Raw genomic sequence first — 115343 nt, forward strand, 5'->3', positions numbered from 1 at the left:
TCCGGCACCCACCAGAGGCGGAAGAGCCCCATGACGTGGTCGACGCGGAGGGCACCGGAGTGCCGCAGCCCCGCGCGCACCAGACGCGCGAAGGGCCCGTAAGCCTCCGCGGCCAGAGCGTCCGGACGCCACGGCGGCTGTCCCCAGTCCTGCCCGGACGGATTGAAGTCGTCCGGCGGAGCCCCCACCGACATCCCCTCGGCCAGACAGTGCTGGAGCGCCCAGGCGTCGGCCCCCTCGGGGGCCACGCCCACCGCCAGGTCGTGGACGAGCCCGACGCGCATCCCGGCCTCCCGCGCGGCACGCTGGGCGCCGGCAAGCTGCTCGTCGGTGATCCAGGCGAGCCACCGGTGGAAGTCGACGGCGCCGGACAGGACCCGGCGGGAGTCGGCCACGGCCGCGGACCGGGGGTCGCGCAGGGCGGCGGGCCAGGAACGCCAGGCCGGGCCGTGGACCTCCGCCAGCGCGCACCAGGTGGCGAAATCCGTGAGGTCACGGCCCTCCCGCGCCACGTACGCGGCGAACGCCGCCTCGCGCCCGGGTGAGCGGGGCACCTCGTACACCTCGCGCAGGGCCAGGTGCTTCAACTCGCGTACCTCCTCGCGGCGGATGAGCGACTCCCCGGCGAGGACGGCGGAGTTGAGGAACGTGGCCCGGCCCGCCAGCCGCCGGACCCGGGCGCGTGGCCCCGCCGCCAGGTACGCGAACTCGGGGACGGCTTCGACCCGCACGTGCATCGGGTCGGGGAAACGGCGGCTGCTCGGCCGGTAGGGCGACGGGTCCGGCAGCGGGCCGGGCTCCATCGCATGCAGCGGGCCCAGTTGGACGAAGTCGGCCCCCAGGTCCCGTCCCGTCCAGGAGACCAGCTCGGCGAGGTCACCGAGGTCGCCCATGCCCCAGGAGCGGCGCGAGAGCAGGAAGTAGAGCTGGACGAGGAGCCCCCACGAGTACGGTGCCGAGACCGACCGCTCCGGCGCGACCAGCAGCACCGCGGCGTCCTGCCGCCCGCCCCGCTCCACGCGCAGTGTGTGGGACCCCACCGGCAGCGGCTCGTCGAGTCCTCGCGTACGGCCGTCGGCGCAGAGGACCTCGGCCCTCGTTCCGGCCGGCAGCTTCGGCCGGGGGCCGCGAGGTCCCGGCACGACCGCGCACGGCGGAACGAGCCGCCGGGCCCGTTCGGCGCGGTGCGCCGCGAGGGCGGCTTCCGCGGCGGCGGGGGTCGAGGCGTCGATGCCGCAGGCGGCGAGCACCGCGACCAGCGTGTCCCGGGGAACGTCGACCGTGCGCCCCCGGTCGGTGCGGTAACCCGTCGCCACGCCATGGGCCTCGGCGAGACGGGAGAGCGGGTCTCTCACGCGCCACCCCCCATCGGTGCCACCGGCGTGCCGAAGAGGCGCTCGAGGACCGCCGCCACGCCGTCCTCCTCGTTGCCCGGCGCGATCTCGTCGGCGACGGCCCGCAGCGCGGGGTGTGCGCCGGCGACCGCCACCCCGTGGCGGGCGAGCGCGAGCATCGGTATGTCGTTGGGCATGTCACCGAATGCCACGGTCTCCTCGCCCGTGCGGCCGAGGATCTCCAGGGCCCGCGCCACACCGGTGCCCTTGGTGACGCCCCATGGCAGGACCTCGACCATCCCCTGGACGGAGTGGACGATGGTCACCTCCTCACCGCAGAGCCGGCGCGCCGTCTCGGCCAGCTCATCGTCCCCGAGGACACGGTGGTGCAGCACCAGCTTGTCGATCGGCCTCTCCCACAGCAGCGACCGGTCGGCCGTGACGTCCCAGCCGTGCCGTACCCGCTCACCGAAGCCCGGTGTGACCTTGAACCGGCTCTCCGGAGGCGAGGTCACCACCCCGAGTTCGAGCGGCCCGACGAGGTCCTCGACGCGGGCGACGACCGAGCGTGCGAGCCCGGTGTCGAGCCGCTCCGCGGACAGCAGCCGGTCGGCGCCCGCGTCGTACAGCTGCGCGCCCTGCCCGCACACGGCGAGCCCTGTGTATCCGAGGGAGTCCAGGAGCCGCCGGCAGGCGGCGGCCGGACGACCGGTCACCACGAGGTGCCGGGCCCCGGACGCGGCCACCAGACCGAGTGCGCGCCGGGTCCGCGACGAGACCGTCAGATCGCCGCGGAGCAGTGTTCCGTCGAGGTCCGTGGCCACGACGCGGTAGGGCGGGGCGTCCGGGAGCGGGACGTTGTCCCAGGTCACGCGGCCATCGGCGAGCGTGAGCCGGAGCACGAGACCAGCCCTCAGGGCGTCGGCACGGACGGAGCCCCGGAAAACGCCGTCGGCGTCCCGGCGCAGCGCGGTGGTCCAGGTCCTGCCCACCAGGGGCACCGGCTCGTCCGACAGCGCGGCCTCGGCCGCGGATTCGAGGGGTTCCTCACGGGACGGGTCCGTGCCGGCCGCGACCGTCGCCCCGTCCCCCTCGACCACGAGGTCGGCCGCCGCCACCGCGGGATGCCGGTACTCCACCCGCAGCGTCCCGTCCCGCTCGTCGGGCGAGACGCGGCAGCGGTGCCGGACCGGGGACATCAGTGCCTCGCGGCCCGCCGCCTCCGCAAGCTCGGCGCAGCGCGGGAAGTCCGCCCGTCCGAACGCGGCGGCGAACAGCGCCTCGTACGCGGCGCCGTCGAGCTCGGCGCACCGCCCGTAGGCGGTGGCGTCGCCCAGTTCGAGCGCGCGCCGGAGGATCGCCTGCCGGTGCTCGGCCCACTCGGCTCCTTCGAGGAGGTCGAACCATCCGTACCGGATCGCGTCCCGCGCCGGCAGGCGGCGCGGGACATCGTCGAGGAGCTCCCGGAACACGGCGAGGCGGCGGCGTGCGCTCTCGCCCCAGGTGAATCCGCGGGCCGTCCCGGAGGCCGCGGCGGACAGGCGCGCGTATGCCTCGGGCTCCTCGCGGAACATCCGCTCCGCGTCACGGATCCGGTCCGCGATGAGCGCCGCGAGCTCCCGGTCGTCGTCGCGGAACGAGCCGCGGACCGCGAGGCCCGTCGCCGTCGGATCCTCGTGGGGACGGGCGTGGCCGAAGTGGGCTGTGGTCCGCTGCGCGGTGGCGATGGGTACGGCGCCGCAGGCCATCGCCTCGGCCTGCGCGATGAGGAATCCGTCGAGCTCGAACTTCGACGGGTACACGCAGAAGTCGGCGCAGGCGGCCTCCGCGAAGAGCGCCTCCTCGTCGACGAGCCGCCAGTCGAGCCGGACCCGGTCCGGGTAGGCGTCGGCCACCCGCTGGAAGTACGCGTTGGCGGGCGCCGCCTCCGCCACTCCGCCCGCGCCGGTCGCGCACCGCAGGAGGAAGCTGACCTCCGCCCCGTCGGCCAGGACCTTCTCCACCGCCCGGATCAACTCCAGCTGGCCTTTGTGGTGCACCGCGTACCGGGCCGCGTGGTAGAAGACGGGCCGGGTGGGATCGAGCCCCAGGGAACGCAGCACGGCGTCGCGGTCGACGGCCCCCGGGTCCCTGGCCAGCCAGGATCCGGAGATCCCGCAGCCCCCGTCGAACAGCTTGCCCGCCTGCTGACGCAGCAGGCGGGAGACGGGCAGCGACGCGACGTACCGCTCCATCGGAGTGTCGGCGAGGGTGCTGTAGTGGTCGCGCTGCCCGGGAGAGACGAAGTCCAGCAGGTCGGCATGGGCGAGAAGCTGCGGGAAGAGGCCGACGTGGTCGGGGCCGTACTCTGTGTGCAGGCGTGTCGCCGACAGCGCCCGCACCATCGCGGCGGCGGGTGAGCCCTCCGGCGGTGGCACCTCCTCCCAGGCGTCGAGAGAGGGCCCCTCACCCGCCGCTGTCCCGTGGCCGCCTGCTCCGGGTGACGCGTCGAAGAGACGCAACAGGGCCTCGACCTGCGGCCGGTACACCTTCTGCGTGATCGGCGCGTTGGCCGCCACCGTGCTGACGCAGCGCCACCGGGGATCGCCCCGCAGCACCAGCGGGACCAGGTAGTGATAGGCCGGCTCGAAGCCGTGGACGATCGCCGGCTGATCCCCGCCGAGCCACTCCCGCAGGAAGTGCAGTCCGGCCACCTGGAAGACCAGAGGCTTGAAGAACGACAGGTCCCGGCCCTCGGAGTCCGGTGGCGGGTACAGGCGGTCCGGCAGCAGGTCCAGCTGGGCGTCGGACAGGAAGTACACGTCCACGCCCTCGAGCCGCAGCAGGTGGGCCCGCGTGGTCAGCGGCAGCACCGCCTCGGGGAGCCGGCCCGGCCAGGTCTTCGGATCGAGCACCAGCGGCACCGCGTGGTCGATCCTGAAGTCCAGTTCCTCGATCGGGTACGACTCGCGAAGCCGGTCGAGGTGTCCGTGCGCGGGCGTCACGATCGAGACCCGGTGTCCCAGGGAGGCGTATTCCCGGGACAGGTTCCACACCAGTGGCGAAAGGCCCCCGCGCATCAGCCGGGAGTCGAAGCCACCGCATTCGTAGGCGAAGTTGACGATGTGCATGGGTGCTCCCTCAGCGTGCGGTGTTCGGTGCGGGCGCGACGTGCTGGACGAATCCGTTCTCCAGGACCACCGCGGAGTCGATGTCGGCGCCGTCGGGCACGACGGCGCCGGGCAGCACCACGCTGCGCCGCACCCGGGCGTCCGTACCGATCCGTACGCCCGGGAAGAGCACGCTGTCCTCGACGTCGCCGTGGCTGACCAGGTCGAAGGGGACCACGGAGCGGCGGACGCCGGACGAGTCGGCGACCCAGCGCCGTTGCAGGTACGGCGAGATGGTCCAGGGCAGCGACCCGACCGGCAGGGTGGCGTCGGGGCGGGTCATCGCGAGATGGGCTCGGTGGTATCGCTCCACCGTGCCGATGTCCTCCCAGTGGCACTCGACGCGGTGCCCCCGGATGCGTTCTCCGCCCGCGAGCATCGCCGGGATCACGTCCCTGCTGATGTCGTGCTGCCAGTCCGTGCCCTCCAGTTCTTCCAGATACCGCCGCAGCACCTTCGCGTCGAACACGCAGAAAGCGGCGAAGACGAGATCGGACGTGGGATGTTCGGGCTTCTCCACGAAGGTGGCCAGGGAGCCGTTCCGGTCGAATGCGACCATGCCGAAGAGGTGGACCCAGCGCGGGTCGATCCGCTGGTAGGCGATGGTGAGCGCCGCCTGCGACGCCATGTGCCCGCGGATCAGCGGGCCGTAGTCGAAGCGGTAGACGTGGTCCGCGTGGAGCACCATCACGTGCTCGGTCCTAGGGCCGAAGATGTGCTCCCCCTTGCGGATGAGAGCGTCGGCCGTCCCCTTCTCCAGGGGCCAGGTGCGGTCGGGAAGCCGAGGGGGCAGATTCTCGCCCGCGGCGCGGTACGCCGCGTCGTAAGGTCCGAAGTGGACCCGGAAGTCGCGCGAGGCCCCGTTCCAGGCGGAGTGCAGATCGTCCATCAGAAGGCGTTCCTCGTACTGCGAGAGCAGGAGCACCTCCCCGACGCCGGAGTCGCGCGCGTTCGCCAGGCTGAAGTCGATGAGCCTGCAGGCGCCGCCGTACGGTACGAGCGGCTTCAGCCGCCCGGTGCCGAGCCGGCCCATGCGCTCACCCCGGCCGCCGGCGAGCAGGACGGTGCGGATGGAGTCGAACTCAGCCATGACGCACCTCGTCCCAGGCGATCCGGCCGTTCGAAAGGGTCAGGAGCAGCCGGGCGGCGGTACCTGCCGGTGGCGCTGCGCCCACGAACTCCCCGGCTCCCTCGCGGGTCCACTCGGTGATCTCGGCCTCCGCCCGGCCTCCGGGATCGCGCGGGGCGGGGACGACCAGTTCGACGCGCTCCGCGTGGGCGAGCCGGTAGCGCAGACCCTCGCCGTGCGGTGCGCACCGGTCGCCGAGACGGGCCACCCGCTCCGGGGGTATAGCGTCCGCCCACCGTCCTGCCACCTCTTCGCACACGGCGAAGTCGGCGCGCGCCCAGGCGGCGTCGAACAGCCGGAGGGCCAGCGCCGGGGTGATGGGGCCCGACCGCTCGGCGGCGGTCAGGTCGCCGGCCTCCACGGCCGCGTCGAGCACCTCCTGAGGCCGCTCGTCCCAGGTGCGGGACGGCAGGGCGTCGAACCAGCCGTGCCGCAGGGCCGTGTCGGCCGACGGCCCGGGGGCGACGCCGTCCCAGAGACCCCGGAAGACCTCCAGATGGAGATCGGCGCAGTGGTCCCACGTGAAGGTGCGTGCCACCTGTCGGGCGCGGGCCGAAAGGGCCCGGTACTCGTCGGGCCGGTCGTGGAAGAGGCGTACGGCCTGGTGGAACCGGTCGGCGAGCCCGTCGACGAGGAGCGCGTCGTCCTCCGCGAAGGAGCGGTTGACGGAGAAGCCGGTCCGGGTCGCGCCCTGGTCGGCGTGCCGGAAGTGAGCCATGCCCCACTGGGCGGTGGCCACCGGTACCGCCCCGCACGCCATGGCCTCGCCCTGGGCGATGAGGAAGGTGTCCATCTCGAACTTGGACGGGAACACGCAGAAGTCGGCGGAGGCGGCATAGGCGAAGACCCCGCTCTCGTCGACCCGTTCCCACTCCAGGTGCACCCGCCCCTTGTGGCGTTCGGCGACCTCGTGGAAGTACGGGTCGTCGATGCCGGTGCCGGTGATGCAGCGCAGGACGAAGTTGGCGGTGAGACCGTCGGTGAGGACCCGGTCGATCGCCCGGATCAGTTCGACCTGGCCCTTGTGGTGGACCGCGTAGCGGGCGTTGTGGAAGAACGTCGGGAGGGACGGGTCAAGTCCGAGTGCGGAGAGGACGGCGTCCCGGTCCACCGTGTCCGGGTCCTGGGCGAGCCAGCTGTCCGAGATCGCGCAGCCACCGACGAACTGCTTGTGCGCGTTTCGGCGGACCGTCCGGGAGACCGGCAGTGCCGAGAACAGCTCCTCGAACGGGGTGTCGCGGAAACTGTTGTAGAAGTCCCGCTGGCCGGGGCAGAGGAAGTCGATCGCGTCGGAGTGGTCGGCGACCAGACCGTAGACGGTGAGGTGGCCCGGCGGGTACTCGTAGTGCAGATGGGTTCGCGTCTGGTACTGGCGCTGGGCCTCGCGCTCACCGGCCGGCAGCGACGGTTCCTCTTCCGGCAGCGCCGGTGCGCCCAGCAGTTCGAGGAGCCTGCGGACCTCCGGGCCGTACACCTTCTTGGTGATCGGCATGTTGCTCTGCACGGTGGTGACCACGCTCTTCAGCGGGTCACCGCTCAGTGCCGGCGGCAGAAGGTAATGGTAGTAGGGCTCGTGGGCGTGGACGATCGCCCGTTCGTCGCCGAACCAGCCGCGCAGGAAACGCACGCTGTCGACCTGGAAGACCAGCGGCTTGAAGAAGGTGAGATCCCTGCCCTTAGCCGAGTACGGCGGGTAGAACGTGTCGGGCAGGCGGTCCAGGTAGTCGTTCGAGAGGAAGTAGAGGTCGACACCCTCCAAACGGATCCGGTGAGCCGTGGTGCGCAGCTCCACGGACACCTCGGAGGGGAAGCCCCGCCACACCTCGGGGTCGAGGACGAGGGGCAGGGTGTAGCGGTCCTCGTAGGCGAGGTCCTCGACCGTGTGGCGGCGGCGCAGGTCGTCGAGACGTCCGTGGGCGGGCGTCACGACGGACACCCGATGGCCCTTCCGGGCGAAGGCGCGGGAGAGGTTCCAGAGATACACCGAGGTGCCGCCCTGGAGGAAGGTGTGGTCGAACCCGCAGCATTCGAAGTACGTCTCGATGACGTGCAGCGGTTCGTCGGTCACGTCACTCACGTCAGTTCCTCGTGGTCAGGGTGCGGGGGAGCGGGGAGGGAAGGCCGAGCGCCGAGGCGTGGCGCAGGTCGATCGCGGCGTGGTAGGGCCGGGCGTGCGCGAAGTTGTAGTCGAGTTCGTGCAGCAGGCGGCGCAGGTAGAGCAGCCGGCGCAACGGCTCGTCCGGCAGAGTCCGTTCGGGCCCCGCGCCGCTCTCGCCGGGCCCGCCGCGCGCGAGCAGCAGGTCGGCGACGTGCCGGCGCCACCGGTCCGCCGCCTCGAACACGAGCAAGAGCACGGACCGCTCCCGCGGCGGCATGCCGGCGCCGCCGTCGAGCGAGGCGAGCATCGTCTCCTCCGAGTCGACCCCCAGGAGCCGGGCGCTCTCGTACGCGGCTTCGTCGGCGCTGAAGTACTCCAGTGCACGTCCCAGCGCCACAAGGTCCTGCAGCGGGGACTGCTCGGCCCAGCACGGTTCGTCCGGACCCGTGCCGGGGGTGGAGATATCGATGAGCCGCGGGGGGTCCCACAGCAGGTGCGACAGATGGAGGTCCCCGTGGCAGGGCCCCGCGCGGTGCGTGCCGCCGGCGCTGAAAGCCGTCCGCAGCAGCTCGGTCTCCGAGGAGAGCGAGCTGAAGGCCGTCTCCAGAGCCGCCGGGGGGAGGTTCCTCTCGCCCCGGGCCCGCTCGGCGAGCGCGCGACACCGCTCCTCGGCGTCCCGGAGGGCGGGCTCGACGGGGTAGTCCGCGGGGGGAGTCCCCCGGCCCAGGCGGGTGCGCAGCTCTTCGTGGAACCCGCCGAGGAACGAGCGGGCCGCGCGGAGCGGGGCGGCGAGGGGAGCGAGGTGATCCCGGACCAGGCCGTCCAGGCCCTCGGGGGAACCGCCGTCACCGGCCGCACCGGACGGAGCGGACCCCGGGATCCCCGTCACCCCACCGGCCAGTCGGGGCCAGAGCGCACGCAGGTTGGCGCGCAGCGGGGTGTCGATCCCGCTGCCCGGCGTGTACGTGTAGACCACCCCGAGCGCCAGCCGGTCCGTCCCGCCCGTGGGCGCGTAGCTGTAGTCGCCGAACCACCGGGGCGTGTGACCGCTGCCGTTCATCACCCGGAGCAGTTCGGGCTCCCGCACCCCGACACCGAGGGTCCGATAGGCCTTGTGGAGGTGGGGACGGCCGTCGATGTCCAGGAGCGAGAGCGAGTTCGAGGACCGGCCCTGCGCGAACGGGAGGGGGGAGACCGTACGGGCCGCCGTTCCGCCGCCGCGGAATTCGACGTGACCGCCGCGAGCGGTGGGGATGCGGGCTCCTGCCGTCATCAGCCGCACACAGGCCAGGTCGAAGCCCTCGGAGCCCTGGGCATCGGTCAGGCGGCCCGTCGCGTCCTTGTGGGCCGGGGCGAAGAGGAGGGTGCCGTGTGCCGGGCCGCCGACGACGGACACGAGGAACAGGAGGGTGCCGGAGCCGAGGGAGGCTTGGTCGATCGACGCGTAGCGGTCGGCCCGGCGCACGTCCTCGGGCAGCCACGCCGCGTCGCGCAGCAGTTCATGGAGCTGGGTGTCGCTCATCACGCAGTTCGTCAACTCCCGGTCATCTCGTATCTGGAAAGGCCACGCCGCCAGAGCGAAAGCGCGGCGAGCAGGGAAAGTCCCGTCACGACCGGTAGCCACCTGAGCAGTTCGGTGGAGCCGTGCAGCAGGTAGACGGCCGGTGCGTACGAGGTGAAGGCGAAAGGCAGTACCCAGGTGAGGAGCATCCGCAGGGACGGGTGGTAGAGGTCCAGCGGATAGCCGGCGAACTCGGACACCTGGGTGACCGTCTGCAGGGCGGGCATGCTCGTCACCGTCCAGAACGACAGGGACGCGAAGAAGAGCTTCACGGCGGCGTGGATGAGCGCCCCGGAGAGGATCAGGGGGAGCACGAGCGCCCATTGCAGGGCGGTGGGCTCGAGCCCCAGCTCGGCACCCGACCAGACCACCAGGACCGCGCCGACGGCCAGTTCGCCGAATCCGTCCGGGTGGAAGAAACGTTCCGAAAGGAGCGAGAAGAGCGGGTTCACCGGACGGATCAGGTAGCGGTAGAACTCGCCCCGCTGGATGAGCTTGCGGCTCAGCTCCCACAACTGGTCGGTGAACAGGTGGTCGAGCCCGCGCGGCAGCAGGGAGCAGCCCAGGAGGAAGAGCACCTGGTGGTAGGACCAGCCGGCGATGGCCGGGACGTGGCTGAAGACCACGCCCACCGCCAGGGTCTGGAGCCCGACGCGGACGAGGAAGGCCCCGGAGCCGAGGAGGAAGTCGAGACGGTACGCGGTGAGCCGGTGCAGGCCCACCCCGCCGAGGAAGAACGCCAGCCGCAGATGGCCGCCGAGGGTCCGGTTCATCCGCCCAGCACCTCCAGCCGGCTCGCCGCGCCACGCCACAGGACGGCACACAGCAGGACGAGCCCCACGGTCCAGCCGAGCTGGTGGGCGAGGACGGTGGAAGCGCCGCCGACCCCTTCGTACCGGCCGAGCAGGAGGGTGAGGGGCCCGTCCACCATGGCGCGGAAGGGCAGGGCCATCGCCAGGGCGTGCAGCGGGCCGGGCAGCAGGGCCAGCGGGACCATCTGTCCTGAGAAGAACGCGACGATCCCCTGCTTGACCATGCGGACGCCCCAGGTGTTCGTGGTGACGAACCCGGCCATGCCTGTCAGCAGGTTCACGCAGAACGCGATGACCGCCGAGAACGCCGCGGAGAGCACGAAGAGCGCCGCGTCCGCGGGGGTGGGGGCGGTCAGCGGGACGAGGGCGGCGAAGAGGACGAGCAGCGGGACGCCCACGAGGAGCGCGTTGGCGGCGATCACGGGCAGGCAGGCGGCGAAGCGGACCAGCGGATAGCTCACGGGGCGCACGAGCATCACCGCGATGTCGCCGCGGTAGACCTCCGCCGCCACCTCGTCGTCCACCCGGTTGGTGTGCACCACCGCCAGGACCTGGGCCACCACCAGATAGGTGGTGACGCTCGCCGGCGTGAAGCCGCCGGGCCCGGGGCCCGGGGAGCCGGCGTAGACCGCCCGCCACAGGAAGACGCTGACGGCGGCGCCCGCCGCGGCGGTGACACCCGTGATCAGGAAGGTGGAGCGGTACTGCAGCAGGGACTGCAGCCCGCTCGTGGCGAACGGCACGTAGGCGCCGGCGCGCAGCTGGGCCCTCACACGGCACCGCCGTCCCGCGCGGCGGGGACGCCCCCCCGGTAGGTCTGGCGGAGCACCGTCTCCAGGTCCGGTTCGGGGGCGTAGCAGTCGGCGAGTTCGAAGTTTTCCAGCAGGAAGCCGAGCACGTGCCGGGAGGTGAAGGCCTCCGCCGGGTAGTCGACCCGCATCCGTCCCTCGTTCGTGAGGCACGCCGTGGCACCCGGGAGTCCCGTCTCGATCCGGAGCACGGTGTCCTGCGCACCCGGACCGCCGCGGTGGTCGAAGACGACCGACCGCCGGTCGGCGCGGCGCAGCAGATCGTGGAGCGTTCCCTCGTGCACGACCCTGCCGCCGTCGACGACGAGCGCGTCGTCGCAGATGGCCGAGATGTCGGAGAGGTCGTGACTGGTGAGCAGCACCGTCGTGCCCAGCTCGGCGTTGGCGCGGTTGACGAGGGCGCGGACGGCCTCTTTGAGCACCATGTCCAGGCCGATCGTCGGCTCGTCCCAGAAGACGACCTCCGGGTCGTGCAGCAGACTCGCCGCGATCTCGGCCCGCATCCGCTGCCCCAGGCTCAGCTGACGCACCGGTGTGGTGCCCAGGGCGTCGATGTCGAGGAGCTCCCGGTAGAGCGACAGGTTCCGCTCGTACACCGCGTCCGGTATCCCGTAGATCCTGCGCAGGATCTGGAAGGAGTCCGGCACGGAGAGGTCCCACCACAACTGGCTGCGCTGCCCGAAGACCACGCCGATCGAGCGGGCGTTCTCCCGGCGCTGCCGATAGGGCTCGAGGCCGTTCACCAGGCACCGGCCGGAGCTCGGCGTCATGATGCCGGTGAGCATCTTGATCGTGGTCGACTTGCCGGCCCCGTTGGCGCCGATGTACGCGGTCTTGGAGCCGGCGCGGAGCCGGAAGGAGATGCCGTCGACCGCGCGCACGGTCCGGTACTCCCGGGTGAGGAGCGTGGAGAGGCTCCCGAGCAGACCGGGCCGCCGCTCGGCGATGCGGAAGTCCTTGGTGAGTTGTTCGGCGACGATCACGCGGCCACCACTCGTTCGATGGCCTGCCCGAGGATCCGTACGCCTTCGTCGAGGAGCGTCTCGTCCATCGTGAAGGGGGGCGCGAGCCGGATGATGTGTCCGCCGACCGAGGTCCGGAGCCCGAGGTCGAGTGCGGTGGTGTACACGGCGCGGGCGGTCTCGGGGGCGGGAGCCCGGGTGGCGCGGTCACGGACGAACTCCAGGCCGTGCAGCAGGCCGACGCCCCGGACCTCCCCGAGCACCTCGAAGCGGGCGCGCAGCGAGGCGAGCTGCTCGCCCAGCCGGTCGCCGAGCACCCGGACCCGTTCGATGAGCCGGTCGCGCTCCACGACCTCCAGCGTCGCCCGCGCGGCGGCTATGCCCAGCGGGTTTCCCGCGTACGTGGACGCGTAGGCGCCGGCCGGAGCGGCGGCGGGGGAGTGCAGCAGGTCGTGCCGTCCCGCGAGGACGGCGAAGGGGAAGCCGTTCGCCATCCCCTTCGACATCGTCACGAGGTCCGGTTCCACGCCCACGAGTTCGGATGCCAGGAAGGCCCCCGTGCGGCCGCCACCCGTCGCCACCTCGTCGGCGACCAGGAGGACGCCGTTGTCACGGCAGGCCTCCGAGACGCGCTCCCAGTAGCCGGGAGGCGGCACGATGACGCCCGCGGCGCCGAGCACCGGCTCGAAGACCAGGGCGGAGACGTTCGGCTTGGAGGAGATGTGCCGGTTGACGAGGGTGGCGCACCGGACGTCGCAGGAGGGGTACTCCAGTTCCAACGGGCAGCGGTAGCAGTACGGGGCGTAGCCGAGGACGCTGTTTCCCGCGAAGGACTGATGGCCGACGTCCCAGTGCACCAGCATGCGTGCGCCCATGGTCTTGCCGTGGAAGCCGTGCCGCAGGGCGCCGATGCGGTTGCGGCCCGGCTCCGCCGTGGACTGGACCACCCGGAGCGCGGCCTCCACCACTTCCGCGCCGGTGGAGAACAGGGCGTACGTGTCGAGGTGTTCGGGCAGAAGGCGTGCCAACAGCTCGAAGAACAGGGCCCGTTCCGGCGTGGAGCTGTCGTGTACGTTCCACAGCCGCTCGGCCTGGCGGGTCAGTGCCGCGACGACCTCCGGATGACTGTGCCCCAGCGACTGGGTGAGCGTGCCGGCGGCGAAGTCCAGGTACTGGTCGCCGTCGAGATCGGTGAGGACTGCCCCCCGTCCCTCGGTGAAGACGCGCCTGGCGAGCACGGCCTCCTCGGACGCGCCAGGAGCCAGATGCCGTGCCTCTCTGACCAGCAGTTCTCGCTGGTTACCTGCCACCGGTGCCCCCATGGGTCGGACGAACTGAATGGCTCTGGAAGCCAGTTGATCGTTCTGCTGTGCGAGTGAAGCATCCTCGGGTGACATCTAGCAAGATATTTCAGAAACTTTCAGACGCGCCTTGCAGTCCATGGCTCAGCTCTGCTTGAGTCGCCATGCGACCGCCGACTAGAGCCTCGAGAGCGAGGAGAGACCGTGCCCAGACACCACCAGGCCGCAACCCACCGAAGGCAGCCGATGTGAAAGCCCTGGTCCTGGCCGGTGGAACCGGCAGTCGACTGCGCCCCTTCACCCACTCCGGGACCAAACAGCTCCTGCCGATCGCCAACAAGCCGGTGCTCTTCTACGGCTTGGAGTCCATCGCGGCGGCCGGCATCACTGAAGTGGGCCTCGTCGTGGGCGACTACGCCGACGACATCCGACGGGCCGTCGGCGCCGGGGGCTGCGCCTTCGGACTCGACATCACCTACATTTCACAGAGCCGCCCGCTGGGCCTCGCCCACGCGGTGTCCCTCGCCCGCGATTTCCTCGGCGACGACGACTTCCTCGTCTACCTGGGCGACAACTACCTCGAGGACGGCGTACGGGACTTCGTCGCCCACGCGACGCTGCACCCCGCCGCGGCCCGGCTGCTCGTGACCTCCGTTCCCGACCCCAGCGCCTTCGGCGTGGCGGAGGTCGAGACGACCGGCCGCGTGACGCGGGTGGAGGAGAAGCCCGCCTGCCCGCGCAGCGACCTCGCACTCATCGGCGTCTACGCGTTCAGCCCCGCGCTGCACGAGGCGGTGCGGGCGATCCGCCCGTCGGCCAGGGGCGAACTCGAAATCACCCACGCGATCCAGTGGTTGATCGCCGACGGCCAGGACGTCCGCGCCGAAACGACCTCCTCCGTGTGGCGCGACACCGGCAGCGTGGACGACATGCTGGAGGTGAACCGCCACGTCCTGGACGGCCTGAGGGGGCGTCTCGACGGAAAGGTCGACCCCGACAGCGTCGTCGTGGGCCGCGTCGTACTCGGTGAGGGGGCCGTGGTCAGGGGATCGCGGATCATCGGCCCCGTCGTCATCGGCCCCGGCAGCGTCATCAGCAACGCCTTCATCGGCCCCTACACGTCGATCGGCGCTGCCTGCCGCGTCCACGACAGCTCGATCGAGACCTCGGTCCTCCTCGACCGGGCCGCCGTCGAATGCGCCGGTCGCATCGAACGCTCCTTCATCGGCCGTGACGCCGTCGTGTCGGCCCCCCGTTTCCCCTACGCCCATCGCCTCGTACTCGGCGACCACAGCAAGGTGCAACTCCACCCATGACCCGACGCATACTCGTCACCGGCGGCGCCGGATTCATCGGCTCCGCCCACGTCCTGCGCCTCCTCGGCCCCACGGGGCCGCCGCACGTCTCCGTGACCGTCCTCGACAACCTGACCTACGCGGCGGGCCCCGCCCGTCCGCACCCGCTGCGCGACGACCGGCGCCTCCGGTTCGTGCGCGGCAGCGTCACCGACGCGGAACTCGTCGACTCCCTCGTGCCCGGACACGACGAGATCGTGCACTTCGCGGCCGAGTCCCACGTCGACCGGTCGATCGAGAACGGTTCGCTCTTCGTCAGCACCAACGTCCTGGGGACGCAGACCCTCCTGGACGCGGCCGTCCGCCACGGCGTCCGGACCTACGTCCAGATCTCCACCGACGAGGTGTACGGCTCGATCGCGGCGGGCGCGGCCTCGGAGGACGCCCCGCTCCGGCCCAGTTCGCCCTACTCGGCCTCCAAGGCCGCCGCCGACCTGATGGCACTCGCCTACCACGCGACCCACGGGCTGGACGTCCGCGTCACCCGCTGCTCCAACAACTTCGGGCCGCGTCAGCACCCCGAGAAGCTGATCCCGCGGTTCGTGACCGCTCTTCTGGCGGGCGAGGACGTGCCCCTGTACGGTGACGGATCCCAGATCCGGGACTGGCTCTACGTGGAGGACCACGTCACCGCCGTCGAACTGGTCAGGACCGGCGGACGCCCCGGCCGGATCTACAACATCGGGGGCGGGACCTCCCTGACCAACCTGCAGCTGACCCGCCGCCTCCTCGCGCTCTGCGGCGCCGGGCCCGGCCGGATCGCCAGGGTGGCTGACCGCAAGGGCCACGACCAGCGGTACGCGGTGGACGACAGCCGCATCCGGCGGGAACTGGGGTACGAGCCCCGCGCGGACTTCGCCACGGCCCTTGCCGACACGGTCCGCTGGTACGCGGACCGGCACCCGCCGAGGTCCGACGACCGCCCTGCCGCCGGGGCGCTCTTCTCCTGAGCCCGGCGCGGCAACCCGGCGCACCGTCTCCGCGATACCGCATCCCGGGCCGCGGCCGGCCCCGGCCGCTCCCTTCCATACCCGCCCACCCACGCTCCCGAGGAGCAGTACACCCGTGACCGGACCCCTCCGGCGCTCCGCCATGACCCTGGCGACCGCCGTTCTGGCGACGGCCCTCACCGGCACACCGTCGACCGCGACCACTACGCCGGCTCCGTCGCCGGCCGCACCGCCCCCGTCGGACCGGGCGCTCGCCGCGCAGCCCGCGCGGCACGACCTCACCCGCGAGCAGTTCTACCTGGCGCTGCCCGACCGGTTCGCCAACGGCGACACCTCCAACGACAGGGGCGGACTCACCGGCACCCGCATGGAGACCGGCTTCGACCCCACCGACAAGAAGTTCTTCCAGGGCGGAGACCTCAAGGGGCTCACCGAGCGGCTCGACTACATCAAGGGCCTCGGCACCACCGCCCTCTGGATGGCCCCCGTCTTCACCAACATCCCTGTCCAGAACAGGGGAGATGCGAAGGACGCGTCGGCCGGCTACCACGGCTACTGGATCACCGACTTCACCCGGGTCGACCCGCACTTCGGGACCAACGAGGACCTGAAGAGGCTGATCGCCGCCGCCCACGCCAAGGGCATGAAGGTCTTCTTCGACGTCATCACCAACCACACCGCCGACACCGTCGACTACGCGGAGAAGGAGTACGGGTACCGCCCCAAGGGCGCGTTCCCCTACCTCGACGACACCGGCCGCCCCTTCGACGACACCGCCGAGGCTCCCCGGGTCGACGCCGACTCCTTCCCGTACACCCCCGCCGCCACGACCCGGACCAAGGTGCCGGCCTGGCTCAACGACCCCACCATGTACCACAACCGGGGCGACTCGACCTTCGTCGGCGAGAGCGGCCTCTACGGCGACTTCTTCGGCCACGACGACCTGTGGACCGAGCGTCCCGAGGTCGTCGAGGGCATGAAGAGGATCTACGAGAAGTGGGTCGAGGACTTCGCCATCGACGGCTTCCGCGTCGACACGGCCAAGAACGTCAACATGGAGTTCTGGACCCAGTGGGCCACCGCCCTCGACGCGTACGCCGAGAAGCGGGGACGTGAGGACTTCTTCATGTTCGCCGAGGCATTCTCGGCCGACGCGACGATCACCGCCCCGTACGTCACCCAGGGCCGGCTCGACTCGACGCTGGACTTCCCGCTCCAGTCCGCCCTGCGCAACTACGTCTCGCGCGGCGGACCCGCCGGAGACCTTGCGCACGTCCTCGCCCAGGACCACCGCTACACCACCGACAAGGCCAACGCCTACGAGCAGGTCACCTTCCTCGGCAGCCACGACATGGGCCGGATCGGAACCTTCCTCGCCCAGGACAACCCCGGCGCCACCGACGCCGAACTGCTCCGCCGTGACCGGCTCGCCCATGAACTGCTTCTCCTGAGCCGGGGCAACCCGGTCGTCTACGCCGGTGACGAGCAGGGCTTCACCGGTGCCGGCGGCGACGCCGACGCCCGCCAGTCCCTCTTCGCCTCGCAGGTCCCCGACTACCTCGACGACGACCTCATCGGCACCGACCGCACCCACGCGACCGACGCGTTCGACCCGGGCCACCCCCTCTACCGGATGATCGCCCGGCTCTCCGGCCTCACCAAACGCCACCCCGCGCTGCGCGACGGCGTCCAGATCGAGCGCCACGTCGCCGAGGGCCAGGGCGTGTACGCCTTCTCCCGCGTCGACCCCCGCAACCGCATCGAGTACCTCGTCGCCGTCAACAACGCCGAGGAACCCCGGACCGCCGAAGTCCCCACGGGGGCGGCCCACCAGGACCTCCTTCCCCTGTACGGAACCCGCCGGCCTCTGCGCAGCGGACCCGCCGGCGCCGTGACCGTCACCGTGCCCGCCCTGTCGGCCGTCGTCCTCAAGGCACGCACCCCGCTGCCCCACCGCGCCGGCGCACCCTCCCTCACCCTCTCCGTCCCCCCGGCCGGAGCGCGCGGCACCGTGGAGATCGGCGCGACCCTCTCCGGAGACCCCCTCACCCGGGTGGTCTTCGCCGCCCAGGCCGGCAACCGCCCCTGGCAGGTTCTCGGCTCCGCCGACCACGCTCCGTACAAGGTCACCCAGAACCTGCCCGCCGACACCCCGGCGGGCACCCCGCTGCGCTACAAGGCCGTCGCCGTGGACGGTTCGGGCCGCACCGCCGCCGCCCTCGGCACCACCACGACCGGCGAGAACCCGCCTCCGGCCAAGCCGAAGGCGGAACGCCGGTACGTCGTCGTGCACTACCGGCGCCAGGACGGCGATCACGACGGCCTGCGGCTGCGCACCGGTTCCGTCACCGCCGAGTTCGCCGGCCGCGACTCGTACGGCGCCTTCGCCTGGGTGGCCCCGCCCGAGGGAGCGACGAGCCTTTCCTTCACCGTGGAGAAGGACGGCGTCCCCGACGGCCCGGAACGCGTCCTCGATGTCACGGCCGCCGGCGAGGTCTGGACCCGCCAGGGCTCCACCCTGCTCGACGCCACCCGCCCCGCTGCCGCCCAGCTCCCCCAGGACCCGGCCAAGGCCTTGATCCACTATCACCGGCCCGACGGCGACTACGACGGGTGGGGACTGCACGCCTGGACCGGCGCCGCCCACCCGCCCGAATGGAACGACCCGATCCGGCCTGTACGCCGCGACGCCTTCGGTCTCGTGTTCGAGGTGCCCCTCAGCGAGAGAGCCCGCTCCCTGAGCTACATCCTCCACAAGAAGGAGGAGAAGGACGTCCCCACCGACGAGGCACTCGACTTCCGCCTCCACGGCCGCGAGGTCTGGCGCCTGGCCGGAGACCCCGTCCCCCTGTCGCCCTCCCTCGGCGGGGCCTTTCCGCTCGACCTGAGCCGCAGGGACGCCGTCTGGCTCGACGACACCACCGTCGTCTGGCGGGGCGCCGGAACCGGGGTCGCCAGTCAGCAACTCGTCTACGCCCCCGGAGGGATCGTGCTCACCGCCGGGGCCCTCTCCGACGAGGGCCGGTGGCTGCGTCTCACCCCCGCCACCCTCTCCGCCGACCAGCGAGCACGCCATCCCGGATACGAGGACTGGTCGGCCTTCTCCCTTGATCCCCGCGATCTCGACCGAGCCGCCGAGGCGCGACGAGGACAGCTGATCGCCACCCAGCGGGCCGCCGACGGCGCTCTCCTGGGCGCGACCGGCGTCCAGCTTCCCACCCACTGAACCGCCCATCTGGAAGGGACCCAGACGTGCACGAGCCAGCCACCCCCAAAAGGGCCGCACACCGCGGAGCACGCCTCGCCATCGCCACCGCGGTCACGATGGTGGCCACAGCCGTCGCCGCCCACACTCCGGCGGCCGCCGACCACCGGCCCCCGCCGCCACCGTCGGACCGGGCGCTCGCGGCGGAGCCGGCCCGGCACGACCTCACCCGCGAGCAGTTCTACTTCGTCCTGCCCGACCGGTTCGCCAACGGCGACACCTCCAACGATCGGGGAGGTCTCACCGGTAGCCGTACGCAGACCGGCTTCGACCCCACCGACAAAGGCTTCTACCAGGGGGGTGACCTCAAGGGCCTGACCCAGCGGCTCGACTACATCAAGGGCCTCGGCACCACCGCCATCTGGATGGCACCGATCTTCAAGAACAAACCCGTCCAGGGCATCGGCAAGGACGCCTCGGCCGGCTACCACGGCTACTGGATCACCGACTTCACCCGGGTCGACCCGCACTTCGGGACCAACGAGGACCTGAAGAGGCTGATCGCCGCCGCCCACGCCAAGGGCATGAAGGTCTTCTTCGACGTCATCACCAACCACACCGCCGACGTCATCCGCTCCGGCGAGAACCGGTACGCCTACCGGAGCAAGGGCGCCTACCCCTACCTGGACAGCACTGGTCGTCCCTTCGACGACACGACCACCCCCGCCTCGGTGGACGTCGACAGCCTCCCGTACACACCCGTCATCCCTCCGGCGGAGCAGAACGCCAAGAAGCCCGCCTGGCTCAACGACCCCACGATGTACCACCAGCGGGGCGACTCGACCTTCGTCGGTGAGAGCGGCCTCTACGGCGACCACACCGGCCTCGACGACCTGTGGACCGAACGCCCCGAGGTCGTGCGCGGGCTCGCCGAGATCTACCAGCGCTGGGTCAAGGACTTCGGCATCGACGGCTTCCGCGTCGACACCGTGAAGAACGTCGACATGGAGTTCTGGACCCAGTGGGCCACCGCCCTGGACGCCTACGCCGCCCGGCACGGACGGAAGGACTTCCTCATCTTCGGAGAGGTCCTGTCCTCCGATCCCGCTGTGACAGCTCCCTACGTCACTCGGGGCCGTCTCGATTCCACCCTCGACTTCCCCCTCCAGGAGGCCGTCCGCGACGTCGTGTCGAGCGGCCGCCCGGCCTCTTCCCTCGCGGCAGTCTTCGCCCAGGACTACCGGTACACCACCGACAAGGCCAACGCCTACGAGCAGGTCACCTTCCTCGGCAACCACGACATGGGCCGCCTCGGCGGCTTCCTGCGCCAGGACAACCCCGACGCCGACGACCGGGAACTCCTCGACCGGGCCCGCCTCGCCAACGAGATCCTCTTCCTCTCCCGCGGCAACCCGGTCGTCTACGCCGGTGACGAGCAGGGCTTCACCGGCGACGGCGGCGACAAGGACGCCCGCCAGCCGCTCTTCGCCTCGCAGGTCCCCGACTACCTCGACGACGACCTCATCGGCACCGACCGCACCCATGCCGCCGACGCCTACGACACCACCCACCCGCTCTACCGGTCCATCGCCGGCCTCTCCCGCCTCACGAAGCAGCATCCCGCCCTGCGGGACGGCGTCCAGATCGAGCGGTACGCCGACTCCGAGGGCGCCGGGGTCCACGCGGCCTCCAGGATCGACCCCGCGCGGCGGACCGAGTACCTGGTCGCGGTCAACAACGCCACCGCACCACGGACCGTCACCTTCCGTACCGGCACTTCCCGTACCTACTTCACCCCGCTCTACGGGCACACCCGGGCGGTCCGTAGCGACAGGGACCGGGAGGTCACCCTCACCGTCCCCGCACTGTCCTCGGTCGTCCTCAAGGCCGGCCGCCCCCTGGACACCCCGCGCACCGCACCGGCCGTGGCCCTCACGGCCCCGCGCGCCGGAGCGACCGGCACCGTGGAACTCTCCGCCGACGTCCGGGGCGGGGAGCTGAGCCGGGTGGTCTTCGCCGCCCAGGTCGGCAACCGCCCCTGGCAGGTTCTCGGCTCCGCCGACCACGCTCCGTACAAGGTCACCCAGAACCTGCCCGGCGATACCCCGGAGGGCACCCCGCTGCGCTACAAGGCAGTCGTCGTCGACGACCACGGACGCGTCGCGAGCAGCCGGGCCGCCTCCACCGCCGGGGAACCCGCCGCGCCCGCGCGCCCCAGCGCCTTCGAACGCGACTACGCCGTCGTCCACTACCGCCGCCCCGACGGCGACTACACCGGCTGGAAGCTGGCGTCCGGCGGCACCACCGCGGCGTTCAACGGCCGGGACGCCTTCGGAGCGTTCGCGTGGGTCAAGGTCACGCCCGCCACCGGCAGCGTCTCCTACACGGTCGAGAAGGACGGTACGCAGGACGGCTCCCCGCGCACCGTGGAGCTGCGGCGCACCGGAGAGGTCTGGATCGAAGCGGGCACCGACGGCCAGTCCGAGACAGTCCCGGCGGGGGTCTATCCGCCGCAGGACGAACGGAAGGCCGTCATCCACTACTACCGTCCGGACGGCGACTACACGGGCTGGGGACTGCACACCTGGACCGGTGCCGCAGCCCCCACCGACTGGTCCCGGCCGCTGACCCCGGTCAGCGTCGACGCCTTCGGCGCGGTCTTCGAGGTGCCGCTGGCCGAAGGAGCCACCTCGCTCAGCTACATCGTCCACCGGGGTGACGAGAAGGACGTCCCCGGCGACCGCTCCCTGGAGTTCGGCTCCCACGGCAAGGAGGTCTGGCTCGTCGGCGGCGACACCGGCTACCTCCTGCCCGGCATCCGCACCGTGCCGGACCTGGACCTCTCCCGTTCCAAAGCGACCTGGCTGGACGACACCACCCTCGTGTGGGACGTCAAGGCCACCGACTCCACCAGCCAGCAGATCGTCTACGGTCCCTCGGGGAGCATCGCTGTCGAAGACGGCGCCCTGACCGACGAGGGCCGCTGGCTGCGGCTCCTGCCCACCGTCCTCACCGAGGAACAGCGGGCGGCCCGGCCCGGCCTGGCCGGCCGTCAGGCCTTCACCGTCGACCCGCGTGACCGGGACCGGATCGATGAGGCGCTGCGCGGACAGCTCGTCGCCACTCAGCGGAACACCGCGGGCGCCCTCCTCACCGCCACGGCGGTGAGCGGCCCGGACCCGCGCTGAGACGACCCGGAACGCGCGGTGCCCCCGGGGGAAAGCCCGGGGGCACCGCGCGTCCGCGTGCCCGTCCGGACTCGGCCCGGCGAGGGCGCGTACGGGGCTCTCCGGCGCGGCGTGGTACCGGCCATGGCCCGTAAGGAGACGGTCACCCGGTTGCCCGGGGTGAAACGCAAGAGGCCGGACGCCCCGTCCAAGGCGGGACGCCCGGCGAAGGGCCCGGCGCCCGAGTGGCGCCGGGCGACGAGGAAGGAGCCGGTGCCGACGGATCAGGGGAGCGGCGCGCCCCGCGCCGCCGTCCACAGCGCGTACCACTCCTCGTGACCGAGACCGGGCGGCCGCCCCACCGCGTCGCGGCAGGCGCGGATGCGCTCCGGGCGGGTGGTCCCGACCACCGGCACGATCCCGGCCGGGTGACGCTGGAGCCACCACAGGACCACGGTCTCCGGGGTGGTGCTCCTGGCCTCGGCGAGCCGGGCCACGAGCGCGGCCGCCGGTCCGGCCTGCGGATCCGAGAAGCGCCCGCCGGCGAGTGCGCCCCAGGCCTGGAGCTCGATGCCCCGCTCGCCGCAGTACTCCACCGTGCCCGCCGGGAACCCGACCCCGGCGCCCGCCGGGGTGTTCACGAGCACCCCCTCCTCCACCCAGTCCCTGCGGTGGAGGCTCATCTCCAACTGGTCGACGGTCAGTGGCACGTCGAGGAAGGACTGGAGCCGCGCGATCTGGGCGGCGTTCATGTTGGACACACCGAAACGGCGCACCAGCCCCTGGCGGTGCAGGGAAGTGAGCGCCTTCGCGAGTTCCTCCGGGTCGGCCAGCGGGTCGGGCCGGTGCAGCAGCAGGACGTCGACCGCGTCGGTCCGAAGACGCGCGAGGCTCTCCTCCACCCGGCGCAGCACGCTCGGACCGCGCAGGTCGTACAGTCCCGGCCGGCCCTCCTCCGGGAGCCGGATGCCGACCTTGGTCTGAAGGGTGATCCGGTTGCGGAGACCCGGAGCCCGGGACAGCACTTCGCCGAAGACCGCCTCCGACTTGCCGAACCGGTAGATGTCGGCGTGGTCGAAGGCGGTGATGCCGGCGTCGAGCGCCGCCTCGACCGCGGCCTCGGCACGTGCGACGTCGCCGGCCCCGTAGGGGCTGGTGTCCCATGCGCCGCCGAGCCCCATGCAGCCGTACACCACACGTCCGCCACGGGGGGCGGGACTCTCCGTCATGCTCATCGGTCCTCCGGGGCCGGTGCCGTGGTTCATGAGCCGGGCGCGGCAGCCATGGCGGCCGCCAGCATCTCGGCGACGGCCAGGACGGGCAACTGCGTGTTGGCGGCGGGAACCGTCGGCAGTACGGACGCGTCCGCCACCCGCAGGTTCGCCACACCGCGCACCCGGCCCTCACCGTCCACCACCGCGGTCGGATCGGAGGCGGGCCCCATCGCGCACGTCCCCACCGGATGCCAGTACGTGCCCAGACGCGCCCGCAGCTCCGCCTCGGGCAGCTCGTGCGCGGGCGGACCCTCCGGCAGCGCGGCGAGTCCCCTCAGGGCCGCGGACCCGGCGAACCGGCGTGCGGTCGCGAGCCCCGACCGGAGCACGGCCATGTCGCGCCCCTCCGGGTCCGACAGGAACGCCGGATCGATCGCGGGAGACTCGTCCGGGCCGGCGGACCGAAGCCGCACCCTGCCCCGGGAGACGGGCTTCACCAGGAAGGCAGACACCCCCGCCTCGTACCGGCCCGGAGGCAGGGACCCGAAGAGCGGCGGCCCGGCGGAGGGAAGGATGTGCAGGTCCCAGCCGTTCTCGGGGGCGTGCTCGCTCGCCGCGCGGACGAGCACACGGTTGACGTACAGCTCACCGGCATGCTCCTTCTCCGCGAGGGCCGCGTCCAGCTCCGGAGTCGGCACGAGCGGCAGGAACACGCCGGGCTGGTCGATCAGGTTCTCCCCGACTCCGGGCAGGTCGACCGCCGGGTCGATTCCGGTGTCCCGCAGCTGGTCGGCCGGTCCGACGCCGCTGCGCAGCAGCAGCGCCGGAGAACCGAAGGCGCCGGAGGCCACCACGTACAGTCCCGCGCGGAGCGTGCGCGGCACGCCGTCGGCGCGCACGACTACTCCCTCCACCCGGCCGCCGTGCAGGACCAGCCGGTCGGCGACGGAGTCTCCGAGCACCGTGAGGTTCGGACGCCGGCGGGTGTCCGCGTCGAGATACGCCAGTGCGGCGTTCCAGCGTCGGCCGTCCACGGAGTTGATCAGAGGCAGCCCGTGACCGGGCGGCCCGGGCAGGCCCATGTCGACCTCGCGGTGCCCGAGTTCCCGTGCCGCTTCGAGGGCGGCCCGGCTCCACGGGGACAGTTCGCGGTCGGGCACCGTGCGCAGGCCCATCCGGCGCACGGCCGCGGCGCGGTACGGCTCCATCGCCGCCGAGCTCCAGCGGGGACCGCCCGCACGTTCCCACTCGTCGTGATCGGCCGCCGAACCCCAGGTGTTCCAGCAGCCGTTGACGCACGACGAGCCGCCGATCACGCGGCCTCGGAACCGGTGGACGGGTACGTTCCGCTCCCACACGTCCTCGCGGGGGAGCGCGCGGGCGTCGAGCGTCCTGGCCGGCCAGCCGCCCGGGTCCGGACCGTAGTCGGGCCCCGCTTCGACAAGGCACACGGAGCGCCCTCGGTCCTCACTGAGCCGGGAGGCCAGGACACAGCCGGCCACGCCTCCGCCCAGGACGACGACGTCGTAGGAGTCGGCGGTCACCGGGCGTCCCCCTCGGCGGACCGGGAGCCGGAGAGGGCGGCGACCTCGTGGATCAGGGCGGCGCGGTCGATGGCGTCGCTTCCGGTGGCCGGAACGGTACAGGCGTAGGCCCCGGCGACGGCGCCGTGAAGGGCGCACCGCCGCAGGTCCTCGCCCGCGAGGCGGGCGAAGAGGAAGCCGGAGGCGTAGGCGTCGCCCGCGCCGTTGGAGTCCACGACCGGTGCGCGCGGGGTGACGGCGGGGACGTGGACGAGGCCGTCGCCGGCGGTAAGCAGGTAGGAGCCCTCGGCCCCCGCGGTGGCGACGACGGCCTCGGCCCGGCCCCGCTCCAGGATCCGGCGCATGGTCCGTTCCGGATCGCGCAGGGCGGTGGTGGAGACGAAGACGAGGTCGGCGGCGTGGGCGAAGGCCTCGTGGTACGGGTTCTCGCCGTCCCAGTTGTGCAGGTCGGTGGAGACGGTGAGCCCGGCCTCGCGCAGGAGGGGCAGGGCGAAGGCACAGGGGTAGGTGATGGAGACGTGTGCGTGGCGGCTGACCGCGGCCAGCTTCCGGATCAGATCCTCGGGGAGGCGGTCGGACTCCTGCGAGCGGCTGTCGTCGTAGAGCGACAGCCTGCGGCCGTCCGGGCTGACGAGGTTGACGGCCCGCTTCGTTCCGCCGGGCAGCGGGACCTCGGTGAAGTCGATGCCCCGGTCCCGGTGGAACGCGCGGATGAGGTCCCCGGACGGGTCGTCGCCGATCATGTCGACGTGGTGGGTGCGCAGTCCCAGCGTGCTGAGACCGAGCGCCACGAAGTCCCCCGTCTGGCCCGCCCGGGTCTCGATGCCCGGGCGGATCATGTAGCTGTCGGCGTAGGGAAGGGGGAGTTCCGGGACGTAGACGATGGTGTCGACGCCCGACCCTCCCAGGACGAGGACGTCATAGTCGCTGTTCATGGCTGTTCCTCTCGTGTGCGGGCTCTCGGCCACCGCGGACCGCAGATGAGTCGGACCGCCGGCGGTCTGGGCGGCAAGGTGGTGCGATCGGCTGACAGGAAGCTGTTGCGATGGGGCGCCGGGAGTGGCCCCGGCACAGTTCGGGGCGAACCCGGGTGCGGCTGCGGGTGCGGGGTGGTCATGCCTCGACGGGGCTGGAAGAGATTGCTGCAACTTTCAGTAAGATCTTGAGAAAGCTAGGGGTGAACCCGCGGGCGAGTCAAGGGTTCTGACAGGCCGTCGTGCCGGGGCGCCGTCGCCTTCCCGCCGCGTTCAGCCGCCCCGTTCACGCGAGTCCGCAGGCGGTGGCGGACTCCGGCGCGCCTCGGTCTGCCGCCGCCTGGAAGACCCGCCGGATCAAGCCGCCGACGCGAGGTCTTCCCTTCTCAGTTGCGCGGGTTCCATGGCCGGAACCACGGGTCGGGCCACCTCTCGGCCGCGGCGAGCAGCGGGTAGAGAGTCGCGCCGTCGAGGCTCTCGCGGATGACGTCGGCGTGCCCGCCGTGTCGCGCCGTCTCCTCGATCAGGTGCAGCAGGACCCAGCGCACCGACCATTCCTCCACCTCGGCGGGAAACCAGGGAAGCCCCCGGGGTACGGGAACCGCCTGGCTCAGGTCCGGAATGCCTGCGATCACCGCGTCCGTCCGCGAGGCCGCCTCCGCGTGCGCGGCCAGTGCGTCGGCGAGGGTTTCGTCCTGAGCGAGCTCGAATTCGTCGGCGTCCGACTCGTCCGCCGACCGTCGCGGTCCGCTCTGCTGCTGAAGTATGAGATCGGTCCAGAAGGTCTCGCACCGTGCGGCGTGCTTGATCAGTCCGCCTATGCTCAACTCGCTTGCGGAAGCGGCCATGCGGGCCTGGTCATCGGTCAGGCCGTGGGCGGTGACGCGCAGCGTGCGCCGCTGGTGGGCGAGATAGGCGGTGAGCGCCGTGCGCTCATCGGTGACGGGCGGGGCGAATCCTGGCATGGCTGGATCCTCTCGGCGTTGCAAACTATTGCAGCAAGTTTCGGCAGGAACTTTACTGCCCCCGTGGTCCGCGGACACCGAGTTGGCCCATCCGCCCCGACCTCGCGTGCCTGGCGGTCAGTGCCGGGCGCCGGCGTCAGGCGCGTCCGCCCCGCCGGCCTGCGCGCCCGCGCCAGTCGTCCCGAGCCGGCGAACGGCGCGGGCAAGCGCTGAGGGGCGTGAGGCGGCGTGGCCCGGCCGGCGTCCGCGTGAGGCGGCGTCACCATGAAGGGCAGAGCATCAGGCGAACCGCTCTTGTGGAGGGGCATCGTCTGCCCCGCCGGCACACTCTGACTGTTCTCGACCGCTGCCACGATCCGATTGCTCGGAAGCTGGGCGGACTTGGGGTGGGGAGCGCAAGGATTCTTGCTGCATGGAGGTGGGGTCATCCGCTGTAGGGAGAGGGGACGGACTCGGCCGACAGGCCGGTGCGTTTTCCGCGGAGGATGGCGGCTCAGGCCGGTTCCGAAGGCAGCTGCGGATATGAGCGCCTTTCTGGCCGGAGTCTGTATCAACGTGAGTCCTCCGCGTGCGGGGGCCGGCGGCCGGCAGGTCGGGAAATGGTGTCCGGGGAAGTAGGGGTAAAGGGTGCCACCGTGTCACCGGTCTGTTTTCGAAAGGATTTCGCGAGCGGGACTTCGCCGGCGGTTGATTCGGCTGTAATGGCGAACTCCCCCTTACCTGTTCCGCAGCGCCGGAATTCCCTGCGCCGGCGCTCGAAGGGACGGCCGAATGGCAGGTCCTCCATGGCGAACTCCTCGCCGCGCCCGCTGACGCAGAGACCGAAACCTCGCGAACGGACCTGCCGGTGACCGCTGGGCCGAGCCGGGTGGCGACTGCGGGCAGTGCCCCGGATCATGGACCTAAGGGCTGTCCCGCCAGGAATTGCGGGACAGCCCTTAGGGGACGGGTCGTGGTGGGAAACGCCCCCGACATCCAGCGCTGAAGGCCCGCCCCCGCACGCTGCCCGACGCCGATGGCGCAGTGTCATCCGCGCTTCCGCCCGCCCCACTCGTACGGTTGTCCAGTCGCACTGGCTTCGCCCGGAGAGGGGTGGCATGAGTCCGCACCGCCGTGTGACGGGGCTGCTGCTGCCCCATGTCACGGAATCAGAGACTTTCCCGTCGTTGCCGTCCTGGGTGCGGTGGACACCGCCGGTGCTGACAGGAGTCGCCCTCGCCGCCGACCTGCCCACCCCGGGCGAGTGGAGCGGAGATGTGCTGCTGGCCCTCAGCGCGATGACGGCCGCATGCGTCTACCCGCCGGCCCTGGTGGTGCTCATGGCGGTCCTGAACAGCGCTGCCGGTCTGCTGCTCCTGCTGGCCACGCATCTGGGGGCCGACGGCGGCCACGCGGTGATCGACTACTGCGCCCTGCTCGTCCTGGCCTGGGCGTCGATCCCGCTGTGCTGGCTGCGCCTGTCCCTGTACCGGCGGCTCCACGGCGCACAGCAGGCCGCCGAGTACGCACAGCGCGCCGTGCTGCCGCCGGTGCGGTCGTGGCTGGACCATACCTGGATCGCGGTGCGCTACGAGGCGGCCTCACGCGCCGCGGCCGTGGGCGGCGACCTCTACGCCGCCGAGGCCACCCCGTACGGAGTACGCCTGCTCATCGGTGACGTGCGCGGCAAGGGGCCCGACGCGATCCCGGCGGTGGCGGCCCTGGTCGGCAGCTTCCGTGAGGCGGCGCACCACACGGAGACGCTGCCGCTGCTGGCCCGGCATCTCGACGAGGCGGTCGCCCGGTATATCCGCGACCTGGCCTCCGTGCGCGGCGGGGCGGGCTCACCGGACGAGCAGTTCATTACCGCGGCCGTCGCCGAGATCCCGGCGGGCGGCGGTGAGGTACGCCTGCTGAGCCGGGGGCACTGCCCCGCCTACCTGGCGACCGGGGAGGGCGTGCGGCCTTGGGAGCCGGCCGACGCGGGACTGCCGCTCGGCCTCGGCGATCTGGACCCGGGGCCCTGGGAGTACGAGACGCGGTCCTTCGTCCCCGGCGACCTGCTGCTCCTGTGCACGGACGGTCTCCTGGAGTCCCGTGACGCGCACGGTGCCTTCTTCTCTCCGGAGGACGGGCTGAGGGCGAGCTGGCGGCAGGGCCCGCCGACCGTGGTGGAGACGCTGGCCGCCCTCGTGCACCGGCATGCCGGCGGGAGCCTCGCCGACGACTTGGCGCTGATCGCCGCGACCGTGCATCCGACGGGTCCCCTCCCGCCGACGAGCACGGTCGTGGGCGGGGGAGCGGTGTAGGCGGTACGGGCGGCGGGGACGCATGCCTCCGAGTCCCTCCGCCGGTGCAGGACCGCGGCGATGATCCAGATGCGATCCGCAGGATCCGGCCCAAGGATCGGAGTGCGGGCGGATACGGGGCGCGTCCTTGTTCCCGGCGCGCCGGAGCCCTGATGTCGAGAGAGAGGTGCGCATGCCACGGCCTTTGTGGACGGGGGCCATCAGCTTCGGGCTGGTCACGATCCCCATCAAGATCATCAGCGCGACGGAAGATCACTCGATCCACTTTCGGCAGGTGCATCTGGAGGACATGGGCAGGGTCCGTACGCGCAAAATCTGCTCGATCGACGGCGAGGCCGTGTCGCAGGACGAGATCGGCAAGGGCTACGAGGTCTCCAAGGACGAGGTCGTCACCGTCACCGACCAGGAGCTCGACGCGATGCCCCTGCCGACGGCGAAGGCGATCGAGATCGTCGCCTTCGTCGACGCGGACACCATCGACCCGGTCAGGATCGGCGACAGCTATTACCTCGGAGTCGACGGCGACGTGGCCAAGAAGCCGTACACCCTGCTCCGCAAGGCACTGGAACGCTCCGACAAGGTCGCCATCGCCAAATTCGCGTGGCACGGCCGGGAACGGCTGGGCGTGCTCCGGGTCCGCGAGAACGCCATCGTGCTGCATGCGATGCACTGGCCCGACGAGATCCGCAGCCCGGAGTCCCTCGCACCGAAGGACGTCGACCTGGACGACGACGAGATCGACCGGGCCGTCCAGCTCACCGACACCATGGTCACCGACGACATCTCCCAGTTCCGGGACCACTACCGCGACGCTCTGGAAGAGCTCATCGAGGCCAAGGCGGAGGACAAGGTCCTCCCCGAACCGGCTGAAGACGGGCAGCAGGAGTCCGGGAAGGTCATGGACCTGATGGCTGCCCTGAACGCTTCGGTCCAGGCGGCGAAGGAAGGCCGCGGCGAACACGGCGGGGATGCCACGGTGCACGAGATGCAGCCCGGCAAAAAGGCGGCGAAGAAGACCACGGCGAAGAAGACGGCGAAGAAGGCGCCCGCGAAGAAGAGCCCCGCCAGGAAGACCGCGGCGAAGAAGCGCAGCGCCTCCTGAAGAGAGTGACGGCTTCTCAGCCGGTGACGGCCGCGAGCACGAGGGCGACGGCAAGGGTGACCGCCAGCACGCAGACCGCCACGGTGAGAAGGCGCGTGCGCCGCTCGCTGCCGGCGCGGGTGGACAGGGCGCTGGGCAGCGTCGCGGACGCTCCGTCCGCCACCAGTCTCGTCATGGTGCTGGTCATCGCGTCGGACCCCGCGTCGAGGCCGGGCACTTGTCGAGCGAGAGCAGAGCGTGCGTGGTGCAGCCGGCTTTCGGCGACCGGGGTGCTCGCTTCCGTCTCGGCGGCTGCCTGAGCGATGCTGAGCCCGAGTCCGTCGCAGAGCAGGGTGATGCGGCGGTGCGACGCGGGCAACGCGAGCAGGGCTCCGAGGAGCGGATCGTCCGGAGCGGAATCGGAGCGCCTGGCCGCGGGCCGCAACTGGTGCCAGGGCGACAGCGCGTACTCGTACGCCTGAGCGCGCACCCATCCGACGGGGTCGGAGTCGCAAGCGACCTCCGGCCAGTGGTCCCAGGCGCGGTGGAAGGCGTACTCGACGGCTTCGAAAGCGAATCCGCGGTCTCCGGTGAGCAGCCGAATCTGATGAACGAGCCCGGGCGCGGCGTGCATGTACAGACCGTCGAAGGCGTCCTCGGGAGTGGCGGCCGACCGGAACGGGGGCCGGGCCGGGTCTCGCTCCGGACTTTCCGTCGAACTGCGGGCTCCGTCCGGCTTGCCTTCTCGCTCTGCTGAGGGCGGGACCGGGAGGGCGGGGCGATCCGCCGTGTCGTGACTCATGGTTGTGCGGGGACACTCCAGACAGGGGCCGCAGGCGAGGCAGACGTACGCATGCGTGCATCGAGGTGATTGCAGGAAGCTTTTTCCTCACACGATACAGACACGTCCGCTCTTGCCGACGCTCCCGCTTCGGCGACTGCTGCGATCGTATGAGGCCACCGCCGAGCCACCCGATTGCCTGCACGAATGTCGGAATCGTCTTCGAGTGGCGACGATGGCCGTCCAGGCCATCGAGAAGAAATGGGCGGCACATGGTTCAGGGGTTTTCCAGGGAGCCGGGGACCCATGGTCCGCTGACGGAAGTCGCGCCCGAGGGGATCCGCAGGATCACCCGCTGGGCCGCCGCCATCGCACTGGGCGGATTCCTGTTCGGTTTCGACACGGGTGTCGTGTCCGGCGCATTGCTGTACCTGAAGAAGGACTTCGGTCTCAACTCCTTCCAGCAGGGAAGTGTCGTCAGTGTTCTGCTCATCGGGGCGGTGGTCGGCGCCGCATCGGCGGGCCGGCTCTCCGACAGGCTCGGCCGGCGCAGGGCTCTGGGTCTGATCGGGCTGGTGTTCATCGTCGGAACGGTGATCGCGGCCGCAGCGCCCGGATACGCGGTGCTCATGGCGGGCCGTATCGTCCTGGGTCTCTCCGTCGGCGCCGCGTCCGCGACGGTGCCGGTGTACCTCTCGGAGATCTCACCGACGAAGATCCGCGGCCGTCTGCTCACCATGAACCAGCTGATGATCACGGTGGGCATCCTCGTCGCCTATCTCGTCAATCTCCTCTTCGCGAGCAGTGAAGCGTGGCGTGCGATGTTCGCCGTCGGTGTCATTCCGGCCGTGCTCATGGTCGCGGCGACGCTGTGGTTCCTGCCCGAGTCCCCGCAGTGGCTCGTCACCCACGGGCAGGAGGACGTGGCGCGCCGGTCCATCGCCGAGCTGACCGACGAGGCGACGGCGAACGAGCTGATCCGGCGGGCCCGGCAGCGCATCGCCGCCGCCCGCGAGACGCAGATGCGGAACGAAGAGGCGGGCGTCCAGGGCCCCAAGCCCTTGCTGGCGCGAGCCGTCCGGCCCGCGCTCGTCGTCGGGCTCACGCTCGCGGCGGTGCAGCAGTTCGCCGGGATCAACACGATCATCTACTATGCGCCGACCATCATTCAGCAGACCGGTCTCAACGCGTCGAACTCCATCTTCTACTCCGTGTTCATCGGAGTGATCAACCTGGTCATGACGCTCGTGGCGATCCGGCTGGTCGACCGGGTGGGACGGCGGCCCCTGGTCCTCGTCTCACTCGGTCTCATGGCGGTCTCGATCTTCATGCTCGGGCTGGCCTTCGTCGTGGGGATGAACTCGACGCTGACCCTGCTCTTCATGGTGATCTACATCGCCGCCTTCGCGGGCGGCCTCGGCCCGGTGTTCTGGACGCTGATCGGGGAACTCTTCCCCCCATCGGTCCGGGCCGAAGGGTCGAGTGTGTCCACCGCCGTCAACTGGGTGTCCAACTTCGTCGTCAGCCTCGCCTTCCTGCCGCTGGCAGGAGTCATCGGCCAGGGCGAGACCTTCTGGATCTTCGCTGCGATCTGTGTGCTCGCGTTCTGGTTCGTCAGCCGCTACCTGCCCGAGACCCAGGGCCGGGACCCGCAGCAGATCCAGGAGGGCCTGCAGGCCCGCTTCGGGCACTCGCCCGAGCGGCGACCGACGAAGACGGCTTAGAAGGACACGGGAACCGGCCGTCGGCGACCTGCCGGCGGCGCTTCTCCGAGAAAGGACGTTGCGATGAGTGACACCGCGCTCGGCGCTCCCGAGATGGAACGCTCCGATGCCCTGGTCCTCTTCGGGATCACCGGGGACCTCGCCAAGAAGATGCTGCTCCCGGCGCTGTACCGACTCACCGAATCCGGCCGGCTGACGGTGCCGGTCATCGGGGTGGCCGCCTCGGACTGGGACGACGAGGACCTGCGCAAGCACGCGCGCGAGGCCGTGGCCGCCACGGGAACGGACATCGACGAGACGGTCTTCTCCCGGTTCGCGGACGGGCTGTCCATCGTCACCGGAGACTTCACCGACGACTCCACCTTCGCCCGGCTGCGCGACGCCGTGGCCGGGTTCGGATTCGTGACGCACTACCTGGCGATCCCGCCGGCCCTGTTCACCAAGGTCGCCGCGTCGTTGGCCGCGGCCGGACTGAACCGCAACGCCCGGCTGGTGGTGGAGAAGCCCTTCGGACACGACCGCGCCTCCGCAAGGAAGCTCCAGGACGAGCTGAGCAGTCACTTCGACGACGACCACCTGCTGCGCGTCGACCACTTCCTGGGCAACCGCGCGGTCGAGAGTCTGATGGTCTCCCGGTTCGCCAACACCCTGCTGGCACCGATCTGGCACCGCACCTACGTGGACAACGTCCAGATCACTCTCGCCGAGGACTTCGACGTCGCCGACCGGGGCTCCTTCTACGACGGGGTGGGCTGTCTGCGCGACGTGGTCCAGAACCACATGCTCCAGGTGCTGGCGTTCCTGACGATGGATCCGCCGAGCGCGGGCAACGCCCAGGCGCAGGGTCTGGAGAAGTGGCGGGTGCTGCACGCGACCCGCACGATGGACCCCGCCGACACGGTCCGCGGACAGTACGAAGGCTACCGGGACGTCGAAGGAGTCGATCCGGACTCCACCACCGAGACGTACTTCGCGACCCGCATGTTCGTCGACAACTGGCGCTGGTCGGGCGTGCCCTTCTACCTCCGCAGCGGGAAGTCCCTGGCCGTCACCGCCACCGAGGTCGTCGTCGAGCTGCGCAGGCCGCCGCTGGACCTCTTCGGCGGCGACCGCACCCAAGTGCCGCCCAACCTCATCCGCTTCCGTATCGACGGCGACACGGGGATCAGGGCGGACCTGGTCGTGAGCGAGCCCGCGCAGGGCACGGGGCCGAGGACCGTCCCCATGGGGGTCGACTTCGCCGAGGTCATGGGACGGCAGGAACTCCCGTACGAGAACATCCTCCATGGGGCCGTCGAAGGCGACGCCGCGTGCTTCGCGTTCTTCCCCGCGATCCTGGAGTGCTGGCGCATCGTGGACCCGGTACTCGACCCCTCCGAACCGCCCGTCCCCTACACGCCGGGAACCTGGGGCCCGGAAGCCGCCGCCCAGCTCCCGGGGCTGAGGAACTGGCACGAGATGGGCCCCCGTCTGTTCGACGGCGACTAGTACGAGGGATGAACTCCGCGCGTCACGGCGAACCGAAGAGGATGATGCACGCTGTCGGGCGGCGGGTCAGGGAGAACCTGTGGCCCGTGCTCCAGCAGGCCGCGGCGGCCGCGCTCTCCTGGTGGATCGCCCGGCAGGTCTTCGACCACCACGTCCCGCTCTTCGCTCCGATCGCCACCCTCGTCGCGCTCAACACTCCCGTCGGCGGACGCGGCACCAACGCGGTGCGGGTCGTGTCGGGGGTGATCGCGGGTGTCGTCGTCGGGGCGCTCGCCTACCGCTTCCTGGGCCACGGCGCGCCGTCCGTCGGCGTGGCCGTCCTGTGCGCGCTCCTGGTCGCCCTCCTGATCGACGGCCAGCGCATCACCATGGCCCAGGCCGCGGTGGGTGCCGTGATCTCCGTGGCCGCCGGGCAGCAAGCGGGTGTCGTGCGGGTGGAGGACGCGCTGCTGGGAGCCGGTGTGGCGCTCGTGTTCAGCCAGCTCCTCTTCCCCCCGCACCCGCTCGCCCTGCTGAGGCGAGCCGAGACCGCCACGCTGCAGGGGCTGAGCAGGGCACTGGAACTGTCGGCGCGGGCCCTGGAGGCGTCGGCCGACGAGCGGACCGCTCAGCCGTGGGAGGAGCTGCGGCCCGTGTACGCCGTGCTGAACGACCTCGGCGGAACGCGGGAGGACGCCATCGCCGTGGCCCGGCGCACCCCCCATTGGCGGGGTCGCCAGGGCCCCATCCACCAGGAGATCGCCTCCACGCGCCGGCTGGACCTGCTCGGCAACAGCTGCCTCACACTCATCCGCGGCGCCTCGGCGCTCGATACGGCACACCGACAGGGCTTCGCCCACACCGTGAGGGACCTGGCCGGAGTCCTGGGAAGCCTGGCAGCCGCACCCGGAAGCCGGGCCGTACGCCGCCACGCGGCCGGCTGGGCCCTCGGTATCGTCCGGGGCAGCCCGGAGGCCGGTCCGGCCCTCCCGGTCGCGGTGTGGGAAAGCGTACGACTGGTCGTCGGGGACGTCGTGGTCTTCGCGGGCGCCGACGCGGACCGGGCCCAGCAGGCGGTGCGCGAGGGGGCCACTGAGGTACGCCTCGGAGCCCCCCCGGACCTCCGGTGGCCGTCGCCCCGGCCGCGCCGCCGGGGCCGGCACGGGCCCCCGGCCCCCTGAGGTGCGGTCGACCGGGTCGCGGTCATGCCCTTCGGGGGCGGTTCGAGTGACGCCACAGAGGAAGAATCGTTTCTACGGTTATGAGAGTCCTGAGTACCCCTGATGCTCCCACGGCAGTCGGCCTCGGTTCCGCTTCTCTGGCCGCGGAAAGCCACTCGCCCGGGAGGCACGGAAGCGCTCCCGGGCGTGGGCTGAGAGATCTTCTGCCTGCGGCGCGGGGCCATGCGGTCAGGCGGGAGAGGGAGAGCGCGCCCCTGTACGCGGAGTTGGCGAAGACCTGGGCCGCGCGCGGGCACACCCTTCCGGGCGTGCCGGATCCGGAATGGCACCGCCTGATCTCGCTTCGGCACCTCCACGAGGAAACAGAGCGAACGCTCCGCAAGCTCCGTCTCGAGGCCCTTCAGTAGCCCGGGAACCCTCGGGGCCGGCGACGCCGTCGTGACATGTCCGCGGGGTCAGCGCAGGCGCTTCCGGCGACGGTCTGATGTTCGGACAGGGCGACTAGAGACATCCGAAAGGGTGACAAGTGTGCTCAGCGCGGTTCCCACGCGTTCGGTCCACGTTGGCTTCTGCGTGGAATCAAGAAGGTTGTGGGAGCGGCACGCCGTCCTGGCCGAGGCTTTTTGCGGCGCGGACGAAAGCGTGCGTGCGGCCCAGTCGCTATGTGAACAGGCTCAGGCCGAGCGGGCGCGAAGGCTGGCCGCTTTCGCCGTCACGGTGGGCAGTGATGGTGCCGTCGCCGAACTGCTGGGTGTCAAAGAACGTGAGGTGCGCATGGCCCGCCGGACCGTGGGCAGGGCCGACGCCCGCTCGTTCGCGGATTCCTTGCTTGCCCACCCGTCCTCGGGTGCCTCGGAAAGGGTGCGCAGCGCCTCCGGGAACAGCGCGGTGGGTGTTCCCCTGGGAGCGCCCCCACCAGGGCGGCCCCTGTCCGCCATCCCGTCCCCCCGGCCCGAATGGCCGTCGGTCCCACCGGTGTCGCCAGGTGCGGAGGAATGGCCGCCTGTGCGGCGTGAAGGAGGCCGCCATCGGCGCCTGGTGAACGAACCCGCGGCAACCGTGCGACGCTCGCCGGACTACGGCCGAGTCGATCCTTCGTACGCCGACGACTCCTGGTCGCCGCCGATCCAGGGGCACGACCTCACGGAACCGGGTGAAGGCCACCCCTCCTCTGTGTATGAGTGGAGCGCTGAACAGTGGGCGTCGGGGCACAGAGGAGGGACGCCCTCCTACGGTTCGCGTCGCATCGAGGTTCTTGACGTTTGAAGAAACGTTCACTCAGCCACCGCGTGATCTGCGGGAGTCGGTGCACCCCCTCGATCACACGGTGGCCGGTCCGGCCCGGCGCGAGAGCGCGTGAGCCGGACCGGGCGGGTCGTCAGCGCTGCAGGGTCAGGACGCCCGGCCGGTACGGCAGCCGGTCGTAGGGGTCGGTCGAGGTGGGTGACTTGCCCTGGTAGAGGAACTGCAGGTTGCAGGGGTCGATGGTCATGGTCTGGTCGGGGTTGTTGCGGACCAGGTCACCGTGGCTGATGTCGTTGGTCCAGGTGGCGCCGCTGTTGGCCTTGCCCGCGAAGGGGTTGCTCTCGGACGTGGCCTGCGGGGTCCAGGTACCGTTCAGGCTGGAGGCCGTGAACGAGCGGAAGTAGCGCCCGTTCGCCCCCTTCGCCTCGACGATCATGAGGTACTGGTTCCGGCCCTGGACCTTGTACACCTGAGGCGCTTCGAACAGGTTGGCCTCCGTGTCGCTCATCACCGTCGTGGACGACGATCCGAAGCTGCCCGGGAAGTTCCCGATCGGCATGCTCGCCCGGTAGATCTTGCCGTTGTCACCGGCGAAGAACAGGTACATGTTCTGGTCGTCGGCGATCAGGGTCTGGTCGATCGGACCGGTGGGGGAGCCGGTGATGCTGCCGGTGAACAGCGGTTGCGGCGCCGACCATCCGTTGGGGTTGGCGGGGTCGCTCGACGTGCGGTAGATGAAGGGCCAGGCACCCCACTGGTACGCCAGCACCCAGACCTTCTTGGGTGCGAAGTAGAACAGCGTGGGCGCCACCGTCGCCTGGCTCATCCCCGTCTGACCGGCGGACGCCATGTCCGACCAGTTGGTGAAGGGGCTGAACGCCATCGAACCGTACGAGGATCCCGATGAGTTCGACGCGTAGACCAGGTGCTTGCCGTTGTACATCACACTGGTGAAGTCCTTCAGCGCGACCCACCCGTTCGCCGGCTGAGCCAGGACACCCGTCGACGACCAGCGGTACGTCGAGGGCAGAGCACACGAGCCGCCCGTCGTCCCGCCCGGGGCGGACCACTTCTGGTTGCTCGCCGAGGCGCAGGTGTACAACTGGATCTTGGTGCCGTTCGCGGTGGCCGCACCGACGGCATCCAGGCACAGCCCGGACTGGACGCCGGTGATGGTGCCGTCGCTGTTGACGTTCCACTGCTGGTTGGCGCCGCCGTTGCAGTCCCAGATGACCACCTCGGTGCCGTTGGCGGTGCCCTTGTTCTTGGCGTCCAGGCACTTGTTGCCGTACGTCGTCAGCTGCTTGGCGGCGGTGTGGGTCCAGCGCTGGTTGGCCTGTCCGCCGCAGTCCCACAGCTGTACCCGGGCGCCGTTGACGGTGGTGGAGTCGGGAACGTCGATACAACGGCCGGAGGCGGCGCCCTTGATCTCCCCGCCGCCTGTCCCGTCGGCCGGGGTGACCGGCGCCGGCCCGGCGGCGTCGAGGGCACTGAGGACGGCGGTGTACGCGGCCTTCGGCTTGCCGTTGTCGTCGAACAGCAGGGGGCTGTCGGCGCTGTGCCAGGAGTCCTTGTCCCGGACGCCCCACACCGTGATGCCGGTGCACCGGGCCACGGCCAGGCAGGCCTTGACCGCGTCGGCGTAGTGGGTGGGAGACGCCTTGGCGATGTCCAGCTCGGTGATCTGGACGTCGACGCCCAGGGCGGCGAAGTGGGACAGGGTGGTCCTGAAGCCGGCCGGAGGGCCGCCGGTTCCGAAGTGGCTCTGGAAACCGACGCAGTCGAGGGGCACGCCGCGGGACTTGAAGTCCTTCACCATGCGGTAGACGCCCTGGGTCTTGGCGTCCGACCAGTTCTCGATGCCGTAGTCGTTGTAGCAGAGCTTGGCCGAGGCGTCGGCCGCCCTGGCGGTGCGGAACGCCTCCTCGACGAAGCCGTTGCCCAGCACCTTCTGGAACACCGAGTTGCGGAGTTGGCCACTGCCGCCGTCGGCGAACGCCTCGTTGACCACGTCCCAGGCGTACATCTTGCCCTTGAAGTGGGTCATCGTGGTGGTGATGTGGTTGTTCATCACGCTGCGCAGCGTGTTCTTGTCACCGATGGCGCTGACCCAGGCCGGGAGCTGTGAGTGCCAGACGGTGGTGTGACCGCGCAGGCGCTGACCGTTGGCCCGGGCGCGGTCGACGATCCGGTCGGCGGGCCCGAAGGCGAACGTGCCGCGGGACGGCTCGACGGCGTCCCACTTCATCTCGTTCTCCGGGGTGACCATGTTGAATTCCCGGTCCGCGATCGCGGTGTACGCCGAGTCGCCGAGCCTTCCGGCCGCCACGGCGGTGCCGAAATAGCGGCCCGAGGGAGCCGCCTGCGTGTCCAGGGGCGCGGCGCCGGCCGAGTTCGGCAGGAGCGTCACGACTCCGGCGACCAGCGCCGCGGCCGACACGCCGATCGTCAGTGTCCGGCGGCGTCGGCCGAGCCGGTGCAGCCCCTTCATGATTCTCCTCGGTGCTCGCGGTGCGCTCCGGGCAGGGGGGTGTGTCGCGTCATGGGAAAGGCTCTCTTCAGGGGATGCGTCACTGAGTGGAGGCCCCCGGACCGCCGGTGCCGTAACAAAAAAATCGCGCCGCCCGCAGAATCGCTCCGTGATGCATGCCACCGGCGAAAAGCGTTATGTCAGGCCCCGCCGCATGGTCGGCCCCGCGGATTCACGCTTGTCCGGCCCAGGCGCCGCGCACGACGAAAGAAGCCTGGCCGGCGAAGGTCCGGGTGCCGTCGGAGCCGTCGAGCCAGATGCCTGCGTCGCGGTGGCGGAGCACCGAGCCGGGGTAGTTGTGCGCGTGCAGGGTCACGGATCCGGCGACCGCCCCGGGGCTCGGACAGAAGGTGGCGTCCTCCCGGAACAGTTCGCTGCCGTCGTAGGCGCTCAGACGCAGCCGCAGGTCACGATGGCGCAGATAGCGGCCGTCGGCGGCGCGGAAGGTGACACACCGGGTGTCGGCCATCCCCCGGACGACCGAGAAGGTACCCCGCTGCCGGGCCTGCGCGTCGCTGGACGCGGTGACGCGGCCGAGTGCCGGAAAGTCGCCGGTGTACGTGAGATAGGAGCCGGGCTCGTCCACGGATTCCAGCGACCGCGCGCCCAGCGGGACGGCGGCGGCGGGCGCGGTGGGTGAGGGGCCGGCGGACGGCGTGGCGGGCGGAGTGGTGCGTGAGGGGACCGGCGTGGGATCGGCGACCGCCGGGGCGGCGCCGGCGCCGGGCGTCCGGTGCGAGGGTTCCGGCCAGGTCGCACAGGTGGCCGCCCCGGTGACGAACACCGCGCCGACGGCCAGGGAGACCAGGGGATGGGCGGTCACCAGGGAGAGCTTTCCGGCGAGCACGCCGTGCAGACCGCTTCCGGCCGTCGCGGTCGCCGTCACTGCTCCGGCGGCGGGTGCGGTGGCCAGCCCGGCGGTGCTCATCGCCGTGTTCGAGAGCAGACCCTTGGCGACCAGGGCGGAGACGAGTCCGGCCGGGATCGCGAGCGGGGCGAGGCTGAGGGGAAGCCGCTCGGCCGGGATCCGTTGTGCCGCCGTCGCCGCGCAGACCGGGCAGGCGCGGGTGTGCCGCGCGATGCGCTTGCGCCATACCGAGCTACGCAGACCGTCCCAGCCGACGACGGTCTCGTCCAACTGCCGGCAGCGCTGATCGGCTTCCAGCGCGGCGACGATCGTCCGGCCCAGCTCCAGTTGCTCCCGCATGCGTTGTACGCGCACCCCGACATGGGCGACGGTGAGCCCCGTCGCGGCGGCGATGTCCTCACGGGTCAGCGAGCCGGCGCACTCCTGCCACCACAGCGACAGCAGCACCTGATGGTCCGGGTCGAGCCACCGGCCGGCCTCGACGGCCTGCCGGCGCTCGTCCGACACATGCAGACGCAGCATCGTCACATCGTCGGGTTCGGCGCCGGCGTCCGGTATCTGATGGGCCTCGTCGAGGACCGCGGTCCGCTGGGCGAAGGCGTACTGACGGTGCCGGTGGGTACTGATCTGGTGCAGTGTGATCGCCACCAGCCAGGACCGGAAGCTCTCCGGGGCACGGAGGGCAGGCAGGTCACGCACCACGCGCAGCAGGGTCTCCTGGACGACGTCGTCGACGTCGGCGTGCCCTCTCAGCGCGCGCCCCACGATGTTGTAGAGCAACGGCAGGTAGGTGGCGATCAGCTCCTCGCGCGCCCGGTCGTCACCGGCCTGCGCTGCGACGACCAGCCCCGCGTGGTCGGTGTCGGTGAGCCTCATGCCACTCCCTCGGGGGAGCGATCTGCCCCGGTGGCACACTCCTCAGCGTCGGTGAACGTATCCCTCCGTGCCGAGGATGGGCAACCGCGGGGGCCGCCGCACCGACCGGCCCCCTGAACAGCCGGACTTCGCGTCCGGGACACGGAAACGCACGGCGGCTCCCACCAGAACCGCACCCGGGTGGAGGGAGCTCATCACGCTCTACGGCTCCCGCAAGCCGCAGCGCCAAAGGTGGAGCTGCTGTTCCGCGAGCGGTTCGTCGCGGACCGCCGCCGCCCGCTTCGTGACGCCCCTGGCCGCCCGGGCCGGCGACCGGTGACCGAGCCGTTCAGGCAGGGGTGATCTCGGTCATTTCGAAGTCGGCCTTGGCGGCTCCGCAGTCGGGGCAGGACCAGTCGTCGGGGATGTCCTCCCAGCGGGTTCCGGGGGAGATGCCCTCGTCCGGCCAGCCCTCGGCCTCCGCGTAGATCCAGCCGCACACCAGGCACTGCCACGTCTTCATGAGGTCTCCACGCGCTCGAAGTCGATCTTTTCGCGTACCCCGCAGTCGGGGCAGCACCAGTCATCAGGCACCTGGTCCCAGGGTGTTCCCGCGGGGAAGCCCTCGCGGGGCGCCCCGGTCCGCTCGTCGTAGAGGTAGTCGCAGACGGGGCAGACGAATCGGCGGGTCGCTGTCACGCCGCGCCCCCGTAGCGGGCGAGGAGGGCCCGGCGGCGTGAGGGCTGGATGTTGGCGCGGGTGACGTCGCCCTCGTAGTGGGCGATGACGCGGTGGTCCATGACACGGCGCCACAGCGGGGGGAAGTAGGCCAGCACGATCATCCCGGCGTAGCCGGCGGGCAGTTCCGGCGCCTCGTCGAAGTGGCGCAGAGCCTGGTAGCGGCGGGTGGGGTTGGCGTGGTGGTCGCTGTGCCGCTGGAGGTGGTACAGGAAGACGTTGGTGGTGACGTGGTCGCTGTTCCAGCTGTGCTTGGGGGCGCAGCGCTCGTAGCGGCCGGATTCGGTGCGCTCGCGCAGCAGCCCGTAGTGCTCGGTGTAGTTGATGACTTCGAGGAGACAGAAGCCGAAGACGGCCTGGAAGACCAGGTACGGCAGGATGCCGGGACCGAACGCGACCGTGAGCGCGGCGAAGAGGACGAGTGACATCGCCCAGGCGTTGAGGACGTCGTTGCGCAGCGTCCAGGGGCTCTTGCCGCGCCGCTTCAGGCGGGTCTTCTCCAGGCGCCAGGCCGAGTGCAGGCTGCCGGCGACGGTGCGGGGCAGGAAGCGCCAGAAGCTTTCGCCGAGCCGGGCGCTGGCGGGGTCCTCGGGCGTGGCCACACGGACGTGGTGGCCGCGGTTGTGCTCGATGAAGAAGTGTCCGTACCAGGTCGGCGCGAGGGCGATCTTGGAGAGCCGGCGCTCGACGGATTCCTTCTTGTGGCCGAGTTCGTGCGCGGTGTTGATCCCGATGCCCGCGACGCCGCCGAGCGTGAGGGAGAGGCCCATGCGGTCCGCAGGGGAGAGGCCGCCCCGGGTGATCAGCCAGCACCCGACGACGAGCCCGGCGTACTGCACGGGAAGGTAGAGGAAGATGCACCAGCGGTAGTAGCGGTCCTGCTCCAGCCGGGCCAGCACGCTGTCCGGCGGGTTCGCGGTGTCCTTGCCCAAGAGCTGGTCGATGACCGGGACGATCACGTAGAGCAGGACGAGGCCGGTCCACCAGAACGCGCCGAGTCCGGTCGTCTCCACGAGACCCCAGGAAAGGAAGGGCAACGAGGGTACGAGGAGCCCGATGAGCCACAGATGACGCTTCGGATCGTGCCAGGTCACCGTCGCGTCCGCGGCCCCGGATGGTGCTGTCATGCGCCCACTCCCCAAGTAGGAGGACAGTTCCCTAACTAACCGTCAAGTAGTTAGACAGTTGGGCTAGTTAGTGTCAAGACTTTCGACAGGGCGCGGACCGCTGACTACAGTGGGGCCACGATGACAGGGTTCCGTGAAAACGTACGGTCACTGCTCCGCGAACAGGTAATGGACGCGGCCTACGAGCTGGTCGCCGCCGAGGGCTGGGGCAGGCTGCGGCTGGCGGCGATCGCGAGGATCGCGGGCATCAGCCGGCAGACCCTCTACAACGAGTTCGGTTCGAAGGAGGCCATCGGGCAGGCGCTCATCGCACGCGAAGCCGAACGCTTCCTGCTCGGAATCCAGGAGCAGTTGGACGCCCACCGTGACGACCTGGAGGCCGCCGCGGCCGCGGGGGTCGGCTACACCCTGCGCCAGGCCTCCGACAACGCCCTCATCAAGGCGGTCCTCACCAGCGCGCGCGGCGGCGAGGACGACCTGCTCGCCTATCTGACCACCCGGCCCGAGCCCGTCTTCAACACCGCCACCGCCATGCTCGACGCCTACGCGGCCGACGCATGGCCCGAGGTCGACGCCGAGTCCCGCAGTCTCGCCGTCGAGACGATCGTGCGCCTGACGGTCAGTCATATCGTGCAACCCGGCGCCTCGCCCGAGGAGTCGGCCCGTCGCATCGCCCGGATCACCGTTCTCACAGCCCGGTACCCGCGCCCCTGACGTCCGTCGGCTGCGCCACGGACGTCGGGGGCCGACGGCCGGGCGGCGCCCCCGCGTGCCCGTAGCCGCCGGCGAATCCGGTGTTCACCTCCCGTACGACCCCGCTCCACGTGGCGACCGCTTCGTTCTCGCATCCGGATCACAGGATGCTGCGGCGATGTTCCCGATGACAGGAGCCTTTACGTGGTCACCCCCCGCACGTCCCTGGTGGTCCTCGCCACCGCCTTCGCCGCGCTCACCGTGACGGCGACCGGGCCCGCCCAGGCCGCCGCCTCGCTGCCCGCCGTCTCCCCGCGGGCCGAGACCGCCGCCCTGCACGACGACGAGGCGGGCGGCGACGCCGATGCCGACGACCCGGCGATCTGGCGCAACCGGGCCGACCCGGACCGCAGCCTCGTCGTCGCGACGGCGAAGCAGGGCGGACTGCGCGTGTACGACCTCGACGCCCGCGAGGTGCAGTCGGTCCCCGCACCCGCGGGACCCGGACCGGAGGACGCGCCCGGCCGCTTCAACAACGTGGACCTCGTGCACAGCGCGCGCCTCGGCGACCTGGCCGTCACCACGGACCGGGGCAACGACCGGCTGCGGATCTACCGCATCGACCGGGACCGTGCCGGTGGGCCGCTCAGCGACGTGACCGACCGAACGGTCTCCCCCGTCTTCTCGTCGTCGCAGGACGAGATCAACGAACAACGCACCGCCTACGGCCTGGCCACCTGGACCGACCCGGCGACGGGCCGCTCGTTCGCGCTGGTGAGCCGGCGCGAGCGCACCCGTCTCGCACTGCTGGAACTGACCGCCGGCGCGAACGGTTCCGTCGGCTACACCAAGGTCCGCACGCTGGACCTGCCCGCCGCCTTCCGTCTGCCGAACGGCGCTTCCTGGTCACCCTGCGCTGAGCCGGGCGAACTCCCGCAGGTGGAGGGCATGGTCGTGGACCCGGCGAACGGCACGCTGTACGCGGGCCAGGAGGACGTCGGCATCTGGCGCCTGAAGGCCGACCTCACCGGGACGCCGACGCTCATCGACAAGGTCCGCGAGTACGGCGTCCCCGGCACGTACGACGAGGCGACCGAGGAGTGCGTCGCGGGCGCCGACCCCGGCTTCGGCGGCACGAAGCTCACCGCCGACGTCGAGGGCCTGACCCTGGTCGCCGAGAAGGACGGCGACGGCCTGCTGCTCGCCTCCAGCCAGGGCGACAACACCTTCGCCGCCTACGACCGCGAGATCTCCGACGCCAACGAGTACGAGGGCGGCTTCCGCGTCACGTCGGCCACGGCGACCCTCGACGGCTCCGAGGAGTGCGACGGCGCGGCCGCGCTGGACGCACCGCTCGGCCGCCGCTACCCGAACGGCCTGCTCGTCGTCCAGGACGGCGACGACACGCCCGGCGACGGCGATCGCCCCTCGACCAACTTCAAGTTCGTCGACCTGGGCGAGGTCACCGACGCGATCGACGACTGACCCGAGGGCGGGGCGGCGTCCCGTTATGGGGGTCCGCCGCCCCTGCCGTCCGCCGGCGCGTCCATGCACCGTGTGCCTGCGAGGCCATGGGCACACGGCGCGTGGACGGCCTCCGCGGCTCGGCCGCGTGCTGCCGCCGAGCCCGTGAGGCGATCGGATCGGCTCAGGCTGCGGCGCAGACGCTGCCGTTCAGGGTGAAAGCCGTGGGAAGGCCGTTGGTTCCGGGCCGTGAAGTGCCGCTGAATCCGAAGTTCACGCTGGCTCCGGGCGGGATGGAGGTGTTGTAGCCGCTGGGGTGGGAGGCGGTCACGTTCCGGCCGTCCTGGGTCCGGGAGGCGTTCCAGATCTGGGCGTCTCTTTCGTCCGGAGGGAGGCGGTCCGCGGCCTCGCAGGGCGCGGCGGTGGACGGGGCCGGTGTCGGCGGCTCGACGAAGGGGGATTCCGGCCCTGTACCGGTTTATTGACCAGGAACGTAGGGCGGTGTCAGGTGACTGTCAATCAGTCGCGCGGACCCCAAATTTCCTGGTCAGTGACCGATGCCTGACGCATGGCGGGGGTGACCACGGGGTTTAGCGGTTTATTTCCGAGAAACAATCCACGGTCGTTCGACGGATCACGAACGCCCCGTTGACAGGATGGGCACCCGCCGTGCCTCATGGGGGCGACGACCGGAACCGCACCGCGGAGGCGTCCGTGATCACCGAGCACGGTCGGCTGCTGCGTGGGCCGGGGCTGCGGGGGAGTGCCCGAACGAACCCGGTCGCCACGCCTCCGGCGCGGCTTGTACGCCATCACGATGCGCAGTACGTGGCCGCATCCGCCTCCGCCATGACGGGCGCGTCGCGGGAGCCGGTATCGCTCTGCCTGCCGCTATTCGCGCCGTTCGTCGTCGGGACGGTCGGTGCGGCCGGTGCGGCCGGCGGAATCCCGGTCCTCGTCGGTCCACTTCCGGGTGTCGCGTGGTTCGACGTACGGCTCCTGGTCCGCCGGCCGGCCCGCCACGACCGCTCGTTCCCGGGCGATCTCCGCGTCGAATTCGAGACCGAGAAGGAGGGCGAGGTTCGTGATCCACAGCCAGACCAGAAAGATGATGATTCCTGCGAGGGCCCCGTACGTCTTGTTGTACGAACCGAAGTTGGCCACGTAGAACGCGAAGCCGGCCGAGGCCACCAGCCAGATCAGCAGGGCCAGCAGGCTGCCCAGGGAGACGAACTTGAAGCCGCGGTCCTTGGCGTTGGGGGCGGCCCAGTACAGGATCGCCAGCATGAGGCCCACCAGCACCACGAGGACGGGCCACTTGGCGATGGACCAGACGGTCAGGGCGGTATCGCCCACGCCCAGCATGGTGCCGGCCTGCCGGGCCAGCCCTCCGGTGAGCACGACGATCAGTGCGCTGACGCAGGCGAGAATCATCAGGAGGAGGGTCATGCCGACGCGCAGGGGCAGAACCTTCCAGGCCGGGCGACCCTCGGGCACGTCGTAGACGGCGTTCGAGGTGCGGATGAAAGCGGCGATGTAGCCGGACGCGGACCACAGGGCCCCCAGCAGGCCGACGACGGCCAGCACGGAGCTGGTCCCCCCGGTGGACTGCAACTGGGTCACGGCGTGGGTGATCACATCGCGTGAGGATCCCGGCGCGAGCTTCTGGATGTTGTTCAGGACGGTCTGCGTGGCGGAGTGCCCCGCGAGCCCCAGCAGGGCGACCAGCACCAGCAGGGCGGGGAAGAGGGCGAGGATGGCGTAATAGGTCAACCCCGCCGCACGGTCGGCGAGTTCATCACGCTTGAACTCCTTGACCGTGCGTTTCAGTATGCGCGCCCACGAACTCTTGCTGACCTCCCCGGGCGAAGCGGGAGGCCGCCCGGACTCATTCATGGCAAGTACCTCACTCGTCGCAGCACAACGGCGTCGCGTGGCCCGGAGGACCGCCCGGGGGCCTCAGCCCTGTCGCCGCGCTTGATCGCGTGCCTGGCCGGCCGCGTCCTGGCCGACCTGGCGCAGACCGGTGGCGGCCTCCTGACCAGACTCCTGAGCCTGCTGCCGGGTCGCCTCCGCGGCATCCCGTGCCGTGCTCTTCACCGACTCGAGGGCTTCCGTGGCGGGCCGGCGCATGCCTTCCTTGAGGTCCTGCGCCGCCTCCTGCGCCGTCTGCCTGGCCGGCCCGAGCAGCTCGTCGGAGTGCTCACGGAGCTGGGATCCGGCCCGCTCCTCCGCTTCCGAGACCGGGAGCAGTGCGGCGGCGAGCATGCCGGCGCCGAAAGCGATGATCCCCGCGGCGAGCGGGTTGCCCTGCGTCCGCCTCGTGACCTCCTCCGGAGCCTCCTGCACCGACTGACCGACCTGATCGGCCGTGCGTCGCACCGAGTCGCCCGCCTCCGAGGCCGTGCTCCTCGCGCTCCTCGCCAGATCCTGCGCCTTCTGCGGGGGCGGTGCGCCCGTCATGTGGTCGGCCGATCCCATCACGCGCTCCTTCAGAGCGGTCAGCCGGTGCTGTGCGTGGTCGGCCTTGCGCCGGGCCACCTTCCGCGGCGCCGCCTTGTCCGCGAGGCGGTCGACGTTGTGCGCCAACCGGGCCCGCGTGTCGTCCACTTCGTGCTTCAGCTCCTCCGGGTTCGTACCCATTGGGCATCCTCCTTCAACGTCTCCGCGGTCCGCTCCGGCTTGACCCGGACCGCGCGCATACGTGCACGGCCGACAACGAAGAGGACGGCGCCCACGACCGCCCAGACCGCGGTCACGATGAGGGCGGCCCACGCGAGGTCCACCAGGTGGGCCAGGCCGAAGACGGCGGCCAGGCTGCCCATCAGCAGCACCAGGTGACCGGCGTAGCCGGAACCGGCGAGCATGCCACCGGCCTTGCCCGCCCTGGTCGCCTCCTGTGTGATCTCGGCTTTCGCCAGCTCGATCTCGCTGCGGACGAGGCGGCTGAAATCCTCGCTGATCTCGCCGACCAGTTCTCCGACGGACGGATCCGCCGCCGGTGTCCGAGTGGACCCGGACGCGCCGGTGCCGTGCCGGCCGATGGCGTGCTCCGAAGAGGAAAGAGCCACGACGGGGCCCCCTTACGGTTCTTGCGAGTCACGGGCGGGATACGGCTCCGCTGCCAGCATCGGTCCGTCCGACGCCACGGAACCGCCGTAGGACGGGGTGGGCGGCTGGCCGTCGGAACCCGGACCGGTGAGGTCGCGGTCGCTGAGCCGGTCGGGCCTGCCCGCACCCGGCAGCTCGTCCTCGCCGTCCGCGGACGGCGGGCCGCCGGACGGGGCGCCGTCGGCGGTCGCGGCCGTGCCGCTGCTCGCGGCCTTCACCCCTTTGCCGAGGCGGGCCGTCGCGAATCCCGCCAGCGCGGCACCCGCCAGGAATGCTCCCGGCCGACGGCGCGCGAAGGCCTGGAGATCACTGACGAGTCCCTGCGGTCCCCGGCTCTCCAGGCCGCCCGCCAGCCTCCGGCCGCGATCGGCCATCTGCCGCACGGCGCTCGTGGCGGGGGAGTCCTCCCTGCCGCTCTCTCCCATGTCACCCAGATCGTCCGCGAGTCGACGCACACTCTCGGCCAGTCGCTGGGTCTGGGTCCGGGCCTGCTCCTGCAATTGATCACGTAGCTCCCCCGCGACATCGCGGGCCCGGGTCGAAGCCTCGCCCGCCACGTCGCTCGCATGCTCCTTGGCGCTGCCCACGACGTCAGTGGTCTTCTCGCGCACCAGGCCCGCGCCCTCATCGGCTTTGTCCTGGGCCGTTCGCTTCACTGCCGCCGCGGTGTTCTCATTCGGACGGTCTGAACCGTTGAACTCGCTCAACGTTCCTCCTCGGTCGTCCTGAGCCGCCGGCGAGGATGTGCCATCGCCGGCTCTGCCGGGGCGCACTGTCATGGAGCGGGCGCACTGACACGGGAACGGCGACACGGCTGCGTACGCCATAGCTCGTCACCCGGGACTGCGCACACGATGGCTCCGAGGGGGCGTGGGACAGACCTCGTGCGAGGAAGCCGTGCCCCGTCCTTCCCGGCCCTTCCGGCGCTCATTCCGGGCCGACCCGCTTCCTTAATCCAGGGTAGGCAGTCGTCGGCGATCGCACCTCTGGGAGCGTCGGCCTGTCTCCGTCACCCCGGTGTCGCGGGGGAAGCGTGCGGCTTCACCGCGACACCCTTGAAGAACGTGTAATGGAAGGTTCCGTCGTGGGCGGTCCGATGCAGGTCGGCGATGCCCCGCTCCCAGTCGGGCTCCGTGGTGAGGGCGGCGGCCAGCGCGTCGTCCCGGACGGATTCGACCATGGCGATGAAGGTGTTGCGGGTGAAGCCGTCGACCAGTGCCGGCCGGGTCCGGTCGGCGTAGACCGTGCGGGGGCGGACCACGACGCCGTCGTATCCGGCACTGTCCAGCAAGGGCTGGAGCTGCCGTCCGAGCAGCGCGTTCCCCCCGGCCACCGCCTGAAGGCGGACCTGGCAGTCGATCGCGGCCCGGGCATGCGCGCTGTCGGGGTGGAAGAACGCCGACCCGTGGTCCCCCTCGATGACGGTGATGGTGCCCCCGGGCCGCAGGACGCGCCGCAGTCCCGCCAATGCCTTGACGGGATCCGGCAGATGCTCCAGGAAGAAGCACACGAAGACGTGGTCGAATTCGGCATCGGCGAAGGGCAGGTCGAAGACGTCGGCGCGGACCCACTCCACCCGCGCCCCGGGGACGAGGTCCGCGACGCGGGCGCGGGCCTGTGCGAGGGATTCCCCGGACCGGTCGACCGCGACGATGTGCGCCCCGGGGCTGGAGCGGAGCAGGTGGGGCGTCTGCGCTCCGACCCCGCAGCCGACCTCCAGTACCCGACTGCCCGCGGGGTAGGCCGTGCCGGCGTGCAGCAGCCGCGCCAGTATGTCCGCCTGGTCACTCAGCCGGCGGCCCTCACGCGAGGAGTATCCGTGCACGTAGCCGGCCGCCGGGCGAGCGGCGGAAGATGTCGTAGCGGTGTTCATGGCCCCACCCTGCTGCCACTATGGCCCGGTGAACAGATCCAATGAGGACCCTCCTGACCAGTCCATAACCGCGGGAGCCGACTTCCTCCATCTGTCCGCCGACGCGGTGCCGAGGGGCGGGAAGTCCGACTGGCTTGCCCGGGAGATCCGGCACGCGCTGGCGGACAGCCGCCTGCCGGTGGGAAGCAGACTGCCGGCCACGCGGGTCCTGGCCGGCGAACTGGGCGTATCCCGCGGGGTGGTCACCGAGGCCTACCAGCGCCTGATCGAGGACGGGCACCTCGCCGGACGGGGGCGCAACGGAACGGTCGTCGTCGGCGCCCCCGCCGCCGTGGCACCACCCACGCCCCGCACGATGGCCGCCCCGCCGCCGCGCCGTTCGGTGTTCACCGGCGGCCCCGGCGCGGACGTCTTCGACGCGATGCGCAGGGCGCGGGCGCGGATCGACCTCTCCCCGGGGCTCCCCGACCTGGCGGCGTTCCCCCGGGCGGCATGGCTGCGCACCGAGCGCCGCGTCCTCGACCGGCTGGCCGCCTCCGACCTCGGATACGGGGATCCGCGCGGCACACCGGAACTTCGCGTGGCCATCGCGAACTGGATCGCCCGCAACCGGGGCATCCGGGCGGACCCCGGCGAGGTCCTCATCGTGGCCGGCACCGCGCAGACGCTCTCCCTGGTCGGGCAGGTGCTGCGCAACGAGGGACTCTCCGCGGTGGCCGTGGAGGACCCCGGCTCCCTCGGAGCCCGCCAGCACCTGCACCACTGCCGGCTGGCGACCCCGCCCGTCGCGGTCGACTCCGAAGGCATACGCGTCGATGAACTGCGCGCCACAGGTGAAACCGCCGTCCTCCTCACGCCCGCACACCAGTTCCCGACCGGAGTGGTCCTGCGCGGCAGCCGGCGCAGCGAGCTGATCGGCTGGGCCCGCGAGCGCGACGGACTGATCATCGAGGACGACTACGACGCCGAGCACCGCTACGACCGGGCTCCCGTGCCCGCGCTGCGGTCCGTGCTCGCCGAGAACGTGATCTACGCGGGCAGCGTGTCGAAACTCCTCGCCCCGGCCCTGCGCATCGGCTGGGTCCTCGCCCCGCCGAAGTACCGTGACGCCCTCGTGGACGCCAAACGGTTCGCCGACCTCGGCAATGCCGCCCTGCCGCAGCTCGTACTGGCGCAGTTCATGGAATCGGGTGCGATGGAACGCCAGTTGCGCCACCTCCGCCGGCACCACCGCCGTCGCCGGGACGCCATGATCGCGGCCGTCGGCGCCCACCTGCCGCAGGCCACCGTGCACGGGGCCGCTGCGGGTCTGCATCTGACGATCACCTTCGAGGCCGGCTTCGCCGACACGGACCTCGCCGCCGCGGTCCTCGCGCACGACGTGAAGGTGCATCCCCTGTCCTGGCACGGCCAGCGGCCTCGCCGACCGGGCCTGGTCCTCGGCTATGCCGCGAGCACCCCCGCCGACATCGGCCAGGGAGTGGCGACGCTCGGCGAGGTGCTGCGGCGGTTGTGATGACGGCCCGCGGGCTCCTGCGTCCAGCGCGTGCCAGGCGTCGCCGGGCAGGCGCGCCTTCTGCCGTCCCTGAGGGCTGTCCCCCAGGAATGGCGGAACAGCCCTCAGGGCCTTTCGCGCACGCGGCGCCGGCCGGCCGGCAGGGGGTGCGGAGCGGCTCCGACGACGACCGTGCTGGTGAGCGTGCCGATTCCCTCCACGGTCAGGGTGACGGTGTCGCCCGGCCGCAGCGGGGGCGGGGTCTGCTCGCCGCGCAGGCCCCAGAGTTCCGCGAGGCAGCCGCCGTTGCCGCAGGTTCCCGAGCCGAGGACGTCGCCCGGCACGACGCGGGTCCCGCGCGAGGCGTAGGCGGTCATCTCCTCGAAGGTCCAGCTCATGTGGGACAGCAGGTCCTGGCCCACCGTGGCCCCGTTGACGGCGGCGGTGAGGGCCAGACGCAGGAAGCCGTCCGCGTCCCGGTGCGGCTCCAGCTCGTCGGCCGTGACCAGCCAGGGCCCGAGCGTGGTGGCGGTGTCCTTGCCCTTGCAGGGGCCGAGGCCGACCTTCATCTCCGCCGACTGCAGGTCGCGGGCGGACCAGTCGTTGAAGACGGTGTAGCCCACGATGTGGTGGCGGGCCTGCTCCGGGGTGAGGTCTCGGCCCTCGCGGCCGATGACGGCTCCGACCTCCAGCTCGAAGTCCAGGACGGACGAGCCCGGCGGCATGGGCACGTCCTGGTCGGGGCCGTACACCGCGTGGGGGTTGGTGAAGTAGAACGTCGGCGCCGCGTACCACTGCTCGGGCACCCCCGCGACGCCGTCGACGGACCGGCGCACCCCCTCCACGTGCTCCTCGAACGTGACGAAGTCCCGTATGGACGAGGGCTGGAGGGGCGGCAGCAGACGTACCTGCGACACATGGGGGCCGGGCGGCACGTCGAGTGCCGCCGCACCCGCGGCGAGCAGTCCGCGAAGGCCGTCGGTCTCCCGCAGCAGCGCGGTGAGCGAGGAGACGCCCGGCAGCGGGAAGAGGGTGCCGTCCTCCTCCACGACGGCCACTCGGCGGCGGTGCTGGTACTCGTAGGCGGCGAAACGCATGGCGGGGCTCCTGGGGAAGGGAAGGGCGGCGTGCGCGGGAAAGGCCGCGCACGCCGCCGGGGAAGAACGGGATCAGACGGGCGGGGCGACGAACACGCCTCGGTCGGGGTCGTTGAAGGACTCCTTGGCGATGAGTTCGTTCATGGGGTTGGCGGTGCCCCACTGGTCGGTGACTTCGGGCTGGGAGAAGTCGTAGACGTGGGGGTGCCAGGTGTCCTCGTCGAGGTTCTCCAGCTCCGTCGTGTACTCGACGGTGTTGCCGTGCGGGTCGAGGAAATATGTGAAGGTGTTGTCGCCTGCCATGTGCCGGCCGGGGCCCCAGATCTTCTTGAAGCCGGCGCGCATCACCCGGCCGGAGCCGCGCATGTACTCGTCGATGCCGCGCATCTCGAAGGAGACGTGGTGCAGCGCGGTGTGCGGTCCCCGGGCGATGGCCATGGAGTGGTGCTGGTTGCTGATCCGCATGAAGTGCATGACCTCGCCCATGTGCGGGGAGGAGAGCGTGTCGGAGAGCGCGAAGCCGAGGTGGCGCTCGTACCACTCCCGCGTGCGGTTGAGGTCGGGGGAGTTGAGGACGACGTGGGACAGCTTGACCGGGATCGCCTCCTTCTCCTCGATCTTGCGGTGCTGCCGCACTTCGACGTCGGCGGAGACCTCGAGGGTGCGCCCGTCGACGTCGAAGAACCGGAAGCCGTATCCGCCGCCCGGGGTGTCCACCTTCCCGGGCCGGCTGACCAGTTCCACGCCGCCGGCCAGCAGCCGCTCGGCGAGGGTGTCCACGTCGGCGGGGTTCGCGGCGCCGTAGGAGACGAGGTCGAGGCGCTTCTCCTCGGCCTTGCGCAGCCGTACGACGTAACTCTCGGGGGAGCCTTCGGCGGCGAGGAAGGAGATCCCGGAGTCCTCGGCGACCTTGGTCAGGCCCCACACCCCGGCGTAGAAGTCGAGCTGCTTGTCGTAGTCGGGCACGGCCAGGTCCACGTGGCGCAGGTGGGTGAGCAGGCGCATGAGGTCAGTCCTTCCGGAGGAGGGCGGCGGCATTGCCGCCTCGGACGGCGTGGAGGTCGGCGTCGGAGAGCCGTGCGGCCCGCAGGTCGCCGACCGGGTCCGCGCTGCCCATGTCGAAGGGGAAGTCCGAGCCGAGGAGCACACGGTCGGCCCCGGCGACGCGGACCAGTTCCCGCAGCACGTGCGGGTCGTGCACGAGTGAGTCGAAGTACAGCCGCTTGAGGTAGCTGCTGGGCAGGTGGGCGCAGCCGGCCCCCGCGTCGGAGCGCGCGGACCAGGCGTGGTCGGAGCGTCCGATGTGGGTGGGCAGATAGCCGCCGCCGTGAGCGGCGAGCACCTTCAGCGCCGGATGGCGGTCGAGCACGCCCGAGAAGATGAGGTGGGAGAGCGCGACGGCGTTCTCGGTCGGCTGGCCGACGGTGTTGGACAGGTACCACCGGTCCAGCCGCTCGTCGAGCGTGCACCCGAAGGGGTGCAGGAACAGCACCGCGCCGCTCTCCTCCGCCCGGGCCCACAGCGGTTCGTACGCCGGGTCGGACAGCTCGCGCCCCGGCGCGTGGCTGGAGATCTCCACCCCCAGCAGCCCGCGCCCCAGGGCGTCGTCGAGGGCCTCGACGACCAGGTCGGGGTGCTGGAGAGGCACGAGTCCCAGCCCGCGCAGCCGTTCCGGAGCCGCCGCGCAGAGGGCCGCGGTGGCCTCGTTGGCCATCCGCCAGACCTTCTCGGCCGTCGCCTCGTCCGCCCAGTAGTGGTAGTGCGAGGGCGACGGGCTGACCAGCTGTACGTCGACACCCTGCCGGTCCATCGCCGCGAGCCGCACGGCTACGTCCGTCAGTGCCGGGATGCGCTCACGCACCATGGGCCCGCTCACCGCGAGGGCCTCGGCGCCGTTGCGCCGGGCGTCCAGGGCCCTGGCCTCGTCATGGCCGGGAAGACCGGCCACGAGGGCGTCGATCTCGGGCAGCAGGACGTGGGCGTGCACGTCGATGGTGGGGGCGGGGTGTGCGGCAGCTCCGGACGAGGGGAGGGCGGTCACGGCAGCTCCCGGAGCATCGTCATGGTGCGGCCCATCAGGCCGGGGACGTCCGCGTCGCGTACGCCGTCCAGCTGCCACTGGCCGATCTGGACGGACGCCTCGACCACCGGGCGCACCCGCGCGATCCGTCGCTCGTAGTACGTCTGGAGCAGTGCGTCGTCCCAGGTGTCAGAACCGGTCAGCGACTGGGCGAGGACCCAGGCGTCCTCCAGGGACAGGGCGGCCCCCTGGGCGAGCGTGGGCGGACAGCAGTGCGCCGCGTCGCCGACGAGCACGACCCGGCCGCGATGCCAGGACCCCTCCACCAGCATCCGGTCGAACCAGGTGTAGTTGACCGCGGCCGGGTCCGTGATGTGCTCGGTGATCTCCGGCCAGAAGCCGCCGTACGCAGACGCCAGACGGCGCATCTCGTCGGCGTACGACTCCGGTGGGATCGAGGCGCGGTCGCGGTTGGCCTCCACGACGTAGGCGTACAGGGTGGTGTCGCTGGTAGGGCAGTACCCGGCGATGTACGCAGGTCCGCCGTAAGCCAGGTCGGTACGGGTCACGCCGGCCGGGCGGGGGGCGGCGATCCGCCAGATGGCCATGCCGGTCGGCTCGGGCTTCGCCGTGATGCCCAGCGACGCACGGGTGGTGGAGCCGAGCCCGTCGGCGGCGACGACCAGGTCGTAGCGGCCGTCGGAGCCGTCGCTGAAGCGGACGCGGACCCCGTCGGCGTCCTGGTCCAGGGCCTCGGCCGTGACACCCAGGCGGACGCCGGCACCACTGGCGCGCACGGCGTCGATCAGGATGCGCTGGAGCTGGGGCCTCTGCATGCCGACGGTGGCGGGGAGGTCGTCACCGCCGCTGCGAACGTCGTCCTGTACATGCAGGACGGTCCCGTCGGGGGCGGTGATGCCGACCGAGCCGAAGCCGTAACCGGACGCCTCGACCTGCTCCCACACACCCAGCTCGCGCAGCACGCGCAGGGCGTTGCCCTGCAGGGTGATCCCCGAGCCGGCGGTGGCGTTCCAGTCCTCCCTCGCCTCGACCAGGTGCACCTCGACACCGGCGCGCCGCAGCAGGAGCGTGAGGGCGTTACCGGCCGCGCCGCCGCCGATCACCAGGACCCTGCGGCCCTTGTTGGGGGCTTCATTCATCGGGAACTCCCTTGTTCCTGGGTTTACTTGACGGCGATCGGGTTGACGGGGGAGCCGACGGCGCCGGTGATGGGAAGAGGTGCGGCGGTGAGCCAGAACTCGTACACGCCGTCGTCGGCGCAGTCCTCGCCGAGGGCGTCCAGGTCCCACATCTCACCGATCAGCAGACCGATGTGGGGGATGGCGACCTGATGCAACGGCTGGAAGGCGTGCTCGAACTCGTTGGGCCGGACCTCGAAGCCCCAGGTGTCGGTGGCGAGGGCGGCGATCTCGGTGCCGTGCAGCCAGCTCGCGGTGGTGAACGACAGCCCGGGGGCGGGGCCGCCGGCGTAGTCGCCCCAGCCGTCGCGGCGGACCCGGCTGAGCTGTCCGGTGCGGACGAGGACGATGTCGCCGCGTCCGACGGCCACCCCCTGGGCGTCGGCGGTCGCCCTCAGGTGTTCCTCGGTGATCGCGAAACCGTCGGGAAGCTCGCCTCCGTCGCCGATGCGGCGGCCCACGTCCAGCAGCACGCCGCGCCCGGCGACGTGCGGGGCCATGTGCTCGATGCCGGTGACCAGGTCTCCCTCGGACGTGACGACCTGGCCGGCCGGCCGGCCGTTCCACGCCTTGCCGTGGTCGAAGATGTGGCCGAGCCCGCCCCACTGCGTGGAGCACTGCAACGGCATCGTGATCACGTCGTCGGCGCCGCCGATGCCGTGCGGGAAGCCCTGGAGTCCGAGAGCCGCGTCGGTGCCGGTGTCGAGCATGGTGTGCACCGGGTTGGTGCGACGACGCCAGCCCTTCTGCGGCCCGTCCATGTCGAACCGCTGGGAGAGGGAGAAACTGGCGCCCCGCCGGACGAGAGCCGCGGCTTCGCGGCGCTTCGCCCCGTCCAGGTAGTTGAGCGTGCCCAGCACGTCGTCCTCGCCCCAGCGGCCCCAGTTGGAACACGCCTTCGCGGCGCGGGCGATGGACCCCTCGGGGTCGTGGCGGTCGAAGATCACGACGCGTCCTCCGCGATACAGCGCGTGCGCTGGGCGCCGAGACCGGTGACGGAACCGTCCATGACGTCACCGTCGCGCAGCAGCCTGCCCCAGTGCATGCCGTTGCCGGCCGGGGACCCGGTCAGGACGAGATCGCCCGGAAGCAGCCGGGCGCTCTGCGAGGCGTACGACACCATGCGGGCCACATCGAAGATCATGTCCTTCGTTGACTCGTCCTGCATGGTCTCGCCGTTCAGCTTCAGCACGAGGCGCAGATCGCCGGTGTGCGCCACCGACGCGGCGGGCACGATCCAGGGGCCGAGCGGAGTGAAGCCGGGCGCGTTCTTGCTGCGCAGCCAGTCCGTACCGATCTGCGGCATGTCCCGGCGGAAGACCGTGGCACGGTCCGTCAGGTCGTTGGCGATCGTGTACCCGGCGACGTACTCCAGCGCCTCCTCCGCCGGGACGCGGTGCGCGGGACGGCCGATGACCGCCGTCAGCTCCAGCTCCCAGTCGGGCTTCGCGGCCCACGCGGGGAGCACGACGTCGTCGTAGGGTCCGGTGATCGCGCTCGGCAGGCCGATGAACACGTACGGCAGGTCCTCCGCCGCCCGGCGGTCCATGATCTCCGCGGCCTCGGCGCGCCGTTCCTCCTCGGGCCGGTCGTCGCCGGGGGCCCGGTGCGCGACATGCAGGTCGATGACGTGCTGACGGTAGTTGGCGCCGGACTGGAACACCTGGCGCGGCTCGACCGGCGCGTGCACCCGGAAGTCCGCCAGGGGCCTGCGCTCCCGGCCGTCGTCGGCGGCCAGCCCGGCCAGCCGGGGAGCCGCGGAGTCCCAGACCTCCAGCAGACCGCGGACGGTCAGACGCGGATCGGCGAAGGGCACGCGCAGGTCGAGTACCCGGGCGTCCGCCGTGACGAGCGCGGGAAATCGCGGTCCGTCCGGTTCCGACAGTGTGGCGAGGGCGAACGGTCCGGCGAACAGCGCGGACGCGGATTCAGGTTTCACGAACAAGTCCTCCTGATTGCGATGCGACTAATCTGGACCCGCCACCGGGGATCAGGGAAATCGATTCTATGGATGACCGGCATCCATGCCGTTTATTCCTCCCTGGTGGGAGTCCTACCGCAAGGGGAAGCCCCGTGAATCTCGCCCGCCTCGACCTCAACCTCGTCGTCGCCCTGCGCGCTCTGCTGGAGGAGCGCAACGTCACCCGGGCGGGTCAGCGCGTCGGGCTCAGCCAGCCCGCGATGAGCGCCGCCCTGGCCCGGCTGCGCCGGCACTTCGACGACGAACTGCTGGCCCGCGTGGGCGGCCACTACGAGCTCACCGCGCTGGGCCAGGTGCTGCTCCACCGCACCGCGACCGCATACGAAGTCGTGGAGCGCCTCTTCTCCAGTCAGGCGACGTTCGATCCGGGCAGCGAGACGCGGGAGTTCAAGATCGTGGCGTCCGACTACGCCGTCGCCGTGTTCGGCACCGAACTCGCCAAGGTGGTGCACGAGGAGGCTCCCGGCATCCGGCTGCGGTTCGCCCAGACACCGCCGACCGTCGTCGACGACACCGCCACCCTGCTGAGCACCACCGACGGACTCCTCATGCCGCACGGAGTCATCAGCGGCTTTCCCGCCACCGACCTCTACGAGGACCGCTGGGTCTTCCTCGTCGCCGACGACCACCCGAGCGTCGCCGGCCGGCTGACCCGGGAGGACCTCGGGCGGCTGCCCTGGGTCACCTACCAGCGGACCTACGACGCCCCGGCGGTCCGCCAGCTCGGCATGCTCGGGATCGAACCGCGGGTGGAGGTCTCCGTCGACAGCTTCCACCTGCTGCCGCTGCTGGTGCAGGGCACGCAGCGCATCGCCCTCGTCCAGGCGCGCCTCGCCCGGCTGTTCGCCCCGCTCGCCGCCGTGAGGGTCATCGAGCCGCCGTACGAGGCGGTCCCGCTGCGGGAGGCGCTCTGGTGGCACCCCGTGCACACGCACGACGCGGCCCACATCTGGCTGCGCGAGACGGCTGCCCGGGTGGGCCGCCGCATGGCGGGAGGCCCCGCGGACGAGGCCGGGTTCTGAGGAGCGGGCCTGCGGATCGGCACCGTCCGCACGGCACCGCTGCTCGCCGGCGTCCGCCGGGTGGAGGGCAATTCCCCTCTTCCGGGAGGGCTCCACGCCGAAGTTCCGTACGCTGCTGAAGTCGGCGAGGTCACGGAGGGGGACCCACATGTCGTTGCGCAAGGGCGCCAACACACCGGTGGCGACTGCCCGCTTGCGGGTGGAGCTCGGATGGCGCGAAGGTCCCGGAGCCCTCGATGTGGACGTGTCGGCGCTCCTGCTGACGGCAGCCGGCAAGGTCCGCTCGGACGACGACTTCGTCTTCTACAACCAGCCCGTCCACCCCAGCGGCGCCGTACGCCATGAAGGCAGACGCCAGGACGGCGGCGGCGCGGTCGAGACGATCGGCGTGGCGCTGCCGGAGGTGGAGCAGGAGATCGGGACCGTGGTGATCGCGGCCTCCACGGACGGTACCTTCGGCCAGGTGGCCGGACTGTTCGTGCGCGTGCTCGACGCGGTGAGCGGTGCGGAGGCGGCGCGGTTCGACGCCACGGACGCCACGACGGAGACCGCGTTCGTGCTCGGGGAGCTGTACCGGCGGGCGGGGGCCTGGAAGTTCCGCGCGGTGGGCCAGGGATACGACTCCGGCCTGGCGGGGCTCGCCACCGACTTCGGGATCAGCGTCGACGAGCCCGCCCCGGCCCCGCCGCGGCCTTCCGCGCCTCTTCCGCAGCCCGCGCGGATTTCTCCGGCTCCCCAGCCCGTGCCGCACGCGCCGCTACCCCCGGCTCCGCAGCCCGTCCCCGCTCAGCCGGTGCGCCTGTCGAAGATCACATTGACGAAGGCCTCGCCTTCGGTGTCGCTGACGAAGCAGGGTGCGACCTCGGGAGCCATGCGGGTCAACCTCTCGTGGAGCGCGAGACGGCCACCCCGAGGCTGGATGAGGAAGGGGCCGGAGGCCGTACGGCTGGAGGACGTCGACCTCGACCTCTCCTGCCTGTGGGAGCTGCGGAACGGAGCGACGGGGATCGTCCACCCGATCAACAACCAGTTCGGGGCGTTCGGGCAGGAGCCCTACGTCGAACTGGACCAGGACGACCGGACCGGCACGAGCGAGACCGGCGAGAACCTGATGATCAACCTCGATCACGCCGCCGACATCAAGCGCCTGCTGGTGTTCGTGGTCATCTATTCCGGGGCGTCGAGTTTCGCCGGACTGCACGGAGTCGCCACGCTCTATCCGCCCGCCGGCCCGCCCATCGAGGTGCTCCTGGACGAGTGCACCGTTCCCTCGCAGGTGGCCGCGATCGCGCTGATCGAGAACGTCGGCGGGGAACTGATCGTCCGCCGGGAAGCGAAGTACCTGCTGCCGCCGCCCGGCATCTTCAAGCAGCAGGCCGCGGACCTGGAGTACGGCTGGGGGCTGTCGTGGCAGGGGGCCAGTAAGGACTGACCGGCCGCGAACCGGCCCCGGTCAGGGGACCGGCCCGCGGCCCCTCACTGCCCCACCCGCCCGTCGACGCACTCGCGCAGCAGGTCGGCGTGCCCGCAGTGCCGGGCGTACTCGTCGATCCTGTGCACCATCAGCTCCCGCACCGCGATGCCCTCCTTCCCCAGGCGCTCGCCCAGATCGGGATGCTTGGACAATGCCGCGTCCAACTCGGCCTGCTCACGTGCCAGATCCGCGTACGCGGCGTCGACCAGGGCCTGGTCGGGGGCGGCCCCGTCGAAGTCCGCGTCCCTGCCGCCGTACAGCTTCGGCAGCGGATCGGAGTCACTGATCCAGTTGCGCCAGTCGCGCTCCACCTCGGCAAGGTGGCGGAGCAGTCCGAGCAGCGACATCGTGGAGGGCGGAACGGACCGGCGGGCCAGTTGCTCCGCGTCCAGGCCCTCGCACTTCATCCGCAGCGTGAGGCGGTAGTCCCGCAGGAAGTCCTGCAACGTCGCGAGTTCCCCCTCCGGCCCGTCCCCGCCGCCGTTGCTGTTGCGGGGATCGTCGTCCGGGTCCGCCCACATGTCGGGGTAGACGGTGGCCCGGGTCCATCGTGCGGGTTGCTCGCTCATGCGCGCCATGGTCGTTCCCCAACGCCGTGCGCCGCCACCGGTTTTCGACGTAGACAGTGTCTACAGCTCTCTGGTAGACACTGTCTATGGAGCTCGGGAACTCACTGCGTGAACGACTGGTCGACGTAGGCGTGGACCTCGTCATGACCGACGGAACGGCTTCGCTCGGGCTGCGCGAGATCGCCCGTCACGCGGGGGTCTCCCACGGGGCGCCGCGCCGGTACTTCCCCACCCGTCACGCCCTGCTGTCCGCGATCGCCCGACGGGGCTTCGCGGACCTCGGCTCCCGGTTCGAGGCGGCGACGGACGAGGACGCATCGCCGCGCGACCGCCTGGAGACGCTCGCGCGGACCTACCTCCGCTACGCGTGGGAGCACCGCGGCATGTTCGAGCTGATGTTCCGTCATGACCTGTTGAACAGCGAGGAACAGCCGTCGGAGCACCCTCCCCTGCGCGAGGCGACGCTCCCGCTCTTCGCTCACCTCGTCGACCTGGTGACGCGTCATGCGGCGGAACGCCCGGCGGCCGTGTCCTCCGCGCCGCCGGCCGTCGTCGCCGCTGCCCTGTGGTCCAACCTGCACGGAGCCGCCCAGCTACGGGCGTGGGGCAGTCTGCAACTCGTCCTGGGAGCCGCCCCCTTGGAGACTTCCGCGGCCGACGACCCGCTCGACCGGCTCCTGGCGGCGGTGCTCGACGCCCACCTCGGTCCGGTGAGCGAGTGACGGGGACCGTACGGCCTCGCGTCGCACTCCTGGCCGCCGTGGCCGGAGCGATGATCGTCGCGCTGGACGGCACCGTGCTGCTCGTCGCGCAGCCCGACCTCCAGCGCGACCTCCGGGCCACCGTGCCGCAGGTGCAGTGGACCAGTACGGGATACCTGCTGGCCGTTGCCGCGTTCCTCGTCATCGCGGGCCGCCTGGGGGACCGGTACGGGCATCAGCGCCTCCTGTTCGCCGGGGTGCTCGGCTTCGGGGCGGCGTCGGCGGGCATCGCCCTCGCCCCGGGGGTCGGCTGGGTGATCGCCCTGCGCATCGCCCAGGGCGTGTTCGGCGCACTCCTGCAACCGGCCACGCTCGCGCTGCTGAGGCTGGTGTACCCGTCCGACCGGATCGGTGCGGCGATCGCGCTCCGCACCAGTGCGATCGGGGTGGCGGCGGGAGCCGGCCCGTTGCTCGGAGGTCTTCTCGTCGCGCATCTCGGCTGGCGCGCCGTCTTCCTGGTCAACCTCCCCGTCGCGCTCCTCATCGCCGCGCTCACCCTCGCGGCGCGGCTGCCGACGCCGCCCCGTACCGAAGGCGGCGGGACCGACCTCGTCACCGCGGCCCTGTTCGCGGCGGCGCTCGCCACGCTGGTCCACACGCTGGCGGGCGTTCCGGAGCGTGGGTGGGCCGCACCGCGGACGCTGCTCGGACTCGCTCTCGTCCTGTGCCTCGCGACCGGGGTCGTCGTGCGTGAACGGCGGAGCGCCCAGCCGTTCGTGCCGCCGGCCGTGGCCCGGTCCGTGCCGGTGGTCGTCTCGATGGCCGTCCTCCTGGTCACCTCGGGCGGGATGTTCGGCGCGCTCTTCGTGGCGACCTTCGTTCTGCAGGACGGTCTGGGGCTCGACCCGCTCGCCACCGGTCTGCGCGTTCTGCCGATGACCGTGCTGATGGTCCTCGGCGCACCCGTCGCCCAGGCCGTGCTCCGCCGCTACGGCGGCCGCCGCGCCGCGGTCGCGGGGCAACTCCTCGTCGTCCTTGCCGTCGTGGGCCTGTCCGGCCTCGGGCGAGCCCACTCCTGGCCGGTGTGGAGCGCGACGTTCGCCGTACTCGGCGCCGGCTTCGCCCTCGTGATGGTCACCGCCACCGGGACCGTCGTCGGCGACACACCGCCCGGATACGCGGGGGTGGCCGGAGGGCTCAAGCAGACCGCGATGAACGTCGGCCCGAGCCTCGGGATCGCCGTGGCCGCCGGCATGATGCCGCCTCAGCCGCCCGCCGCTCTGCTCCCCGCGGGCCCGCCCCCGTCCGGCCCGTCCACGAGCACGGCCCTGCTGGTCCTGGCCGCCCTCGCCGCGCTCGGCCTGCTCCCGGCGTCACTCCTGCCGTCGAAGCGGCGGCGGCCGTCCGCGGATGGCGGCACTCAGCCCCGCCGGCGGAAGTCCAGCATGCAGAAGACCTTGTCGTAACGGTGCTCACCGACGGCGACGAAGTCGGGCAGACGGCCGTATTCGGTGAATCCCAGCGACCGATAGAGGTGCAGGGCACCGCTGTTGTCCCCCCGGGCGTCCAGGGTGAGGACCTCGATGCCCGCCTCCCTGGCGTCGGCGATCAAGGCAGCGGTCAGCGCACGCCCTGTGCCACGGCCATGGGAGGCGGCGTCCACCGCGATCTTCTCCAGATCGGCGTGCGGCCGATGGGTCGGCCGTGAGTAGCGGATCCAGTAGCCCAGCCCGACCAGCCGACGGCCGAGGTAGGCGGCGCGCAGGCCCGCATCACCGGACCGCGCGGCGGTGACGACTCGGCCGAGGAGCTCCGCCACCTCGTCCCGCGAGGGAGGTTCGACCCAGCCCAGCGCGGCGCCTCCACCCACCAGATCCGCCAGGATCCGGTGGGCCGATCCCGAGAACCCGGCCTCACGCTCCGGGTCGGACGTCAGCTCCCTGGCGTCGAGGATGGCGAGTTCAGGGGTCGCAGCACTGGTCAAGGCCGGTTTCATGACCGGCAGCCTAGCCGCGCCGCCCCGGGGCCTCGCCCCCCTGGCCTCGTCCCTCTGGCCTCCCCCCTCTGGCCATCAGCCCGCACCGGAGCGTCCACACGGCCCCACACCTCAGGCGCTCCGCACCTTGTCCCTGACCTCGGGGCGCCGCGCGAAACCGGCCGACTCATACGTGGCGACACCTGCCGCGTTCGAGCTCGGGGTGCAGACGAGCGCGCTCGACGAGCCCATCTCCCGGAGTGCGGCCGCCGCGGCGACGGTGATCGCCCTGCCGTAGCCGTGACGGCGGTGTTCCCGGTGCACGCCCATGGGTTCAAGCAGCCCGGGCCGGCCCGGGCCTGCCGACCAGACCGTCACGACCGCCGCCGCGTCGCCGCGGTCGCTGTACGCCATCAGGCTCCGGCCGTCGGCGTACGGCAGTCCGGCCGCCATCGAGCGCCAGCGCGCGGCCGTGCACCTCGTGCTCTCGAAGGCCGACCGGTGCACGGCGGCGAACTGGTGCGCCTGCTCCGGCCCGACCACTTCGATCCGTACGCCCGGGTCGCTCACCGGCTCCGTGAGGTCGCGGCGGAACGGCGTCCACGGCTCGTCGACGGCCCAGCCGTTCCCGGACAACAGGTCATGGACCAACGCCCCCTTCGGCGCCTCGACGTTCGCCCTGCCCGCGGGAAGCACGCCGCGTCGCGGCTCGGTCAGGTCGTGGGCCAACTGCTGCGCCAGCTCCCTCTCCCGGTGGGCGTCCGGCGCCATGGTCAGCCGCACCAGCCCGGGACCGTCCAGCAGCCCGACGGCGAGAATCCGCCCCGCTCTGCTCCACGTTCTGACGGCCGCGGCGGTCGCCCGCGCACCTGACTGCCAGAACCAGCCCAGGTCCCCCGGATGCAGCTGCATCGGCGCCCCCTCGGCCTGCCACTCCCGCAGTGCGCGGACAACTCCGCGCAGCCCGGCTGCTTCAGGTGTGCCCAACACGAGAGTCATCCCCCGATCACACACCCCCGCACGGGCGGCGCGCACCTGGATTCCGGCGGGGCGGCCCCACGCCCTAGAGGCGCACGGTCATCCGCACGGTCACGTCATCGCCTGCCGAGAGGCCCTGCGGCTGACGCACCGCGTTCTTGAGCGGCAGCAGGTAACCGCCGTTCCTGGGGAAGAGCGAGGTGGTGAAGGCCGTCTCGCCGATGCGGGCCTCGACCGGGACCGCACCCCAGCCGTACGTGGCCATCGCGGCCACCTCGCGAATGTCGGCGGCCTGTTCCTCGGGCACGGCGGCGAAGTAGAACGGCGAGGGGCCCCGCCACTCGACGACGCGGCCGGTGAACACGACATGCACGGGATCGATCCATTCGTCGGGCTGGGCAGATGGGCTGACGGGGCGAGGGCTGACGGGCGGGCCGGCTGCCCGGAGCCCGGGCAGCGTACCGGGTGTGCCAGGCGTCCGTGCACCAGAGGCCCTCGGTTCCGGCATGCCGGCGGCCGGCCGGGAAAACGCTTGGACTCAGCCCCCGCCGGGACGGGACACTGGAGCCCCTCGCCCGACCCCCCGCTCGTACTCACCCCGGCACACCGCCGCGCGCCGTGTGCCGCAGGACCACCCCGGCGAGGGCACTTCCACTCGACACCGCAGCTGCGCGCGGCCGGTGAGGCGGACGCCTCCTTCCGCAGCGGTACGTGGCGGGCAGCCGCACGACCACACAGGGTTGGTATGGGATCGCCTGAATCGCACGAAGCACCGGGCAGGGGCTCCGTGCTCCTCGCACTCCGCTACTACGGAAGGGAGTTGGCCCGCCGGAAACGGCTGACGTTACCCGCGATGCTGTTCCCGGCACTGGGCAACATCGGCATCAACTACGTCGCGCCGCTCGTCGTCGCGCGACTCGTCGGCCACCTCGCCGGCGGCGGAGACGACGACATCCGGTCGATGCTTCCCTACGTCCTCGGCCTCGCCGCCGTGCTGCTCGTCGCGGAGGGGTGCTGGCGCGTCGGCGTGCACTTCCTCAACCGCCTCGACGCCCTCGGCATCGAGCGCCTGTACGTGCAGGGCATGGACGAGCTGTACGCCAAGGACGCCTCGTTCTTCCACGACAACTTCGCCGGGTCGCTCACCAAACGGGTCCTGAGCTTCGCCTCCCGCTTCGAGGAGTTCGTCGACACGCTCACCTTCTCCGTCGTGGGCAGCTTCGTGCCGCTGATCTTCGGCTCCGTGGTGCTGTGGCGTTACGAGCCCCTGCTCGTCGTCGTCCTCCTGACGATGATCGCGGTGACGGCGCTGTGCGCGGCCCCTCTCATCCGCCGCAGGCAGGCCCTCGTCGGGGAGCGTGAGGAGGCGATCGCCCGGGTTTCCGGCCATGTGGCGGACAGCCTGATGAACATGGACACGGTGCGGGCGTTCGCCGCCGAGAAGCGGGAGGCCGCCGAGCACCGCTCCCGGGTCGCGGAGTCGCGACGGCTCACGCTGGGGTCCTGGGACTACGGCAATCTGCGTATCGACACCCTGGTCGCGCCGATGTCCGTGCTGACCAACGCCTTGGGCCTGCTGCTCGCCGTGACGCTCGGCGGAGGCGGGAACGGGGTGGAGGCGGTCGTCGTCGCCTTCATGTACTACTCCAACGCCACCCGGATCATGTTCGAGTTCAACCAGATCTACCGCCGTCTGGAAAGCTCGATGACGGAAGCCGCCCAGTTCACCGAGCTCCTGCTGACGCCGCCCGCCCTGCGCGACCCCGCGTCGCCGGAGCCGCTGCTGCCGCGGGGGGCCGATGTCCGCTTCGAGCGGGTGACGTTCGCCCACGCGGGCGCTCCGCCGCTCTTCGAGTCCCTCGACCTGTCCGTCCCCAGCGGTGCGAAGATCGGTCTGGTCGGCCGGTCCGGCGGCGGCAAGACCACCCTCAGCCGGCTGCTGCTGCGGATGGCGGACATCGACGGCGGCCGGATCCTGATCGGGGGCCAGGACATCAGCAGACTGCGCCAGGCCGATCTGCGCGGCATGATCGCCTACGTACCGCAGGACCCGGCGATGTTCCACCGCACCCTTCGGGACAACATCGCGTTCGCCCGGCCCGACGCCACCGACGCCGAGATCCGCCGCGCGGCCAAGGCGGCGCACGTCACCGAGTTCGCCGACGCGCTGCCCGAGGGCTTCGGAACCATGGTGGGGGAGCGGGGCGTGAAGCTGTCCGGCGGACAGCGCCAGCGGGTCGCCCTCGCCCGGGCGATCCTGCGCGACGCGCCGATCCTGCTGCTCGACGAGGCGACCAGCGCCCTGGACTCGGAGAGCGAGATCCTCGTCCAGGAGGCGCTGTGGCGGCTCATGGAGGGGCGCACGGCGCTGGTGGTGGCGCACCGGCTGAGCACGGTCGCCACCATGGACCGGCTGGTGGTCCTGGACCGCGGCCGGATCATCGAGCAGGGCACGCACCACGAACTGCTCGCGACGGAGGGGGCCTACGCGAAGCTGTGGCAGCACCAGTCCGGCGGCTTCCTCGAAGATCCTTCCCAGCCGAAAGCCGATCTCGTCTGAACGAGAACGGCGAGGGAGGCGGCCGGCCCCCGCAACGGCGCCGGCCGCCCCCGCCGACTCGTCCGACGACCGGAGGCGTGGACGGCCCGGCTCGCGGGCCGGCACGGACGGGCCATCGGCCCGGCCGCGCCGATGGCCTCCGGCCTGTGAAGCGGCCCGGCCGGCCCCTCGTACCCTGAGTCCCGTGCCAGCCTCCCGTCTCCACCGCACCGCCGTCCTCGTGCTCGAGGGCGCCAAACCCCTCGATGTCGGCATTCCCGCACAGGTGTTCACGACGCGCGCGAGCATGCCGTACGAGGTCCGGGTGTGCGGCGCGGCGCCCGGACTGGTGGCCGGGGGTGACGGACTGTCGTACCACGTCGCCGACGGTCTCGACGCGCTGGAGTGGGCCGACATCGTCTTCATCCCGGGCTACCGGTTCCCCGACCGCGACGACCCGCCGCGGCCCGTGGTCGACGCGCTCGTCGCCGCCCACCACCGGGGCGCGCGGCTCGCGGCCATCTCGACCGGGGCCTTCGCGCTCGCCGCCACGGGCCTGCTCGACGGCAGACGGGCGACGACGCACTGGCACTACGCGCGGGCGCTCGCGGCGAAGCACCCCCGCGTCCAGGTCGACGAGAACGTGCTGTTCATCGACGAGGGCAGCGTCCTCACCTCGGCAGGCGCCGCCTCCGGGATCGACCTGTGCCTGCACATCCTGCGCGGCGACCTCGGGGTGGCCGCGTCGAACCACGCGGCCAGGCGGCTGGTGGCAGCCCCCTACCGCAGCGGCGGCCAGGCGCAGTACGTGCCCCGCAGCGTGCCCGAGCCGCTCGGCGAACGGTTCGCCGCCACCCGCGAATGGGCGCTGCACCGGATCGGCGAACCACTCACCCTGGAGGCGCTCGCCCGGCACGCGGCGGTCTCGCCGCGCACGCTCTCGCGGCGCTTCGTCGAGGACACCGGCTACACCCCGATGCAGTGGGTGATGCGGGCCCGCATCGATGTGGCCCGCGAGCTGCTGGAGCGTTCGGAGCAGAGCATCGAGCAGATCGCCGCGGAGACCGGACTCGGCACGGGGACCAATCTCCGGCTCCACTTCCAGCGGATCCTCGGTACGACGCCGAGCGAGTACCGGCGCACGTTCGCACGGACCGAGTAGCCCGGCGTCCCCGATGGCGTGATCCTTTCGAACCGTGGCGCTCACGCCGCTGCCACGACCGGGGTGCGGCGAGCGAACCTGGTGGCGTACCGCAGGGACGAAGGGACACACCTCATGACTCGCATCGCCATCAACGGATTCGGCCGCATCGGACGCAACGTGCTGCGCGCACTGCTGGAGCGCGACAGCGACCTCGAAGTCGTCGCCGTCAACGACCTCACCGAGCCCGCCGCTCTCGCGCGGCTGCTCGCCTTCGACTCGACGTCCGGCAGGCTGGGGCGCCCGGTGACACTCGACGGGGACGTCCTCGTCGTCGACGGCCGCCGCATCAAGGTGGTCGCCGAGCGCGATCCCGCGCAGCTGCCGTGGGCCGCCCTCGAGGTCGACATCGTGCTGGAGGCCACCGGCCGGTTCACCTCGGCGAAGGCCGCCCGCGCCCACCTCGACGCCGGTGCGAAGAAGGTGCTCGTCAGCGCGCCCTCCGACGGCGCCGATGTCACGCTCGCGTTCGGGGTCAACACCGACGCGTACGACCCGGCCCTGCACACGATCGTCTCGAACGCCTCGTGCACGACCAACGCACTCGCCCCGCTCGCCGCGGTCCTGGACGAACTCGCCGGGATCGAGCACGGTTTCATGACGACGGTGCACGCCTACACGCAGGAGCAGAACCTCCAGGACGGCCCGCACCGCGACCCCCGCCGGGCCCGTGCGGCCGGCGTGAACATCGTGCCGACCACGACCGGGGCCGCCAAGGCGATCGGCCTGGTGCTGCCCAACCTCGAAGGCAAGCTCTCGGGCGACTCGATCCGTGTCCCCGTGCCGGTCGGCTCGATCGTCGAGCTCAACACCACCGTGGCCCGCGACGTATCCCGCGAGGACGTGCTGGCGGCCTACCGCGCCGCGGCCGAGGGGCCGCTCGCCGGGGTCCTGGAGTACTCCGAGGACGCGCTCGTCTCGTCCGACATCACGGGCAACCCGGCCTCGTCGATCTTCGACTCGGAGCTCACCCGCGTCGAGGGCCGGCACGTCAAGGTCGTCGCGTGGTACGACAACGAGTGGGGCTTCTCGAACCGTGTCATCGACACGCTCCAGCTCCTCGCCAACGGCTGAACCGACACCGGATCCACGCGGACCGGCCACCGGGGCCCGGGGTACGGCGCTGAGCGCCGGTCCCCGGGCCCCGGCCCGTCGGGCGACGCTCAGGAAGCGATCGCCATGTCGAAGAGACGGACGTTTCCGTGAGCGGGCAGGACGACGGACTCGACCGTCCTGGACGGGTCCGGCGCGATCGAGTGGGCGAACAGGCTGTACTTCACGGTGGCGTTGGCGTACCCGTCCGGCCGATTGCGGCCGCCCGTCGACTTCGCCAGGGTCCCACCGTGTGCGTCGGCCGGGTCGAACGACCAGTTGGGGAAGCCGAACGTGCCGGTGGTGGAGGTGCCGTCGGTCCAGAAGACGGTGGCCCCGGCAGTGGCGCCGCTGCCGACTCCGGAGCCCAGGAGCGCCGGCTCGGATCCCCGGACGGCCAGGGCGACGGCCTGGCCGGCGCTCGCCCCGTTGCCCTTCGTGCCGGCCGGCACGTCCGGCCACGTCAGGGCGGCGCCCAGCGCTTCGACTTTCGCCCCGGGCGCGAGACCGACCGCGCGAGCTTCTGTGCCGAGAAGCTGTTGCGCTCGTGAGCGGGCCCGCCCCCACCGGCTCCCGTTGCGGACGACTTCGACCCGCGGCAGTACGCGCTCGGCATCCCGCACGACCGCTACCGCCGGCTGCGCGACCACCACCCGGTCGCGTGGCAGGAGACGCCGGGCCGGCCTGACCTGGCCCGGGACACGCTCAGCCCTTTTCGCCCGTAGACACCGGACCGGGCCGCCGACCGGCAGAAGCGAGGTTTTCCCGCTCGGCCGCACCGGCCGCTGCGATGACCGGTTCCAGTTGGGATGTCAGGGCACCGGTGTCGGGCCGCAATGACCCGGCGAAGGCGGCTGAGCCGATCGTGAAGGCATCCGCACCGGCCTCGGCGAGGTCCCGGATCTGGCCGGTGCCGGAGATGGAACCGGCGACGACCAGACGGCCCGAGGTCGCGGCGCGTGCGGCGCGCACCAAATCGAGAGGGCCGGCGTCGGTGGCGCGGTACGCCAGCAGATCGACCCCTGCGCAGCCGGCTGCTTCCGCCCGCCGGCAGTCTGCCGCGACATCGGTGGGAGTGCCGGCCAGGCGGGTGGGGTGACCGACGGGGCGGCCGACGAAGGGCAGATAGCCGATGGCGGTGCCGTGCAGGAGGCCGAGGGTCTCCTCCGTCCACGTTCCGCCCATGAGACGGTCGACACCGAGCTCGACGGCGGTCCGCACGGAGGCGAGCGCCTGCTCCCGGCCGGTGCTCACCACTTCGAGGTAGGTGGTGGCGCCCAGGCCCCTGAGGGCGTCGTGGAGCCGGAAGAGCGTGTCGCGGTCCACGCCGATGTCCTTGAACCCGATGTGGGTGATGCCGAGATCCCTGACGGATTCGAGCACTTCGAGGCAGTCGGTGACGGTCCGGTCGTCGCGGGTGAGCATGAAGATGAAGTCCACGGTGGTCCTTCGGATGTGAGGGGTGGCCGGCCCGAGCCGGTTGTCATCGCGAGGCCGTCGGCTTCGCGGACAGACTGTCGGCGCGGTGCAGCGCGGTGAGCAGACTCAAGTGGTCGGCCGTGCCGCGGCCGGCGATGTCGAAGGCTGTGCCGTGGTCGACGCTGGTACGGACGAAGGGCAGGCCGATGGTGATGTTGACCCCGTGCTCCAGCCCCAGGTACTTGACGGGGATGAGGCCCTGGTCGTGGTACTGCGCGACCACGGCGTCGAACTCGCCTGCGCGCGCCCTCATGAACACGGTGTCGGCCGGCCACGGACCCGAGGCCCGGATCCCCTCGTCCTGAGCGGCCCGGACCGCAGGGGCGATGATCTCCAGGTCCTCGCGGCCGAACAGCCCGTTCTCGCCCGCGTGGGGGTTGAGGCCGGCCACCGCGATGCGGGGAGCGGGCAGACCCCCGCGCCGCAGCGTCCGGTGGGTGAGCCGGATGGTGGCGAGTTCCCGTGCCCGATCGATCGCGTCGATCGCGGAAAGCAGCGACTGATGAACCGTCACCAGCACGACCTGCAGCTCGTCGTTGGCCATCATCATCGCGTAGTCGGTGGTACCCGTGAGATCGGCAAGGATCTCGGTGTGCCCGGGGTAGGGAACCCCGCCGAGCCGCAGCGCTTCCTTGTTGACGGGTGCGGTCACCAGGGCGCGCACGCCGCCGCTCAGGGCGAGTTCGATGCCGCGGCGGACGTACCGAAAGGATGCCGCACCCGCTCGGGCGTCGAGCGCGCCCCAGGGCAGGGCCGTGGTGGGCGGTTCGCCCTCGATGAGGACGTCCACCGTGCCGGGTGCGTACGCCGCTCGGTCGAGGGAGGTGACCGGGTTCAGAACCAGGCCCGTGCCGGTGAACCGGTCCGCCCGGGCCAGGACACGCGCATCGCCGATGACGACGACGGGTACGGTGCGCCGGGGGTCGGCACACGCCCTGAGAACTATTTCAGGTCCGATGCCACAGGGGTCGCCCATGGTGAGGGCGATCGGAGTCATGTGCGTGCCCCCAGGTGGGGGGAGGGCCGGCGCGTGCGTTGCCGCACCAGGTCGCACAGCCGCAGGAGCAGCTCGTCGTTGCCGAAACCACCCGCCTTGATCATGACGGGGAGCGAGGGCAGTCCGGGCGGGGTTCCGCGGGCGACACCGGGTTCCGGTTCGTCGATCAGGTCGACGCCGTCGATGCCGAGGCCCCGGAGCACGCTCGCGGCGGTCTCCCCGCCGGTGACGACGAGCGCGTCGACCTGGCGTTCCTCCACCAGTGCCCGTACGACGGCTGTCAGGGACGCGGCCAGTGCTCGTGAGCTCGCCGGCGGCTGACGTTCATCAGGGGTCCGGAGCGTGAGGACGGGTGCCGTCAGGGCGCGCAGCTCCTCCATCGCGGGGACGGGATCGTGGCCCACGGTGACCCCCTGGACGTCTGCCCGGGAGTGGAGCGCGGCCAGCTGACGGCGGGTCGCCGGGTTGGCGCTGCCGACGACGACGAGGGGCCGCCGGGCCGGTGCGGGGGTGGGCGGGGGCACGTGCGCCTCTGATCCGTCAGCATGTGCGCACCGCCGGGCGAGGGCGGCGGCCAGGCCGGGGGAGCCGACCCACAGCACGTCGTCGAGGTGCGGGACCGCTGCCACCAGGCGGTCGAGGTCGCCGTCCACCGCGGCGGAGCAGACGATCAGCGCACCCCGGCCGGTCAGTGCCGGCAGTTCGTCCGCCTGCTCGGGCCCGACCACGACGGCGTCCGGGAGCACCGTGGTGAGGTCCGCGCACCGCACCGGATGCACGGGGTCGTGGGCGAAGTCGCTTTCGTGGACCGGCACTCCGTGCACGTACTGGACCGCCCCCCGCGTCACTCTGCCCTCCGCCGGGAAGGCGGGGGCGACGACGACTGCCCGCCGCCGCGAGCCCGCCCACGCGGCGCGGATCTCCGCCGCGACATGGCCGCGCAGGGTCGAGTCGACCGTCTTGAGCAGGAGCGCGGAGCCGGCGAAGAGGTGGGCGGCCCGCTCGTTGCGTGCGGCGGCGGCCCCCTCGTCCAGCAGGCGAGTCCCGAGGTCGACGGCGGTCACCCCCGGGGCGCGGGCGGGTGCAGTCGCCGGCTCCGACAGGATGATCCGTGCCTCGTGGCCGGCCCGGCGGAAGGGCGCGGCCCCGTCCCCGGCGCTGGTGAGGTCGTCGGCGAGGATGCCGATGCCCCGCCGGACGTCTGTGCGGGATGTCATGGAATACCTCTCGTCCAACAGCTCATGTGTGACCGGATCCATGGTCGATGACGTCAACGGCCCAGGACAAACGATTCGTTCTCACAGGGCCTGTGAGGAGAACTCACCGATAGGATGCAGTGGTGCGATGGTCCTCGCTTCCTCCGTTGAACACCCTCCTGCCCTTCGAAGCGACGGTCCGGCACGGGAGCATGACCGCTGCGGCGCAGGAGCTGCACGTGACGCACGGGGCGGTCAGCCGACAGGTGCAGAACCTGGAACGGGCACTCGGCGTCGCCCTGTTCGAACGCCGGACCCGCAGCCTGCTGCCCACCCGGGAAGCGCGCCAACTGGCCGCGGCGATCAGGGATGCGCTCGGTCAGGTCGACGCCGTCGCCCGGCAGATCTCCCGTCGCGTGCCCGACGGGCCGCTCACCGTGTCGTGCGAGCCGACGCTCCTGATGCGGTGGCTCATCCCCCGTCTGCCCGACCTGGCGGTGCGCGTGCCCGGCCTCACCGTCCATCTGTCCGCAGGGGGAGGCCCCGTCCTCTTCGAACGGGACGCGATCGACCTCGCTATCCGCCGCGACGACTTTCCCTTTCCCGCAGGAGCGCACCGGACGCGTCTGTTCGCCGAGCGGATCGGACCGGTGTGCCGGCCCGACCTCGTCGCGCGGCTCACGGCCCCCGGCATGGCGGAGACCACTCTTCTGCATTCCGGGACGCGGCCCGAGGCCTGGGACGACTGGAAGCGCCTCACGGGCACCTCCTTGGAGCCGGCCGCGCAGCAGACCCTTGAGCACTTCTACCTGACCCTTCAGGCTGCATCGGCCGGCGTGGGGGCCGCGATCGCCCCGTACGCCCTCGTCCACGACGACCTGGAACGGGGCCAGCTCGTCGCCCCCTTCGGATTCGTCCCCGACGGCACGGGCTACCACCTCCTGAGCAGCCGGCCGCCCGGCCGGGACCCAGGTGTCCACCGGCTGACGTCATGGCTGAGGAGCCGTGCGGAAGAGCTGGACGCCGATTCCCGGCGGGCGCAACCGCCGGACCCCGGCCAGGGGTGAGCGGCGCCCGGCGCGCCCGGCGCCGCTCGCTTGCGGCGGGGCGGCGGGCACGGCAGGGTTCCGGGTGTGGCCACCTTGCTGATCGTGCATCACACGCCCTCGCCCCACTGTCAGGCACTGCTCGAAGCCGTCGTCTCCGGTGCGACGACGGAGGAGATCGAGGGGGTCCGGGTGGTACGGCGGGCGGCGCTGGCCGCGACGGCATCCGACGTCCTCGCCGCCGACGGCGTGCTGCTCGGAACCCCGGCGAACCTCGGCTACATGTCCGGTGCCCTCAAGCACTTCTTCGACCAGATCTACTACCCGTGCCTGGACGCGACGCGCGGCCGCCCCTTCGGGTACTACGTGCACGGCGGGAACGACGTCACCGGGGCCGTGCGGGCCATCGAGTCGGTCACCACGGGGCTGGGATGGCGCCGCGCGGCCGACGCCGTGACGGTGACGGGACAACCCGCCAAGGCCGACACCGAGGCGTGCTGGGAGCTGGGGGCGACCCTCGCCGCCGGTCTGGCGGACTGACTCGCACCCCCGTCGCCGGCTCATCGGCATACCCGGCTCCGCGGCGACGCCCGCCGGCTGCCGATGCCCCGCGATGGGCCGCCGGGCGTCGGATGTGCCTTGCGGGCGGCCACGGAGCGTTACCCCCGGGGCTCTGAGGTGGGGTGATGTCACCCGCTTGCCGGTCGCGAGGTTGCCGCTAATGTCGATATGTAGGCCATAAGTGCACGTTTGCTATCCGCGCTCTCCCAGGAGAGGGACGGCGCCGCACGAGAAGGAGCCTCCCATGACCCGTACATTGCGGAGCGCGCTCGCTCTGGCCGGAGCGGCAGCCCTGTCGCTGGGCGCGGTGGCGACCAGCGGTGCAGCGCAGCCGGCTGCGGGCCGCGCGGCCGACGAGGTGAAGATCGGCCTGCTGCTGCCCGAGAGCAAGACCACGCGGTACGAGAAGTTCGACCGGCCGTACATCGAGGACAAGATCAAGGAACTGGCGCCGGGCGCCCAGATCGACTACTACAACGCCGCCGAGAGCGCCACCACACAACAGCAGCAGGTGAACACCGCCCTCGCCAAGGGCGACAAGGTCCTCATCCTGGACGCTGTGGACGCCAAGTCGATCCAGTCCTCCGTGCAGAAAGCGCGGGACGCGGGAGCGAAGGTCGTGGCGTACGACCGGCTCGCGCAGGGCCCCGTCGATGCCTACGTCTCGTACGACAACCGCAAGGTCGGCGAGTTGCAGGGCAAGGCCCTGCTCGACGCGCTGGGTGACAAGGCGGAGAGCGGCGAGATCGTCATGCACAACGGTTCGCCGACCGACCCGAACGCCGCCGAGTTCAAGGCCGGAGCGCACTCCGTCCTCGACGGCAAGGTGAAGATCGGGAAGGAGTACGACACCCCGAACTGGGACCCTAACAACGCCAACCAGCAGATGGCAGGTGCCATCAGCGCACTCGGCAAGGACAAGATCGTCGGCGTGTACTCGGCCAACGACGGTCTGGCCGCCGGTATTGCCACCGCACTGAAGGCGGCCGGCATCAACGTGCCCCTGACCGGTCAGGACGCCCAGCTCGACGCGATCCAGCGGATTCTGCTCGGCACCCAGACCATCACCGTCGAGAAGCCGTACAAGCCGGAGGCGGACACGGCGGCCGCGATGGCCGTCGACCTCGCGCAGGGCAAGGACATCCCCAAGTCCCTGACGCCGACCACCGTCACCAGTGGCAGCGGTGAGAAGGTACCGGCCAAGCTGCTGACACCGGTCGTGGTCGACAAGGACAACATCAAGGACACCGTCGTCAAGGACGGCCTGTACTCGGTCGAGGAGATCTGTACTCCCGCCTACGCCGACGCCTGCGAGAAGACAGGCCTTCAGTAGGTCCCTCGTCCACGCATGCGGACGGGCCGCAGCGCGCGGCTCGTCCGCACGGGGGCCGAGACCGTCCGTCCATGCGCACGGGCAATCCAGGAGGCGGTTCCTTTGCCGCAAGCACCTGTGCTCACTCTGCGGGGGATCTCCAAACGATTCGGCGCCGTCCAGGCACTCTCGGGATTCGACCTCGAAGTCCACCCGGGCGAGGTCGTCGCGCTCGTCGGCGACAACGGTGCCGGCAAGTCGACCGCGGTCAAGGCCATCGCGGGAGTCAACCCGCCGGACGAGGGCGTCATCGAATGGCAGGGCCGCCGGGTCGCCATCGGCCGGCCCCACGACGCCCAGAACCTCGGCATCGCCACGGTCTACCAGGACCTGGCCCTGTGCGACAACCTCGACGTGGTGGGCAATCTCTTCCTCGGCCGCGAATTGCGCCGCTTCGGTGTGCTCGACGAGGTCCGCATGGACCAGCGCTCGCGCGAACTGCTCGACACGCTGTCCATCCGCATCCCGAGCGTCCGCATCCCCGTCGCCTCGCTCTCCGGCGGACAGCGCCAGACGGTGGCCATCGCCCGTTCCCTGATCGGCGATCCGCTGGTCGTCATTCTGGACGAACCCACCGCGGCCCTGGGCGTGGAGCAGACGGCCGAGGTCCTCGACCTGGTCGAGCGGCTCAGGGAACGCGGCCTCGGGACCATCCTGGTCAGCCACAACATGGTGGACGTGATGGCGGTCGCGGACCGGATCGCGGTGATGCGACTGGGGCGCAACAACGGCTTCTTCGACCGGCGTTCCACCACCACCGAGGAGATCATCTCCGCCATCACCGGAGCCTCCGACAGCGCCGTCACCCGCCGCCAGGCCCGTAAGCGGGAGGAGGAGCGATGAGCCGGGAACCCGTACACGACGACGCCCAGGAACCGGCGCACGACGCCATGCCCGCCGTCGACACCCGCCTGCTCGTCCGCGAGGAGGGCATCCGCGGGTACGCCGGGGAGTTCTGGCGCAAGATGCGCAGCGGAGAACTGGGCTCCCTCCCCGTCGTCATCGCCGTGATCATCATCTGGACCGTGTTCGGCAGCCTGAACAGCACGTTCCTCTCGGCCCAGAACCTCTCCGACCTCAGCCAGCAGATCGTCGGCACCGGCATGATCGCCGTCGGCATCGTCTTCGTGCTCCTCCTCGGCGAGATCGACCTGTCCGTCGGCTCAGTCAGCGGTCTGTGCGCCGCGATCTTCGCCGTACTCAACGTCCTGAACGGCATGAACGAATGGCTGGCGCTCCTGATCGCGATCCTGGGCGGAGCGGCCGTCGGCCTCATCCAGGGCTTCTTCTTCGCGAAAGTGGGTGTGCCCGCGTTCGTCGTCACCCTTGCGGGCAACCTTGCCTGGAACGGGCTGATGCTGCAGGTGCTCGGCTCCAGCGGCACGGTCAACATCCCCGCCGACAGCATCGTCGCCGAGGTCTACTCGACCATCTACCACAGCCCGGCCGCCGCCTATGCGACCGCGGCCGTCGGGGTCGGACTGTTCCTGGCGGCCTCCCTCCTGGACGCCGCCCGCCGCAGGGCTGCCAGGGTGCCGTCCCGCCCGGTCGCCGAGATCGTGCTGCGCGCGGTCGTCATCGCCGCCATCGCCTTCGTCACCGCGTACATCCTCAACCGGTACCAGGGCCTCCCGCTGGCCCTCCTGATCTTCCTGATCGTGCTGGTGGTCCTGGACTTCGTGCTGCGCCGCACCACGTACGGACGGAAGGTCTTCGCGGTCGGCGGCAACTCCGAGGGGGCGCGGCGGGCCGGCATCAGTGTGCCGTTCGTCCGGATGTCCGTCTTCTCGATCGCCGGCACCATGGCGGCCGTCGGCGGCCTCTTCCTTGCCGGGCAGATCCAGTCGGCGAGCCAGACCTCGGGCGGCGGCAACCTGCTGATGAACGTCATCGCGGCCGCCGTCATCGGCGGCACGAGCCTGTTCGGCGGGCGGGGTTCCGTCTGGTCGGCCCTGCTCGGCGCCCTGGTGATCGGGTCCATCCAGTCCGGGATGAACATCATGGGGGTGAGCAACGCGGTCCAGTTCATGATCACGGGATCGGTCCTGCTGGCGGCCGTGGTCGTCGACTCGCTGTCCCGCAGGAGTCAGAAGGCCGCGGGGCGTGCGTGATCCGTAAGCGCACGGGCCCCGTGCGCACCGTCCCGCCCAGGGAACAGAGCGCGCGGTCGCCTTGTTGTGCTCCATGGTGGTGCCCCCCATGTCCCTTGTGGGCACCACCATGATCTACAGGGGCATTGCGTGGCGCTGCCGGCGCGCGTAGCGTTCCGGGCAGGTCATGAGTGTCAGCGACAAGCCCTGGCTTGCTGACCGGCAACCCTCCTACGCGGCGGGGTGCTCCAAGTGACGACCAGGCGGGGCCCGTCCGGGCTCCGCAAGCGCGAGGCCCCCGGGCCCGCCGAGCCGGAGGAGCGGAGGCGAGGGTCATGCAGGCGGTGTCCCGCCCGCTCGTCAAGGTGCTCGCACCCCGGTGCCGCGTCCACCTCTACTCCCGGCCGCACATCGACCTCCAGCGCGTGGCCGGCGCGCTCTGTCGTTCCTGACCCGTTCCCGCGACGCCGAACCTCCCGACGAGGCCCGGCGCTCACCCACGGTCGATCAGGAAGGCACCCTGTCGTGTCCGCATCAGCATCCCCGCATCCTTCCCCGTCCCCCTCGCTGCACCTCGCCGTCGCACTCGACGGCACGGGCTGGCACCCCGCCGCCTGGCGCGAACCGGAGGCCCGGCCGGGAGAACTGCTCACCGCCGCGTACTGGGCCGACACCATCACCGAAGCCGAGCGCGGCCTGCTCGACTTCGTGACGATCGAGGACGCGCTCGGTCTCCAGTCCTCGCGGTTCACCGAGCCCGACGACCGCACCGACCAGGAGCGGGGGCGCCTCGACGCGGTGCTCATCGCCGCCCGGGTGGCCCCCCTGACGCGGCACATCGGGCTCGTCCCCACCGTGGTCGCCACGCACACCGAGCCGTTCCACCTCTCCAAGGCGATCGCCACCCTGGACTACGTGAGCACCGGCCGCGCCGGTCTGCGCATCCAGGTGTCGGCCCGGCAGCACGAAGCCGCCCACTTCGGCCGCCGTACGTTCCCGCGCTTCGGCGTCGGCGAACTGGACACACCGGCCGTACAGGCGCTGACCGCCGAACTCTTCGAGGAGGCCGGCGACTACGTCGAGGCGGTACGCCGCCTCTGGGACAGCTGGGAGGACGGCGCCGAGATCCGGGACGCGGCCACGGGCCGCTTCATCGACCGCGAGAAACTGCACTACACCGACTTCGAGGGCCGGTACTTCAGCGTCAAGGGTCCCTCGATCACGCCCCGGCCTCCGCAGGGCCAGCCGGTCGTCAGCGCCCTCGCGCACCGGAGCGTCCCCTTCCAGCTGGTGGCCCGCTCGGCGGACATCGGATACGTGACCCCGCACGACGCCGGCCGGGCCCGCGCCGTCGTCGACGAGATCCGCGCGGAACAGGCGGCGGCCGGGCGGGCGGCGGAACCCCTCCACATCTTCGGGGACCTCGTGGTCTTCCTCGACGACGACCCCGCGACCGCCAGGGCCCGCCGGGACCGCCTGGACGGCCTCGCCGGACACCCGTACACCAGCGACGCGAAAATCTTCACCGGCACCCCCGCGCAACTGGCGGACCTTCTCCTGGAATGGCGGCAGGCCGGGCTCTCCGGCTTCCGGCTGCGCCCCGCGGTGACCGGCCACGACCTCCCGGCGATCAGCCGCCGGCTGGTCCCCGAGCTGCAGCGCCGAGGCGCCTTCCGGACCGCGTACGAGGCCGACACCCTGCGCGGGCTGCTCGGCCTCGCCCGCCCCGCCAACCGCTACGCCACCGTCTGAGCCGGAAGGACCACCGACATGACCGCCATCAACGGCGCCGGCCGCAGCACCGGCAAGCCGCTCAAGCAGATCCACCTCGCCGCCCACTTCCCGGGCGTCAACAACACCACCGTGTGGAGTGACCCCGAGGCCGGCAGCCACGTGGAGTTCAGCTCGTTCGCGCACTTCGCCCGCACCGCCGAGCGTGCCAAATTCGACTTCCTGTTCCTCGCCGAAGGGCTCCGCCTGCGCGAACAGGGCGGTCAGATCTACGACTTGGACGTGGTGGGCCGCCCCGACACCTTCACCGTGCTGTCCGCCCTCGCCGCGGTCACGGAGCGCCTCGGCCTCACGGGAACGATCAACTCCACGTTCAACGAGCCCTATGAGGTGGCCCGCCAGTTCGCCAGCCTCGATCACCTCTCGGGCGGACGCGCGGCGTGGAACGTCGTCACCTCGTGGGACGCCTTCACGGGCGAGAACTTCCGGCGCGGCGGATTCCTGCCGCAGGAGGAGCGGTACTCCCGGGCCAGGGAGTTCCTCGCCACGGCCAACGAACTGTTCGACTCATGGCGCGGCGACGCCATAGCCGCCGACCAGCGGACCGGCACCTTCCTTCGGGACGCGGCGGCCGGAACCTTCGCGCACAAGGGGCAGCACTTCGACATCGAGGGGCGATTCAACGTCCCGCGCAGCCCGCAGGGCCGCCCGGTGATCTTCCAGGCCGGGGACTCCGAGGAAGGACGCGAGTTCGCGGCCGAGGGCGCCGACGCGATCTTCAGCCGCTACAGCACCCTCGAAGAGGGCCAGGCGTTCTACGGGGACCTGAAGGGCCGCCTCGCCCGCCACGGCCGCAGCCACGACCAGCTCCTGATCCTGCCCGCCGCGACCTTCGTCCTCGGCGACACGGACGCCGAGGCGCGGGAACTGGCCCGCGAGGTCCGCGGACAGCAGGTCAGCGGCGCCACCGCGATCAAGCACCTCGAGTTCGTCTGGAACCGCGACCTCTCCTCGTACGACCCCGAGGGCCCGCTGCCCGACATCGATCCGGACCCCGGCGAACACACCGTCGCCCGCGGCCGCGCCCAGGTGCGCATGTACCGTGACCCGCTGGCGACCGCCCGGGAATGGCGGGAGCTCGCGGCCGCCAAGAACTGGTCGATCCGCGACCTGGTCATCGAGACCGGCAGCCGCCAGTCCTTCGTCGGCTCACCGGCCACCGTCGCTTCGGCCATCAACGACTTCGTCCAGGCCGATGCCGCCGACGGCTTCATCCTCGTCCCGCACATCACCCCCGGCGGACTCGACGTCTTCGCCGACACGGTGGTCCCGCTCCTGCAGGAGCGCGGGGTGTTCCGCACGGAGTACCGGGGCACGACGCTCCGCGACCACCTGGGCCTGAACCACCCGGACGGCGCCGGGGCGGTCGAGCACGCGGCCCCCTGACAGCCGGCCCCCTCGTTAGGCTTCGGCCGCATGACCGACCCCTACCTCGAAGTCCTGCGCACCCGGCCCGAACTGGCCGAGGCGGCAGCCTTTCCCTTCAACTTCGACGTGAGCCGGGCCTACCACGTCGAAGACGTGCACCTGGCGTCCGGTGCGTCGTTGGAGCCGATCGCCGGCGACGACACCGGAGGCACGTTCTTCCTCTCCGGGGGAGAGGCTGTGCTGTACGCCTCGTCGGAAGGGGACGCGGTGCTGATCGCCGACAGCGTCGGTGAGGCGCTGGAGATGCAGATCCGGCTGCCCGAGTGGTGCGAGAACCTCACGGAGGACATGGACGAGGAGGCGATGCGCGCCGCCGTGCGCGGGTGCGACGCGGAGGCACGCGCGGAGTTCGCCCCGGAACTGGACGAACAGCGTGCGGTGCTGATCCGTGGCCTCGGTCTTCCGGAGCGGCCGCTGACCGAGCTCTTCGCGAGGGCGGAGTCGGCCGCCGGGCGAACCGAGCCGGACCACCTCCTGCTCAACTCCGCTGACCTGTGCGCGTACCGGCTGTCCGCTCCCTACCGGATGAGCCTGCGCGACGTCGTCCTCGGACCGGGAAGGGAGGCGCTGAAGCGCGTACGCGCCGGTGACCTCGCCGCGGAGCAGGAGGCGGCAGGGGACCCGGTGCTGCGCACGGGGGTCCTGAGGGCGGCCCAGTTCGATCGCCGGGACGCTGATCTGCCGCTGCTGCGCCGGGTGCTGGAGGCCGAATGCGGCGCGGGGACCGAGCGGTTCGAGGAACGGACCCTGGCCGCGGTGCTGGTCGCCCTGCACGGACACGAGGAGGACGTCCTCCGGCTGCGGCAGGCCACCTCGGGGGTGGTCACGGACGCCGGCACCGCCGTCGAATGGGCCCGGGCCGAGGAAGCGAGGCGGCACGGGCGGGACATCGCGGCCGAGAGCGAGTTCACCTGGACGCGGCTGGCGCAGCGACAGGGCCGCGTCGAGCACGCCCGTGCCGCGCTCATCCGCATGCTCGACGACACGGGCCCGGACGCACGCCGGCTCCGGGAACTGAGCCGTGCGCTCGAAGACATCGGCGACCACGCGCAGGCGGCCCGTGCCCAGGCCCCTCTTCTCTCCCTCCAGGACACGGCGTCGGACCGGGCCTCGGAGGCGTACGTCCTGGCCCGCCTGGAGCGCCGCAAGGGCGACCTCGCCGCGGCCGGCCGGGCTCTGGAGCGGGCCCGGGCGGCCGTCGGCCAGGGAAGTCCCGCGCCGGACGCGGACATGGCCGGGTGGCACCGACGCGGGATCGGCCGGCTGATCACCGAAGAGCACCTGGAGCTGACACTGGCCGCCGCCGGAGTGGGCGACGCGGACTTCGCGCGCGCGACGATGGCGCACGCGAGGAGGCTGCTGGACACGATCGGCAAGGAATCCGCGAAGGCGCTCAGCGCGCTGTCCACCCGGGCGAAATGGGCCGTGGCCGGGCGGTGAGCGACCGGGCACGACTCCCCGCTCGTGGCCGCGCTCCCGCGCGCGGCGGCGGTGCACCGCACGGTGCGGAGAGCCCGTGCGCGAACACCGGGCGGGCGGATGCGGGTCGCGAGGCCGCTTCGGAGCGCTGCCGTGTGAGCCGTCCGGAGCCTGGGCTCAGGCCCGCGGCCCGCTCGCGCCGGGTGCTCCCGCGCGCAGTCCGTCCATCACGAGGTCCAGCAGCCGGGCGGCCCTCGGCTGCCAGTCGCTGTGCGGGTCGAGCTGCCAGAGGCCGGCGATGGCGAGCTGGAAGTCGTCGGGGGTCACCCCGGGGCGGATCGTGCCCGCCTCCTCGTTCGCCTGCAGCAGGAGGGTGATGCCGCGGGTCACCGGACCGTGTCCCAGTTGGGCCAGGCTGCCGTTGCACGCGGTGGTGCGGAGGGCGACGGCCAGGCCGGCCTTGGCCATGGCGTACTGCGCCAGCCGGTCCATCCACTCGCGCAGGGCCCGGTCGGGGGCGCGGGTTCTGAGCAGCTGGGCCGCGGTGTCGGCGACCTGCTGCATCTCGTAGCGGTAGACCTCGAGGACGAGGGCCTCACGGTTGGGGAAGTTGCGGTAGAAGGTCCCCTGGCCGACGCCGGCCTTCTTCGCGATCGTGCTCACCGGGGCGTCCGCCGCGCGCGTCAGCTCCACCAGGGCCACGGCCAGGATGCGCTCGCGGTTGCGCTGGGCGTCCGGACGCTGGGGCGTGCTCTTCTCCTCGTCCACGCCTCCTCCTTCCGGAAAACGCGGCCACGACGGTCACGAAACGCGGCCACGGCCTTGCTAAGCGGACAGCTGTCCGCTAGGTTCGACAGATAAGCGGACGATTGTCCGCTTCCCTTCATCCTAGCGGTAGATCCGGCCTTTTCGGCCGCCCCGCGTCCCGGCCGCCCGCCCCCACCCGAACCGCCTCTCCCTCCCGGTACGGCTGCCGGGATCGTCTCGTTCGACGCGCATAAGCAATGCGAAAGAAGGCTGAGCATGGCCCCATCGACGTCCAGTGCCATCACCCTGAACATCAATGGCGAAAAATACACGCTGCCCGTCGACCACCGCACCACCCTGCTTGACGCCCTGCGCGAGCGCCTCGACCTGACCGGCACCAAGAAGGGCTGCGACCAGGGGCAGTGCGGTGCCTGCACGGTGCTGCTCGACGGACGGCGGACCGTCTCCTGTCTGCAGCTCGCGGTCGCCGCCGAGGGGCGCGCGATCACCACCATCGAAGGTGTGGCCGACGGGGACCGACTGCATCCCGTGCAGCAGGCGTTCCTCGATCTCGACGGATACCAGTGCGGCTACTGCACTCCCGGGCAGATCTGTTCGGCCCTCGCCGTGATCGAGGAACACGCCGCGGGCTGGCCGAGTGCCGTGACCGGCGACATCCGGCCGGAGGCCGGGATACCCGAGCTCACCGCAGAGGAGATCCGTGAGCGGATGAGCGGCAACCTCTGCCGCTGCGGCGCCTATATGTCGATCGTGCAGGCCGTGGCGCGCGCGGCCGAAGCGGCGGCGGCCGACACCGAGGAGGCCGTGGCATGAGGGAATTCGGATACGAACGCGCCCTCGACGTCTCCGGGGCCGTGGCCCTGCTCGCCGAGGAGCCCGGCGCCCTCCTCCTCGGCGGCGGAACGAATCTCGTCGACCTGATGAAGGCCGGTGTGGAGCGGCCGACGCTCCTCGTCGACGTACAGGAACTCCCGCTCGGCGGACTCGCGTTCACGCCTGACGGCGGGCTGCGCATCGGGGCCACCGTCACCAACAGCGACCTCGCCGTCCACGCCGACGTCCGCCGGCACTACCCGGCTCTGGCACAGGCCGTCCTGGCCGGCGCCTCCGGACAGCTGCGCAACATGGCCACCGTCGGGGGGAACCTCCTCCAGCGGACCCGCTGCGGCTATTTCGGCGACGTCGCCCAACCGTGCAACAAGCGCACCCCGGGCAGCGGTTGTCCCGCGGTGGCGGGCGAGCACCGCAACCACGCCATCCTCGGCGCATCCGAGCACTGCGTGGCGACGCACCCCTCGGACATGGCGGTCGCGCTCGCGGCCTTCGACGCCGTGATCACGTACGAAACGGCCGACGGCCCGGGCGAGTTGCCGATCGCCGACTTCTACCTGCCGGTGGGGGAGACCCCGCACCTCGAGACGGCTCTGCCGCCCGGAGCGCTGATCACCGGTGTCACCGTGCCGCCGGCCTCCGTCGCCGCGCACTCCCGCTACCGGAAGGTACGCGAGCGTGCCTCCTTCGCGTTCGCGATCGGCTCCGTCGCCGCGGCGCTCGACGTCCGGGACGGCGTCGTGCGCGAAGCGCGCCTGGCCCTCGGCGCGGTGGCGTCCCGGCCCTGGCGGGCCCACACGGCCGAACGGGCCCTGACCGGCGGTCCCGCGGACGCGGTGGCGTTCGCCGCGGCGGCGGACGCCGAACTGGCGGCCGCCGAGCCCCTTGCGGAGAACGGATACAAGGTGACCCTGATGCGCAACCTCGTCACGGCCGTGCTCACCGAACTCGCCGAGGAGGCCGCCCGATGACCACCACGACCGAGAACACCGCGGTGACCGGAGCGGTCGGCACCGCCCGCACACGCGTGGAGGGCCGGGACAAGGTCACCGGCACGGCCCGCTACGCCGGAGAGATCCCCTTCGCCGAACTCGCGCACGGCTGGCTCGTGTTGTCGACCGTGGCGCGCGGCCGCATCCGGTCCGTGGAGGACGCTCCCGTCCGGGCGATGCCCGGGGTCCTGACCGTGCTCCACCACGCGAACGCGCCACGGGTCGACACCGGGTACATGGGCATGCTGGGACCGCCCAACCCGGTCGTCGGACTCTTCCAGCACGACCGGGTGCCCTTCCTCGGCTGGCCCGTCGCCCTGGTCGTCGCCGAGACGTCCGAGCAGGCCCGGGAGGCCGCCGAGGCGCTGGTGGTGAGCTACGACCGGGAACCGCACGACGTGGAGTTCTCCGCCGGGCACTCCGGTGCCTACACACCGGACCAGCGCGCGATGGAGCAGGCCGACACGGAGAAGGGGGACCTGGAGGCCCGGCTCCGCGAGGCCGCCTTCGTCGTCGAGGAGGAGTACACCACCCCGGAGGAACACCACAACTCCATGGAGCCGCACGCGGCGACGGCCCGCTGGGAGGGCGGCCGGCTGGATGTTCTCGACTCCAACCAGGGCACCTTCTGGGTGGCGAGCGAACTCGCGTCGCTCTTCTCGCTCGATCCGGGATCCGTCCGGGTGCGCTCCGAGCATGTCGGCGGCGGCTTCGGATCGAAGGGGCTGGCGCCCCACCAGGTGGCCGCCGTGATGGCCGCCACCCTGCTCCACCGCCCCGTGCGCGTCGTGATGACGCGCCGTCAGATGTTCTCGCTGGTCGGGTTCCGCAGCCCCACCGCGCAGCGCGTCACGCTCGGCGCCGACGCCGAGGGACGCCTGCGGGCCTTCGACCACCAGGCGCTGAGCCTCACGTCGACCGTGCACGAGTTCGTCGAGCCGAGCGCCGCTGTCGGACGCACCATGTACGACGCCGACGCGCACCGTACGGGGCACCGGCTGGTGCGGCTCGACGTGCCGACCCCGACCTGGATGCGGGCGCCGGGTGAGGCGCCCGGTTCCTTCGCCCTCGAATCGGCCATCGACGAGCTGGCCGAGAAGTGCGGTCTGGACCCCATCGAGCTGCGCGTGCGCAACCAGCCCGCGGTGGGTCCCGTGTCCGGGCTGCCCTTCAGTCGCCGCAACCTGCTCGCCTGCTTCGAGGAAGGCGCCCGCCGCTTCGGCTGGGCGGACAGGGATCCCCGTCCCGGGGTGCGCCGCGAGGGGCGCTGGCTCCTGGGCACCGGAATGGCGGCCACCTCCTTCTCGGCGGGTGTCGGCCCGTCCACGGCGGCCGTGACCGCGGAGCAGGACGGCGGTTTCACCGTACGGATCAACGCGGCGGACATCGGGACCGGGGCGCGGACCGCCATGCTCGCGGTCGCAGCCGACGCCCTGCGGGTGGACCCGGCGCGGATCCGCGTACGCCTCGGGGACAGCGACCTCGGCCCCGCGTGGATCGCCGGCGGCTCGATGGGCACCCGCTCCTGGGCGTGGGCGGTGCGGCTGGCCGCGGACGAACTGCGCGAACTGCTCGCCCTCGGGGGCACGATTCCGCCGGAGGGGCTCACGACCCGCTCGGACACCGGCGAGGCCATCGGCGCCCTGGCGAAGAGGGAACGGCACTCCTACGGGGCGCAGTTCGCCGAGGCCGCGGTGGACGTCACCACCGGTGAGGTGCGCGTACGGAGGCTGCTCGGCATCTTCGCCGCAGGCACCATCGTCAACCCGCTCACCGCCCGGAGCCAGCTCGTCGGCGGCATGACCTGGGGGCTCTCCATGGCCCTGCACGAGGAGGCGGTCCGCGACGCGGCGTCCGGCGGCTACGTCAACGCCGACCTGGCGGGATACCACGTCGCCGCCCACGCCGACGTCGAGCACATCGAGGCGGACTGGGTCGACGACCACGACCCGGAGGACCCGGTCGGGATCAAGGGTGTGGGCGAGATCGGCATCGTGGGCGTCGCCGCCGCGATCGCCAACGCGGTCTGGCACGCGACCGGTGTGCGCCACCGCAGCCTGCCGATCCGCCCCGACCGCGTCCTCGCGGCCGCGGAAGAGGCACGACGGCGGGCTGCGGAGGAAGTACCGGGTGCTTGACATCGCGGCGGAGCTGAACCGCTGGTCCGAGGAGGGCCGGGACTACGCCGTCGCCACGGTGGTCGCGGTCGACGGCAGCGCGCCCCGGGCCCCGGGCGCGGCCATGGCCGTCGACGGCGAAGGGACCGCGATCGGTTCGGTCTCCGGGGGCTGCGTGGAGGGCGCCGTGTACGAACTGTGCGTGCAGGCGCTTCAGGACGGCCGGACCGTGCGGGAGCGGTTCGGGTACAGCGACGAGGACGCGTTCGCCGTGGGACTCACCTGCGGCGGTGTCATCGACGTCCTCGTCACGCCGGTGCGTTCCGAAGGGCCTTTGTTCCGCGCGGCGTTGGCGGCGGCCGTCCGTGACGAGCCGGCGGCGCTCGCCCGGGTGGTGCGCGGACCGGACGGACTGCTCGGCGGCGCGCTGCTGGTCCGGGGCGACGGATCGTACGAGGGCAGCCTCGACGGCCGTGTGGCCCTGGACCGCAGGGCGGCGGCCGAGGCCCGGGCGCTCCTGGACGCGGGCCGCACCGGCACCGTCGAGATCGCGGAGGACGGGACGAGCTGCCCGGGCGGCCTGACGCTCTTCGTGGAGTCGAGCGTCCCGCCACCCCGGATGATCGTGTTCGGCGCGGTGGACTTCGCCACGGCACTGGTCCGGGCGGGCAAGTTCCTCGGCCACCATGTGACGGTGTGCGACGCCCGGCCCGTCTTCGCGACGCGCGACCGCTTCCCCGAGGCGGACGACGTGGTGGTCGACTGGCCGCACCGGTACCTCGCGGGCGCCGTCACCGACGAGCGGACGGTCCTGTGCGTGCTCACCCACGACGCCAGGTTCGACCTCCCGCTCCTGGAGACGGCCCTGCGCCTGCCGGTCGCGTACGTCGGCGCGATGGGCTCGCGCCGCACGCACGAGGAGCGCAACCAGCGGCTGCGGGAAGCCGGGGTCACCGAGGAGGAACTGGGCCGCCTGCACTCCCCGATCGGCCTCGACCTCGGCGCCCGTACGCCGGAGGAGACCGCCGTGTCCATCGCCGCGGAGATCGTGGCGGAGCGCCGGGGCGGCACGGGCGCTCCCCTGACCGGGGCGCGGACGCCCATCCACCACGACGTCGACGGCGGCATCGGGGCAGCGGTTCCCTGAGTGTCAGAGGCATGCGGTTGACTGCCGTTCATGGCCGAACCCGCATACGTCGACGTCGTCTGGCAGCACCTGCGTCACGCGCTCGGGCCCGCTCCCGAACCCCGTCCGGCCGTCCTTCTGGACGTGCCGGACGGGACGGACTTCCGGGAACTGGTCGAGGAGATCTCCGGCAGGGCGGGGCACCCCCGCACGCTGATCGACGACGGCCGCAGGACGGTGCCGCTCAACGCGCGTACCGGACTCCCGCTCGTCGAGCCCTTCGGCGAGGACGTGCGCGAACTGCGCGCGTGGCCCTACTGGAACGACTGGATCGGGTGTGCCCGTGTGGTCCGGGCCGGACGCGAGCACACGGTCGCCGTGATCGCCCACCGCGCGGACCCGGCGGCGGAGGGGGTGCCCGAGGACGCCTCGTGGACCGAGAAGCTGCGTCTGGTCACCGGGTGGGAACCCGCTCCCCGTACCCCGGTCGACTGGCAGGCCGCCGAACAGGCCCTGGGTACGAGGCTCCCGGGCGACTACAAGGAGATCGTGGACCTCTTCGGGTGCGGCAGCTTCGACATGTACCTCGAACTGCTCGTCCCCGGCGTGCGCGGACTGGACCTGGTGGACTGGTCCTTGTCGGCCCGGGCTCACGGGGCTGACCTCTGGCGGCCCCATCCCGTCCATCCGGATCCCGCCGGTCTTCTGCGCTGGGGGGTCTCGGAGCAGGAGCTCGACTTCGTCTGGCAGACGGGCGCGGCCGATCCGGACGACTGGCCCGTACTCGTCCGCACGGACTTCGACACCTGGGAGCGCTACGAGTGCGGTGCGGGCGAGTTCCTCGTGCGTCTGCTCACCGACACGCGGCTCGGCCACCCCACCAGCCGCATAGCCGCCCACTGCTTCGTGGACTACGCGTGAGGACGGCGCGACGGAGACCACGCCGCAGGTGACGGGGTTCCCTGGGCCTCGTCATGGGCATGCCATGGCAGGGCCGTGTCCGGCAGGCGTGATCCAGGAGGAAGCAGTGAAGCACACAGGACGACTCCGCAACGCGTTACTCACCCTTTCCACGGCCACGGTGCTCGTCGTCGCCGCTTCCGGCAGTGCCTTCGCCGCCGTGCCGGGCGCGCTGCCGGCGCAGGCGGACGGGCTGGAGCAGACGTTCCAGCCCGCTTTCGACTACGACGGCGACGGCTGCTATCCGACCCCCGCCATCGGCGCCGACGGGGCCATCGCTCCCGGACTGAAGACCACGGGCGCCGTCAACGGCAGTTGCCACGACTCCTGGGACCTGGACAACACCAACGGCTACGCACGCTCCCTGTGCAACAACGGCTGGTGCGCCATCATGTACGGCCTCTACTTCGAGAAGGACCAGGCCGTGGCCGGAAGCGGTCTCGGCGGGCACCGTCACGACTGGGAGCACGTCGTGGTGTGGGTGCAGGACAACGAGGCGAAGTACGTGTCCACTTCCGCACACGGCGCCTTCCACGTGTACGGCCGGGACGCCATGCTCTGGGACGGGACACACCCCAAGGTCGTCTACCACAAGGACGGAATCGGGACGCACTGCTTCCGCCGCGCGACCACGGGCGACGAGCCGCCGGAGAACCACTACCACCAGTGGCAGTTCCCCGATCTGGTCGGCTGGAACGGCTACCCCGCCGGCATCCGGGAGAAGCTGGTGCAGGCCGACTTCGGCAGTGCCGTGTTCGGCCTGAAGGACGGCAACTTCGCCGCCCACCTGGACCGGGCGAAACCCGCCGGGATTCCCTTCGACCCCTACGCCTGACCGGACGAGGGGGCGGGGCGTGAGCGCCGCCCCCTCCTCCCGAGAGGACACGGCATGACCCGCAGCACCACCCGGATCGCGCACCTGCGCGCGGCCGGAGTGAGTTTCGTCGTCGAACTCCGCACCCCTGTGCCCCGCGTCCTGCACTGGGGGGAGGACCTCGGGGAGCTGACCGGCGAGGACCTCGCCTGCCTGGCACTGTCGGCGGAAGCCGCCTCGCTCCACAGCGCGCTCGACGAACCCCGGCAGTTCACCGTCTGGCCCACCCAGGCCGACGGCTGGTCGGGCACCCCCGCCCACGAGGGCCACCGGGGCGGGACGGCCACCACCCCCCGCATCTCGATGACCGCCGCCGAGGAGAGCCCGGACGCGCTGGTCATCGCGCTCAGGGACACCGACGCCGGGCTCGACCTCACCCTCACCTACCGGCTCGACCCCTCCGGCGTGCTGGCCGTGCGCACCCGGATGTCAGCCCCGGCCGACGCCCCCGCCCCCGCCCCCTACGACCTCGCCGCCACCACCGCCCTGCTCCCGCTGCCGAACCGGGCCCAGGAGATCCTGGACTTCACCGGCAAGTGGTGCCGCGAGCGCTCCCCCCAACGCGGGCGGCTCGCCTTCGCCGGACATGTCCGCGAGATCCGCCGGGGGCGCCCCGGTCCGGACGCGCCCCATCTGCTGACGGTCGGCGTGCCGGGATTCGGATTCCGCACGGGCGAGGTCTGGGCACTCCACGTCGGCTGGAGCGGCAACCAGCGCTGGCTCGCCGAACGGCTGCCCGAGGGCGCCGGAGTGCACGGGGGCGTCCTCGGCGGGGGCGAACTGCTCTCGCCCGGCGAGATCCGGCTGGCCCCGGGCGACAGCTACACCTCGCCCGAGTGCTACTTCGCCTGGTCCGCCGAGGGCCTGGACGGTCTCGCCGACCGCTTCCACACGATGCTCCGGGCCCGCCCCGGGCACCCGTCCACGCCGCGTCCCCTGACCCTGAACACCTGGGAGGCGGTCTACTTCGACCACCGGCCCGAACGGCTCCTGGCGCTGGCCGACGCCGCCGCCGAGGTCGGGGTGGAACGCCTCGTCCTGGACGACGGCTGGTTCCTCGGCCGGCGCGACGACACGGCCGGACTCGGCGACTGGACGGTCGACCCGCGGATGTGGCCCCAGGGGCTCACCCCGCTGGCGGACCGGGTGCACGCCCACGGCATGCAGTTCGGGCTCTGGGTGGAGCCGGAGATGGTGAACCTGCGGTCGCGCCTCGCGCGCGAGCACCCCGACTGGATCCTCGGCCCGTCCGCGGGCCTGGGGCCGAGCTCCCGCAACCAGTACGTGCTGAACGTGGCCCACGAGGAGGCGTTCGCGTACCTCCTGGAGGCGCTGGACGCCCTCGTCGCCGAATACCGCGTCGACTATCTCAAGTGGGACCACAACCGGGAACTGCACGAGGCCGTCCACCGCGACGCCCGCGGCGGTGACCGGCCCGGCGTGCACGCCCAGACCCGGGCCCTGTACCGCCTGATGGACACGCTCAAGTCGCGCCGGCCCGGCCTGGAGATCGAATCGTGCGCCGGCGGGGGCGGACGCGTCGACCTGGGCGTGCTCGCCCGCACGGACCGCGTGTGGGCCTCGGACTGCAACGATCCGGTGGAGCGCCAGGCCATCCAGCGCTGGACGGCCCAGCTGCTGCCGCCCGAGCTCATCGGGGCGCATGTCGGGGGCCCGCGCAGCCACACGACCGGCCGGGTCGCCGACGAGGCGTTCCGCCTGATCACCGCGTTGTTCGGGCACGCGGGCATCGAGGACGACCTGACGGCGCGCACCCCCGAGGAGCGGCAGGTGCTGACCAGGTGGGCGGCGCTGTACAAGGAGGTACGCGGTCTGCTGCACGGCGGACGGGTCGTCAGGGCGGACCTCGACGACGACGCGACGTCCCTGCACGGAGTCGTCGCACCGGACGCCGCCGCCGCGCTGTACTGCTGGGCACGGACGGAGACCTCCGTGCCGGCCCAGTCGGGCCGCGTCCGCCTCCCCGGCCTGACCCCGGGCCGCCCCTACCGGGTCCGCGTGCGCACGGAGGCCGGGCTGCCGTCCCTGCACCAGGTCACCGCTCCCGCCTGGTACCGGGCGGCGGTCGAGGGCTGGGCGCCGATGCCGGGCACGGTACTGACCCGCGCGGGGCTGCCGATGCCGACGCTCAACCCCGGGCAGGCCTTGCTGATCGAGGTCGTCGCCTCGGCCGTTCCCTAGGGGCTTCCGCTCCGGGCGCAGGGCGAGCTCCCGGCCCTGCCGGCGCCCGGGCAGCCGGCGGGCCGCGGCCAGGAGCCGTGACGGAGTCGACTTAGCGACTCTGTTCTCCCCGATCACGCCGATGCGGTGACCGGGCGCTGCGGTGAGGGACACCCCGTCGAGTGCACGCCGCCGGCCGAAAGCGCGGACGAGGTGGTGGGCGAGCAGGGTCGGCGGAGGTGGGGGCCGGGTCCTCGTCGCCTCCCGCGGCGCGGGCGGCCTGCCGGGTGAGGCCCGGACCCGGGCCGGGACGGCAGGTCGGCGCGTCACGTCCGCGGCGCGCCGGTCTCCACCAGTTCCCCGCCGGCCAGCCGCAGCCATCGGTCCACCCCGACCCGTTCGAGGAACCGCTCGTCGTGGCTGACGACCACGAACGCTCCCCGGTAGGAGCCCAGTGCGCCCTCCAGCTGACCGGCGCTGCCCAGGTCGAGGTTGTTCGTCGGCTCGTCCAGGAGCAGCAGTTGCGGGGCCGGCTCCGCGCACAGGACGCAGGCCAGCGTGGCCCGCAGCCGTTCGCCGCCGGACAACACCCCGACGGGGAGATGGGCGCGGTCGCCGCGGAAGAGGAAACGGGCGAGCAGGTTCATCCGCTCCGCCTCCGAGCGGTGCGGGGCGAACGCGGCGAAGTTCTCGGCCACGGTGCGGTCGAGGTCGAGCAGATCGAGGCGTTGCGAGAGATACGCGATCCGCCCCCCGGCCCGCCGGATCTCGCCGCCGTCCAGCGGGAGATCCCCGTTGATCAGTCGCAACAGGGTGCTCTTGCCCGCCCCGTTGGGGCCGGTGAGCGCGATGCGCTCGGGGCCCCGGATCGTCAGGTCGACGCCCTGGCCGGCGAACTGCTCCCGGTCGCCGAGGCGGACCCGCATCCGCTCACCCAGCAGGACGGTGCGCCCGGCGGGGACGTCGGTCTCCGGGAGGTCGAGGGTGATGCGCTGCTCGTCGCGGACGGCCCGGCCCGCCTCGTCGAGGCGCGCTCTGGCGTCGCCGACCCGGGCGGCGTGGGTCTGGCCGGCCCGGCCCGCGGACTCCTGGGCGCCCCGTTTCATGTTCCCGGCGAAGATGCGCGGAAGACCCGCGCTCTTGAGGTTGCGGGCCGCGTTGCTCGCCCGGCGCTCGGCCCGCTCACGGGCCTGCTGCAGCTCCCGCTTCTCCCGCTTCAGCTCCTGCTCGGCGCTGCGGACGTTCTTCTCGGCGACGTCCCGCTCCGCCTGGACGGACTCTTCGTATGCGGTGAAGTTGCCTCCGTACAGCCGGAGTTCGTCCGGATTGAGCTCGGCGATGCGGTCCATGCGGTCGAGCAGCACGCGGTCGTGGCTGACGAGCAGCAGGGCGCCGTTCCACGCTTCCAGGGCGTCGTGGAGGGTGCGGCGCGCGTCGATGTCCAGGTTGTTGGTCGGCTCGTCGAGCAGGAGGACATCGGGCCGCTTCAGCAACTGGGCGGCCAGCCCGAGCGACACGACCTGGCCGCCGCTGAGCGTGCCGATGGCGCGGTCGAGGGCGATGCCGTCCAGCCCGAGCCGGTCCAGCTGGGCGCGGGTGCGCTCCTCGATGTCCCAGTCGTCACCGATGACGGCGAAGTGGTCCTCGCCCACGTCGCCGGACTCGACGGCGTTGAGCGCGCGGATCACCGCGTCGACGCCCAGGACCTCGGCCACCGACAGCTCGCCGGTGAGGGGCAGGCTCTGCGGGAGATAGGCGAGCGTGCCGCCCACGGACACCGATCCGGAGGCGGGGCGCAGCTCGCCGGCGATCAGCTTGAGCAGCGTGCTCTTGCCCGATCCGTTGGGCGCGACGAGGCCGGTGCGGCCGGGTCCCACGGTGAACGACAGACCGGTGAAGACGGGCGTGTCATCGGGCCAGGAGAAGGAGAGGTTCGAGCAGATGATGGATGCGTCGGACATGCGGAAGACCTCGCGTGTGAAACCGGGGCCGACACGGAGCGCCGCCCCGGGGGACCGGCAGGAAGGGAACGACGAGACTGCCCCTGCGGTGGCGCCCCTGGGCGCCCGCGGTGGCCGATCGGCTCCGGGTCTCACCCGGAGATGTCGTCGTCGCCTGCCATGTCTGTTCTCCTCGGTACACGCTGAACGGCCCGACGATCTTAGCAGCCGAGCCGCGCCGGGGCTTGACGGTTCGCGCGTGCCCCTCGGGCGAACCGGTGACGGGCCCCTCGGGCGCGCCGGTGGGAAGGGGCCATGTCCGTTCCGGGCGCGGGACGGGGCGCGGCCGATCGGCGCCCCGTGCGCTCACATCGCCGGGACGCGTACGAACCGCTCGGTGATGTGCAGGTCGGCCTCGATGCGGGATGCCGTCGCGCGCAGCCGGGGCAGCACGTCCGTGACGCACTCCTCCCGTGTGCGGCTGCTGCTGTGCATGGCCACGTTGACCGCCGCCACGACGGTTCCCCGGCAGTCGTGGAGGGGGACGGCGACGGAACGCAGCCCCACCTCCAGCTCCTCGTCGACCAGCGCGTAACCGTCCTCCCGGACCCGGTCCAGGACGGTGCGCAGCTCGGCGGGCCCGGTGACGGTGTACGGGGTCAGGGCATGGGGCTCCGCCCCGGCGAGGCGGCTCTCGCGCTCCGCCGGGGGCAGCGCGGCAAGCAGGACGCGGCCCATCGAGGTCGCGTGTGCGGGGAAGCGGGTACCGACCGTGATGTTGACGTTCATGATGCGCCGGGTCGCCACGCGGCCGGTGTACTGGACGTCGCCGCCGATGAGGACCGCGAGCGAGACCGAGTCCCGGACCTGCCCGGTCAGCGCGGTCAGGTGCGGCTGCGCGATCTGCGGCAGGGTCGTGAGGGACAACGGCGGGTAGCCGAGGGCCAGGACGCGCGGGGTGAGGTGGTGGGCCCGCCCCTGCGCGGTGACGTAACCCAGGTGCTCCAGGGTGATCAGCGCGCGCCGGGCGGTCGCCCTGGCCAGTCCGGTGGTGCGCGCCACATCGGTCAGCGTCAGCGCGTCCCGGCCCTCGCCGAGGGCGGCGAGCACGGTCAGTCCGCGTGCGAGCGACTCGTTGAACTCCCGGCCCAGTTCCTGCTTGGAGGCGCCCGTCCAAGAGGCCAGCGCCGCGGGGGAGTCCGGGGCGACGGCGGGAGGCGCCTGCCGGAGGTCCTGTTCCATCGCCGCGGCGGCCGCCAGCAGCCGGGGCAGCAGAGTGTCGCGCAGGGAGGCTGCGGTGTGCCGGCTGGTGTGGCTCACGACGCTGACGAAGCAGGCCACTTCGCCGTCGGCGGCGCGGACCGGCACCGCGAGGGCGACGAGACCCGGCTCGATCGACTGGTCGTCGAGCGCCCAGCCGTCGTGACGCGCCCGTTCCGTACGCACGGAGAAGTCCTTCTCCGCCATGGGCGGGGACGGGGGGACCGCCGTGAAGGCCAGACCGTCGGGGTCCGAGGCCCGCTGCTCGCGCCACCGCCGCCACTGGTGTGCGTCCCAGCCGGCTGCCAGCAGCGGTCCCGGGGCGGTGCGTTCGGCGGGCAGCAGGTCGCCGATGCGGAAGCTCAGGGACATCGCGCGGCGCCGCGTGGCCTGATGGATGAAACGGATGCCGTCGCCGTCGCCGACCGCCAGGGACACCGACTCGTCGAGTTCGTCGGCCAGCGCGTCGGCGCGCGCGCCGAGCAGCGACGGGAGGCGGAGTGCGGAGAGATAGGCGTTGCCCAGTTCCATCAGGCGCGGGGCGAGCGTGACGTCGCGGCCGTCGACGCGTACGTACTCCATGCGGGCCAGGGTGGCGGTGATCCGGTCGACCGTGGACCGGGCCAGACCGGTGGTGCGCTCGATGGCGCTGGGGCTCATCGTCCCGCCCTCGTCGGTGAGCCGGCGCAGGACCGCGATGCCGCGCATGAGCGGGGCGACGGCCTCGGCCGGCGCCGGCGTCTCGGCCGGCTGAAGCGTGTGGGGCGGTGGCATGGTCTCTCCGTCGGGCGTCGTGAGGACACAAGTATGAACACCGGCGGCGGGGGCGGCGGTCCGGCTGGGGTGGCCGCCGACCGTTGACAGGGCTCCGGGCGGGCGGCAGACTCCGTGCCGAGCATAGTGAAAGAAACTTCACTATGCGAACAAGTTCTGTGAACGAGTGAGGAACGGTCCCATGGACAAGGTGGTCGCCTCCGCCGCGCAAGCCGTGGCCGACGTGCCGGACGGCGCCTCGGTCGCGGTGGGCGGCTTCGGACTCAGCGGCGTCCCCGACGCCCTGATCGCGGCCCTCCACGAGCGGGGGACCAGGGACCTGCGCGTCGTGTCCAACAACTGCGGCGCGCAGGACTCCGGGCTGGCGGTCCTGCTCTCCGCGGGCCGGATCAGCCGGGTCACCGGCTCGTACATCGGCGGCAACAAGGAATTCGGCCGCCAGTACCTGGCCGGTGAACTGGAACTCGAACTGATCCCGCAGGGCACCCTCGCCGAACGCCTGCGCGCCGGCGGCTCGGGCATCCCCGCGTTCTACACCCCGGCCGGAGTCGGCACCCTGGTCGCCGACGGCGGAATGCCCTGGCGCTACGACGGCCGGGGCGGCGTGGCGGTTGCCTCGCCGGCCAAGGAGGTTCGCGACTTCGACGGCACCCCCTACGTCCTGGAGCGCGGCATCCGCACCGACTTCGCGCTCGTCAGGGCGGCCAAGGGCGACCGGCACGGGAACCTCGTCTTCAACAAGGCGTCCCGCAACTTCAACCCCCTCGCCGCCATGGCGGGCCGCATCACGGTCGCCGAGGTCGAGGAACTGGTCGAGCCCGGCGAGATCGACCCCGACCACGTCCACCTGCCCGGCATCTTCGTGCGGCGCGTGGTCGCGCTCACCCCGGAGCAGGCGGCCGCCAAGAGGATCGAGCAGCGCACCGTGACACCACGGACCACCCCGGACGAGGACGGCCGCCGATGAGCTGGAACCGCCAGGAGATGGCCGCCCGCGCGGCCGCGGAGCTCCGCGACGGCGAGTACGTCAACCTGGGCATCGGCCTTCCGACACTGATCCCCAACCACCTGCCCGACGGGGTGCACGTCGTCCTCGAATCCGAGAACGGCATTTTGGGAACCGGACCCTTCCCGTACGACGAGGACGTCGACCCCGACCTGATCAACGCGGGCAAGGAGACGGTGACCGTCCTGCCGGGCGCCTCGTTCTTCGACTCGGCGCTCTCCTTCGGCATGATCCGCGGCGGCCACATCGGTACGGCCGTGCTCGGTGCCATGCAGGTGTCCGCCGGCGGCGACCTCGCCAACTGGGCCGTCCCCGGCAAGCTCGTCACCGGGATCGGCGGCGCCATGGACCTCGTGCACGGCGCCCGCCGGGTCATCGTGACGATGACCCACACCGCCAAGGACGGCAGCCCGAAGATCGTCGAGGAGTGCACCCTGCCGCTCACCGGCCGCGCCTGCGTCCACCGGATCATCACGGACCTGGCGGTGCTCGACGTGACCCCCGACGGGCTCGTCCTGGTGGAGACCGCGCCGGGCGTCGACACCGACGAGGTGATCGCCCGGACCGCCGCCCCGGTCCGCGCCGCCGAAACGGCCGAACGGTGAGCGGGCAGCCGCCCCGTACCGGAAAGGAAGGAGCCCCACCCATGACCGCACCCGCCCAGGCCGCCCCCCGCACACCGACCCAGGCCGCCATCACCGCCGAGATCACCGCCGCACGCGAGGACTACGCCGCATCACTGGCGGGCGGCGCACCCGTGCGCCCGCACCCCGCCCGGGACTACGCCCCCTACCGCAGCAGCACCCTGCGCCACCCGAAGCGTCCGCTGATCGCCGCGGGCGCGGACCCGGAGGCCGTCGAGCTGACCGGCCCGGTCTTCGGCGTCACCGACGTCACCGAACTCGACCACGACCTGACACGGCAGCACCACGGAGAACCGCTGGGGGAGCGGATCACGGTCACCGGGCGGGTCCTCGACCGGTCGGGCCGCCCCGTGCGCGGCCAGCTCGTCGAGATCTGGCAGGCCAACGCGTCGGGCCGCTACGCCCACCTGCGCGACCAGCACCCCGCGCCCCTCGACCCCAATTTCACCGGCGTGGGCCGCTGCCTCACCGACGACCGGGGCGCGTACTCCTTCGTCACGGTCAAGCCCGGCGCCTACCCGTGGCGCAACCACACCAACGCCTGGCGCCCCGCGCACATCCACTTCTCCCTGTTCGGGGACGCGTTCACGCAGCGGCTGATCACCCAGATGTACTTCCCGGGCGACCCGCTCTTCGCCTACGACCCGATCCTCCAGTCCGTCACCGACGACGACGCCCGCGGCCGTCTCGTCGCGGCGTACGACCACGACCTGTCCACGCCCGAACGGTCGCTCGGCTACCGCTGGGACATCGTCCTCGACGGCCCGTCCGCCACCTGGACCGAGGAGGGACTCTGATGTCCGCCGCCCCGTCCGCCTCCGCCCGCGGAGAGTTCCTGCCCACGCCCTCCCAGACCGTCGGCCCCTTCTACGGGTACGCACTCCCCTTCGCGGGCGGCGGCGACCTCGCGTCCGCCGGGCACCCGGACACCGTGGTCCTGCACGGCCAGGTCCTCGACGGGGCCGGTGCGCCGGTGCCCGACGCCCTCGTCGAGGTGTGGCAGCCCGCCCCCGACGGCTCCCGGCACGGGGCGCCCGGATCCCTGCGCCGCGACCCCGTCACCGGCGTGGTCATCGGCCGCCACGGTGTCGCGTTCACCGGCTTCGGCCGGGTCGCGACGGACGCCGACGGCCACTACACCGTCAGGACGCTGCCGCCGGGCGGAGTCCCGTACCTCGCGATCGTGGTCTTCGCCCGGGGCCTGACCCACCACCTGCACACCCGGGCCTATCTGCACGACGCCGACGGCCTCGCACAGGACCAGCTGCTCGCGGGTCTTCCCGAGGCGCGGAGGGCCACGCTCCTCACCACGCCGGAGGAGACCGGCATCCACCGATTCGACATCCGCCTGCAGTACGACGGCGTACATGAGGAGACGGTCTTCCTTGACTTCGGCTGACGCTGCGGCGGACGTCGGCCTGCTGGCGCCGGTGCGCGCCGGCACCGCCGTCGAGGACGCGACGGGCGACGCGGCGTACGTACGGGCCCTGCTCGCCGCCGAGACGGCGCTCGTCCGCGCCCAGGAATCGCTGGGCCACGCCCCGCCAGGGACGGCGGAAGCCGTCGCCTCGGTCACGGCCGACGCGGCCCGGTTCGACCCGCGCTCCCTGGCGCTGCGGGCCCGATCCGGCGGCAACCCGGTCATCCCGCTGGCCGCCGACCTGACGGACGCCGTCGCCGAACGCTCCCCCGGGGCCGCCGTACACGTCCACCGGGGCGCGACCAGCCAGGACATCCTCGACACCGCCGCCATGCTGGTGGCGTCCGAGGCCCTGCGCCTGATCCTGGCCGACCTGGACCGTGCCGCCGCCGCGCTGGCGACGATCGCCGCCGAACACCGCGACACACCCATGGCGGGCCGCACCCTCACCCAGCACGCCGTGCCGACGGCCTTCGGGCTCAAGGCGGCGGGCTGGCGCAGTCTGCTCCTCGACGCCCGCGACCGGCTCGCGGCGGTCCGGGCCGCGCTGCCGGTCCAACTGGGCGGCGCAGCCGGGACCCTGGCGGCGTTCTCGGCGTTCGCAGGACCCGGAGAGGCCGGCGTCCCGGGCGGCGCTGCCCGGGACGGTGATCCCGGAATGGCGCTCATCGAGGCGTACGCCCACGCCACCGGACTGGCCGCGCCCCCGCTGCCCTGGCACACCCTGCGCACGCCGGTCGCCGACCTCGGCGGGGCCCTGGCCTTCACCGCCGGAGCGCTCGGAAAACTCGCCGCGGACGTCCTCGTCCTCTCCCGCACCGAGATCGGCGAGGTCTCCGAGAGCGCCGGCGGAGGATCGTCGGCGATGCCGCACAAGGCCAATCCGGCCCGCGCCGTCCTCATCGCCGCGGCCGCCCGCCAGGTCCCCGCGCTGGCAGGGATCCTGTACGGGGCACTCGCAGCCGAGGACGAGCGCCCGCCCGGAGCGTGGCACGCCGAATGGCAGACCCTGCGGGAGGCCCTGCGCACCGTGGGCGGAGCCGCCGACGCCGCGGCCGCGCTGGCCGGAGGGCTGCGCGTCCACCCCGGGCGGATGCGCGAGAACCTCGGCGCGACCGGCGGGCTGATCGTCAGCGAACGGCTCGTCGCCGTCCTCTCGCCCAGGACCGGACGGGCCGAGGCCCGCACGGCGGTGACCGAGGGAGCCGCCCGTGCGGCCCGCGAGGGAATCCACCTCCACGAAGCCCTGGCCCAGGACCCCGCACTGGCGGGCGTCGTGACGCCGGACGAGCTGAGGAACCTCACCGATCCGTCCGGATACACCGGGGCGGCCGGCCTCCTCACCGACCGGGCCCTGCGCCGCGGCAACGAGGGGGCGGCGCCGCGATGACGCGCAGGCCGCACCCCGACGCCCCGATCCGCAACCGCCGCCCGCCCCCGCACCGCGTCCGTCCGGCGGCCGCCGCCCACACCGCCGGCACCGGCCGGTCCAGGAGCGCCATGACCCTCCCGAACCCCTCCACCCCTCCCGCCGCGCGTCTTCTCCACCACCAGGTGGACGGCCCCTCGGCCGGACCGCCGCTGTTCCTCGGGCCCTCGCTCGGCACCGCACTGTCCGTCTGGGACGCGCAGATCGCCGGACTGGCCCGCGACCACCGCGTCGTCCGCTGGGACCTGCCCGGCCACGGCGGCACGCCCGCCGCGCTGTTCCCCGCCGGCGGCGGCATCGCCGAACTGGGCCGTCAGGTGCTCCGCCTCGCCGACGCCCTGGGCGTCGAGCGGTTCGCGTACGCGGGCATCTCGCTCGGCGGCGCGGTGGGGAGCTGGCTGGCCGTCCACCACCCCGACCGCGTCACCTCGCTCGCGCTCGTGTGCTCCTCGGCGCGTTTCGGCGAGCCGCGGGCGTGGCACGAACGCGCCGCCCTCGTACGGGCCGGAGGCATCGCCCCGGTGGCCGACACCGCGGCGGCCCGGTGGTTCACCGCGGGCTTCGCCGGCAGCTCCGCGGCCCGTACGCTCCTGGCCGGCCTGCGCGAGGAGGTCGACCCCCACGCGTACGCCGCCCTGTGCGAGGCGCTCGCCACACACGACCTGCGCGGCCGACTGGCGGGCATCACCGCCCCCACACTCGTCGTGGCGGGCCGCGACGACCCCGCGACCCCGGTCGCCCACGCCCGCGAACTGGCCGACGCCGTGCGCGGTTCGACCCTGGTCGAGCTCCCGGGCGCCTCCCACCTCGCCAACGTCGAGCGGCCCGGAGCCGTCACCGCCGCGCTGCTCAGCCACTTCGCGGCCGGAGCCGGAGCCGGAGCCGGAGCCGGAGCCGGCGACGACGCCTCCCGGCACGCCGCTGGCCTTGCGGTGCGCCGCAGCGTCCTGGGTAACGCGCACGTCGACCGGGCCCTCGCCCGGACCACGCCCTTCACCGCCGTCTTCCAGGACTTCCTCACCCGCTACGCCTGGGGCGAGGTGTGGACCCGGCCCGGTCTGGACCACCGGACCCGGCGCTGCCTCACCCTGACCGCTCTGGTGGCGCTCGGCCACCACGAGGAACTCGCCATGCACCTGAGGGCCGCCCTCGTCAGCGGCGACCTCACCCCGGAGGACGTCCAGGAGGTCCTGCTCCAGGCTGCCGTCTACTGCGGAGTCCCGGCGGCCAACGGCGCGTTCGCCGCTGCTGACCGGATCCTCGCCGAAATCACCCATGCCGCACAGGAGAAGTAGCCCATGCACACGACCGTAGGGATCATCGGCGGCGGACCGGCGGGGCTGCTGCTCGCCCGTCTGCTGCACCGCGCGGGCGTCGACTGCGTCGTCCTGGAGAGCCGCGACCGCGCCTACGTCGAACAGCGCCAGCGCGCCGGAATTCTCGAACAGCCCACCGTCGACGCGCTCCGCGAGGCCGGAGCCGCCCAGCGCCTCGACGCCGAGGGACTGGTGCACGACGGCATCGAGCTCCGCTGGGACCGACGCGTCCACCGCGTCGACTTCCCCTCGCTCACCGGCGGCCGCCGGGTGTGGGTCTACGCCCAGACCGAGGTCGTCAAGGACCTCATAGCTCTGCAACTCGCCGACGGGGCACCGCTGTTCTTCGAGGCGAGGGTCGCGTCGGTCGAAGCCGCCGACACCGACCGGCCCACCGTCCACTACACCCACGAGGGCCGCGAGGAGGTGCTCACCTGCGACTACGTGGTGGGCTGCGACGGATTCCACGGCGTCACCCGCGCCGCGATCCCGGCCGCGGTGCGGCGGACGTACGACCGGGTGTACCCGTACTCCTGGCTGGGGATCCTGGCCGACGTGCCCCCGTCCTGCGACGAACTGATCTACGCCCACTCGCCGCGCGGCTTCGCGCTGCACAGCATGCGGTCGCCCGAGGTCAGCCGGCTCTACCTCCAGGTACCCAACGGCACCGACCCCGCCGACTGGACCGACGAGCGGATCTGGGACGAACTCGACGCCCGCTTCGCCGTCGACGGGGACTGGACGCTGCGACGCGGCCCCATCACGGCGAAGTCGGTTCTGCCGATGCGCAGTTCCGTCACCGAACCCATGCGGTACGGCCGGGTCTTCCTCGCCGGGGACGCCGCCCATATCGTTCCGCCCACCGGAGCGAAGGGGCTCAATCTGGCGGCGGCCGACGTCGCCGTGCTGGCCCGCGCCCTGGTACGTCAGCACACGACCGGGTCCGCCGACCTGCTGGAGGCCTACTCCGACACCTGCCTGAGCCGGGTCTGGCGGGCCGAGCACTTCTCGTACTTCATGACCACCGCCCTCCACACCGACCCGGAACAGAGCGGCTTCGACACGCGGCTGCAGATCGCGCAGCTGGACAGGATCGCCTCCTCGCCGCATGCCGCAGCCGAACTCGCGCAGAACTACGCGGGCCTGCCCCTGCCGTAGTTTCGTCCCACCAGGAGGATCTCCGTGGACCTGACGGTCCAGCAACTGCGGTACTTCGTCGCCGTGGCACGCGAACTCCACTTCGCCCGTGCCGCGCAGGCGCTGCGCATCTCCGCCCCGTCGCTGAGCCAGCAGATCGCAGCGCTGGAACGGAAGGTCGGCGGCCCGTTGTTCCGGCGTGACGCGCGCCGCGTCGAACTGACCGAACTGGGAACCGAGTTGCTGCCCAAGGCCGGGCGCTCCATCGCGGCGCTCGACGACGTGGTGTCCTGGGCCGAGGAACGGCGGGCGGGCGGGGCGGTGGTGCGCGTCGGCCTCGTCGTCGGGAGCCGCATCGCCTCGGTCATCCTGAGCGAGGCCGCGCGAGCCTTCCCCGGTATCCGGTGGAAGATCACCCGACTGGGCTTCGACGGCTCCCTGACCGCGCTGCGGACGAGCCGGGTCGATGTGGTCCTGGCGCCGGCCATGTCGGCCCCCTCGGGCCCGGATCTGCACGCGGTGCCTCTCTGGTCCGAGGGCAGGGTGCTGGTGGTCGGCGCCGGTCATCCGCTGGCGGGCCGTGACAGCGTCACCGTGGACGAGGTGGCGGACGAGCACTTCGTCGCGACCCTGGGCGACGAGGCGCTCACCGACTGGCTGGGACTGCCGCGCAGTGACGGGTTCACGCCCAAGGTCGCGTACGTGGCCGCCACGTTCGAGGAGGTCCTCGACATCTGCTCGGCAGGGCTCGGCGTCAACATCGCCGGCGCCGGAGCGGTCTCCGGTTCGCCCCGGCCCGGTGTCGTGTTCGTGCCGGTGCGAGGACTGCCCGACGCGACGGTCCACCTGCTCCGGCCGGCCAGGACACCCTCGGCGGCGGTCCTGGCCGTCGAGGAACTCGCCGTACGCGTGGCTCGCCGCGAGACCGCCCGGGATGCGGATGGCTGAGGAGTCCAGCACCCTTCTGACCTGCAAGATGAGGTTCTTCCTCATGATGCTTGGGGGAGGAAGTCGTGGCTCCGGGGCAGGCCGGTCAGCAGACTCGATCACACGCGCACCCACCCACCCCTTGGAGCACCTGTGACCTTTGATCACGTCGCCGACCGCCCGAAGCCTTCCTGGGAAGGAGTTCTTCCCGGACGTCCCGCCCCCTTCTTCCTGGAGGACGGGGACGGCGAACGGGCCAGACTGTTCGACAGTGTCGTGACGGTCCTGCTCTCGGCGGACGAGACGGAGGGCCAGTTCGGGGTCTTCACCACCCGCCAGCCCAAGGGCGACCTCATCGTCGCGCACTCCCACGAGGACGTGCACGAGATCTTCTACGTCGTCGAAGGCGCCGCCCGCGTCTTCCTCGAACATCCCGACGGCCGCCAGGAGAGCAAGTTGCTGCTCCCCGGCGACTTCGGCTACGTCCCGGCGGGCATCGTCCACTCGTACCGCACCGAAGGCGAGTACAACAAGATTCTCGGCGTCTCCACCGGCGGGTTCGAGCGCTTCTTCCAGGCGCTGGGCGACCTGACCGAGGAACGGGACGTGCCGGCCGTGCCCTTCATCCCCTCCCCGGAGCGGATGCGGCAGGCGTTCACCCGCTACCGGAACATTCCGGCCCCGGGCCAGCAGTGGGAGGGCGCGTGAGCGGGCGAGCGGAGGCGGACGGCCGGGCCGTCGCGGAACAGCGCGGCCGCAACGCGCACCTGATGCAGACGTACGTCGAGGGCCTGGCCTCGACCACGCCACCGGGGCCGACGGCGCCCGTACCCCCCGTGACCGTGCTGCGTGATCTCGTCTTCTCCGAGCCCGGCACCGGCGGTGGACTGAGACTGGACCTGTACCTGCCCGAGGGGGTGCCGGGGCCGCGGCCCGTCATCGTCTGGCTGCCCGGCGGCGGATGGCAGCGGGCCGCCCGGGGCATGGGCCCTCACCTGGGACGCCTCTTCGCGCAACGCGGGTACGCCATGGCGGACGTCGAGTACCGGTCGAGCCGCACTGCCGTCTGGCCCGCCCAACTGCACGACGTGAAAGCCGCCGTGCGCTACCTGCGCTCGGTGGCGGAGGTCCGGGGCCTGGACGCGGAACGCATCGGCGTCTGGGGAAGCTCGGCCGGCGGCCACCTGGCCGCACTCCTCGGACTGACCGGCGGTGACCCGGAGTGGGAGGGGAACGGCGGCCACGCCGCGTACAGCAGCGAGGTCCGCGCGGTCGTCGACGGCTACGGTCCCACCGATCTCCCGCACATGGACGCCGACAGCCCGCCGGGCGGGGTCGTCAACGACATCGACCCGGCGTCCCCGCCCTGGGGGCTGCTCGGCGGGCCGACGACCGACCATCCCGAACGCGCGCACCAGGCAAGCCCCGTGAGCCATGTGCACGGTCCCGCCGCCCCCTTCCTCATCCTGCACGGAGACGCCGATCTCCTGGTCGGGCCCGCGCAGAGCCAACGGCTGTTCGACGCGCTGCACGAGGTGGGCGGCGAGGCCACCCTCGTATCGGTCCACGGCACCGGACACGGCTTCTTCAACACCGACGCCCTGGAGCGGACGCCGCCGCTGCCCACGACCGTGCGGGCCACCCGGTGCGGCGACCGCGCCCCCGACCGCGCCGGTGTGCTCACCTCCGGCCTCGTCGAGCGGTTCTTCGACCGGCACCTGCGCCGGCACTTCTCCGACTGAGCGGCCGGGGCGAGCGGAGACGGAGGGGGAGAAGCGGAAAGTGGCCCACTCACAAGGCATGGGATTGCCCCAGGTGAGTGAGCCGCTTCCCGCGTATCGTCAGGGCCATGCCGAACTTCCTGCCGCCGACCGGGCCACAACGCACCCTCTCGCTCGCCCAGTTGAGCAACTCCGTCGGTGACGGTGCGTACTACGTCACCTCGGCTCTCTACTTCACCCATGTGGTCGGCCTCGCTCCCGCCCGGATCGGGCTCGGGCTCACCGTCGCCTGGGCGGTCGGGTCCGTCGTCGGCGTGCCGCTCGGGCGGCTCGCGGACCGCCGGGGCCCGAGGGGAACGGCGGTCCTGCTCGCCCTCGCCACCGGTGCCGCGGTCGCCTCCTTCCTCGTCGTCAGGGACTTCGCGCCGTTCCTCGCGGCGGCCTGCCTCTACGCCACGGCGCAATCGGGGCTCGCCGCCGCCCGTCAGGCGCTGCTCGCGGGCCTCGTCACCCAGGAGGAGCGCACCGGGGCGCTCGCCCATCTGCAGTCGACGCTCAACGCGGGCCTGGCCGTGGGCGCCGCACTCGGCGGCTTCGCGCTGTCCGCCGGAACGACGACGGCGTTCCTCACCGTGTTCGCCGTCGACGCGGCGAGCTTTCTGATCTGCGCGCTCGTCCTGCTCCGGCTGCCCTCCGTCGCCGCCGTGCCCGGTGACCGGGGCGCGAAGCTCTCGGTGCTGCGGGACCGGCCGTACGCCGTCATCACGCTCCTCAACACCGTGCTGCTCCTGAGGATGCCGCTGCTCAGCCTCGGCCTGCCGCTGTGGATCACCGAGCGGACCGAGGCCCCCGAGTGGGTGGTCTCCGCGCTCTTCGTGCTCAACACCGGTGCCGTGATGCTCTTCCAGGTCCGCACCGCCCGCTCCGTGAACGGCATCTCCACAGCCGCCCGCGCGCTGCGCCGGTCCGGCGCGCTCATGCTCCTCACCTGCGCGGTCTTCGCCCTGTCGGCGGCGGACTCCCCATGGATCGCCGTGACCGCCCTCGCCGCCGGCTCCGTCCTGCTGGTCGCCGCCGAGATGCTGCACTCGGCCGGCTCCTGGCAGCTCTCCTTCGATCTGGCGCCGACGGGGCGCACCGGGGAGTACCAGGGCTTCTTCGGCACCGGTGTGACCGTCGCGCGCACGCTGGGGCCCCTGCTGCTCACCGCACTGCTGGTCGGGTGGGGCACGGCGGGCTGGCTCCTGCTCGGCGTGACGGTCCTCGCCGCCTCGTACGCGCTGGGACCCGCGGCCCGGTGGGCAGCGGGGACGCGTCAGGAGCCCGCCCCCGCACCGGTCGTCGCGCAAGGCGTCTGAACACGTGCCCGGACCGCTCGGGCGGCGGCCTCGGCGGGCGGATCCGGGACCGCCCGCAGGGCGCCCGGGCGGGCGGCTTCCGAAGCACCGCCCGCCCGGGGCCGGGACGCCGAGGCCGTGTCGCCCGATTGGCGGCCCCCGGCGGGCGGCGCTAACGTCGGTGGAGTGAACGACTGCGTGCACTGACGGACTGCGTGCACCGACGGCTCGGGTCCTCCGAACGGCCCGGGCGCGAGCGAGTACGAGTAAACCCATGACGAGTTCCCACGCGACACCTCACCAGGCTGCCGAATTCCCGAAGACGGGACGAGGCAGCGGGATCGCCCTACTCGTCATCTGCTCGTGCCAGTTGATGGTGGTCCTCGACATCACCATCGTGAACATCGCCCTCCCGCACATCCAGTCCTCGCTGGGCTTCTCCACCGAGAACCTGTCGTGGGTGATCAACGCCTACACCCTGACCTTCGGCGGACTGCTCCTGCTGGGCGGACGGCTGGGAGACATCCTCGGCCGGCGCCGCGTCTTCATGTTCGGCGTCGGCCTCTTCGTCTTCGCCTCCCTGCTAGGCGGGCTTTCCCAGGAGTCCTGGCAACTGCTCGCCGCCCGTTCCCTCCAAGGGGTCGGCGGTGCGATCGCCTCGCCGACCGCCCTGTCGCTCATCACCACGACGTTCCGCGAAGGACCCGCACGCAACAGGGCGTTCGGGGTGTTCGCGGCCGTGTCGGCGGGCGGCAGCGCCATCGGTCTGCTGGCGGGCGGCGTGCTGGTGGAGTGGCTCGACTGGCGGTGGATCTTCTTCGTCAACATCCCCATCGGTCTGCTGATCGTACTGGCCACGCCCCGCTACATCCGGGAGTCCGAACGCCATCCCGGCCACTTCGACCTCATCGGCGCGCTCACGGCGACGGCCGGCATGGTGTGCCTCGTCTACGGCTTCATCCGCGCGTCCGAAGAGGGCTGGAGCGACGTCCTCACCCTGGCCGCCTTCGCCGCGGCCGTGGTGCTGCTCGCCCTCTTCGTCGCGGTCGAGAGCCGGTCCCGGCAGCCGATCACCCCTCTGTGGATGTTCCGCGACCGCAACCGGGCCGGCACGTACGGAATGATGCTGAGCCTGGCCGCGGCGATGTTCGGGATGTTCTTCTTCCTGACGCTGTTCGTCCAGAACATCCTGAACTTCAGCCCGTTGAAGGCCGGCCTCGCCTTCCTTCCGGTCAGCGCCATCATCGCGATCGGCGCCGGCATCGCCTCCCAGCTGCTGCCCAAATGGGGCCCGAAGCCGTTCATGGTGACGGGCGCCGTCCTGGCCGCCGTGGGCCTGGGCTGGCTGACGCAGACCGATGTCCACAGTTCGTACCTGGGCAGTCTGCTCGGCCCGATCCTGGTGTTCGGCCTGGGCATGGGACTGCAGTTCGTCTCGCTGACGCTGATGGCCGTGTCCGGGGTGCAGCCGAAGGAGGCCGGTGCGGCATCCGGCATCCTCAACACGACGCAGCAGGTGGGCGGATCGCTCGGCCTGTCCATCCTCGTCACCGTCTTCGGTACGGCGAGCCGCAACGAGGCGACCGACCAGGTCCCGAAGTTCCTCGCGGATGCCACACCGGCCCAGCTGGCGGAGTTCCGCAGAACCGGAGAACTCCCGGGGCAGTGGGGCGACCAGGTCCTGGCGTCCGGAGTCTCCCAGGCCTTCATCGCCGCCGCGGCCTTCGCGGTCGTCGCCGCCCTGATCGCCCTGATCGTCATCCAGGTGCGCCCCTCGGACCTGGAGCGACTGCGCGGTGACGGTGCGATGCCCGGGGCGGGGACGCCGGACGGGGAGCCGGCGGCGGAGACGGCCGGGGCCGCCGCGTCGCAGCCGGATCCGGCCGAGCGGCCGCCGGGCAGTGACGCCCGCGAAGGCCGCCGTCCGGAGCGGTGACCCCGCTACGTTCGCGGCGCCGCCCCGGCGTCCTTCACGGCCCCACCCTCTTCGCGGGCCGGCCGGCTCGGCCACCACACCCGCGGTCCGATGTCGAGGAACAGCGAGGTGACCAGTACCGAACGCACGACGAAGGTGTCCAGCAGGACGCCCAGGGCCACCGCGAACCCGATCTCCGCGAAGACCACGACCGGCAGGGTGCCGAGTGCCGCGAACGTGCCGGCGAGCACCAGGCCGGCCGACGTGATCACCGCGCCGGTGGCCGCGAGACCGGCGACCACACCGGCCCGGGTGCCCTGGAGCGCCGCCTCCTCGCGGATCCTCGTCGAGAGGAAGATGTTGTAGTCGATGCCGAGGGCCACCAGGAACACGAAGACGAAGAGCGGGAAGTCCGTCGACTCGCCCGCGTAGTCGAAGACGTGACGGAACGCCAGCGCGCTGATGCCGAGTGCGGCGGCGAAGGACAGCACCACCGTCGCCACCAGCACCACGGGTGCCACCACCGCTCGCAGCAGCAGTCCCAGGATGATCAGCACCACCAGGAGCACCAGCGGGATGATCAGCAGGTTGTCGTGCCTCGTCGCGGCGTCCATGTCGAGCAGGGCCGCGGTGCTGCCGCCCACCTGGGCATCCGCTCCCGGCACCGCGTGCACCGCGTCGCGGACCCGCTCCACCGTCTCCTGGGCCTCGTCGCTGTCCCCCGGATCGGTCATCGTCGCCTCGAGGATGACCTGCCCGTTCGCCTCCGGCCGGGCCCCGGGCGGCGTACCGACCGAACCGGGCACCACCCCCCGGGTCGTGGCCACCGCGGCCCGTACCGCCGGGCCGCGGTCCGCCGCCGCGACGATCACCAGGGGATCGCCGCTGCCCCCGGGGAAATACCGGTCCTGGACCTCCTGGCCGGTGATCGAATCCGGCTTGCCGGTGAACGAGTCGGCGTTGCTGAGGCCGGAGGCCTCCAGTTGCGTCAGCCCCAGGGAGAGGCCGGCCAGCACCACCGCGGTGACGATCCAGATCGTGCGCGGCCTGCGGGCCTGCCGCTGCCCCATCCGTGCCCAGAATCCACGCTCGGTCGGCTCGGCGGAGCCGAAGTGCGGGACCACGGGCCAGAAGACCCACCGGCCGAAGATCACCAGCAGGGCGGGCAGCAGGGTGAGCATGGAGATCAGGGCGACGGCCACCCCGATCGCGGCGACGGGCCCGAGCCCCCGGGTCGAGTTCATCTCCGCGACCAGCAGCACCAGCATGCCGAGCACCACCGTGCCGCTGCTCGCCAGCACCGCGGGGCCGGCACGGTGGAGTGCCCGGGCCATCGCCTCGTGCCGGTCCTCGTGCCGGCGGAGCTCTTCCCGGTAGCGGGCCACGAGCAGCAGGGCGTAGTCCGTCCCCGCGCCGAACACCAGCACCGTGAGGATGCCCGCGCTCTGGCCGTTCACGGTCAGGCCCGCGTGCGCGGCGAGCAGATAGATCACCGCCTGGGCGCTGAAGAGCGCCGCCACGACCGCGATCACGGGCAGCAACAGCAGGGTGGGGCTGCGGTAGGTGATCAGCAACATCACGACCACCACCGCGAGTGCCGCGAGCAGCAGGGTGGAATCGATGCCGGAGAAGGCCTCGGCGGAGTCGGCCGTGACACCGCCGGGGCCGGTGACGTGCACGGCGAGGCCGCCGCCGCTCTTGCCCACGACCTCCCTGATGTCGTCCACCGCGGGGCCGATCTGTTCCCAGCCCTCTTCCCCCATCGTGATGGGCACGAAGACCTGCGCGGCCCGGGGCGCGGCCTTCCTGTCGTAGACGGGACCCCGGGTCTCGGCGCCCCGCACGCCGTGCGCGTCGAGCGCGCGCAACTGTCCGGCGTCCCCGACGATCCGGGAGCGGTCCGCCGCGGTCAGCCCGTCGTCACGGGCGTACACCACGATGGCGGTGATGATCTCGGGTCTGAAGTCCTTCGAGCTCTCCAGGACCTGGGTGGACTCCGCGCTGCTCGGCAGCCAGGACGTGGCGTCGTTGTCCTGGGCATCGGTGAGCTTCTGGGCGAGGGGTGCCGCGACGACGAACACGATCAGCCACAACGCCACGATCAGCCATTTGGTGCGTCGTCCGCATACGTAGGCGGCCACGCCCGGCGGTCGACGCTGCTGTACGTCCGGCATGCCACTCCCCGTACTCCGTCATGAGCGGGGACGTCGTCATCGAGGGGGAGGGCGGCCGCCGGGGCGGCCCGTCCAGCGCCGATACCGCAACGTCACCCGTTCCCAGGTTCCGTGCCGGTGACAGTAGGCGGCATGCCGCTGAGCGGCCCCGCGACATGCCGCCGGGCCGCTGCCCGGCCCCCGTTCGGCCACGTCGGTTCGGACGAAGGGGCAGGGACCGGGGGCGTTGCCGCCGCGCCGGCCTGGCGCCCCAGGGAGCCCGGACCCGTGGGTACGGCAGCCCTTACTCCTTGACCGTGAACCCCGCCCGCAGGAGGACGTCGTCGCAGGAGGACGGCCCGACGAGCAGCTCGAAGGAACCCGGCTCGACGATCCGCCTGCCCTCGGCGTCCACGAGGCTGCAGTCGGCGACCGGCAGCTCGATGGAGACCTCACGCGACTCACCCGGGGCCAGCAGCACCTGGCGGTAGGCCTTGAGTTCCTTCTCCGCCCAGGTCACGGAGGTCACCGTGTCACTGACGTACACCTGGACCGTCTCCCGCACGGGACGCTCACCGGTGTTGCGGACGGTGATCCGCGCCCGCAGCGTGTCACTCGCCCCGAGGACGTCGGTGAGCACCTCCAGGCCGGTGTAGGCGACCGTCGTGTAGCTGAGGCCCTGGCCGAAGACGAAGGCCGGACGCTGCGTCAGGTCGGCGTAGCGCGTGCCGTGCTGGCCGCGCACCTGGTTGTAGTACGTCGGCTGCTGACCCGCGTGACGGGCGAAGGAGACGGGCAGCCGCCCGGACGGCTCGATGAGACCGAGCGCGAGTTCGGCGACGGCCCGGCCACCGCACATGCCGGGGTTGAAGGCGTGCACGAGCGCTGCCGCCCGGTGGGCGGACGGCGGCAGCACGAGCGGCTTGGAGCTGATGACGACCACGACGAGCGGCTTGCCCGTCGACGCGAGGGCGTCGAGCAGTGCGACCTGGCCGCCGACCAGCTCCAGGGTCGCCGTCGAGCGGCCCTCGCCGACCAGTTCGATCCGGTCACCCACGACGGCGACGACGTAGTCGGCCGCCTCCGCCGCGGCGACCGCCTCGGCGATCATGTCCGGGGAGGGCTCCGCCGGGACGACGATCTCCGGCCGGGGCTGCCCGTCGGGGAAGAAGGCGCCCTCGGGGTCCGGGCCCACGGTCAGGATGTCGGCGCCCCGGGCGTGCGTGACGGTCCAGCCCTCCGGCACGTGCTCACGGAAGCCGTCCAGCACCGTACGGATCATGGCGCGGGGGTGCCCGTCCGGCAGCCAGTCCGCCTGACCGGACGAGCCCGCCCAGTCGCCGAGCTGCGTCTGCGCGTCGTCGGCGTTCGGGCCGATCACGGCGACCGTGCGCGGCGGGGTTCCGGAGGCCGCGACCGCGCGGCCGCCGGAACCGGCTTCGAACCCGCCGGCCAGCGGCAGCGTGCCGTCGTTCGCCAGCAGCACCAGCGAGCGGCGGGCCGCTTCGAGGTTCAGGGCGGTGTGGTCGGCGCCGCCGATGACAGCGGCCTGGCGCTCGCGGTCGGGATGGCGCGGATTCTCGAACAGACCCAGTTCGAACTTGAGCGTGAGGATGCGCCGGACCGCCGAGTCGATCTCCGCCTCGTCCAGGGCGCCCGAGGCGACCGCCTCCTGCGCACCGTCGAAGAACGCCGGCGTCGTCATCACCATGTCGTTGCCCGCCCGGACCGCGGCGGCGGCCGCCTGCGTGTCGTCGGCGTACACGTGCTGCTCCCACACCATGCGGCCGACGTTGTCCCAGTCGGTCACCAGTGTGCCGGTGTAGCCCCACTCGCCCCGCAGCACCTCGTTCAGCAGCCAGTTGTTGACCGTGATCGGTACCCCGTCCATGGACTGGTAGCCGAGCATGAACGTCCGGCAGCCCTCGCGGGCGACGCGCTCGAACGGCGGCAGGAACCACGAGCGCAGCTTGCGCCGGGAGATGTCGGCCTCGCTGGCGTCCCGGCCGCCCTGGGTCTCGGAGTACCCGGCGAAGTGCTTGGCGCACGCGAGGATCGCCGTCGGATCGTCCAGCCCGTCGCCCTGGTAGCCGCGCACCATCGCCGAGGCGAGCTCGCCGATGAGGAAGGGGTCCTCCCCGAACGTCTCGCTGACGCGGCCCCAGCGCAGGTCCCGGGTGATGCACAGGACCGGGGAGAACGTCCAGTGCACCCCGGTCGCGGAAACCTCGACGGCCGTCGCCCGGGCGATCCGCTCCACGAGATCCGGGTCCCAGGTCGCCGCCATCCCCAGCTGGGTGGGGTAGATCGTGGCGCCCTCCCAGAACGAGTGGCCGTGGATGCAGTCCTCCGCCACGAGCAGAGGGATCCCGAGCCGGGTCCGCGCGGTGAGCGCGGCGGCCTCCAGAACACGGTCGGGGGAGGCGTGGAGGATCGATCCCGCGTGCAGGTCCTCGATGAGGTGCCGGACCCCGTCCTTCGCGTTCAGCTGGAGCATCTGGCCGACCTTCTCCGGCAGCGTCATCCGGCCGACCAGGTCGGCGACGCGCTCGGGGACGGACAGTTCGGGGTCGAGGTAGGGCAGGCAGGAGCCCACGGGAGTTCCTTTCACAACGTCAGTGACGTTCTCATCGGGCGGACGCCAGGATGCTGGGACGGCGGGGCACGGCCCGGCTCGGCCGCTGGACATCACCGTACGCTCAATCCCGACCGCGTGGTAAGTATGTGAGTGTGCGACCGTACGCGGGATGCCGTCCGACATGACCGGGGAGTGTGGCGAGTGACGGGTGACCTGCGCCGTGGCTATGCGAAGGGCCGCGCCAGGCGCGTGGAGATCCTCGACCAGGCCATGGCCCTGTTCGGCGAGGCCGGCTACCGGGGCGCCTCGTTGCGGGAGATCGCGACCCGTTGCGGCATCTCGCACCCGGGGCTGCTGCACCACTTCCCCACGAAGGGCTCCCTGTTGCTCGCGGTCCTCGAACACCGCGACGAGGTGGACGGCGCGTGGCTCTCCGTCGGTGATCCCACGGGCGTGGACCGGCTGCGCCGGCTGATCGGGCTGGCCGCGTTGAACGCCGAACGGCGGGGGATAGTCGAGCTGTTCTCCGTACTCGCCGCCGAGGCGACCTCCGCCGACCACCCGGCGCACGCCTACTTCGTCCGGAGGTACCGCGACTCGGTCATGACCACCGCCGTCTCCTACGCCGAGGCCCGGGACGCGGGTGCCCTGCGGGACGGGATCGCCCCCGACGCGGCGGCACAGCAGCTGATCGCGCTCATGGACGGACTCCAGACGCAGTGGCTCCTCAGCGGCTGCGCGACGGACATGGCGGGGGTGCTGCGCGCCCACGTGCAGGCCCAGTTGACCGTACGGCTCTGAGGTGTGGCGGGACCGGCCGGGACGCCCGCCCGCAGGAGCGGAACATGCCGGTCCGTTCGAGAAAGGCGTACCGGTCGGTGCCGGGGCTCTTTACGTCATTGTCATGCCCGGGTAACTTCCTGAGCGCAAGACATTGCAGCAACATTCCGGCTGTGTTTACAGACGGAACGCACCCCCATCGTCAGGACCTTGAGGCGCGTCAGGGTTTCCGGCGGGATGGCGCAGGTCCCCGACTCCTGCGCCCTGGACGCCACGGCTTCGCCGTCGCCCTTCCCTGGAGACCACCCATGAATCGCACCCCTCACAGGCTGCTGAGACGCCCTCTGGCGGCCGCCACCGCCGCGGCCGCGGTCCTCGGCCTGTTCACCGCGCTGCCGGGGACCCCCGTCCTCGATGCGAAACCCGTCGCCGTCTCCGAGACCTCCACGACCGTCTTCTACTACACGAAGACGAAGAACTGGACCGCCCACTACCTGCATTACGCGCCGGACGGCGGTTCCTGGACCTCCGTACCCGGTGTGGCGATGGAGAAGGCCTGCACCGACTGGGTCAAGAAGACCGTGCCGCTCGGGACCGCGCAGGGGATGCAGGCGACCTTCAACAACGGCTCGGGGCTCTGGGACAACAACGCCGGCAGCAACTACGACCTGGGCAGCGGGAACATCACCGTCAAGGACGGGATCGTGGCCCACAGCGACCCGTGCGCGGGGACCGGACCCGACCCGGATCCCAGTCCCACCGGCGGGTCGAACACCGCCTCCGTGTACTACTCGACGGCCGGCGTCGGCTGGACCACCACCAACCTGCACTACCAGCCCGCGGGCGGTTCCTGGACCCCGGTGCCCGGAGTCGGCATGGA

At 71.9% G+C, this 115343-nt stretch carries 91 protein-coding genes, 2 pseudogenes and 1 riboswitch (2 of these 94 cut by a window edge); of the genes and pseudogenes, 49 read left to right on the forward strand and 44 right to left on the reverse strand.

Going from position 1 to position 115343, the window contains the following annotated elements:
- The 9 genes in view from malQ to E6R60_RS07930 are tightly spaced (at most 11 nt apart) and all read right to left on the reverse strand, a layout consistent with a single transcriptional unit that may run on beyond the window.
- Positions 1-1355 carry the 5' portion of a 4-alpha-glucanotransferase gene (gene malQ, locus E6R60_RS07890; protein WP_136325712.1) on the reverse strand. Its footprint begins 724 nt before the window's first position, so 1355 of the gene's 2079 nt are visible here — the first part of the coding sequence; its start codon is at positions 1353-1355; its stop codon lies off the left edge, out of view.
- The gene (locus E6R60_RS37930) at positions 1352-4444 is read right to left on the reverse strand and encodes an HAD hydrolase family protein (RefSeq protein ID WP_136325713.1); all 3093 of its coding nucleotides are present in this window, start codon (positions 4442-4444) and stop codon (positions 1352-1354) included. The genes malQ and E6R60_RS37930 overlap by 4 nt, the downstream gene beginning before the upstream one ends.
- A 10-nt stretch (positions 4445-4454) precedes the next feature.
- The gene (locus E6R60_RS07900) at positions 4455-5573 is read right to left on the reverse strand and encodes a sugar phosphate nucleotidyltransferase (protein ID WP_136325714.1); all 1119 of its coding nucleotides are present in this window, start codon (positions 5571-5573) and stop codon (positions 4455-4457) included.
- A complete protein-coding gene (locus tag E6R60_RS07905) occupies positions 5566-7689 on the reverse strand; it encodes a glycosyltransferase (RefSeq protein ID WP_240802445.1) in 2124 nt (707 codons plus the stop codon). The genes E6R60_RS07900 and E6R60_RS07905 overlap by 8 nt, the downstream gene beginning before the upstream one ends.
- 1 nt (position 7690) lies before the next feature.
- A complete protein-coding gene (locus tag E6R60_RS07910) occupies positions 7691-9232 on the reverse strand; it encodes a phosphotransferase (RefSeq protein ID WP_136325715.1) in 1542 nt (513 codons plus the stop codon).
- An 11-nt stretch (positions 9233-9243) separates the two neighbouring features.
- Positions 9244-10044: an ABC-2 family transporter protein gene (locus tag E6R60_RS07915; protein WP_136325716.1), complete on the reverse strand. Its 801-nt coding sequence runs from the start codon at positions 10042-10044 to the stop codon at positions 9244-9246.
- Positions 10041-10856 carry an ABC-2 family transporter protein gene (locus tag E6R60_RS07920; protein WP_136325717.1) on the reverse strand — a complete coding sequence of 272 codons (816 nt, stop codon included), beginning with the start codon at positions 10854-10856 and terminating at the stop codon, positions 10041-10043. Before E6R60_RS07920 ends, E6R60_RS07915 begins: the two co-directional genes overlap by 4 nt.
- The gene (locus tag E6R60_RS07925; protein WP_136325718.1) at positions 10853-11875 is read right to left on the reverse strand and encodes an ATP-binding cassette domain-containing protein; all 1023 of its coding nucleotides are present in this window, start codon (positions 11873-11875) and stop codon (positions 10853-10855) included. Before E6R60_RS07925 ends, E6R60_RS07920 begins: the two co-directional genes overlap by 4 nt.
- Positions 11872-13164: an aspartate aminotransferase family protein gene (locus tag E6R60_RS07930; protein ID WP_240802446.1), complete on the reverse strand. Its 1293-nt coding sequence runs from the start codon at positions 13162-13164 to the stop codon at positions 11872-11874. Before E6R60_RS07930 ends, E6R60_RS07925 begins: the two co-directional genes overlap by 4 nt.
- Positions 13165-13403: 239 nt before the next feature.
- Here E6R60_RS07930 and E6R60_RS07935 point away from each other — a divergent pair, with 239 nt between their 5' ends.
- From E6R60_RS07935 to E6R60_RS07950, 4 genes and pseudogenes are all read left to right on the forward strand, one after another.
- On the forward strand, positions 13404-14471 hold the full coding sequence (locus tag E6R60_RS07935) for a glucose-1-phosphate thymidylyltransferase (protein WP_136325720.1): 1068 nt from the start codon (positions 13404-13406) through the stop codon (positions 14469-14471).
- A complete protein-coding gene (gene rfbB / locus E6R60_RS07940; protein WP_136325721.1) occupies positions 14468-15460 on the forward strand; it encodes a dTDP-glucose 4,6-dehydratase in 993 nt (330 codons plus the stop codon). The genes E6R60_RS07935 and rfbB overlap by 4 nt, the downstream gene beginning before the upstream one ends.
- Positions 15461-15602: 142 nt before the next feature.
- A pseudogene (locus E6R60_RS07945) lies at positions 15603-18671 on the forward strand (alpha-amylase family glycosyl hydrolase); the annotation flags it as partial.
- Between the two features lie 113 nt (positions 18672-18784).
- Positions 18785-21832, forward strand: a pseudogene (locus tag E6R60_RS07950) (alpha-amylase family glycosyl hydrolase); the annotation flags it as partial.
- Between the two features lie 284 nt (positions 21833-22116).
- Here E6R60_RS07950 and E6R60_RS07955 read toward each other — a convergent pair.
- The 4 genes from E6R60_RS07955 to E6R60_RS07970 all read right to left on the reverse strand — a co-directional run bounded on the left by E6R60_RS07955 (position 22117) and on the right by E6R60_RS07970 (position 26529).
- On the reverse strand, positions 22117-23061 hold the full coding sequence (locus tag E6R60_RS07955; protein ID WP_240802447.1) for an aldo/keto reductase: 945 nt from the start codon (positions 23059-23061) through the stop codon (positions 22117-22119).
- Positions 23062-23093: 32 nt separating this feature from the next.
- The gene (locus E6R60_RS07960) at positions 23094-24590 is read right to left on the reverse strand and encodes a GMC oxidoreductase (protein ID WP_168713560.1); all 1497 of its coding nucleotides are present in this window, start codon (positions 24588-24590) and stop codon (positions 23094-23096) included.
- Positions 24587-25525, reverse strand: a complete 939-nt coding sequence (locus E6R60_RS07965; protein ID WP_136325723.1) for an adenosine kinase — start codon at positions 25523-25525, stop codon at positions 24587-24589. Before E6R60_RS07965 ends, E6R60_RS07960 begins: the two co-directional genes overlap by 4 nt.
- A gap of 425 nt (positions 25526-25950) precedes the next feature.
- Positions 25951-26529, reverse strand: a complete 579-nt coding sequence (locus tag E6R60_RS07970; protein WP_136325724.1) for a DinB family protein — start codon at positions 26527-26529, stop codon at positions 25951-25953.
- A gap of 1097 nt (positions 26530-27626) precedes the next feature.
- Here E6R60_RS07970 and E6R60_RS07975 point away from each other — a divergent pair.
- Together E6R60_RS07975 and E6R60_RS07980 are read left to right on the forward strand one after the other, a co-directional pair.
- Complete coding sequence (locus E6R60_RS07975) at positions 27627-28817, forward strand: PP2C family protein-serine/threonine phosphatase (protein ID WP_136325725.1); 1191 nt, start codon at positions 27627-27629, stop codon at positions 28815-28817.
- A 172-nt stretch (positions 28818-28989) separates the two neighbouring features.
- Positions 28990-29919, forward strand: coding sequence for a Ku protein (locus E6R60_RS07980; protein ID WP_136325726.1), 930 nt, complete (start codon positions 28990-28992; stop codon positions 29917-29919).
- Positions 29920-29935: 16 nt separating this feature from the next.
- Here E6R60_RS07980 and E6R60_RS07985 read toward each other — a convergent pair whose 3' ends face one another.
- A complete protein-coding gene (locus E6R60_RS07985; RefSeq protein ID WP_136325727.1) occupies positions 29936-30532 on the reverse strand; it encodes a hypothetical protein in 597 nt (198 codons plus the stop codon).
- A gap of 419 nt (positions 30533-30951) precedes the next feature.
- Between E6R60_RS07985 and E6R60_RS07990 the strand changes: the two genes are divergently transcribed.
- The 3 genes from E6R60_RS07990 (at position 30952) to E6R60_RS08000 (ending at position 35051) form a co-directional block, all read left to right on the forward strand.
- A complete protein-coding gene (locus E6R60_RS07990; protein ID WP_136325728.1) occupies positions 30952-32403 on the forward strand; it encodes a sugar porter family MFS transporter in 1452 nt (483 codons plus the stop codon).
- Between the two features lie 63 nt (positions 32404-32466).
- Positions 32467-33891, forward strand: a complete 1425-nt coding sequence (zwf, locus tag E6R60_RS07995) for a glucose-6-phosphate dehydrogenase (protein WP_136325729.1) — start codon at positions 32467-32469, stop codon at positions 33889-33891.
- Positions 33892-33932: 41 nt separating this feature from the next.
- Entirely contained in the window at positions 33933-35051 is a 1119-nt protein-coding gene (locus tag E6R60_RS08000; RefSeq protein ID WP_240802448.1) for an FUSC family protein, read from the forward strand.
- A gap of 1378 nt (positions 35052-36429) precedes the next feature.
- On the opposite strand, the gene E6R60_RS08005 is transcribed toward E6R60_RS08000, so the two are convergent.
- From E6R60_RS08005 to E6R60_RS08025, 5 genes are all read right to left on the reverse strand, one after another.
- Complete coding sequence (locus E6R60_RS08005) at positions 36430-38787, reverse strand: non-reducing end alpha-L-arabinofuranosidase family hydrolase (protein ID WP_136325730.1); 2358 nt, start codon at positions 38785-38787, stop codon at positions 36430-36432.
- 211 nt (positions 38788-38998) lie between these two features.
- Positions 38999-40570 carry a sigma-70 family RNA polymerase sigma factor gene (locus E6R60_RS08010; RefSeq protein ID WP_136325731.1) on the reverse strand — a complete coding sequence of 524 codons (1572 nt, stop codon included), beginning with the start codon at positions 40568-40570 and terminating at the stop codon, positions 38999-39001.
- A gap of 328 nt (positions 40571-40898) precedes the next feature.
- The gene (locus tag E6R60_RS08015; protein ID WP_136325732.1) at positions 40899-41072 is read right to left on the reverse strand and encodes a rubredoxin; all 174 of its coding nucleotides are present in this window, start codon (positions 41070-41072) and stop codon (positions 40899-40901) included.
- A complete protein-coding gene (locus tag E6R60_RS08020; RefSeq protein WP_136325733.1) occupies positions 41069-41248 on the reverse strand; it encodes a rubredoxin in 180 nt (59 codons plus the stop codon). Before E6R60_RS08020 ends, E6R60_RS08015 begins: the two co-directional genes overlap by 4 nt.
- Positions 41245-42414 (reverse strand): alkane 1-monooxygenase, encoded by a 1170-nt coding sequence (locus tag E6R60_RS08025; RefSeq protein ID WP_136325734.1) that lies wholly within the window; start codon positions 42412-42414, stop codon positions 41245-41247. The genes E6R60_RS08020 and E6R60_RS08025 overlap by 4 nt, the downstream gene beginning before the upstream one ends.
- Before the next feature lie 120 nt (positions 42415-42534).
- Here E6R60_RS08025 and E6R60_RS08030 point away from each other — a divergent pair, with 120 nt between their 5' ends.
- Together E6R60_RS08030 and E6R60_RS08035 are read left to right on the forward strand one after the other, a co-directional pair.
- A complete protein-coding gene (locus E6R60_RS08030) occupies positions 42535-43128 on the forward strand; it encodes a TetR family transcriptional regulator (protein WP_136325735.1) in 594 nt (197 codons plus the stop codon).
- A 207-nt stretch (positions 43129-43335) separates the two neighbouring features.
- Positions 43336-44592, forward strand: a complete 1257-nt coding sequence (locus E6R60_RS08035) for a phytase (RefSeq protein ID WP_240802475.1) — start codon at positions 43336-43338, stop codon at positions 44590-44592.
- Between the two features lie 163 nt (positions 44593-44755).
- On the opposite strand, the gene E6R60_RS08040 is transcribed toward E6R60_RS08035, so the two are convergent.
- The 6 genes from E6R60_RS08040 to E6R60_RS08065 form a co-directional block, all read right to left on the reverse strand.
- Complete coding sequence (locus E6R60_RS08040) at positions 44756-44902, reverse strand: cellulose binding domain-containing protein (RefSeq protein WP_240802449.1); 147 nt, start codon at positions 44900-44902, stop codon at positions 44756-44758.
- A 560-nt stretch (positions 44903-45462) separates the two neighbouring features.
- A complete protein-coding gene (locus E6R60_RS08045; RefSeq protein WP_136325738.1) occupies positions 45463-46467 on the reverse strand; it encodes a YihY/virulence factor BrkB family protein in 1005 nt (334 codons plus the stop codon).
- Positions 46468-46530: 63 nt separating this feature from the next.
- The gene (locus tag E6R60_RS08050; protein ID WP_136325739.1) at positions 46531-47214 is read right to left on the reverse strand and encodes a DUF3618 domain-containing protein; all 684 of its coding nucleotides are present in this window, start codon (positions 47212-47214) and stop codon (positions 46531-46533) included.
- Positions 47190-47642, reverse strand: a complete 453-nt coding sequence (locus E6R60_RS08055) for a phage holin family protein (RefSeq protein WP_136325740.1) — start codon at positions 47640-47642, stop codon at positions 47190-47192. Before E6R60_RS08055 ends, E6R60_RS08050 begins: the two co-directional genes overlap by 25 nt.
- A gap of 12 nt (positions 47643-47654) precedes the next feature.
- On the reverse strand, positions 47655-48338 hold the full coding sequence (locus tag E6R60_RS08060; RefSeq protein WP_240802450.1) for a hypothetical protein: 684 nt from the start codon (positions 48336-48338) through the stop codon (positions 47655-47657).
- Between the two features lie 353 nt (positions 48339-48691).
- Complete coding sequence (locus E6R60_RS08065) at positions 48692-49555, reverse strand: methyltransferase domain-containing protein (RefSeq protein WP_136325742.1); 864 nt, start codon at positions 49553-49555, stop codon at positions 48692-48694.
- Between the two features lie 28 nt (positions 49556-49583).
- Here E6R60_RS08065 and E6R60_RS08070 point away from each other — a divergent pair, with 28 nt between their 5' ends.
- Entirely contained in the window at positions 49584-51071 is a 1488-nt protein-coding gene (locus tag E6R60_RS08070) for a PLP-dependent aminotransferase family protein (RefSeq protein WP_240802451.1), read from the forward strand.
- A gap of 104 nt (positions 51072-51175) precedes the next feature.
- On the opposite strand, the gene E6R60_RS08075 is transcribed toward E6R60_RS08070, so the two are convergent.
- From E6R60_RS08075 to E6R60_RS08100, 6 genes are all read right to left on the reverse strand, one after another.
- On the reverse strand, positions 51176-52147 hold the full coding sequence (locus E6R60_RS08075) for a fumarylacetoacetate hydrolase family protein (protein ID WP_136325743.1): 972 nt from the start codon (positions 52145-52147) through the stop codon (positions 51176-51178).
- A 72-nt stretch (positions 52148-52219) separates the two neighbouring features.
- Positions 52220-53152: a VOC family protein gene (locus tag E6R60_RS08080; protein ID WP_136325744.1), complete on the reverse strand. Its 933-nt coding sequence runs from the start codon at positions 53150-53152 to the stop codon at positions 52220-52222.
- A 4-nt stretch (positions 53153-53156) separates the two neighbouring features.
- Entirely contained in the window at positions 53157-54188 is a 1032-nt protein-coding gene (locus tag E6R60_RS08085) for an amidohydrolase family protein (RefSeq protein WP_136325745.1), read from the reverse strand.
- Complete coding sequence (locus E6R60_RS08090) at positions 54185-55327, reverse strand: FAD-dependent oxidoreductase (RefSeq protein WP_136325746.1); 1143 nt, start codon at positions 55325-55327, stop codon at positions 54185-54187. The genes E6R60_RS08085 and E6R60_RS08090 overlap by 4 nt, the downstream gene beginning before the upstream one ends.
- A 23-nt stretch (positions 55328-55350) precedes the next feature.
- Entirely contained in the window at positions 55351-56313 is a 963-nt protein-coding gene (locus E6R60_RS08095; protein ID WP_136325747.1) for a cyclase family protein, read from the reverse strand.
- Positions 56310-57311, reverse strand: a complete 1002-nt coding sequence (locus tag E6R60_RS08100) for a fumarylacetoacetate hydrolase family protein (protein ID WP_136325748.1) — start codon at positions 57309-57311, stop codon at positions 56310-56312. The genes E6R60_RS08095 and E6R60_RS08100 overlap by 4 nt, the downstream gene beginning before the upstream one ends.
- 128 nt (positions 57312-57439) lie before the next feature.
- Here E6R60_RS08100 and E6R60_RS08105 point away from each other — a divergent pair, with 128 nt between their 5' ends.
- A complete protein-coding gene (locus E6R60_RS08105) occupies positions 57440-58369 on the forward strand; it encodes a LysR family transcriptional regulator (RefSeq protein WP_136325749.1) in 930 nt (309 codons plus the stop codon).
- Positions 58370-58517: 148 nt separating this feature from the next.
- Complete coding sequence (locus E6R60_RS08110) at positions 58518-59801, forward strand: TerD family protein (RefSeq protein WP_136325750.1); 1284 nt, start codon at positions 58518-58520, stop codon at positions 59799-59801.
- 44 nt (positions 59802-59845) lie between these two features.
- On the opposite strand, the gene E6R60_RS08115 is transcribed toward E6R60_RS08110, so the two are convergent.
- Positions 59846-60421, reverse strand: coding sequence for a DinB family protein (locus E6R60_RS08115; protein ID WP_136325751.1), 576 nt, complete (start codon positions 60419-60421; stop codon positions 59846-59848).
- A 77-nt stretch (positions 60422-60498) separates the two neighbouring features.
- Here E6R60_RS08115 and E6R60_RS08120 point away from each other — a divergent pair, with 77 nt between their 5' ends.
- Together E6R60_RS08120 and E6R60_RS08125 are read left to right on the forward strand one after the other, a co-directional pair.
- The gene (locus E6R60_RS08120) at positions 60499-61134 is read left to right on the forward strand and encodes a TetR/AcrR family transcriptional regulator (protein ID WP_136325752.1); all 636 of its coding nucleotides are present in this window, start codon (positions 60499-60501) and stop codon (positions 61132-61134) included.
- Positions 61131-62579: an MFS transporter gene (locus tag E6R60_RS08125; RefSeq protein ID WP_240802452.1), complete on the forward strand. Its 1449-nt coding sequence runs from the start codon at positions 61131-61133 to the stop codon at positions 62577-62579. Before E6R60_RS08120 ends, E6R60_RS08125 begins: the two co-directional genes overlap by 4 nt.
- Here the strand turns inward: E6R60_RS08125 and E6R60_RS08130 are convergent.
- The 3 genes from E6R60_RS08130 to E6R60_RS08140 form a co-directional block, all read right to left on the reverse strand.
- Positions 62534-63109 (reverse strand): N-acetyltransferase, encoded by a 576-nt coding sequence (locus tag E6R60_RS08130; RefSeq protein WP_136325753.1) that lies wholly within the window; start codon positions 63107-63109, stop codon positions 62534-62536. The genes E6R60_RS08125 and E6R60_RS08130 overlap by 46 nt on opposite strands.
- A gap of 111 nt (positions 63110-63220) precedes the next feature.
- On the reverse strand, positions 63221-64087 hold the full coding sequence (locus E6R60_RS08135; RefSeq protein WP_136325754.1) for a GNAT family N-acetyltransferase: 867 nt from the start codon (positions 64085-64087) through the stop codon (positions 63221-63223).
- Positions 64088-64151: 64 nt separating this feature from the next.
- Entirely contained in the window at positions 64152-64439 is a 288-nt protein-coding gene (locus E6R60_RS08140) for a DUF1905 domain-containing protein (protein WP_136325755.1), read from the reverse strand.
- A 372-nt stretch (positions 64440-64811) separates the two neighbouring features.
- Here E6R60_RS08140 and E6R60_RS08145 point away from each other — a divergent pair, with 372 nt between their 5' ends.
- The 3 genes from E6R60_RS08145 (at position 64812) to gap (ending at position 68880) form a co-directional block, all read left to right on the forward strand.
- On the forward strand, positions 64812-66626 hold the full coding sequence (locus E6R60_RS08145; RefSeq protein ID WP_136325756.1) for an ABC transporter ATP-binding protein: 1815 nt from the start codon (positions 64812-64814) through the stop codon (positions 66624-66626).
- Positions 66627-66810: 184 nt separating this feature from the next.
- Positions 66811-67767 (forward strand): helix-turn-helix domain-containing protein, encoded by a 957-nt coding sequence (locus E6R60_RS08150; protein ID WP_136325757.1) that lies wholly within the window; start codon positions 66811-66813, stop codon positions 67765-67767.
- A gap of 114 nt (positions 67768-67881) precedes the next feature.
- Positions 67882-68880: a type I glyceraldehyde-3-phosphate dehydrogenase gene (gene gap / locus E6R60_RS08155; protein ID WP_136325758.1), complete on the forward strand. Its 999-nt coding sequence runs from the start codon at positions 67882-67884 to the stop codon at positions 68878-68880.
- 89 nt (positions 68881-68969) lie between these two features.
- Here the strand turns inward: gap and E6R60_RS08160 are convergent, their stop codons facing one another.
- The 4 genes from E6R60_RS08160 to E6R60_RS08175 form a co-directional block, all read right to left on the reverse strand.
- Positions 68970-69521: a hypothetical protein gene (locus E6R60_RS08160; RefSeq protein ID WP_206309343.1), complete on the reverse strand. Its 552-nt coding sequence runs from the start codon at positions 69519-69521 to the stop codon at positions 68970-68972.
- A gap of 82 nt (positions 69522-69603) precedes the next feature.
- Positions 69604-70338, reverse strand: coding sequence for a hypothetical protein (locus E6R60_RS08165; protein ID WP_206309344.1), 735 nt, complete (start codon positions 70336-70338; stop codon positions 69604-69606).
- 43 nt (positions 70339-70381) lie between these two features.
- On the reverse strand, positions 70382-71374 hold the full coding sequence (pdxA, locus tag E6R60_RS08170; RefSeq protein WP_206309345.1) for a 4-hydroxythreonine-4-phosphate dehydrogenase PdxA: 993 nt from the start codon (positions 71372-71374) through the stop codon (positions 70382-70384).
- Entirely contained in the window at positions 71371-72591 is a 1221-nt protein-coding gene (locus tag E6R60_RS08175; RefSeq protein WP_168713561.1) for a four-carbon acid sugar kinase family protein, read from the reverse strand. The genes pdxA and E6R60_RS08175 overlap by 4 nt, the downstream gene beginning before the upstream one ends.
- Before the next feature lie 122 nt (positions 72592-72713).
- On the opposite strand from E6R60_RS08175, the gene E6R60_RS08180 reads away from it, so the two are divergent.
- The 9 genes from E6R60_RS08180 to E6R60_RS08215 all read left to right on the forward strand — a co-directional run bounded on the left by E6R60_RS08180 (position 72714) and on the right by E6R60_RS08215 (position 82298).
- Positions 72714-73637, forward strand: coding sequence for a LysR substrate-binding domain-containing protein (locus tag E6R60_RS08180; RefSeq protein WP_276613943.1), 924 nt, complete (start codon positions 72714-72716; stop codon positions 73635-73637).
- Between the two features lie 66 nt (positions 73638-73703).
- Entirely contained in the window at positions 73704-74156 is a 453-nt protein-coding gene (locus E6R60_RS08185) for an NAD(P)H-dependent oxidoreductase (RefSeq protein WP_136325761.1), read from the forward strand.
- Between the two features lie 265 nt (positions 74157-74421).
- Positions 74422-75510 (forward strand): substrate-binding domain-containing protein, encoded by a 1089-nt coding sequence (locus E6R60_RS08190; protein WP_136325762.1) that lies wholly within the window; start codon positions 74422-74424, stop codon positions 75508-75510.
- A gap of 102 nt (positions 75511-75612) precedes the next feature.
- Positions 75613-76392 (forward strand): ATP-binding cassette domain-containing protein, encoded by a 780-nt coding sequence (locus tag E6R60_RS08195; protein WP_136325763.1) that lies wholly within the window; start codon positions 75613-75615, stop codon positions 76390-76392.
- Positions 76389-77660: a sugar ABC transporter permease gene (locus tag E6R60_RS08200; RefSeq protein WP_136325764.1), complete on the forward strand. Its 1272-nt coding sequence runs from the start codon at positions 76389-76391 to the stop codon at positions 77658-77660. The genes E6R60_RS08195 and E6R60_RS08200 overlap by 4 nt, the downstream gene beginning before the upstream one ends.
- A gap of 162 nt (positions 77661-77822) precedes the next feature.
- A riboswitch (SAM riboswitch) is annotated at positions 77823-77935 on the forward strand.
- 39 nt (positions 77936-77974) lie between these two features.
- Complete coding sequence (locus E6R60_RS37935) at positions 77975-78091, forward strand: putative leader peptide (RefSeq protein WP_346766063.1); 117 nt, start codon at positions 77975-77977, stop codon at positions 78089-78091.
- A 73-nt stretch (positions 78092-78164) separates the two neighbouring features.
- Positions 78165-79391, forward strand: coding sequence for an LLM class flavin-dependent oxidoreductase (locus E6R60_RS08205; RefSeq protein ID WP_136325765.1), 1227 nt, complete (start codon positions 78165-78167; stop codon positions 79389-79391).
- 18 nt (positions 79392-79409) lie between these two features.
- Positions 79410-80816, forward strand: coding sequence for an NtaA/DmoA family FMN-dependent monooxygenase (locus E6R60_RS08210; protein WP_136325766.1), 1407 nt, complete (start codon positions 79410-79412; stop codon positions 80814-80816).
- Between the two features lie 30 nt (positions 80817-80846).
- Positions 80847-82298 carry a hypothetical protein gene (locus tag E6R60_RS08215; RefSeq protein WP_240802453.1) on the forward strand — a complete coding sequence of 484 codons (1452 nt, stop codon included), beginning with the start codon at positions 80847-80849 and terminating at the stop codon, positions 82296-82298.
- A gap of 156 nt (positions 82299-82454) precedes the next feature.
- Here E6R60_RS08215 and E6R60_RS08220 read toward each other — a convergent pair whose 3' ends face one another.
- Positions 82455-83045 carry a TetR/AcrR family transcriptional regulator gene (locus E6R60_RS08220; RefSeq protein WP_136325767.1) on the reverse strand — a complete coding sequence of 197 codons (591 nt, stop codon included), beginning with the start codon at positions 83043-83045 and terminating at the stop codon, positions 82455-82457.
- Between the two features lie 255 nt (positions 83046-83300).
- Between E6R60_RS08220 and E6R60_RS08225 the strand changes: the two genes are divergently transcribed.
- The 7 genes from E6R60_RS08225 to E6R60_RS08255 all read left to right on the forward strand — a co-directional run bounded on the left by E6R60_RS08225 (position 83301) and on the right by E6R60_RS08255 (position 92147).
- On the forward strand, positions 83301-83858 hold the full coding sequence (locus E6R60_RS08225) for a 2Fe-2S iron-sulfur cluster-binding protein (protein WP_136325768.1): 558 nt from the start codon (positions 83301-83303) through the stop codon (positions 83856-83858).
- Positions 83855-84847: a xanthine dehydrogenase family protein subunit M gene (locus E6R60_RS08230; RefSeq protein WP_136325769.1), complete on the forward strand. Its 993-nt coding sequence runs from the start codon at positions 83855-83857 to the stop codon at positions 84845-84847. The genes E6R60_RS08225 and E6R60_RS08230 overlap by 4 nt, the downstream gene beginning before the upstream one ends.
- Positions 84844-87006 carry a xanthine dehydrogenase family protein molybdopterin-binding subunit gene (locus E6R60_RS08235; protein WP_136325770.1) on the forward strand — a complete coding sequence of 721 codons (2163 nt, stop codon included), beginning with the start codon at positions 84844-84846 and terminating at the stop codon, positions 87004-87006. The genes E6R60_RS08230 and E6R60_RS08235 overlap by 4 nt, the downstream gene beginning before the upstream one ends.
- Entirely contained in the window at positions 86999-88132 is a 1134-nt protein-coding gene (locus tag E6R60_RS08240) for an XdhC/CoxI family protein (RefSeq protein WP_136325771.1), read from the forward strand. The genes E6R60_RS08235 and E6R60_RS08240 overlap by 8 nt, the downstream gene beginning before the upstream one ends.
- A gap of 30 nt (positions 88133-88162) precedes the next feature.
- Positions 88163-89032 (forward strand): hypothetical protein, encoded by an 870-nt coding sequence (locus tag E6R60_RS08245; protein WP_136325772.1) that lies wholly within the window; start codon positions 88163-88165, stop codon positions 89030-89032.
- Positions 89033-89138: 106 nt separating this feature from the next.
- Positions 89139-89906: an NPP1 family protein gene (locus E6R60_RS08250; RefSeq protein WP_136325773.1), complete on the forward strand. Its 768-nt coding sequence runs from the start codon at positions 89139-89141 to the stop codon at positions 89904-89906.
- 54 nt (positions 89907-89960) lie between these two features.
- Positions 89961-92147, forward strand: coding sequence for an alpha-galactosidase (locus tag E6R60_RS08255; protein ID WP_136325774.1), 2187 nt, complete (start codon positions 89961-89963; stop codon positions 92145-92147).
- A gap of 305 nt (positions 92148-92452) precedes the next feature.
- On the opposite strand, the gene abc-f is transcribed toward E6R60_RS08255, so the two are convergent.
- Entirely contained in the window at positions 92453-94087 is a 1635-nt protein-coding gene (gene abc-f, locus E6R60_RS08260; RefSeq protein WP_136325775.1) for a ribosomal protection-like ABC-F family protein, read from the reverse strand.
- 345 nt (positions 94088-94432) lie between these two features.
- Positions 94433-96100 carry an IclR family transcriptional regulator C-terminal domain-containing protein gene (locus E6R60_RS08265; RefSeq protein WP_136325776.1) on the reverse strand — a complete coding sequence of 556 codons (1668 nt, stop codon included), beginning with the start codon at positions 96098-96100 and terminating at the stop codon, positions 94433-94435.
- Between the two features lie 181 nt (positions 96101-96281).
- Here E6R60_RS08265 and E6R60_RS08270 point away from each other — a divergent pair, with 181 nt between their 5' ends.
- The 12 genes from E6R60_RS08270 (at position 96282) to E6R60_RS08325 (ending at position 108973) form a co-directional block, all read left to right on the forward strand.
- Complete coding sequence (locus E6R60_RS08270) at positions 96282-97067, forward strand: CoA transferase subunit A (RefSeq protein ID WP_136325777.1); 786 nt, start codon at positions 96282-96284, stop codon at positions 97065-97067.
- Positions 97064-97711: a CoA transferase subunit B gene (locus E6R60_RS08275; RefSeq protein WP_136325778.1), complete on the forward strand. Its 648-nt coding sequence runs from the start codon at positions 97064-97066 to the stop codon at positions 97709-97711. Before E6R60_RS08270 ends, E6R60_RS08275 begins: the two co-directional genes overlap by 4 nt.
- 41 nt (positions 97712-97752) lie before the next feature.
- Positions 97753-98547, forward strand: a complete 795-nt coding sequence (gene pcaH / locus E6R60_RS08280) for a protocatechuate 3,4-dioxygenase subunit beta (RefSeq protein ID WP_136325779.1) — start codon at positions 97753-97755, stop codon at positions 98545-98547.
- Positions 98547-99149, forward strand: coding sequence for a protocatechuate 3,4-dioxygenase subunit alpha (gene pcaG / locus E6R60_RS08285; RefSeq protein ID WP_136325780.1), 603 nt, complete (start codon positions 98547-98549; stop codon positions 99147-99149). The genes pcaH and pcaG overlap by 1 nt, the downstream gene beginning before the upstream one ends.
- Positions 99136-100560, forward strand: a complete 1425-nt coding sequence (gene pcaB / locus E6R60_RS08290) for a 3-carboxy-cis,cis-muconate cycloisomerase (protein WP_240802454.1) — start codon at positions 99136-99138, stop codon at positions 100558-100560. Before pcaG ends, pcaB begins: the two co-directional genes overlap by 14 nt.
- Before the next feature lie 110 nt (positions 100561-100670).
- Positions 100671-101894 carry a 4-carboxymuconolactone decarboxylase gene (pcaC, locus tag E6R60_RS08295; protein ID WP_136326018.1) on the forward strand — a complete coding sequence of 408 codons (1224 nt, stop codon included), beginning with the start codon at positions 100671-100673 and terminating at the stop codon, positions 101892-101894.
- A gap of 3 nt (positions 101895-101897) precedes the next feature.
- Entirely contained in the window at positions 101898-103073 is a 1176-nt protein-coding gene (locus tag E6R60_RS08300) for a 4-hydroxybenzoate 3-monooxygenase (RefSeq protein ID WP_136325782.1), read from the forward strand.
- A gap of 24 nt (positions 103074-103097) precedes the next feature.
- The gene (locus E6R60_RS08305; protein WP_136325783.1) at positions 103098-104000 is read left to right on the forward strand and encodes a LysR family transcriptional regulator; all 903 of its coding nucleotides are present in this window, start codon (positions 103098-103100) and stop codon (positions 103998-104000) included.
- Between the two features lie 132 nt (positions 104001-104132).
- On the forward strand, positions 104133-104687 hold the full coding sequence (locus E6R60_RS08310; RefSeq protein WP_168713562.1) for a quercetin 2,3-dioxygenase: 555 nt from the start codon (positions 104133-104135) through the stop codon (positions 104685-104687).
- Positions 104684-105721 carry an alpha/beta hydrolase gene (locus E6R60_RS08315; RefSeq protein WP_240802455.1) on the forward strand — a complete coding sequence of 346 codons (1038 nt, stop codon included), beginning with the start codon at positions 104684-104686 and terminating at the stop codon, positions 105719-105721. The genes E6R60_RS08310 and E6R60_RS08315 overlap by 4 nt, the downstream gene beginning before the upstream one ends.
- A 107-nt stretch (positions 105722-105828) precedes the next feature.
- Entirely contained in the window at positions 105829-107058 is a 1230-nt protein-coding gene (locus tag E6R60_RS08320; RefSeq protein ID WP_136325785.1) for an MFS transporter, read from the forward strand.
- Between the two features lie 253 nt (positions 107059-107311).
- Positions 107312-108973, forward strand: coding sequence for an MFS transporter (locus tag E6R60_RS08325; RefSeq protein ID WP_136325786.1), 1662 nt, complete (start codon positions 107312-107314; stop codon positions 108971-108973).
- A 5-nt stretch (positions 108974-108978) separates the two neighbouring features.
- Here the strand turns inward: E6R60_RS08325 and E6R60_RS08330 are convergent, their stop codons facing one another.
- Positions 108979-111126 (reverse strand): MMPL family transporter, encoded by a 2148-nt coding sequence (locus E6R60_RS08330; protein WP_136325787.1) that lies wholly within the window; start codon positions 111124-111126, stop codon positions 108979-108981.
- 283 nt (positions 111127-111409) lie between these two features.
- Positions 111410-113701: a glycoside hydrolase family 3 N-terminal domain-containing protein gene (locus tag E6R60_RS08335; protein ID WP_136325788.1), complete on the reverse strand. Its 2292-nt coding sequence runs from the start codon at positions 113699-113701 to the stop codon at positions 111410-111412.
- A 183-nt stretch (positions 113702-113884) separates the two neighbouring features.
- Here E6R60_RS08335 and E6R60_RS08340 point away from each other — a divergent pair, with 183 nt between their 5' ends.
- Both E6R60_RS08340 and E6R60_RS08345 read left to right on the forward strand, forming a co-directional pair.
- Positions 113885-114484 (forward strand): TetR/AcrR family transcriptional regulator, encoded by a 600-nt coding sequence (locus E6R60_RS08340; protein WP_136325789.1) that lies wholly within the window; start codon positions 113885-113887, stop codon positions 114482-114484.
- Positions 114485-114771: 287 nt separating this feature from the next.
- On the forward strand, positions 114772-115343 hold the 5' portion of the coding sequence (locus E6R60_RS08345) for a carbohydrate binding domain-containing protein (protein ID WP_136325790.1). Its footprint extends 2425 nt past the window's final position; the window shows 572 of its 2997 coding nt (coding positions 1-572); its start codon is at positions 114772-114774; the stop codon falls past the right edge of the window.

Origin of the sequence: Streptomyces sp. A0642, assembly GCF_004795105.1 — a bacterium.
GTDB lineage: Bacteria > Actinomycetota > Actinomycetes > Streptomycetales > Streptomycetaceae > Streptomyces.

Coding starts and splice junctions, on each gene's coding strand:
- E6R60_RS37930 (WP_136325713.1), bottom strand. CDS start 4,444: ATGCACATCGTCAACTTCGCCTACGAATGCGGTGGCTTCGACTCCCGG.
- E6R60_RS07900 (WP_136325714.1), bottom strand. CDS start 5,573: ATGGCTGAGTTCGACTCCATCCGCACCGTCCTGCTCGCCGGCGGCCGG.
- E6R60_RS07910 (WP_136325715.1), bottom strand. CDS start 9,232: ATGAGCGACACCCAGCTCCATGAACTGCTGCGCGACGCGGCGTGGCTG.
- E6R60_RS07915 (WP_136325716.1), bottom strand. CDS start 10,044: ATGAACCGGACCCTCGGCGGCCATCTGCGGCTGGCGTTCTTCCTCGGC.
- rfbB (WP_136325721.1), top strand. CDS start 14,468: ATGACCCGACGCATACTCGTCACCGGCGGCGCCGGATTCATCGGCTCC.
- E6R60_RS07955 (WP_240802447.1), bottom strand. CDS start 23,061: ATGACGGAGAGTCCCGCCCCCCGTGGCGGACGTGTGGTGTACGGCTGC.
- E6R60_RS07965 (WP_136325723.1), bottom strand. CDS start 25,525: ATGAACAGCGACTATGACGTCCTCGTCCTGGGAGGGTCGGGCGTCGAC.
- E6R60_RS07970 (WP_136325724.1), bottom strand. CDS start 26,529: ATGCCAGGATTCGCCCCGCCCGTCACCGATGAGCGCACGGCGCTCACC.
- E6R60_RS07975 (WP_136325725.1), top strand. CDS start 27,627: ATGAGTCCGCACCGCCGTGTGACGGGGCTGCTGCTGCCCCATGTCACG.
- E6R60_RS07980 (WP_136325726.1), top strand. CDS start 28,990: ATGCCACGGCCTTTGTGGACGGGGGCCATCAGCTTCGGGCTGGTCACG.
- E6R60_RS07985 (WP_136325727.1), bottom strand. CDS start 30,532: ATGCACGCCGCGCCCGGGCTCGTTCATCAGATTCGGCTGCTCACCGGA.
- E6R60_RS07990 (WP_136325728.1), top strand. CDS start 30,952: ATGGTTCAGGGGTTTTCCAGGGAGCCGGGGACCCATGGTCCGCTGACG.
- zwf (WP_136325729.1), top strand. CDS start 32,467: ATGAGTGACACCGCGCTCGGCGCTCCCGAGATGGAACGCTCCGATGCC.
- E6R60_RS08000 (WP_240802448.1), top strand. CDS start 33,933: ATGATGCACGCTGTCGGGCGGCGGGTCAGGGAGAACCTGTGGCCCGTG.
- E6R60_RS08005 (WP_136325730.1), bottom strand. CDS start 38,787: ATGAAGGGGCTGCACCGGCTCGGCCGACGCCGCCGGACACTGACGATC.
- E6R60_RS08010 (WP_136325731.1), bottom strand. CDS start 40,570: ATGAGGCTCACCGACACCGACCACGCGGGGCTGGTCGTCGCAGCGCAG.
- E6R60_RS08015 (WP_136325732.1), bottom strand. CDS start 41,072: ATGAAGACGTGGCAGTGCCTGGTGTGCGGCTGGATCTACGCGGAGGCC.
- E6R60_RS08025 (WP_136325734.1), bottom strand. CDS start 42,414: ATGACAGCACCATCCGGGGCCGCGGACGCGACGGTGACCTGGCACGAT.
- E6R60_RS08030 (WP_136325735.1), top strand. CDS start 42,535: ATGACAGGGTTCCGTGAAAACGTACGGTCACTGCTCCGCGAACAGGTA.
- E6R60_RS08045 (WP_136325738.1), bottom strand. CDS start 46,467: ATGAATGAGTCCGGGCGGCCTCCCGCTTCGCCCGGGGAGGTCAGCAAG.
- E6R60_RS08050 (WP_136325739.1), bottom strand. CDS start 47,214: ATGGGTACGAACCCGGAGGAGCTGAAGCACGAAGTGGACGACACGCGG.
- E6R60_RS08065 (WP_136325742.1), bottom strand. CDS start 49,555: ATGAACACCGCTACGACATCTTCCGCCGCTCGCCCGGCGGCCGGCTAC.
- E6R60_RS08075 (WP_136325743.1), bottom strand. CDS start 52,147: ATGCGTTTCGCCGCCTACGAGTACCAGCACCGCCGCCGAGTGGCCGTC.
- E6R60_RS08080 (WP_136325744.1), bottom strand. CDS start 53,152: ATGCGCCTGCTCACCCACCTGCGCCACGTGGACCTGGCCGTGCCCGAC.
- E6R60_RS08090 (WP_136325746.1), bottom strand. CDS start 55,327: ATGAATGAAGCCCCCAACAAGGGCCGCAGGGTCCTGGTGATCGGCGGC.
- E6R60_RS08110 (WP_136325750.1), top strand. CDS start 58,518: ATGTCGTTGCGCAAGGGCGCCAACACACCGGTGGCGACTGCCCGCTTG.
- E6R60_RS08115 (WP_136325751.1), bottom strand. CDS start 60,421: ATGGCGCGCATGAGCGAGCAACCCGCACGATGGACCCGGGCCACCGTC.
- E6R60_RS08120 (WP_136325752.1), top strand. CDS start 60,499: ATGGAGCTCGGGAACTCACTGCGTGAACGACTGGTCGACGTAGGCGTG.
- E6R60_RS08130 (WP_136325753.1), bottom strand. CDS start 63,109: ATGAAACCGGCCTTGACCAGTGCTGCGACCCCTGAACTCGCCATCCTC.
- E6R60_RS08135 (WP_136325754.1), bottom strand. CDS start 64,087: ATGACTCTCGTGTTGGGCACACCTGAAGCAGCCGGGCTGCGCGGAGTT.
- E6R60_RS08145 (WP_136325756.1), top strand. CDS start 64,812: ATGGGATCGCCTGAATCGCACGAAGCACCGGGCAGGGGCTCCGTGCTC.
- gap (WP_136325758.1), top strand. CDS start 67,882: ATGACTCGCATCGCCATCAACGGATTCGGCCGCATCGGACGCAACGTG.
- pdxA (WP_206309345.1), bottom strand. CDS start 71,374: ATGACTCCGATCGCCCTCACCATGGGCGACCCCTGTGGCATCGGACCT.
- E6R60_RS08175 (WP_168713561.1), bottom strand. CDS start 72,591: ATGACATCCCGCACAGACGTCCGGCGGGGCATCGGCATCCTCGCCGAC.
- E6R60_RS08190 (WP_136325762.1), top strand. CDS start 74,422: ATGACCCGTACATTGCGGAGCGCGCTCGCTCTGGCCGGAGCGGCAGCC.
- E6R60_RS08200 (WP_136325764.1), top strand. CDS start 76,389: ATGAGCCGGGAACCCGTACACGACGACGCCCAGGAACCGGCGCACGAC.
- E6R60_RS37935 (WP_346766063.1), top strand. CDS start 77,975: ATGCAGGCGGTGTCCCGCCCGCTCGTCAAGGTGCTCGCACCCCGGTGC.
- E6R60_RS08210 (WP_136325766.1), top strand. CDS start 79,410: ATGACCGCCATCAACGGCGCCGGCCGCAGCACCGGCAAGCCGCTCAAG.
- E6R60_RS08215 (WP_240802453.1), top strand. CDS start 80,847: ATGACCGACCCCTACCTCGAAGTCCTGCGCACCCGGCCCGAACTGGCC.
- E6R60_RS08225 (WP_136325768.1), top strand. CDS start 83,301: ATGGCCCCATCGACGTCCAGTGCCATCACCCTGAACATCAATGGCGAA.
- E6R60_RS08230 (WP_136325769.1), top strand. CDS start 83,855: ATGAGGGAATTCGGATACGAACGCGCCCTCGACGTCTCCGGGGCCGTG.
- E6R60_RS08235 (WP_136325770.1), top strand. CDS start 84,844: ATGACCACCACGACCGAGAACACCGCGGTGACCGGAGCGGTCGGCACC.
- E6R60_RS08245 (WP_136325772.1), top strand. CDS start 88,163: ATGGCCGAACCCGCATACGTCGACGTCGTCTGGCAGCACCTGCGTCAC.
- E6R60_RS08255 (WP_136325774.1), top strand. CDS start 89,961: ATGACCCGCAGCACCACCCGGATCGCGCACCTGCGCGCGGCCGGAGTG.
- abc-f (WP_136325775.1), bottom strand. CDS start 94,087: ATGTCCGACGCATCCATCATCTGCTCGAACCTCTCCTTCTCCTGGCCC.
- E6R60_RS08265 (WP_136325776.1), bottom strand. CDS start 96,100: ATGCCACCGCCCCACACGCTTCAGCCGGCCGAGACGCCGGCGCCGGCC.
- E6R60_RS08270 (WP_136325777.1), top strand. CDS start 96,282: ATGGACAAGGTGGTCGCCTCCGCCGCGCAAGCCGTGGCCGACGTGCCG.
- E6R60_RS08275 (WP_136325778.1), top strand. CDS start 97,064: ATGAGCTGGAACCGCCAGGAGATGGCCGCCCGCGCGGCCGCGGAGCTC.
- pcaH (WP_136325779.1), top strand. CDS start 97,753: ATGACCGCACCCGCCCAGGCCGCCCCCCGCACACCGACCCAGGCCGCC.
- pcaG (WP_136325780.1), top strand. CDS start 98,547: ATGTCCGCCGCCCCGTCCGCCTCCGCCCGCGGAGAGTTCCTGCCCACG.
- pcaC (WP_136326018.1), top strand. CDS start 100,671: ATGACCCTCCCGAACCCCTCCACCCCTCCCGCCGCGCGTCTTCTCCAC.
- E6R60_RS08300 (WP_136325782.1), top strand. CDS start 101,898: ATGCACACGACCGTAGGGATCATCGGCGGCGGACCGGCGGGGCTGCTG.
- E6R60_RS08320 (WP_136325785.1), top strand. CDS start 105,829: ATGCCGAACTTCCTGCCGCCGACCGGGCCACAACGCACCCTCTCGCTC.
- E6R60_RS08325 (WP_136325786.1), top strand. CDS start 107,312: ATGACGAGTTCCCACGCGACACCTCACCAGGCTGCCGAATTCCCGAAG.
- E6R60_RS08330 (WP_136325787.1), bottom strand. CDS start 111,126: ATGCCGGACGTACAGCAGCGTCGACCGCCGGGCGTGGCCGCCTACGTA.